General features: G+C 38.1%; 103 protein-coding genes, 3 pseudogenes and 1 riboswitch (1 of these 107 cut by a window edge). Of the genes and pseudogenes, 79 read left to right on the forward strand and 27 right to left on the reverse strand.

What is annotated here, in order from left to right; all coding sequences use genetic code 11:
* The 9 genes from H131_RS08815 to H131_RS08855 all read right to left on the reverse strand — a co-directional run.
* On the reverse strand, window positions 1-279 hold the start of the coding sequence (locus H131_RS08815) for a hypothetical protein (protein WP_155242385.1). Its footprint begins 411 nt before the window's first position; 279 of the gene's 690 nt are visible here — the first part of the coding sequence; it begins with the start codon at window positions 277-279; the stop codon falls past the left edge of the window.
* A complete protein-coding gene (locus H131_RS23060; RefSeq protein WP_010858759.1) occupies window positions 233-844 on the reverse strand; it encodes a distal tail protein Dit in 612 nt (203 codons plus the stop codon). Before H131_RS23060 ends, H131_RS08815 begins: the two co-directional genes overlap by 47 nt.
* Window positions 844-6,870 carry a peptidoglycan DD-metalloendopeptidase family protein gene (locus H131_RS08825; RefSeq protein ID WP_010858760.1) on the reverse strand — a complete coding sequence of 2,009 codons (6,027 nt, stop codon included), beginning with the start codon at window positions 6,868-6,870 and terminating at the stop codon, window positions 844-846. The genes H131_RS23060 and H131_RS08825 overlap by 1 nt, the downstream gene beginning before the upstream one ends.
* A 157-nt stretch (window positions 6,871-7,027) precedes the next feature.
* Window positions 7,028-7,549, reverse strand: a complete 522-nt coding sequence (locus H131_RS08830; protein ID WP_010858761.1) for a hypothetical protein — start codon at window positions 7,547-7,549, stop codon at window positions 7,028-7,030.
* A gap of 67 nt (window positions 7,550-7,616) precedes the next feature.
* Window positions 7,617-8,615, reverse strand: coding sequence for a hypothetical protein (locus tag H131_RS08835; protein WP_010858762.1), 999 nt, complete (start codon window positions 8,613-8,615; stop codon window positions 7,617-7,619).
* Between the two features lie 22 nt (window positions 8,616-8,637).
* Window positions 8,638-9,408, reverse strand: a complete 771-nt coding sequence (locus tag H131_RS08840) for a hypothetical protein (RefSeq protein WP_010858763.1) — start codon at window positions 9,406-9,408, stop codon at window positions 8,638-8,640.
* Window positions 9,405-9,947 (reverse strand): hypothetical protein, encoded by a 543-nt coding sequence (locus tag H131_RS08845; RefSeq protein ID WP_010858764.1) that lies wholly within the window; start codon window positions 9,945-9,947, stop codon window positions 9,405-9,407. The genes H131_RS08840 and H131_RS08845 overlap by 4 nt, the downstream gene beginning before the upstream one ends.
* Before the next feature lie 367 nt (window positions 9,948-10,314).
* Complete coding sequence (locus H131_RS08850) at window positions 10,315-10,791, reverse strand: hypothetical protein (RefSeq protein ID WP_010858765.1); 477 nt, start codon at window positions 10,789-10,791, stop codon at window positions 10,315-10,317.
* A 77-nt stretch (window positions 10,792-10,868) separates the two neighbouring features.
* Window positions 10,869-11,378, reverse strand: a complete 510-nt coding sequence (locus tag H131_RS08855; protein ID WP_010858766.1) for a hypothetical protein — start codon at window positions 11,376-11,378, stop codon at window positions 10,869-10,871.
* Between the two features lie 298 nt (window positions 11,379-11,676).
* On the opposite strand from H131_RS08855, the gene H131_RS08860 reads away from it, so the two are divergent.
* Both H131_RS08860 and H131_RS08865 read left to right on the forward strand, forming a co-directional pair.
* Window positions 11,677-12,990, forward strand: a complete 1,314-nt coding sequence (locus H131_RS08860) for a ParB N-terminal domain-containing protein (protein ID WP_010858767.1) — start codon at window positions 11,677-11,679, stop codon at window positions 12,988-12,990.
* A gap of 14 nt (window positions 12,991-13,004) precedes the next feature.
* Window positions 13,005-13,991, forward strand: coding sequence for a phage lytic cycle repressor MrpR family protein (locus tag H131_RS08865; protein ID WP_010858768.1), 987 nt, complete (start codon window positions 13,005-13,007; stop codon window positions 13,989-13,991).
* A 117-nt stretch (window positions 13,992-14,108) separates the two neighbouring features.
* Here the strand turns inward: H131_RS08865 and H131_RS08870 are convergent, their stop codons facing one another.
* Window positions 14,109-14,372: a hypothetical protein gene (locus H131_RS08870; RefSeq protein ID WP_036130016.1), complete on the reverse strand. Its 264-nt coding sequence runs from the start codon at window positions 14,370-14,372 to the stop codon at window positions 14,109-14,111.
* A gap of 243 nt (window positions 14,373-14,615) precedes the next feature.
* On the opposite strand from H131_RS08870, the gene H131_RS08875 reads away from it, so the two are divergent.
* The 7 genes from H131_RS08875 (at window position 14,616) to H131_RS08905 (ending at window position 19,268) form a co-directional block, all read left to right on the forward strand.
* Window positions 14,616-15,080 (forward strand): hypothetical protein, encoded by a 465-nt coding sequence (locus tag H131_RS08875; RefSeq protein ID WP_010858770.1) that lies wholly within the window; start codon window positions 14,616-14,618, stop codon window positions 15,078-15,080.
* Between the two features lie 57 nt (window positions 15,081-15,137).
* Window positions 15,138-15,341, forward strand: coding sequence for a hypothetical protein (locus H131_RS08880; RefSeq protein ID WP_010858771.1), 204 nt, complete (start codon window positions 15,138-15,140; stop codon window positions 15,339-15,341).
* Between the two features lie 308 nt (window positions 15,342-15,649).
* The gene (locus H131_RS08885) at window positions 15,650-15,961 is read left to right on the forward strand and encodes a hypothetical protein (protein WP_010858772.1); all 312 of its coding nucleotides are present in this window, start codon (window positions 15,650-15,652) and stop codon (window positions 15,959-15,961) included.
* Between the two features lie 18 nt (window positions 15,962-15,979).
* The gene (locus H131_RS08890; protein WP_010858773.1) at window positions 15,980-16,162 is read left to right on the forward strand and encodes a hypothetical protein; all 183 of its coding nucleotides are present in this window, start codon (window positions 15,980-15,982) and stop codon (window positions 16,160-16,162) included.
* A gap of 165 nt (window positions 16,163-16,327) precedes the next feature.
* Window positions 16,328-16,981 carry a 3D domain-containing protein gene (locus tag H131_RS08895; protein WP_196228876.1) on the forward strand — a complete coding sequence of 218 codons (654 nt, stop codon included), beginning with the start codon at window positions 16,328-16,330 and terminating at the stop codon, window positions 16,979-16,981.
* A 190-nt stretch (window positions 16,982-17,171) separates the two neighbouring features.
* Entirely contained in the window at window positions 17,172-17,702 is a 531-nt protein-coding gene (locus tag H131_RS08900; RefSeq protein WP_010858775.1) for an NfeD family membrane protein, read from the forward strand.
* Between the two features lie 15 nt (window positions 17,703-17,717).
* A complete protein-coding gene (locus H131_RS08905; RefSeq protein ID WP_010858776.1) occupies window positions 17,718-19,268 on the forward strand; it encodes a flotillin family protein in 1,551 nt (516 codons plus the stop codon).
* A gap of 192 nt (window positions 19,269-19,460) precedes the next feature.
* Here the strand turns inward: H131_RS08905 and H131_RS08910 are convergent, their stop codons facing one another.
* Together H131_RS08910 and H131_RS08915 are read right to left on the reverse strand one after the other, a co-directional pair.
* Window positions 19,461-20,006 (reverse strand): GNAT family N-acetyltransferase, encoded by a 546-nt coding sequence (locus H131_RS08910; RefSeq protein WP_010858777.1) that lies wholly within the window; start codon window positions 20,004-20,006, stop codon window positions 19,461-19,463.
* A gap of 243 nt (window positions 20,007-20,249) precedes the next feature.
* The gene (locus H131_RS08915; protein WP_010858778.1) at window positions 20,250-21,074 is read right to left on the reverse strand and encodes a methyl-accepting chemotaxis protein; all 825 of its coding nucleotides are present in this window, start codon (window positions 21,072-21,074) and stop codon (window positions 20,250-20,252) included.
* Between the two features lie 667 nt (window positions 21,075-21,741).
* Here H131_RS08915 and H131_RS08920 point away from each other — a divergent pair.
* Window positions 21,742-22,947 carry an MFS transporter gene (locus tag H131_RS08920; RefSeq protein WP_010858779.1) on the forward strand — a complete coding sequence of 402 codons (1,206 nt, stop codon included), beginning with the start codon at window positions 21,742-21,744 and terminating at the stop codon, window positions 22,945-22,947.
* Window positions 22,948-23,296: 349 nt separating this feature from the next.
* Here H131_RS08920 and H131_RS08925 read toward each other — a convergent pair whose 3' ends face one another.
* Both H131_RS08925 and H131_RS08930 read right to left on the reverse strand, forming a co-directional pair.
* Window positions 23,297-24,079 (reverse strand): enoyl-ACP reductase FabI, encoded by a 783-nt coding sequence (locus tag H131_RS08925; RefSeq protein WP_010858780.1) that lies wholly within the window; start codon window positions 24,077-24,079, stop codon window positions 23,297-23,299.
* Between the two features lie 388 nt (window positions 24,080-24,467).
* The gene (locus H131_RS08930; RefSeq protein ID WP_004232564.1) at window positions 24,468-24,716 is read right to left on the reverse strand and encodes a ferredoxin; all 249 of its coding nucleotides are present in this window, start codon (window positions 24,714-24,716) and stop codon (window positions 24,468-24,470) included.
* A 105-nt stretch (window positions 24,717-24,821) separates the two neighbouring features.
* Here H131_RS08930 and H131_RS08935 point away from each other — a divergent pair, with 105 nt between their 5' ends.
* From H131_RS08935 to H131_RS08965, 7 genes are all read left to right on the forward strand, one after another.
* Complete coding sequence (locus H131_RS08935; protein WP_010858781.1) at window positions 24,822-25,850, forward strand: YpbB family protein; 1,029 nt, start codon at window positions 24,822-24,824, stop codon at window positions 25,848-25,850.
* Window positions 25,851-27,293: a RecQ family ATP-dependent DNA helicase gene (locus tag H131_RS08940; RefSeq protein ID WP_010858782.1), complete on the forward strand. Its 1,443-nt coding sequence runs from the start codon at window positions 25,851-25,853 to the stop codon at window positions 27,291-27,293.
* 86 nt (window positions 27,294-27,379) lie between these two features.
* Window positions 27,380-28,099, forward strand: a complete 720-nt coding sequence (locus H131_RS08945; RefSeq protein ID WP_010858783.1) for a LysM peptidoglycan-binding domain-containing protein — start codon at window positions 27,380-27,382, stop codon at window positions 28,097-28,099.
* A 158-nt stretch (window positions 28,100-28,257) separates the two neighbouring features.
* The gene (locus H131_RS08950) at window positions 28,258-29,013 is read left to right on the forward strand and encodes a metallophosphoesterase (RefSeq protein WP_010858784.1); all 756 of its coding nucleotides are present in this window, start codon (window positions 28,258-28,260) and stop codon (window positions 29,011-29,013) included.
* 158 nt (window positions 29,014-29,171) lie between these two features.
* Window positions 29,172-30,134, forward strand: coding sequence for a YpdA family putative bacillithiol disulfide reductase (locus tag H131_RS08955; protein WP_010858785.1), 963 nt, complete (start codon window positions 29,172-29,174; stop codon window positions 30,132-30,134).
* Window positions 30,135-30,308: 174 nt separating this feature from the next.
* Entirely contained in the window at window positions 30,309-30,869 is a 561-nt protein-coding gene (locus H131_RS08960) for a glycerol-3-phosphate acyltransferase (RefSeq protein ID WP_010858786.1), read from the forward strand.
* Window positions 30,870-30,873: 4 nt separating this feature from the next.
* Window positions 30,874-32,415 carry an aminotransferase class V-fold PLP-dependent enzyme gene (locus H131_RS08965; RefSeq protein WP_010858787.1) on the forward strand — a complete coding sequence of 514 codons (1,542 nt, stop codon included), beginning with the start codon at window positions 30,874-30,876 and terminating at the stop codon, window positions 32,413-32,415.
* Window positions 32,416-32,443: 28 nt separating this feature from the next.
* On the opposite strand, the gene H131_RS08970 is transcribed toward H131_RS08965, so the two are convergent.
* Complete coding sequence (locus H131_RS08970) at window positions 32,444-33,412, reverse strand: asparaginase (RefSeq protein ID WP_010858788.1); 969 nt, start codon at window positions 33,410-33,412, stop codon at window positions 32,444-32,446.
* Window positions 33,413-33,763: 351 nt separating this feature from the next.
* On the opposite strand from H131_RS08970, the gene prsW reads away from it, so the two are divergent.
* The 38 genes from prsW (at window position 33,764) to H131_RS09160 (ending at window position 68,875) form a co-directional block, all read left to right on the forward strand.
* A complete protein-coding gene (gene prsW, locus H131_RS08975; protein ID WP_010858789.1) occupies window positions 33,764-34,438 on the forward strand; it encodes a glutamic-type intramembrane protease PrsW in 675 nt (224 codons plus the stop codon).
* Window positions 34,439-34,534: 96 nt separating this feature from the next.
* On the forward strand, window positions 34,535-35,362 hold the full coding sequence (gene sleB, locus H131_RS08980; RefSeq protein WP_010858790.1) for a spore cortex-lytic enzyme: 828 nt from the start codon (window positions 34,535-34,537) through the stop codon (window positions 35,360-35,362).
* A 16-nt stretch (window positions 35,363-35,378) separates the two neighbouring features.
* Complete coding sequence (locus H131_RS08985; RefSeq protein ID WP_010858791.1) at window positions 35,379-36,662, forward strand: PepSY1/2 domain-containing protein; 1,284 nt, start codon at window positions 35,379-35,381, stop codon at window positions 36,660-36,662.
* 86 nt (window positions 36,663-36,748) lie between these two features.
* The gene (locus H131_RS08990) at window positions 36,749-37,408 is read left to right on the forward strand and encodes a flagellar brake protein (RefSeq protein ID WP_010858792.1); all 660 of its coding nucleotides are present in this window, start codon (window positions 36,749-36,751) and stop codon (window positions 37,406-37,408) included.
* Window positions 37,409-37,492: 84 nt separating this feature from the next.
* Window positions 37,493-38,167 carry a (d)CMP kinase gene (gene cmk, locus H131_RS08995; RefSeq protein WP_010858793.1) on the forward strand — a complete coding sequence of 225 codons (675 nt, stop codon included), beginning with the start codon at window positions 37,493-37,495 and terminating at the stop codon, window positions 38,165-38,167.
* 102 nt (window positions 38,168-38,269) lie between these two features.
* Window positions 38,270-39,406, forward strand: coding sequence for a 30S ribosomal protein S1 (rpsA, locus tag H131_RS09000; protein WP_010858794.1), 1,137 nt, complete (start codon window positions 38,270-38,272; stop codon window positions 39,404-39,406).
* 22 nt (window positions 39,407-39,428) lie between these two features.
* Complete coding sequence (locus H131_RS09005; RefSeq protein WP_010858795.1) at window positions 39,429-39,626, forward strand: hypothetical protein; 198 nt, start codon at window positions 39,429-39,431, stop codon at window positions 39,624-39,626.
* Window positions 39,627-39,724: 98 nt separating this feature from the next.
* The gene (gene der, locus H131_RS09010; protein WP_010858796.1) at window positions 39,725-41,035 is read left to right on the forward strand and encodes a ribosome biogenesis GTPase Der; all 1,311 of its coding nucleotides are present in this window, start codon (window positions 39,725-39,727) and stop codon (window positions 41,033-41,035) included.
* A gap of 73 nt (window positions 41,036-41,108) precedes the next feature.
* Window positions 41,109-42,125 (forward strand): NAD(P)H-dependent glycerol-3-phosphate dehydrogenase, encoded by a 1,017-nt coding sequence (locus H131_RS09015; RefSeq protein ID WP_010858797.1) that lies wholly within the window; start codon window positions 41,109-41,111, stop codon window positions 42,123-42,125.
* 242 nt (window positions 42,126-42,367) lie between these two features.
* Window positions 42,368-42,580, forward strand: coding sequence for a DUF2768 domain-containing protein (locus tag H131_RS09020; protein WP_010858798.1), 213 nt, complete (start codon window positions 42,368-42,370; stop codon window positions 42,578-42,580).
* A gap of 21 nt (window positions 42,581-42,601) precedes the next feature.
* Entirely contained in the window at window positions 42,602-43,381 is a 780-nt protein-coding gene (locus H131_RS09025; protein ID WP_010858799.1) for a hypothetical protein, read from the forward strand.
* A 94-nt stretch (window positions 43,382-43,475) separates the two neighbouring features.
* The gene (gene spoIVA, locus H131_RS09030; RefSeq protein WP_010858800.1) at window positions 43,476-44,954 is read left to right on the forward strand and encodes a stage IV sporulation protein A; all 1,479 of its coding nucleotides are present in this window, start codon (window positions 43,476-43,478) and stop codon (window positions 44,952-44,954) included.
* A gap of 199 nt (window positions 44,955-45,153) precedes the next feature.
* Window positions 45,154-45,426, forward strand: a complete 273-nt coding sequence (locus H131_RS09035) for an HU family DNA-binding protein (RefSeq protein WP_004232618.1) — start codon at window positions 45,154-45,156, stop codon at window positions 45,424-45,426.
* Window positions 45,427-45,830: 404 nt separating this feature from the next.
* On the forward strand, window positions 45,831-46,400 hold the full coding sequence (gene folE / locus H131_RS09040) for a GTP cyclohydrolase I FolE (protein ID WP_010858801.1): 570 nt from the start codon (window positions 45,831-45,833) through the stop codon (window positions 46,398-46,400).
* Between the two features lie 63 nt (window positions 46,401-46,463).
* Entirely contained in the window at window positions 46,464-46,682 is a 219-nt protein-coding gene (mtrB, locus tag H131_RS09045; RefSeq protein ID WP_010858802.1) for a trp RNA-binding attenuation protein MtrB, read from the forward strand.
* A 355-nt stretch (window positions 46,683-47,037) separates the two neighbouring features.
* Window positions 47,038-47,805, forward strand: coding sequence for a heptaprenyl diphosphate synthase component 1 (locus H131_RS09050; protein WP_010858803.1), 768 nt, complete (start codon window positions 47,038-47,040; stop codon window positions 47,803-47,805).
* A 14-nt stretch (window positions 47,806-47,819) separates the two neighbouring features.
* Window positions 47,820-48,524 (forward strand): demethylmenaquinone methyltransferase, encoded by a 705-nt coding sequence (locus H131_RS09055; protein ID WP_010858804.1) that lies wholly within the window; start codon window positions 47,820-47,822, stop codon window positions 48,522-48,524.
* Window positions 48,525-48,543: 19 nt separating this feature from the next.
* Window positions 48,544-49,518: a heptaprenyl diphosphate synthase component II gene (gene hepT / locus H131_RS09060; RefSeq protein WP_036130023.1), complete on the forward strand. Its 975-nt coding sequence runs from the start codon at window positions 48,544-48,546 to the stop codon at window positions 49,516-49,518.
* 86 nt (window positions 49,519-49,604) lie between these two features.
* Entirely contained in the window at window positions 49,605-50,021 is a 417-nt protein-coding gene (ndk, locus tag H131_RS09065; protein WP_010858806.1) for a nucleoside-diphosphate kinase, read from the forward strand.
* Between the two features lie 371 nt (window positions 50,022-50,392).
* Window positions 50,393-51,541 (forward strand): thiolase family protein, encoded by a 1,149-nt coding sequence (locus H131_RS09070; protein ID WP_010858807.1) that lies wholly within the window; start codon window positions 50,393-50,395, stop codon window positions 51,539-51,541.
* Between the two features lie 14 nt (window positions 51,542-51,555).
* Entirely contained in the window at window positions 51,556-52,323 is a 768-nt protein-coding gene (locus H131_RS09075) for a 3-hydroxyacyl-CoA dehydrogenase (RefSeq protein WP_010858808.1), read from the forward strand.
* A 131-nt stretch (window positions 52,324-52,454) separates the two neighbouring features.
* Window positions 52,455-54,080 carry a long-chain fatty acid--CoA ligase gene (locus H131_RS09080; RefSeq protein ID WP_010858809.1) on the forward strand — a complete coding sequence of 542 codons (1,626 nt, stop codon included), beginning with the start codon at window positions 52,455-52,457 and terminating at the stop codon, window positions 54,078-54,080.
* Between the two features lie 522 nt (window positions 54,081-54,602).
* Window positions 54,603-54,839, forward strand: coding sequence for a hypothetical protein (locus tag H131_RS09085; RefSeq protein WP_010858810.1), 237 nt, complete (start codon window positions 54,603-54,605; stop codon window positions 54,837-54,839).
* Between the two features lie 80 nt (window positions 54,840-54,919).
* The gene (locus H131_RS09090; protein WP_010858811.1) at window positions 54,920-55,690 is read left to right on the forward strand and encodes a CheR family methyltransferase; all 771 of its coding nucleotides are present in this window, start codon (window positions 54,920-54,922) and stop codon (window positions 55,688-55,690) included.
* 360 nt (window positions 55,691-56,050) lie between these two features.
* Complete coding sequence (gene aroC / locus H131_RS09095) at window positions 56,051-57,232, forward strand: chorismate synthase (protein ID WP_010858812.1); 1,182 nt, start codon at window positions 56,051-56,053, stop codon at window positions 57,230-57,232.
* Window positions 57,233-57,235: 3 nt separating this feature from the next.
* Complete coding sequence (gene aroB / locus H131_RS09100; protein WP_010858813.1) at window positions 57,236-58,327, forward strand: 3-dehydroquinate synthase; 1,092 nt, start codon at window positions 57,236-57,238, stop codon at window positions 58,325-58,327.
* The gene (aroH, locus tag H131_RS09105; protein WP_010858814.1) at window positions 58,324-58,692 is read left to right on the forward strand and encodes a chorismate mutase; all 369 of its coding nucleotides are present in this window, start codon (window positions 58,324-58,326) and stop codon (window positions 58,690-58,692) included. Before aroB ends, aroH begins: the two co-directional genes overlap by 4 nt.
* A gap of 18 nt (window positions 58,693-58,710) precedes the next feature.
* Window positions 58,711-59,811 (forward strand): histidinol-phosphate transaminase, encoded by a 1,101-nt coding sequence (hisC, locus tag H131_RS09110; RefSeq protein WP_010858815.1) that lies wholly within the window; start codon window positions 58,711-58,713, stop codon window positions 59,809-59,811.
* Window positions 59,808-60,905, forward strand: coding sequence for a prephenate dehydrogenase (locus tag H131_RS09115; RefSeq protein WP_010858816.1), 1,098 nt, complete (start codon window positions 59,808-59,810; stop codon window positions 60,903-60,905). Before hisC ends, H131_RS09115 begins: the two co-directional genes overlap by 4 nt.
* 103 nt (window positions 60,906-61,008) lie before the next feature.
* On the forward strand, window positions 61,009-62,298 hold the full coding sequence (aroA, locus tag H131_RS09120; RefSeq protein ID WP_010858817.1) for a 3-phosphoshikimate 1-carboxyvinyltransferase: 1,290 nt from the start codon (window positions 61,009-61,011) through the stop codon (window positions 62,296-62,298).
* Between the two features lie 95 nt (window positions 62,299-62,393).
* Window positions 62,394-63,662, forward strand: coding sequence for a tetratricopeptide repeat protein (locus tag H131_RS09125; RefSeq protein ID WP_010858818.1), 1,269 nt, complete (start codon window positions 62,394-62,396; stop codon window positions 63,660-63,662).
* 14 nt (window positions 63,663-63,676) lie between these two features.
* The gene (locus tag H131_RS09130; RefSeq protein ID WP_010858819.1) at window positions 63,677-64,234 is read left to right on the forward strand and encodes a ReoY family proteolytic degradation factor; all 558 of its coding nucleotides are present in this window, start codon (window positions 63,677-63,679) and stop codon (window positions 64,232-64,234) included.
* A 409-nt stretch (window positions 64,235-64,643) separates the two neighbouring features.
* Entirely contained in the window at window positions 64,644-65,093 is a 450-nt protein-coding gene (locus H131_RS09135) for a DUF2487 family protein (RefSeq protein ID WP_010858820.1), read from the forward strand.
* 155 nt (window positions 65,094-65,248) lie between these two features.
* Window positions 65,249-65,752 carry a QcrA and Rieske domain-containing protein gene (locus tag H131_RS09140; protein WP_010858821.1) on the forward strand — a complete coding sequence of 168 codons (504 nt, stop codon included), beginning with the start codon at window positions 65,249-65,251 and terminating at the stop codon, window positions 65,750-65,752.
* A 22-nt stretch (window positions 65,753-65,774) separates the two neighbouring features.
* Window positions 65,775-66,449, forward strand: coding sequence for a menaquinol-cytochrome c reductase cytochrome b subunit (gene qcrB / locus H131_RS09145; RefSeq protein ID WP_010858822.1), 675 nt, complete (start codon window positions 65,775-65,777; stop codon window positions 66,447-66,449).
* Between the two features lie 43 nt (window positions 66,450-66,492).
* On the forward strand, window positions 66,493-67,290 hold the full coding sequence (locus tag H131_RS09150; RefSeq protein WP_010858823.1) for a menaquinol-cytochrome c reductase cytochrome b/c subunit: 798 nt from the start codon (window positions 66,493-66,495) through the stop codon (window positions 67,288-67,290).
* A 252-nt stretch (window positions 67,291-67,542) separates the two neighbouring features.
* Complete coding sequence (lhaT, locus tag H131_RS09155; RefSeq protein ID WP_010858825.1) at window positions 67,543-68,139, forward strand: lipoprotein heptaprenylglyceryl N-acetyltransferase LhaT; 597 nt, start codon at window positions 67,543-67,545, stop codon at window positions 68,137-68,139.
* A gap of 61 nt (window positions 68,140-68,200) precedes the next feature.
* Window positions 68,201-68,875, forward strand: a complete 675-nt coding sequence (locus tag H131_RS09160; protein WP_080647717.1) for a zinc metallopeptidase — start codon at window positions 68,201-68,203, stop codon at window positions 68,873-68,875.
* 387 nt (window positions 68,876-69,262) lie between these two features.
* Here H131_RS09160 and H131_RS09165 read toward each other — a convergent pair whose 3' ends face one another.
* A complete protein-coding gene (locus H131_RS09165) occupies window positions 69,263-70,132 on the reverse strand; it encodes a YitT family protein (protein ID WP_010858827.1) in 870 nt (289 codons plus the stop codon).
* A gap of 115 nt (window positions 70,133-70,247) precedes the next feature.
* Here H131_RS09165 and H131_RS09170 point away from each other — a divergent pair, with 115 nt between their 5' ends.
* The 6 genes from H131_RS09170 (at window position 70,248) to H131_RS09195 (ending at window position 75,518) form a co-directional block, all read left to right on the forward strand.
* Window positions 70,248-70,583, forward strand: a complete 336-nt coding sequence (locus H131_RS09170; RefSeq protein ID WP_010858828.1) for a nucleotide pyrophosphohydrolase — start codon at window positions 70,248-70,250, stop codon at window positions 70,581-70,583.
* Window positions 70,583-71,380 (forward strand): 4-hydroxy-tetrahydrodipicolinate reductase, encoded by a 798-nt coding sequence (gene dapB / locus H131_RS09175; RefSeq protein WP_010858829.1) that lies wholly within the window; start codon window positions 70,583-70,585, stop codon window positions 71,378-71,380. Before H131_RS09170 ends, dapB begins: the two co-directional genes overlap by 1 nt.
* A gap of 18 nt (window positions 71,381-71,398) precedes the next feature.
* Window positions 71,399-71,803, forward strand: coding sequence for a methylglyoxal synthase (mgsA, locus tag H131_RS09180; protein WP_010858830.1), 405 nt, complete (start codon window positions 71,399-71,401; stop codon window positions 71,801-71,803).
* Between the two features lie 30 nt (window positions 71,804-71,833).
* On the forward strand, window positions 71,834-72,979 hold the full coding sequence (gene bshA / locus H131_RS09185; RefSeq protein ID WP_010858831.1) for an N-acetyl-alpha-D-glucosaminyl L-malate synthase BshA: 1,146 nt from the start codon (window positions 71,834-71,836) through the stop codon (window positions 72,977-72,979).
* Entirely contained in the window at window positions 72,966-74,144 is a 1,179-nt protein-coding gene (locus tag H131_RS09190) for a CCA tRNA nucleotidyltransferase (RefSeq protein ID WP_010858832.1), read from the forward strand. The genes bshA and H131_RS09190 overlap by 14 nt, the downstream gene beginning before the upstream one ends.
* Window positions 74,145-74,531: 387 nt before the next feature.
* Window positions 74,532-75,518 carry a biotin--[acetyl-CoA-carboxylase] ligase gene (locus H131_RS09195; RefSeq protein WP_010858833.1) on the forward strand — a complete coding sequence of 329 codons (987 nt, stop codon included), beginning with the start codon at window positions 74,532-74,534 and terminating at the stop codon, window positions 75,516-75,518.
* Window positions 75,519-75,717: 199 nt separating this feature from the next.
* On the opposite strand, the gene H131_RS09200 is transcribed toward H131_RS09195, so the two are convergent.
* The 3 genes from H131_RS09200 to H131_RS09210 are packed head-to-tail and all read right to left on the reverse strand — an operon-like array spanning window position 75,718 to window position 77,464.
* Entirely contained in the window at window positions 75,718-76,551 is an 834-nt protein-coding gene (locus H131_RS09200) for a DUF4097 family beta strand repeat-containing protein (protein WP_010858834.1), read from the reverse strand.
* Window positions 76,552-77,151, reverse strand: a complete 600-nt coding sequence (locus H131_RS09205) for a DUF1700 domain-containing protein (protein ID WP_010858835.1) — start codon at window positions 77,149-77,151, stop codon at window positions 76,552-76,554.
* Window positions 77,144-77,464: a PadR family transcriptional regulator gene (locus H131_RS09210; RefSeq protein ID WP_010858836.1), complete on the reverse strand. Its 321-nt coding sequence runs from the start codon at window positions 77,462-77,464 to the stop codon at window positions 77,144-77,146. Before H131_RS09210 ends, H131_RS09205 begins: the two co-directional genes overlap by 8 nt.
* Before the next feature lie 461 nt (window positions 77,465-77,925).
* On the opposite strand from H131_RS09210, the gene panB reads away from it, so the two are divergent.
* The 3 genes from panB to panD are packed head-to-tail and all read left to right on the forward strand — an operon-like array spanning window position 77,926 to window position 80,002.
* Complete coding sequence (gene panB / locus H131_RS09215; protein ID WP_010858837.1) at window positions 77,926-78,762, forward strand: 3-methyl-2-oxobutanoate hydroxymethyltransferase; 837 nt, start codon at window positions 77,926-77,928, stop codon at window positions 78,760-78,762.
* Window positions 78,763-79,617 carry a pantoate--beta-alanine ligase gene (gene panC, locus H131_RS09220; RefSeq protein ID WP_010858838.1) on the forward strand — a complete coding sequence of 285 codons (855 nt, stop codon included), beginning with the start codon at window positions 78,763-78,765 and terminating at the stop codon, window positions 79,615-79,617.
* Window position 79,618: 1 nt separating this feature from the next.
* Window positions 79,619-80,002 (forward strand): aspartate 1-decarboxylase, encoded by a 384-nt coding sequence (panD, locus tag H131_RS09225; protein WP_010858839.1) that lies wholly within the window; start codon window positions 79,619-79,621, stop codon window positions 80,000-80,002.
* Between the two features lie 811 nt (window positions 80,003-80,813).
* Here panD and H131_RS09230 read toward each other — a convergent pair.
* On the reverse strand, window positions 80,814-82,589 hold the full coding sequence (locus H131_RS09230) for an oleate hydratase (RefSeq protein WP_010858840.1): 1,776 nt from the start codon (window positions 82,587-82,589) through the stop codon (window positions 80,814-80,816).
* A 783-nt stretch (window positions 82,590-83,372) separates the two neighbouring features.
* On the opposite strand from H131_RS09230, the gene H131_RS09235 reads away from it, so the two are divergent.
* From H131_RS09235 to H131_RS09250, 4 genes are all read left to right on the forward strand, one after another.
* Window positions 83,373-84,428 carry a FecCD family ABC transporter permease gene (locus H131_RS09235; RefSeq protein ID WP_010858841.1) on the forward strand — a complete coding sequence of 352 codons (1,056 nt, stop codon included), beginning with the start codon at window positions 83,373-83,375 and terminating at the stop codon, window positions 84,426-84,428.
* Window positions 84,425-85,441 carry a FecCD family ABC transporter permease gene (locus tag H131_RS09240; protein WP_010858842.1) on the forward strand — a complete coding sequence of 339 codons (1,017 nt, stop codon included), beginning with the start codon at window positions 84,425-84,427 and terminating at the stop codon, window positions 85,439-85,441. The genes H131_RS09235 and H131_RS09240 overlap by 4 nt, the downstream gene beginning before the upstream one ends.
* Window positions 85,442-85,456: 15 nt before the next feature.
* A complete protein-coding gene (locus tag H131_RS09245) occupies window positions 85,457-86,251 on the forward strand; it encodes an ABC transporter ATP-binding protein (RefSeq protein ID WP_010858843.1) in 795 nt (264 codons plus the stop codon).
* A gap of 155 nt (window positions 86,252-86,406) precedes the next feature.
* Window positions 86,407-87,351: an ABC transporter substrate-binding protein gene (locus tag H131_RS09250; protein ID WP_010858844.1), complete on the forward strand. Its 945-nt coding sequence runs from the start codon at window positions 86,407-86,409 to the stop codon at window positions 87,349-87,351.
* A gap of 99 nt (window positions 87,352-87,450) precedes the next feature.
* Here the strand turns inward: H131_RS09250 and H131_RS09255 are convergent.
* The 3 genes and pseudogenes from H131_RS09255 to H131_RS24315 all read right to left on the reverse strand — a co-directional run.
* Window positions 87,451-87,645: pseudogene (locus H131_RS09255) on the reverse strand (IS3 family transposase); the annotation flags it as partial.
* 94 nt (window positions 87,646-87,739) lie between these two features.
* Window positions 87,740-87,931 (reverse strand): hypothetical protein, encoded by a 192-nt coding sequence (locus tag H131_RS09260; RefSeq protein ID WP_010858846.1) that lies wholly within the window; start codon window positions 87,929-87,931, stop codon window positions 87,740-87,742.
* Between the two features lie 616 nt (window positions 87,932-88,547).
* A riboswitch (cyclic di-GMP riboswitch) is annotated at window positions 88,548-88,658 on the forward strand.
* Window positions 88,659-89,084: 426 nt separating this feature from the next.
* Window positions 89,085-89,252: a hypothetical protein gene (locus H131_RS24315; RefSeq protein ID WP_010858847.1), complete on the reverse strand. Its 168-nt coding sequence runs from the start codon at window positions 89,250-89,252 to the stop codon at window positions 89,085-89,087.
* A 575-nt stretch (window positions 89,253-89,827) separates the two neighbouring features.
* On the opposite strand from H131_RS24315, the gene H131_RS09265 reads away from it, so the two are divergent.
* From H131_RS09265 to H131_RS25835, 4 genes are all read left to right on the forward strand, one after another.
* Entirely contained in the window at window positions 89,828-91,867 is a 2,040-nt protein-coding gene (locus tag H131_RS09265) for a methyl-accepting chemotaxis protein (RefSeq protein WP_010858848.1), read from the forward strand.
* 188 nt (window positions 91,868-92,055) lie between these two features.
* Window positions 92,056-94,236 (forward strand): amidase family protein, encoded by a 2,181-nt coding sequence (locus H131_RS09270; RefSeq protein WP_010858849.1) that lies wholly within the window; start codon window positions 92,056-92,058, stop codon window positions 94,234-94,236.
* Window positions 94,237-94,527: 291 nt separating this feature from the next.
* On the forward strand, window positions 94,528-94,761 hold the full coding sequence (locus H131_RS25300; protein ID WP_010858850.1) for a sigma factor: 234 nt from the start codon (window positions 94,528-94,530) through the stop codon (window positions 94,759-94,761).
* Window positions 94,762-94,919: 158 nt separating this feature from the next.
* Window positions 94,920-95,045, forward strand: coding sequence for a hypothetical protein (locus H131_RS25835; RefSeq protein ID WP_268890980.1), 126 nt, complete (start codon window positions 94,920-94,922; stop codon window positions 95,043-95,045).
* Window positions 95,046-95,610: 565 nt separating this feature from the next.
* On the opposite strand, the gene H131_RS09280 is transcribed toward H131_RS25835, so the two are convergent.
* Window positions 95,611-99,531 carry a S8 family serine peptidase gene (locus H131_RS09280; RefSeq protein WP_010858851.1) on the reverse strand — a complete coding sequence of 1,307 codons (3,921 nt, stop codon included), beginning with the start codon at window positions 99,529-99,531 and terminating at the stop codon, window positions 95,611-95,613.
* Window positions 99,532-100,124: 593 nt separating this feature from the next.
* On the opposite strand from H131_RS09280, the gene H131_RS23570 reads away from it, so the two are divergent.
* Window positions 100,125-100,271: a sigma factor-like helix-turn-helix DNA-binding protein gene (locus H131_RS23570; protein ID WP_010858852.1), complete on the forward strand. Its 147-nt coding sequence runs from the start codon at window positions 100,125-100,127 to the stop codon at window positions 100,269-100,271.
* Window positions 100,272-101,077: 806 nt separating this feature from the next.
* On the opposite strand, the gene H131_RS09285 is transcribed toward H131_RS23570, so the two are convergent.
* Complete coding sequence (locus H131_RS09285; RefSeq protein ID WP_010858853.1) at window positions 101,078-102,352, reverse strand: cation:dicarboxylate symporter family transporter; 1,275 nt, start codon at window positions 102,350-102,352, stop codon at window positions 101,078-101,080.
* A gap of 442 nt (window positions 102,353-102,794) precedes the next feature.
* Between H131_RS09285 and H131_RS09290 the strand changes: the two genes are divergently transcribed.
* The 5 genes and pseudogenes from H131_RS09290 (at window position 102,795) to ltrA (ending at window position 110,702) form a co-directional block, all read left to right on the forward strand.
* Complete coding sequence (locus H131_RS09290; RefSeq protein WP_010858854.1) at window positions 102,795-103,280, forward strand: hypothetical protein; 486 nt, start codon at window positions 102,795-102,797, stop codon at window positions 103,278-103,280.
* Window positions 103,281-103,868: 588 nt separating this feature from the next.
* On the forward strand, window positions 103,869-106,640 hold the full coding sequence (gene dinG / locus H131_RS09295) for an ATP-dependent DNA helicase DinG (protein ID WP_010858855.1): 2,772 nt from the start codon (window positions 103,869-103,871) through the stop codon (window positions 106,638-106,640).
* A gap of 126 nt (window positions 106,641-106,766) precedes the next feature.
* Entirely contained in the window at window positions 106,767-107,429 is a 663-nt protein-coding gene (locus H131_RS09300; RefSeq protein ID WP_010858856.1) for a peptidylprolyl isomerase, read from the forward strand.
* Window positions 107,430-107,777: 348 nt separating this feature from the next.
* Window positions 107,778-108,184, forward strand: a pseudogene (locus H131_RS09305) (SAM-dependent methyltransferase).
* 712 nt (window positions 108,185-108,896) lie between these two features.
* The gene (gene ltrA / locus H131_RS09310) at window positions 108,897-110,702 is read left to right on the forward strand and encodes a group II intron reverse transcriptase/maturase (protein WP_010858858.1); all 1,806 of its coding nucleotides are present in this window, start codon (window positions 108,897-108,899) and stop codon (window positions 110,700-110,702) included.
* A 449-nt stretch (window positions 110,703-111,151) separates the two neighbouring features.
* Here the strand turns inward: ltrA and H131_RS23575 are convergent, their stop codons facing one another.
* Together H131_RS23575 and H131_RS26100 are read right to left on the reverse strand one after the other, a co-directional pair.
* Window positions 111,152-111,271, reverse strand: coding sequence for a YjcZ family sporulation protein (locus H131_RS23575; protein ID WP_010858859.1), 120 nt, complete (start codon window positions 111,269-111,271; stop codon window positions 111,152-111,154).
* A 237-nt stretch (window positions 111,272-111,508) separates the two neighbouring features.
* Window positions 111,509-111,580 (reverse strand): annotated as a pseudogene (locus H131_RS26100) (YjcZ family sporulation protein); the annotation flags it as partial.
* 709 nt (window positions 111,581-112,289) lie between these two features.
* On the opposite strand from H131_RS26100, the gene H131_RS24940 reads away from it, so the two are divergent.
* A partial coding sequence (locus H131_RS24940; protein WP_010858861.1) for a DUF7852 domain-containing protein occupies window positions 112,290-112,830 on the forward strand: 541 nt, incomplete at its 3' end.

Consider the following 112,830-nt stretch of genomic DNA (forward strand, 5'->3'; position numbering starts at 1 on the left):
GGTGCCTTCTCGCGTTGCAACCCAACCTATATGGCCGCTAATAGCGGGTGTTTTGTTCCATACAATATAACCAATCGGATAAAACGTGTTATCATGTAATTCTTCAATAGATTGAGCAGACGATTTTAAGTATTTTTCAAGTTTACTAAAGTTTTCACCATAGTTAACAATGGTTTCCTTGATATCATCCTGCTCAAATGTGGTCTCTGTTACAATTTTTAAGCCTAGTTTATCAGTAGTTTCCATTGCAATTGTCACCCCAATTCGTAGTGTTGGCATACAATATGCCCCATGTGTTATTCATTGCATCAATTGTTAACCCATTTGAAGTAATTTTCATATTATGACATTCTCCTTCCGCAAATGTAGTGATATCATCCTTTAATAAGTAACTTTTATTCGATTCTCGAAACTCTATCTTATCTAGTATATGTTCATGCGAATAGGTATAAGGTGAGTCACATCGAATCTTTAATTCTACATAACCTTGTTTGAGCCCATTATGTATGAGTGTTGAATCACCTTCTACAAGTGCATACATGACTCTATTAGGATTATGATCAAACACTAGTGGTTTATAATAGGGTTGGAGGAGCCAACGTGCAATTTTTCTTAAATCACTTTCATTTACCCAATCATCTAGATAAAAAGACAATTTAAAAGAGAGTGGTTCATGTTCCACTCTCTGAAAGTAAGGTGTTTCATTATTAGCGATTTTCTTTTCGATAATTCGCCGTGTTGGTAAAAAATTTTCTTCAAATAAATTACCTGAAGACCATCCTATCGTAACGCCCATATCTTTTGATGAGATATTATCATACATAAAATGAATAGATTCTAACACTAATTTCTCATCCCCTTCTTACGTAATAAGTCATCGTTAATCATTTTGCTAAATTTATTGAGATCATTCATATCGCCATTCATTTTATCGATGTTAAATTCGATGTTGATGTCTCCGTATGTTGCAGCAGAAGCGGCTTGAACTGTACGGAAGGTATTGCTAAATTGCGGCATTCTATCTAATATTGGTCGGAAGAATACGCTAGCTCTATCCATTATATTCGCCATTGAAAGTAAGTTTTTTGTGTCGATAGGGGAATGAATTAATTCATTTGGATGGACAATCATCGCTTTCCCACCTAAACCGTCAATACCATTGCTAGAAAAATTCGTCATTCCTCCTTGTAAGGCCGAAGCAGAGTTATTAAAATTGTATTGAGTCCCGGCTATTCTTAAGGCATTTGCTTTATCTATGATAAGATCCTGAAGTTGGGGAGTTATTACTACTTGCTTCGCTTGCTCCATAAAATAGTTACTTAATTTAAGTAGATCTTCTTCAGATAGTTTATTTATGTAATTATTAAAATCGATATCTGTGGGGATCTCAGAATTATTTTTTCTGCCTTCTTGGGCCAGATTGTGAGCCTTTTCTCTAATACTTGCTTTACGTACAGAGTTTGGTTCTTCTTCAGCAAGAACATCGGTCATAAACTTCCCTAACAGTACTTGCATATCACCTTCAATCAGTGAAGATTTGTTTTTATTATTGCTAATATCATCCGAAGAACCATACTCACCATTTTCTATTTGTGATGATTTCTCAACCTGATTCATTAAATCTAATGCTTTTTCTAATTCCTCAATAATATTTTGTCTGATAGAGGTTCCAACTTTATCGAATGTTCCAGTTAGTGTTTTCTCTAAATCGGGCATGCTTTCGGTTAACCAATTTTTAAAATCGCCAAATTCCTGTTTTAATGAAGTGAATTCTCCATCGCGAATTTTCTTTCTAATTTCTTCGAATTTACGTTCATCATTTAGTCTATCAGTATAGAACTGTTCCCAATATTTCTTTTTCTCATCTATTAAGTTTAATTCTTTTTCATGATATTCGTTCTCTAGCTCTTCCTTTTGACTCATTTCAGTTTCTTTTGCTTCTAATTGCTCATTTAATGATTCTTTCCGTAATTCTATTTCACGGTCATGGCGTTTCTCTGAAATTTCCTCGTCAATTTGAGCAAGTTGCTCTTGTAAATTTTTTCGTTTAGATTTAGCCTCGTGAGAATTATCTAGCAGCAATAAATTGTATTGTCCTTGGATATCATTGCGCTCTTTTTCAAGTTTAGCAATATCCTGATCATAATCACGCTGGGATTCTTGCTGGTCAATTAGTTTCAATTTATCTTGGATATTTTTTCTAAATAAATCCATTTCATCTTTATAATTGTCCATGACAGTGTCGTGACGGTCATTTTCCCGCTGTATCTCGTCATCGATACTTTTTATATGTGCATCCCGTTTTTCTTGTATGTATTCTTTATAGGCATCAATTAATTTATTTGCTAATTCTTCTTGTTTTTTCTTTTCGTCTGCTGCAAGTTCCGCTGTTAAACGAGCCCTTTTAAGATCCAAAGCTTTAAGGTCTGCCTCTGCTTTTTTTAAATCCTCAGGAAGCAAACTGAGTTGTAATATATTATTTTTGGTGGTGTTTATTTGGTTTTTAATACTTTCTATTAAATTTTTTTGCTGTTCTTTTTGGAATTTACTTTCACGAATATATTCATCGGAGACTTCATCAAACATGGACTGGATAATTTTACTTCGCTCGATTGAAAACTCAATATTATCATTTTTCTCATCATATTGAGTCTTAATATTAATCAATATTTCGTAATTCTTTTCTCGAATTTCAATATCTAGCAATTTTATTTCAGTTGTAAGCTGTGCATATCGCTCTTTAAGCTGCTCTAAAACTTCGCCTGAATGCTTGCCACCTGCAATCTGCTGTTGTAAATATTGTAACTCGCTTCGATTAACTTTTTGTTTTTGATTCATGTAAATGGTCATCAGTTGCAATGTCTTGGCATATCTAGCAGAATTGGTATCTAATTCTTTTATTTTAGCATTTTCATATTCTAGCTGTGATTCTGGCATGCTGCGTTGATAGTCAAACGTATCGAGTTTGTTCAAAGCCAATTGTGAAATGGCATTATTGGTGTCTAACATTTCGGTTTTCAATTCCAATAATCTACTTTTCATTTCATCTAGCGTGATTGCAGAAAGAGAGCCATTTTTAATTAATCCTTCTAAATAGACGAGTTCCTGATTATTTACGGTTTGTTTTTGCTCTAAATATTTCGTTTGTAGATCGATTGTTTTCGTATATCGACTCGAACTTTTATCAACCAATTTTAGCTTGGAATCCTCATAATCCAAATTAGATTGTATATTTCCTCGCTTCCAATCAAATTGAGATAACTGAGAGTCTATAATGTCTTTTTCAATTTTAGCAATTAGCTCTTTTTGATTAAGAATGTCACTTTGTATTTTGAGCAACTCGGATTTTGCTTGGTCGATTGCTTGTTGCGTTGTTTCTACAGCAGTCGTACTGCTTGAGCTAATAACTCCTGATTTTGCATTGTTCAGGTATTCGGTAGGATTAATCGGTGTGTTCCTATTTTTATTAATTTCATAATGTAGATGGGAACCTGTACTATTTCCTGTTGAGCCAATTGTACCAATTTGTTGTCCCGCTTCTATAGTAGTTCCTATTTTAGCAATACTTTGTTCAAGGTGGGCGTAAATATGTTTTAGATTATTAGCATCTTGTATAACGACGATATTACCGTAAGATGAATGATAGTCGTTATCATCTTTACCTGCTTTTCCGCTAGCGATTACTTTACCACTAATATTTGCATCTAATCGCGTACCTTGTGGCATAGCGATATCAATCCCACGATGATTGTCTGCTTTACCATTTAAAACTCTGTTGCCGTAATTACTGGAAATTTTACCTGACCAGCCACTTAACTTTTGAGCAGATGTTGTTGCGGAGGAGGTATTTGAAACTGTCCCTGTTTTATTAATCTTCCTTGCAGCAATTTGAGATTTTATTGATTTTTCTTGACCCTCAATTAAAGAAAGCTTTCTCTTTTCAAGTTCTATTTGTGCTTGAAGTGATTTTCGATACGCTTCGGAATGCTTTGGTAGGGAAGATTGGACTTTAACTTGTTTTTCAATCTCAAGATTTAAGTCCTCTAGGGTTTGTTTGTATTTGTCTGTAATATAGATGGAATCTTTGGTTGTTTTATTGGAAGACTTTGATGTCTTTGTAGAATTTTTTGTAGATGAAATAGATTTATCTAAACTATTTGTAATTGAGCTTAACTGTTCACGCCATTTATTCAATTCTGTTGTTTTTAAAGCTATTTCTGCCTCTGGTGGGATCACAAAAGAATGCGCCTGAGGCTTTATACTTCCATCTTCAATACCATCGAGAAACCCTTTGTTTGTCATTTTAACGCTTTGTAATAGGATTATTGCCTGTATTTCACCTTCGATGATTTTAATTCTTTTTTGAACTTCTGAAGCCAAATCGAGTGTCGTTTGTTGTTCATTAGTTAATTTTCCTTCGCGAGCTAATTTATAGGCATTTATTAGTGTCTCGTTTACTAGGTTTTCAGCCTGTATGGCTTTTATTTTTTCTTCACTTAATTTTATTGCTTTACCGTCTTGATCAAAAAGAAAAGGGTAGAGTGTATTCAAACTACTCATGATTAAATCACGAGCTTGTAATGTATCTACAAGTCTTTGTTCTTCAGCCGTTAAATTACCTTTTTGACTAAGATTGCGAATTTCTTCTTCAGTATGTCCTTTTAATTGATTAGTCAACATCTCATATTGGAATACTAAATCAGAAGTTTCATTCACTTTATTTTGTGATACTCTGGCGAGTTTTTCGGACGTAGTAGTAAGTTTTTCTACTTCACCCTTGTAGTCAAAAACTCTTGCTTTTGCTTCAGCATATGTTGAATTGTGAACCTTCATTTCAAGGGATAATTCTTTTTGAGTTTTAGTAGTATCTTCGAATTGTTGATTTAATGATTTCATTATGCTACTTACTTCATCTTCGCTTAATCCTAGCTTTGACAGTTCAGCAGTCATGTTTGATATTTTATCTTTAGTTTCATTAGCCATTGAGTCAAAAGTGTCAGATGTAGCATTCTCCATGTTTTGGAAAGAACTCACCATATCATTTATTAATGTATTGGCGTTTTCATTTGAAAATAAAGATGTTAACGATTCTTGTAAAGTATCTAAATCACTTGCATCTGTTACGTCGATTAATTGTGCAGCAAAACCTTCAGCATTATTTTTGACACTATCAGTTAATGCCTTATTTTGTTCTATTATATGAGCTATATTAGAGATATAGTCGGATTTTTGTCCTAAGACTTGCTGTTCCAGTTTAGAATCGATCTCAATAATTTCATCCATATGATGTTGAATAGCGATACTTATATTCTTATAATAATCTTCAAAGGGGTTTTTATAATCTTTTTTATATTCTTTTTTATATTCTTTTTTATCTTCTTTTTTAACTTCTTTTTTCGCTTTAGACTCAAGATTATTTAATTCTTTTATTTTGTTTTCATAATCTTCAACTGATTTTAGGGCAGATTTTCCATTTTCCAAAAAATTGATATTGTCGTCCGAAACAAATGAACGTTGTGCATTATCTTGTAAGCTTTTAGCTATTTCAACTTTTCGATTTTCTAGTTCGGAAATAGTCTTTTTTCGTACTTGAATATCTTCATTACGATCTTCCTGGGCTACTTGCCCAGCTAGTTGTGCTTCAATTGCCTGTTGTTCTTTCAATAGACCTATTTTTATCTTTAATGCTTCCGATGAACCAATGATTTTATTCCCAAATTCGTCTTCACCTGTAACGATATGAGGTAAAATTTCTCCAAGTTGATTAGAAATTTCACGATATTCGGCAAGTACAGACAAATCTGTATTTCCTAATGACATAGCATTTTCTAATTCAGCGTATCTAGTGGATAATGTATTAATTTCTGTAGCATTTGAAGTAAAAGTATCCAAAATATTCATTTGTTCAGCCGCTAATTCTGCTGTTTTTTGTTTTGCTTTCTCACTGCTTTCAATTATTTTTCCAAGCACGAAATCGATACCTGCTAGAGCTAAGCCAGGTCCAATCGTTGAAAGCAGACCTTTCCCAATAGCTGCTATACTTGTTCCAGCTCCAGTAATCTCTCCATATGCATCCTTTGCTGTTTTTGATACCTCATACACGCTCACTAAGTCATCTATAAGAGACGTTGAACTTTGTGAGGCTTCTTTAGTATTCTTGCCAAACTCCACAATAGCTTGATTAATGCTTTCTAGTTGGCTTGGGATTTCAGAGATGCCTGCAATTTGTATACCTTCACCAAATTGAATATTATTGATTTGAGTATTTAAATCTGAAATTTGGTAGGTTAATTGTTCGAAATTGGTGTTGTTTGCGTAGGCTTTATTTAACTCATAAATGTTATATAAATTTGCTTCGAGCGCTTGCAGGTTTTGTTGTGTTTCTTGAATGCCATTTAGTTTAAATTGGTTAAAATTGATTGTTTCTATTTCAGTTTTCAGTTGTGTCAATAGCTGCTCTAGTGATTGTAAATCGCCGCTAGGAATGCTTGCTAAACGCTTGTAAAATGATTTTACATTTAGATTTGCATCACCGATGGCTTCATTTAGCTGGTCTATCGATTTTACTGAAGTGGTCACTTGCTGTTTGAATTCATCGAATAGTGAAAGGGTAGGAGATGATCCAGTTCCAACATCCTGTAATTTTTGGTTTAACGCGTCTAAATGTTGTTGTAGTGCATTAATTTGTTTTTCGTATTCAAGGAATAGTTGCGTATTGTGACCTTTTACATCTAAGTTTATCGTTAGAGCGTTTATATTTTTTAATCTCTTTATATATGTATGTATATTTTTTCTTGAAACCGCGTCATTGACTCCTAGAGCGACTAATAAGTCCATTGGTTTTTTAGTTTGTCCACCACCAATACTCAATCGATTTTCCCTCCTGATTTATAGATAAACATAAAAAAACAGCAACTTTAACAGTAGCTGTAATCATCTGTTTATCGTTTTATTTTTTTCGAATATGGTTGAATATCCTAAAATGTTCAAGTACCCACCTAAAAAGGTAGGGGAGTAGTTCAAAATTTTAACGATTGCTAAGTGAAGGCTCTTTTATTAGTTTGTCTTTGTCAGTAGACTCGATTTTATTGATTAGCTCTTTTTCGAGTTCTAAAAACTGCATACTTAAATTGAGTCGTTTACTAATTTCTTCTAGCACTTTTGAGATTTCCTGCATCGTAAACATTTCCGTTAAGAATAGGTCGTACCAACCAATCTCTACTAGATTATTCATAGTAGCAAAATGACTTTCAATTGGTTTATCTTTAAGTTCAGTTTTTAAATCAGTAAAATGCTTGATCACTAAAAAGAGGACATAGTGTTGTAATTCATGGTCATTCTTAAAGAAATCTAGGTTATTTTGCTGCACATAGTCAATGGTACTTGCTAAGTCATTTATTAATATCGTTACTTTACGTTTACTGAATTTAGGATAGTAATAAATGAATTTACCCTGGTCTTTATCAATGTGAAATTTTTGTTTTTTATTGAGCTCATCCGCATTTTGTTGAATATCTGCTAATGTTAGTTTCGTTTCACGTTTAGCCATTTTTAGACTCCTTCTTTATATTAAAGAGGGTAGAGAATGACTCTCTACCCATTTTAAATTAATTCGCTTAAATTACATCAACAACGATTGTTTCAAGGTATGTACCGTCAGTTACTTCAATAATTGTTTGATCATTGGCAGCGGCAGAGGCACCTAAAGTAATGACACCATTTGCATCAACACTTGCGATTGTTGGGTTCTTGGATGTCCAAGTTAGATCACTATTTTGTAAAAGTACATTACTGTAACCTGCGCCTCGGATACCTAGTACTGCGATGCGTTGAGCATCTCCTGCGACAGCAGAATCAAGAACTAGACGAGAAGGATTTGAAGCTAATGCTGTAACTTGTACTTTTTCATCTGCAAGATTACGAAGTTTAATGTAGGCATAGTTTCCTTTTTTGTCGGCTAGTGAGCTACCTGCAAGAGAAGAAGAAGCTACACCTTCATGTGTCATAGAAATTTCTACTGCGCCATTTGGTTTAAAGTTAGGCACCTCGATAATTACTTCGCCTGTTTTTCCGTTATTAGAGCGAATATCTACATTTAATTCCATACGTACGGCTTTCGGGAATGAATCAGCAGAGATTTCAATTGTATCCATCATTTCCTGAACAGCATAGACAACTTGGACTTCTTTACCAGCTAATGCTGGAACAGAAATCTCTTTGCCAGTAGGAGCGTATTGAGAGAATGTACCATTAACTTGTTCTACATGCACTTTGCCAATAGGCGTGTCAGCTAATGTTCCTTTACCACTCGCATCAAGTAAAATGATTTCATCCGTATAGAATTCGGCTAATTGGTGATTGATTTCTGTACCATTTTGTAAGGCAATATAAGCTGTATCGAATGCAGCATCTTCAATTGAGAATGTTAATTCTTTTTGGTAGTTAAGTTCGTATACTTTTTTCGAGCCTTTACCTGCATGAATAGCCTGTGTTTGGATTGCTTGTGTCATAGATGAATTCAATAAAGTTTTACCGTTAAGAATTAATTCATCCGTTAAACGATCAAATAAACGTACATTTGCTACTGAAGTTAAAAATTGATTTTGTTGTGTCATAATAAATTACCATCCTTTTAAGTTATTGTTTTTTATTTGAACTAGAATCAAGTCCTAGCTGTTTCATTTGTTTGTCAAATGCTGACTTTGTCATAATGACATCCTCATTTTTCTTCGGCTCGTCAATATGGCCTAGCCAATGGGGAAGATCTTGATCATTTTTAAATTCAACCATTCCAGAGTAACGTGCATTCAGAATGGCATCACTGCTGACCATATAATCCATACGAATTAAACCTTTATGAAATTGATAGAGGGTTAGATTTTCTATTTCATGGTAGGGGAGACCCGATTTGCAATGATAAGCGACTATTTGCTGTTCTAAATCTGCCTGTTTCGTTTTTCTTTTTGCCATAAATGCTCGTGCTTCTTGAATGGCCTTTTTAGTGCCTGGATCGATAAATTCATCGTCTAAATCGATGAGGTTTTGCTCACTGATGATAGTTTTAATTTTATCGAAATCACGTTCATGCAATGAAATACCGTCGACAATTATAAATGCCATACCTTTTTCATTGATTGTGAATTGAATGTCTTCCGTTTTGAAAATCAAACGATATAAAGCAATTAATTTTGCTAATAAATCAGGGCCATCTTTGTTTTGAGAGAGGGCAAGCAAAAACATGAAATAAGACATTCTAATTACTTCTGGTTCTTGAAAATCACTTTTAGGCAATAATAAGCATTGCACGTAATCATAAAATTCATCTGCATCCATCATGCGAACAGGATAAATATTCAATCCTTTATAGAGAGTGGATTTGCCAAATGCTTTTTTTGTTGAAATACTCATGATTTAAAGCTCCTTGGTCCTTGACCGGAAGGAACAACATAAATCCAGCGATATCCGATAAAGCCTTCAGGTGTATTTAAAAGGGGAATACCACTGTGAAATCTCAAATCTCCAAATTCTTCAATATCCTCTTGAAAAAGGACTTCATTTAACATTTCACCTAGCCAATCGAGTCGAAAATCTATATTATTGATAGCGACCGGTGTATAGATATCAAAGAAATATTGTTGCGTGCTAGAATAAGGATTATCAGTAAATTGATTTGTGTTTTTAAGATAATGCTTTTGAGGCGCTCGTGGACCAGTATATAAACAAATGCGAGAAAAATGGGTATCCATTTTTAAATCGCTTGTTTTATCCCCAATCACCAATATGTTGTTCATAATAATGTCTTTTTCAGGTAACTGAGAAATGTCCATTTTCGACTCATCCAGGGGATTATCTAATGAATCTTTTGGCAAGTAATACAGTAATCGAAGTAATTTCTCATCTTCTTTTAATGATTTATAAAACTGCGCTAATTTATTTACAATTCTCATTCTCCTTTGTCCTCACTTCCTAAAGAAGGCTGCATTTTTGAAGGTTTTGCTTTCATGATTTAAAAGAGGTTATTATAATATTTTTTACATTAATCCATCTTTAATTACGATTGCTTCAACTAACAATCAGTGGGGGCTACTGATTGAGTTTCACTTTTATACATCCAATGGTCATCACCTACTATAATTTTGATTTGAGAGGCAGGCATTTAGCAATTTACAATTAAGTCCCAGCCTGTTCTCATTTTATGTATACTCTTTATAAACCTCTTTTGAAGTAAATGAAACCTTCATGATGTATCCATGCCTTCACATAGATACATTAGAAAATTTCATTTAAATTATGTATTTTAAATTAATTCATTTATTAACCGTGATCTTCTTCAACTTCTTCAATTCCGAAGGTAATCGCTTCTAGATAAGAAGTATTTGAAAATGTGTTATGTCTGATTGAGCCTTTTTTGATTTCTTTTTGTTTATGATGAGATAAAACATAGTTATCTTGCAATTGATGCTGTGCACTTTGATTTCTAAGTAATTTTGTAATTTCTCTACGTCTGTTATTACGTTTTTTAGTTTCCTTAATAAATTTTAAATTCTCTTCTTCTAATAACAATTCGGCTTTAGTAAAATAACCTTTTGTAATGTAATAACCTATCATATCTAATAAAATAATCGTATTGTATGCATGTGAGGTTATACTGAAATATAATTCTAAAGTTATCTCTTCACCTTGATAAACAATTTTTTCATTTTCTAGCATAAAGCTTATATATTGAACTCTTTCCTCTATTGGGAGGTCTAACTTCAATTCTACCATTCTGTGAGGTAATTGTAGTTTCATATTATTGCTCCTTCTACTTATTAGGTTGACTAGTGTATCTAAAAAGCTACTATTTCCGCCCAAGTGATTTTTTGAAGCTACTTTTTACATTTCTTACACTGTGAATGATATAAATCTTTACTGCTACTATTTAAACTGAAAAACTCGTCGGTTGCAGGTAGTCGTTCTTTACATTTACTACATCTTTTGGTTTTTAAGTTCAATTTCTTTGTATATACTACTTTTCTCCATTGTCTATCATTTTCTTGTTTTATTTGAAGACAAATTGTATGAAACCTTCGCCCCACCGTTTTTACTGGAATCCCTAAAAGCTGTCCAATGTTATAATTAGTATAGTCTTTAGCGATGTATTCAAGTAATTTCAGCTGTTCCTCATTTAAACACTTTTTCATTAATTCATCTAAATCGGCAAATAAACTAATTACATCCGTATTCATTTTTAAAGTATTTGTTGCACACACACCATGACTGCCATTTAACATTGTATCATCTATTGAACCTCTAAACGTCAATAATTCTTTAATTACCGTTTCATCTGATAATACTAAATGTTGATATTTTGAATCTTTAGCTGTTTGAAAGGCCATTAACTGTCATCTCCTTGTATGTAAGTATTCGATTACACTTAACCCTATTATAATTGGTATTTTTTATAAATCAATATATTTTTAATTAATTCACTTATTAAACTCCTTTTATCTACAATTTTTTATTGTTTCTTCCTATTTAATAAACGAATTAATATTTGTTGCTAAAAAGAATATTTCGTTTCAAAAATAAAACTGTTTATATGATTAATTCATTTATAATAGTTACATTTTAATTTTACGTATGGTACTATTGAAATAATCATATTTTTAATGGAAAAACAAGGGAGTGTATTGTTTGAAAATTGGTAAAACCAGAGAATTATTAATAGAAGATATTAAAGCTAAAATCCCATTGTTAGTTCAAAATGATTTAATCTTAGATGAGATATCGATCCAACTGAATAGATATAACATTAATATAGGAAATATTTTAGAAATGATTAATGATGAGGATGTCCTAAGAGAAACAAATTTACATGAACTATTATTATTGGGTGAACAACTTAATGTAAAATTTGGTGAAAGTGATATTGAATGGATAAATGAATGGTTAAATCCTTCTGAAATCAAAGAATTAAGATTTTATAAAAGAGAATCTCCATATGAAGACATTATAACACTGCCATATACTTTTGAACATGTTATAAAAACAGGTCATCATGAGTTTGCAGTTGTGATTCCAAACGTAATTATTGGTAAACTTTGGATGAGTGGCCTTTCTATGTATAACCCAAATATACAGCGGCAAGCAAAAAAGAAAAAACTAAAAAATGAAATTATCGAAGTGATGAATTTAAATCCAAAATCATTACGTGAGATTGAAAAACAAACATTAAATGGAGATTTAATCACTTCTACTTTAAGATACAATGCAAAAGTAGGTACAGGTAATGAAGGTTTAGAATTATTTTATGATGAAAAGGACAAATCCCTCACTGTGTTAGAGGGAACTACACTGGATGTTTTAGATGGGGCACATCGTACTTTTTCTATTTATAATGCTTACATGAAAAAAACTGATCTACCAGGCAATATGATCGTTATTTTTTCAAATATGACAGAGGCTCAATGTAAACGAGTGCAAGTCGATATGGCAAAAGCTAACCCTATCCCCAAACCAAGGCTGCAAGAATTAGCAAAAGACAAATTATCAGATGAAGTTGTGATTGAATTAAAGGTTGATGGGGAGTTAAAAGGAAGAATTACTTCTAGTTCGAATGTTAAATATTCATACGGTGAAGTGGTCACTTTTTCAGAATTATCAAATGCCATCGATAAAAGCTTTAAAATAGAGAATCGTTTAGACGTAGGTAAGATAGCTAAAGTGATTAACGAATATATGATGTACCTGTTTGCTTATTATAAGGATAGTTTAAATGATAAAAATTCATTAATGTTTAAAAATAGAATGTTTATTGGTCATATGGAATTAGCTGCAAGGATGCATGAAGAAAAAATTCCATTTGAAATGTTGAATAATTACTTAGATCACATTGACTTCTCCATCCATAATTCCTTATGGGAGGAGCTTGGCATTCTACAGTATGGTGGGTTAAGCGCTCGAAATAGAAAAAGACTTCAAAAAATATTTGAAGATTTCATTAAATAACGAGGTGTACAACGATGCTTAAAGATAATGTATTCAATAAAGATATAAAAGAATGGTATTTACAATCATTAGATGTAAAAGATAATAGTTTAACTACATATTTATCTCTGTTCAATAAAGCAACTATGATAGAAAACCAAAAAAATAAAGATATTTTTGATATGAATAAAGTGGAACTGGAAGAATTATTTTTTAGTTTAAAATCACCAAGTCCACAACCTATAAGTGCCTCCATTGGTTTTATTTCAAGGTATATAGATTGGGCAATTATGAATGGTTATACAGAAAATCGTTCACAAAGGTTACCGAGTATAATCGATATTGAATATTGTAGCCGATTTATTTATAAAGCTTCCATAGTCAGGTATACCAGAGAACAATTGATTACTTACATGCGTTTGTTTGATGATCAAAGACATGCGGTATTCTTATTATGTTTATTTGAGGGGATAAAAGGAGAGGGCTATAGCGAAATTTTAAATTTGAAAATGGAAGATTTGAGTAATGACAAGGGGGGTTGCTTTGCAAGGTTGACCAATAATAAAGGCTATAGAAGGAAAATAGAAATAACCGAGGATCTATATTGGAAACTTGAAAAATTGGACAAAATATCATCCACTAGTTTGACACCGAAACAAGGTCAAAAATACTTTTCTGATAATACCTATATATTTAAGAAAGCAAATTCAAACAGCAATGATATTCAACTGAGAGCATCTTTTGGGAACAGAGCATTGGATTTAGCCAAATCAATCTTTGACAATAGTAATTTAATAGCCAGCACGATACAGACTTCAGGAATGATGTGGTATTTATGGGAGTTGTTAAAGGATAATGAAATGAAAATCCTAGATAAAGAGCTATTAGAAAAAGTAGCAAATAAATATGATACAGGTTATGTGAACAAAGATAATAAGTATGTAAGTTATTCTATACTCAAACATAAATTAGATTTTGATTTTATGAAAATGAATTATGGAGATTTTAATATAGAGTTATAGAACTGGTGAATACCAGTTTTTTTTGTTTTTCCCGCAGTAACTTTCAGTAATACGACTCCTTCAAGTGAAAAGAAGACAACGAATAAAACTAGATCGTCGAACAACAGCCCGATTGGTTCAACTACCAATAATGGGGCAACCCCCACTGAAAGAAGTTTCACTATATCCCGCAGTAACGGTCAGTAAGCCACCACTCACCTCACGTGGAAAGAAAACAACGAGTAAAACTAAATTGTCGAACAACAGCCCGATTGGCTCAACTACCAATAATGGGGCAAAACCCCCACTGAAAGAAGTTTCACTATATCCCGCAGTAACGGTCAGTAAGCCACCACCCACCCCACGTGGAAAGAAAACAACGAGTAAAACTAGATTGTCCAACAACAGCCCGTAACAGCCCGATGGTTCAACTACCAGTCAACGGGGCAAACCTCCCACTGAATAAGTTTTTACTTTATAAATCAAATAATGAAATATTCAAAAATTAAAGTTGGGGAAATTGTAAATATTCTCTAAAAATAAACTTGAAAACGAACGTCTGTTCGTGATAAGATAAGAACAAATCAAAAATAGCTAGGATAAGTTAGAAGATTATGGAACAGTGTAATACTAGGAGGTTTTAATGTGGATGCTATACAAACAACAGCTATTTTAGAACTAGTTATTTACAAAGATAGAAATATCTCAGATGAGTTAATGAAAGATTTTAACGGTGGTATTACAAATGTCATTCTACGAGATGAGGGAGGCCGTATTCTTGAATGTACATGTATGGACAGCTCAGTTTCTAGTTTAATCCTTATGGATACATCGAATGAGGAGGAAATAGAATTAATGAAAGAGCTTAATGATACAAAATTTATCTATCAAAAAGCACAGGATATCGATATCCAGTATGATAGTTTAATTCAATTGGATGACAGTCAGGATAATATTTATTGTGTTGTAGAGCTTAAAAATATAATTTATTTATATAATGGGCTATTAAGAAAGTCGATTAATGATGATAGTATTACTTCATTAAAAAGTCTAAAAGAATATTTAAATACCAATTATCCAACACATAAAATTTTAGAGAGGATAAGTTAAAGCCACGAAAAGAATGATGATATGTCGTGCTAAAAATTATTTAAAGGTGGTGACAAAGTGGAAAAAGTTTTAGTTAAAGAATTTGCATCTGAAATAATAGGACAATCGAAAGGAAGGGTGAGCAATATTGATGCTGAAGCAATTGCAATAATTTACATAGCTAAGTTAGAAACTTTTAATTTGTTAAAAACTAATGGTATTAAGAGAGTTGTCCAGGGGATGATTGGAGATAAACGAATTTTAGACTTAATGAAAGGATGAAGTGAAGAATAACTATATAATTTGCATGAAATAATCAAAAAAGAGAGGTGTGAATGGAGATATATATGCAATTCTCTAAGGAAATATATATAAAATTTGGTGTTGAAATAATAAAAGATTCAAAGAAAAGTAGGTGGTTGTTAATACATACAAAAGATAAATTTTAATTATTCCCCAAAATTCCATTCAAAGAAATCTGCACAGAACTATGTAGATGAAATAATTTAAAAAATAATAATTGTATCAAAGAATTGAATTGTATCAAAGATTTTAGCAACAAAATAACAAGGATGAAAGTTGGAGCAACTATGGATCAGAAAGTACTAAAGGCATTGGTGTTAGATTTTGGCTATATTTTCGGAGCTATAAATCAAGGAAAAGTTTTTGAAAATGAATCTACTATGAAAGAATTTTTGAGAAAAAGTAAAGAGTTTCAAATAAAGTTAGTGGATATTTCAAAGCAAGTAGAATTAACTTTCTTGGATTTAGAACATAAACGTGAGCAGGCCCTACTAGAAAATCAACTTCAGTCAGAGAAAGAAAAAACAATACAAAAACTTAATGAACTCATGACAGAGGTTGACAATCAAATTATCAAAAAACAACCATTTAATTTGTAACGAAGGGTAGAGGATTACATGAAAGCTTTCAAAGATGGTAATTCGAATAGAAGTAAAATTGATCGTTATGCGATGGCTTTAGCTTACCAAGAAATGGGGAATATAAATTTAATCATTTCAAAGGAAATGGAGCATTTAGAAATAGAAGCGATAAAATCTGTTGAGGCATTTTTAAAAAAAATAGACTTTTATAAGTGTTAATCACGAGTCATTACATAAAATTTTATAGGTAATACATAATTTTAGATAAATTAATTAAAAAAGGTTAAATTCCTCATTGTGTTGATGTGATAAAGCTAGGTCGATGATAATCATGTTTAACTTGAAATAATGAAGAATTACAGGTGTTTTATGAAGGCAGGTAAAGTGATTTTTATATTCATAGTATCACTATTTTTTATGTCTGTTATTTTTTTAGACGAAGATGACAATGACAACAAAAATAGCCATAGTTTTAAAGGAGTAATTCAAAATTCTGTAAAGAGTAAGTTTGAGGCTGCGGTACCAAAGATCCGTAGTAAAGCACTTCAATTAAAGGAAGAAAGGCTACAAAGACAACTAGAAATACAACGGTTGAAGCTTGAGGAAAGAATACAAAAAGAGCAACTAAATAAGGATACATATAAAAAAGACAATAAACAATTAATCGGGAGTCAAAACAAGATTAAGGCGAATCCTAATTCCAATCAAACAAAGTGGATGCAATTTAATGCTTCCTACTACGGTTCTGATTGCACAGGCTGTAGTGGAATAACAGCAACTGGTATTAATGTTCGTGAAACGATTCACTATAACGGCTTAAGGATTGTTGCGGTTGACCCTACTGTAATCCCATTAGGAACAATTGTAGAAATTAACACGCCCTATGAATCTTTTAGAGCCATTTCTGCAGATACAGGTGGTGCCATCAAAGGTTACAAATTAGATATTCTTGTTGAATCAGAAAGAGTTGCAACACGATACGGTAGACATAATGTTCAATTACGTGTTGTCGAATATTCAACTAAAATAACAAAGTAATCATACATAGAGTAGTGAAAATCAACAGATAAAATATCGAAATTTCGTCACTATATAAAAATGGTAAAATATTATAAAATATGAAGTTTTATAATCATACCCTTCTATTTTTGAAAAATGTAAAATAATTCGAAACTTTCCGTGAGGTTTAGCCGTATAGTAGGTAATACGATGAAAAGAGGTGAACAACTTGACGCTATTTGGCTACTCACTTGAACAGATTTATTTAGTGGTGTTAATATTCGCTGGTCTTGCTACAATTTTGTTCATGTTTTTTGGAGATGCTGTGGAAGGCATTGGCGATGGACTACCGATTTTAAACCCAAGTGTGATTTTATCATTCATCACGATGATGTCAGCAGCAGGCTTTATTTTAGAGAAACTAGCCTTATTTTCTAGCGGATGGAACATCGTTGCTGCAATTATCATCGGAATTATTTTAAGTGTACTATTTTATTTATTTATTCTTGTTCCGCTGAAATCGGCTGACGTCTCGTTAGCTTATACGGAAGAATCGCTTGGTGGTCAATTAGGGAGGGTTATCGTACCCATCCCAACAGACGGCTTTGGGGAAGTTGTGATAGAGACGGCGAGTGGCATGATTTCAAAGCGGGCAGTAGGTTTTGACAATGAGACAATCGACTATGATACGACGGTACTTATTGTGGAAGTGAAAGAAGGTACTCTCCTTGTGAGAGCCTATGAAAAGAAATTTATCTAAAGAGGAGAGGATAATATGACAGGCATCTTGATAGTAGTAGGAGTTGTAGCATTTATATTAATCGCCATTGTGGGAATGTATGTGACGAAGTATCGTACAGCAGGTCCTGACGAAGCACTGATTGTGACAGGAAGCTACCTTGGCTCAAAAAATGTACATAAGGATGAGTCAGGGAATCGCATAAAAATTATTCGTGGAGGCGGTACTTTTGTCTTCCCAATTTTCCAGCAAGGACAGCCACTAAGTTTATTATCAAGTAAGTTAGAGGTGACAACGCCGGAAGTGTATACGGAGCAAGGGGTTCCGGTAATGGCAGATGGTACAGCTATTATTAAAATTGGGGGCTCTATTTCGGAAATTGCAACAGCGGCAGAGCAGTTTTTAGGGAAGCAAAAATCAGAGCGTGAAGGTGAAGCACGTGAGGTATTAGAGGGGCATTTGCGTTCAATTTTAGGATCAATGACTGTTGAGGAGATTTACAAAAATCGTGACAAATTCTCACAGGAAGTTCAACGTGTAGCCTCTCAGGATCTAGCAAAGATGGGGCTTGTGATTGTGTCATTTACGATTAAAGATGTACGCGATAAAAACGGCTATTTAGATTCACTTGGTAAACCAAGAATCGCACAGGTGAAACGTGATGCGGATATTGCGACTGCAGATGCGGAAAAGGAAACACGCATTAAACGTGCAGAAGCATCAAAAGAGGCGCAGAAAGCAGAATTAGAGCGTGCCACTGAAATTGCGGAAGCGGAAAAAGAAAATCAATTAAAGGTAGCTGAATTCCGTCGTGAGCAGGATATTGCCAAAGCTCGAGCTGACCAAGCATATGAGCTTGAAACAGCCCGTGCCAAACAGGAAGTAACGGAGCAAGAAATGCAAATCCGTATTATTGAGCGTCAAAAACAAATTGAGTTAGAAGAAAAAGAGATTTTACGTCGTGAGAAACAATATGACTCGGAAGTAAAGAAAAAAGCAGATGCTGATCGTTATTCAGTGGAACAAAATGCGGCAGCACAAAAAAGTCGTGAGCTTGCACAAGCAGATGCTGAGAAATATCGTATTGAGTCGTTAGCAAAAGCGGAAGCAGAGAAAATTCGATTAGACGGTGTTGCCAAAGCAGATGCTGAACGTGCACAAGGGGAAACAGAGGCAGATATTATTCGTCTGCGTGGTCTTGCTGAAGCCGAGGCGAAACGTAAAATTGCCGAAGCCTTTGAATACTACGGCCAAGCAGCTGTACTCGACATGGTTGTGCGCATGATGCCAGAATATGCGAAAGAACTGGCAAGTCCACTAGGCAACATAGACAAAATTACAGTTGTCGATACTGGCGGTGGCGAAGGTGGAGGCGGTGCCAATAAGGTGACGTCTTATGCAACGAACTTAATGTCAACACTTCAGGAATCATTGAAAGAAACTTCGGGGATTGACGTCAAGGAATTGATTGAAAGCTATGCCGGCAAGCATACACTACGTCCCGAGCTTGAGCAAATTGCAGTCGGTCTAGGGCAACAACAAGCGCCTAAGATTACAGAAGAAATAAAAGAACCTGTTGAACAATAACGCAAAAAGCTACCTGATACTTCGGTGTCAGGTAGCTTTTTTTAGGGTACGCCTGCAACTTCTAAGTGCACAAGCGTATTAATAAACAGGTTAAATGGCGATGTAGTATGGTTAGCGGCGATATGCATATAAAAGCAGCGATATAGGCCGCTTAACCGGCGAAAACGGTCAGTCTATCGGTGCTAGCTACCATTATAATAATTTCTTCCATTCCTTTGCGAGCATGCCATAAACCACGTGGTCAACATAGTGATCGTACAGCCATTCAGCGGCGCGAATCGTTCCTTCTGTTGTAAAGTTTAGTCGCTCAGGTATAGCACGACTTTTTACATTACCTGCAGCGGCACGAATTTCTACTTTATTAAGCTGTAGTTCTTCAAATGCATAGTGCATTAAAGTTTTTACTGTTTTTGTCATAATGCCATGTCCTTGTGCGTCTTTACTAAGCCAATAACCGATTGTGGCAATTTTATTCGAAGAATTGATACTATTAAAGCCTGCAATGCCAACGATTTGATTGCGAAAAATAATAACTAGCGAAAGGCTACTTTTTGCTTCGTAGCCTGCGATACAGCTTTCAATATAAGCCTTGGAATCGGCTACCTCTTTTGTGAAATCAAGCCAAGGCAACCACTCACGTAAATATTCTCTCGATGTATCAGTTAGGTTAAAAACTGCTTGTGCGTCTTCTACAGCAACAGTTCGTAAAGCTAATTCTTGATCAATGGTAATTTGCATGCCATTCACTCCAATTCTTATGGTTTTCCCGCTTTAACGGTAAGAAAGTCGAACAACTGACCGTTAAAGCCCGATTGGTTCAACTAGCAATCAGTGAGGTGATGAAGAAAGCCCCACTGAATGAAGTTTCTTTTTATCCCGTATTAACGGTAAGTAAGTCGAACAACTGACCGTAAACGCCCGATTGGTTCAACTAGCAATCAGTGGGGTGATAAAGAAAAACCCACTGATTGAAATTTCATATTATTTTAGGGCATTATGCATAAAGCTCTTCATATCTTGACTTAAAATGGTTAGCTCTTCGATAATTTCACTAAAATCTTGTACAAGCTGTGCTTGTTCATTCGTTGCATCGTTGATTTGTCCCATATTTTGTCTTAAATTTTCGAGATTTGAATTAATGTTACGAAGGGATGTTTCAATATTTTCAGTGGCACTAGATGTTTCAAATGACAGTTTTCTAACCTCTTGTGCCACGATATTAAAACCAGCGCCATGTTGTCCCGCACGAGCAGCTTCTATGGATGCATTTAAGCCTAATAAATTTGTTTGGCGAGAAATGCTTTTTATTAAATTTGTCACATCATTTGTTTTTTCGGAATCTTTAAGGGCATGTTGCGCCTGTTTGTTTATTTCCTCACTTGTTGCAGCTAGTTCTTCAGAATGTGAGGCAATGGTATGTACTTTATCTTGCAAGCTATTTACAATGTTATCCATTGTATTCATATAGTTTTCGAGCTTGAGCTCACTATCAATTGGAAGACCGAAAGCAAGAGCACCGATGACTTTGCCATTTTCTCGAATTGGAAATGAAAATGCATTGATGGCAATGCCATATACGTCTTCTGGGATAATGACATCGGCATTTTGTCCGCGAAAGGCAATAAAAACGTTTTGATCATTTGCATTTACTTTTTGCCCATCATGATAACCTGAGTCAACACGTTTGCCAGCTAAATATTTTACAACGGTTTCACTTTCTTTTTCAACGACAGCCACGATGGCTTCTTCTTTTAAAGCAAGATGGATGTAAGGTGCTGAAAGTGCTAAAGCTTCAATAATACTCATAAAAACGCCTCCAATTTTGGTGAAGAAAATAGTCTAGTCATCCAACTTGTATATACAGTGATTTCTAGAGGTATCATTTCCAGTCTAACACAAAATTTTCCAAGCCAAAATAGTTGGTCTATTATTTTTACTGAAAAAACTGTGACAGTTGTAGTCACAGTTCAGATTGACGATAAAAGGCATCGAGAGTGAATTCCTCTATGCCTTTTGCTCAAGTTTTACTACCGAATTGGACATACTTTTCAAGTAGCTTCTCTTTATTAAGCTGCACTTTTCTAGTTGTTCATGTTTCTTGATTCTTTGTCATCATGGTTCATCAACTCAACAATTTATTTTAGCATGTGTTACATCTGAATTTAGTTGATTGGAACGGAGGGCGATGATTCCTGCGGGACAGTCGAGACCCTAGACTGAGCGTAGCGGCTCGGCCCAGCCCAGCCCGCGGGAAAGCACTCGCCCGAAGTGGAAATAAACGGTTTTATCTATATTTATTTGGTCAGATTTTGCGATCTGTATGAACCTACTTAAAAAATGTCAAATAAAATCATTAAGAATAATAGAAGAAAGAAGATATATTTGTCTATTTTTTGACAACTTACAGTGTTTTTTGAAGAATGTTGTATTAGAATAATAGATAGAAATGGGTTGTTAATAGGGAGAGAAGGAAATGGATTATATACAAAAGGGAACAAAAGCATTTAACAAAGCAAATTGGGCCCTATTTTTAGCGGGATTTATTACCTTTGCAAACTTATACGTATCGCAGCCATTGTTACCGACATTTGCAGAGGAATTTCATGTATCGCCAGCAGTTGCAAGTCTTTCTTTATCGGTGACGACATTTGCGCTGTCGATTAGTATGATCATTGTAGGCTCCTTATCGGAGGCCTGGGGGAGAAAGTCATTAATGACGATTTCTATTTTTGCAGCATCTGTACTGACGCTAGCACTAGCTTTTTCTCCTAACTTTGAAACGATACTAGTTTTGCGCGTTATACAGGGCGTTGTTTTTGCAGGATTACCTGCGATTGCAATGGCCTATTTAGGAGAAGAAATGGACCCCCAGAGCCTCGGTGTTGCTATGGGTCTCTATATAAGTGGCAACTCAGTAGGGGGGCTTAGTGGCCGTGTCATTATTGGTACTTTAACCGACCTTTATAACTGGCAAGTGGGGATGATTGTGCTTGGCATTATTAGCCTTATTATTAGTGTGCTATTCGTATGGATGTTACCGAATTCTACGCATTTTTCGCCACGCCCATTGCAATTTAAAGCATTGACGACATCGCTTATTCAACATGTAAAAGATCCATCGATGCTTTGTCTTTTTGGCATTGGTTTTGTATTAATGGGGAGCTTTGTCACACTTTATAACTATATTGGTTTTAAATTGATGGCACCGCCGTATAATTTAAGTGCCACAATTGTTGGTTGGATTTTTGTTATTTATTTGGTCGGTACTTTTAGTTCAGCTTGGTTTGGTAGTTTAGCAGATAAATATGGTCGACAAAAAATGTTACTATTGGCGATTGCGATTATGTTTGCAGGCGTACTTGTGACATTAAATGGTCTGCTCAGTTTGAAAATTATCGGTATTACAGTATTTACTTTTGGCTTTTTCGCTGCACACTCAATTGCCAGTGGCTGGGTTAGCAAACGTGCCACTCATGATAAAGCACAGGCGTCTTCTCTGTATTTATTTTTCTATTATTTTGGCTCTAGTGTAGGGGGCACGGCAGGAGGAATATTCTGGATGCACTACGGTTGGATAGGTGTCATAGCAATGATTACGGTCTTTTTAGCCGTAGCTTGTTTGCTATCGTTTTTATTAAAGACAATCATAGCTAAACAACGTTTGGTTACAGGTCATTAGTGTTTAAATTAAAATCCACTTCAATAGCCTACTTTATTTTTATCTACCTGATAAGCTTACTGTTCCAATTATCGATTGAAGGTACAAGTAAAACGGTTTGGATGAATAGCTTGTATGCACTACCTCTTGTCCTTTGTGGTCTAGTTTTAGGACAAATCCTATTTAAGAAGCTTAATCAAAAACTATTTACAAAGATGATTTATATCCTGTTACTTGTTGTAGGTGTATTCTTACTGGGATAAAGTGTATTAGCGATGTTTTGATTATGCTTTAAGGGTTAAAGTTAAATGAATGTTATAACGAAAAGAAGCATGTCAGACCAAGGATGATCTGACATGCTTTCTTGTGTTTAACCCATAATATTATAGCCTGCGTCGATGTAGATTGTTTCGCCAGTAACACCACGTGATAGGTGAGATAGCATCACAATTGTCATATCTGCCACTTCGTCTTGCTGAACATTTCGTTTTAATGGTGCTGTTTCTTCGATTTTGTGTAAAATCGTGTTGAATGAAGGCACACCTTTTGCTGCAAGTGTGCGAATCGCTCCTGCAGAAATGGCATTGACACGAATATTGTCTTGACCAATATCAGCAGCTAGGTAGCGCATGGAAGCTTCCAATGCAGCTTTAGCGACACCCATAACGTTATAGCCATCAAGTACTCGTTCAGCACCGAGATAACTCATTGTTACAATTGAACCGCCTTCGGTCATGTATGGATGAGCGGCTTTTGCTGTTGAGATAAGTGAGTAAGCACTTGTATCTTGCGCAAATGCATAGCCATCACGAGTTGTCTCTAAAAAGCGGTTGTGTAAATCTTCTGCATTAGCAAATGCTACAGAGTGTACAATTCCGTGGATAACGCCAACTTTAGCGCCGATTTCATCGAAGGCTGCCTTTGTGCTTTCGTCACTGTTGACATCACATTGAACAATAAAGGCTTCAGGTTGACCAAAATTTTCAAGTTGTTTTTGTAATTTTTTTAATGAACGTTCTTGACGATACGTGAAGATAACATTAGCGCCAACATCAAATAGACGTTTCGCGATTCCCCAAGCAATACTACGATCATTCGCTACGCCCATTACGACGATATTTTTATCTTTTAGCTGTAATAAATTATCCATCATCTATAAGAACCCCTTTGCAAAATAATATCTGTTATTAGTACCAACTACTAAAATCTTATCATACATAAATTATGGTTGCAATAACAATCTGAAAAGAGTGTCTAACTTTATATTACTGGTAGTTCACACAGTAATTTATCCAGACGTTTGCAGAATGCCATAGTATTCAAGTAGAAACGATAAGCGATAGGGTGAATGGTTAAAACGAAGCCGCAATGAGTCATTGTCGATTGGAGATTTCAACAAAAAAATTCACCTCAAATCGTTTGAGATGAACTTTATACAATAGGAGTTGCGTGGATATGGCATAGAACCAAGGAGCACGGTTATAGTTACAATAAAAAGGCACCCGATTAAGGATGCCTTTTGGTACAGGAGCTGAATAAAACTATTCGAATTTTAGCGAATCGCCATCAAATGTTTCATCGGCTACCTTGATAGAATCAGTTGGGCAGCCTTCGAAAGCGTCTTGCATGTCTTCTAGTAGATCTTCTGGAACTTCAGCAGTTCCCATGTTATCATCTAAAATGACGAAGGCAATACCTTCATCATCATAATCATAAATGTCAGGTGCTGCGGCTCCGCATGCGCCACAAGCGATGCATGTATCTTTATCAACAATTGTGTATTTAGCCATTTCTTTCTCTCCTTTTACAATGTTCCTACAAAGCTTCATACTCATTTTAAAGATGTTTATCTTACATTTCAACATAATACTATTAAATTGGAGGAATTTGCTGCAATGTTTCATCAAATTTTATTGCAAATTTTTCAGAAGCTCAATAACGAACGAACCGTTTCAGCAGCCTATCATGTGTTAAGAGGGAAACGTTCTGGCCAGACGATTCAAGACGTTGGACTCTTTCAGCTACATAACTATTTTGGATTACTTCCAAAGTTACCTCGAGCAACATTCGATGAGGCCGTTTCCACGTTTTTGCAATATAGTTGGTTAAATATGCAGGAATCTGGTCACTATTCCATGAAAAAGCTAGGTTTACAGCGTGCAGAGCAGACAACAACTTTTTTGTTTGATGGTTGGCATTACCGAGGCAATGAGCATATGTTTGTTGCTCGACTAGCACTGATTGTACAAAGTTTATCGTATCAACGAGCTGATATACACTCATTTTCTCCTATTAGCAAAGATCCACAGGTACAGGTGTGGGTACGTGCTTTCTTGATCAATCATAACTATCGGTCTGGGCATTTGCAACAACAGCTATTCGAGGAATGTCAACAGGTACTGGCTGTGTTGCCTTTATCTGATCGAAACAAACAGCTAGTTCTCTATCGTTTAAGCGGTGATGGCTTACCAGGCTGGACGTGGCAGCAACTTGCAAGTGATCGCAAGGAAACCGTTTTAGATAGTCAATTAGCATTTATTGAATTGCTACATACACTATTGAATGAAGTACACAAGACCAATCGTTATGTGCTGCTTGGTCAAATAGCAGATGGGTTACGAATTAAAGCGTTGCTGACCGATTCCACGCAACAAACTGCTCATTTATATGAGCAAGGCTATTCGATTGAGCAAATTGTCCAGTTGCGCAATTTAAAACAAAGTACGATAGAGGATCATTTAGTTGAAATAGCTATGAATGAACCGAACTTTTCCATTGGCCCTTTCGTCTCATATGAGGAAGCGGAAAAAGTTTGGCAGGCATCCAAGCAATATCAAACAAAAAAACTAAAGGCATTGCACGAAGTGGTTGAAGGGATGAGCTACTTCCAACTCAGACTTGTCCTTGCGAAGGGAGAAGTATAAATGGAACTAGAACAAACATTAGCGAAATATTTTGGCTATACAACTTTTCGCCCTGGACAAAAGGAAGTAATTGAAGCAATCCTTGCTGGAAAAGATGGGATTGCATTGTTACCAACAGGGATGGGTAAATCACTTTGCTATCAGTTACCAGGATATATGTTGCAGAAGCCGGTTTTAATTGTGTCGCCATTATTATCATTAATGCAAGATCAGGTGGAGCAATTAAAACGTATGGGGGAAAAAAGAGTAGTTGCCTTAAATTCATTTTTATCACTCGACGAAAAACGTTATGCACTGCATTTTTTAGAGCAATATCGTTTTATTTTTACGTCGCCAGAAATGCTACTGCAACAACAGGTTCAAGATAAACTGGCAACAATGGAATTAAGCCTAATTGTGGTCGATGAAGCACACTGTATTTCGCAATGGGGTTTTGATTTTCGTCCAGATTACTTACGGATTGGTGAATGGTTTTTACAAGAAAAACGTCCGCCAGTGCTAGCATTGTCGGCAACTGCCACGCAAAAAGTTGTCAATGATATTCAAACAACTTTATCGCTAAATGCACCATTTGAATTTATGTATAGTGTGGATCGACCTAGTATTTCTTTGGGGCGTGTCGTATTTGCAGATCGTGCAGATAAAGCAAAGTGGATACTGCAGCATATTAAAGAAACAGCGGGACCGGGTATTTTATACATGTCTTCGCGAAAGCGTGCGGAACAATATAGTGAAGCATTTACACAGGCGGGGATACGTGTGGCTGCTTATCATGCCGGCTATGGGGCAGAGGATCGTCAGTTTATTCAGCAGCAGTTTATTGACGGAGAGCTGGACTGGATTGTGGCTACCAATGCTTTTGGCATGGGAATCAATAAGTCAGATATTCGTCAGGTAATCCATGAAACAATGCCAGCGAATGTCGCCAATTATATGCAAGAGATTGGGCGAGCAGGACGTGATGGTGAGCCTGCACTTGCGATTCTACTGTATTGTGATGGGGACGAAGAGCTTGCTAAATTTGTCGTGACAGGCGATTTACCGTCATCCAGTCATGTAGATCGTTACCAAGAGCTTGTTATGCAGCATGTGCAACCATCGCAAATGCTAAAAAATGGAGAGCTGAGTGAGACGGCCTTTCGGGTACTCGCATACTGGTTACAGCAGGAGTCTGTGGAGCAAGTGAAAGCACGTCTAAATCAATTGGTACTAGAAAAATATCAAGCAGTTGATGAAATGTTAAAAATTACTCAGACAAAAGACTGTATTCGTGCACAGTTAGTCGGGTATTTTGGGCAAAAATTGCAGGAAAAGCCTGAAAACTGTTGTGAAAATTGTGGAATCCATTATGATGAAATCAATAAAGAACGCTTAAAGGAAAAGAAAAAAGTAGAAATGATATCTTGGGAAAGTCGATTAAAACAACTCTTAATGGGCTTTTAGACTATAATTGACGGTCATTTACTTTTTTCGCAAAATTCGTCATAATAGAATGATAGAAAGCGTAGTAAGGTTGGGGGTACGGACGAATGAGTAAAGAAGACTATCGTGATAAAATCGAAGAACATCGTCAATCATTTGAAGAAGAACAACAAGAGCAGCAAAATCTATCCAGAGTTTCAAGAATGACCAAAAATGGAAGCACTAACAAGAAGCCAAAAAATACGAAACGTAAAACGCCGTTAATGACCATTCTTTTAGTAATTTTTATACTAATCCCATTAACGATATTAATCTATTTGGTGAAATTCTATGAACCTGGTAAAACGATTGAGGAAGCCGAAAAAGATTCCATGGATTCTATTGTTGAGATTGACAAGTCGGGAGATGAAGCAAAAGCTTCTGCGGCATCAGATTCAAAGGATAAAGAAGAAAAAGATAATAAAGCAAATGAAGAAGCAAAAGAGCAAGCAAAGAAAGACGCTGAGAAGCTAGCTTCTCAACAAAAGGCTACTGAAGATGCGAAAAAAGCAGAAGAAGCTAAAAAAGCAGAAGAGGCTAAATTAGCACAGCAACAGGCTGAGGCGGCAAGAAAAGCGGAAGCAGCGAAGAAGGCCGAGCAAACACGTAAAGCAGAAGAAGCTGCGGCAAAAGCAAGTACACACACAGTCAAAGCAAATGAAAATCTATATCGTATTGCATTGAATCACTACGGAAATGGTAGTGAAGCAACGCTTGCAAAAATCCGTGCAGCAAACGGCATGACTTCCGACACAGTCATAGTTGGCCAGGTTATTAAACTACCATAAGGAAAACAAGTGTCATTCATTGGCAATGATGTTTTTCTAGTATAAAATAATGGACAAACGTCAACACCAAGTAAGGCTAAGGCGGACGTTTGATTTAGTGAAAAGGCGATTCTTCATAAAACGAATCGTCTTTTTGCTTTCGTTAGGAGGAGTAAGAGATGATTTATATCGGTGTATTTCTTTTAGTAGTCATCGCCTTCCTGCTCTATATGTGGAAGGTTGCGTATGAAAACAATGTTTTACATCATCAACTAGTGTTGAAGGGTAAACAAGAAAATATTCGATTATTTTTTATATCTGATACGCATTTACGAAAAATTAACCGTCAAATGATTGAACAGTTAAATGGCCCATTTGATGCAGTCGTAATCGGTGGGGATTTTGCAGATAGCCGTACACCTATTTCACGTATCCATGAGAACCTCGATTTATTGACACCGCTAGGACCTACCTATTTTGTTTGGGGGAATAATGACAGAGAAGTTGGTGAGCAACAACTCCGTAATATTTTACAACAACATGGCGTGACCATTTTAGCCAATGATGCTATCCTACTTCCCCAGGAAAATCGTTTTTGGTTAAGTGCCATTGAAGATACATCTACAAAAAAATATAGCTTTGATGCAGCATTTGAAAAAGTTGATGAGAAGGATTTAGTGGTCTTTATTTCGCATAACCCTGGTGTCTTTGCCCGTGTACGTGCAAAATATAGAGCAGATTTAATGATGGGTGGTCATTTACATGGTGGTCAAATTAGACTTGGTCCGTATGGTGTGCATCCAAATGGGTCTTATCGCGAGCGTGATGGTGTGATGACACTTGTGAGTAACGGCTATGGGACAACATTACTACCATTTCGCCTTGGCGCAAAACCACAATGTCATATAATTGACATTGAAATTTCGGGTAAATAAACAGCTAAAAAGGTGTGGAAGGCGTATAATGTAGATAATCGTCGATTTATAGAATTACCCACTAACAGCAGATGTATCGCAAATAGGAATGTGCTATGCGGGCAACTGAAGCGTCAGCGAAAAATACGCTGGTGCAATTTTGATAGGAGTGTCAAACAATGCAACAAGTAGATGCAATTATTGTTGGAGGAGGCCCTTGTGGCTTAGCAGCAGCAATATCTTTGCAAAATATTGGTTTACAGCCGATTGTGATTGAAAAAGGAAACATCGTAAATGCGATTTACAATTATCCAACGCATCAAACTTTTTTTAGTACGAGTGAACGTTTAGCCATTGGTGACGTGCCGTTCATTATTGAGGGACGGAAACCAAAACGAAATCAAGCGCTTGTTTATTACCGAGAAGTGGTGCGTTTGAAAAATATTCAAGTGAACCGTTTTGAAGCAGTCGGAAGTGTTGTGAGAAATGGTGAGGAGTTTACAGTAACGACAGATAAAGATGTGTATAAGACACCTTATGTCGTGATTGCAACAGGTTACTATGATCATCCAAACTTTTTGGATATTCCGGGTGAGGAATTACCGAAAGTGTTCCATTACTTTAAAGAGGGACATGAATTTTTCGATACAGATGTCCTTGTTATAGGCGGTAAAAACTCAGCAATAGACGCCGCGTTAGAGTTGAACAAGGCTGGAGCTCGTGTAACAGTGGTTTACAGAGGTAGGGAGTACTCACCTAGCATTAAACCTTGGGTACTACCAGAGTTTGAAGGAATTGTGCGTAACGGAGAGGTCTCAATGCGTTTTAATACAAATGTCAAAGAAATTCGTGACCATGAGGTTGTAGTAGAAGTCAACGGTCATGAAGAAATCTTAAAAAACGATTTTGTTTTTGCCATGACAGGTTATCATCCAGATCATTCTTTTATTAGAGCGATGGGTGTAACCATTGACGAGGAGTCAGGTCGTCCGTTCTGTCAACCTGAAACAATGGAGACGAATATTGAGGGATTGTTCATAGCTGGTGTCATTGCAGCGGGGAATAATGCCAATGAAATCTTCATTGAAAATGGCCGTTTCCATGGTGATTGCATCGCTAAGGCAATCGCCCAAAGAAAATAATAACATGAAGCTGTATAGGCATGAACTGCCTATACAGCTTTCTTTAACTTTATTGATAGCTTAGACGGATAACATGCGTAAAGTGACGGATAAAGTCAGAGAAGTGACGGATAAAACCAGCAAAACGTCGGATAAAACCAGCAAGCAAACACCTATCGACAAGGGGGGGAAAGAATGATTGGGCTATATTGGCTTTTAAGCTACGGGATTGGAAACTTTATGACTGCTTATTTCGTTGGAAAAGGATATGGTGTAAATTTACAGGAAGAAAGAAGCAAAAACTTAGGTGCTCGTAACGCTGGGAGTGTAATTGGTAAGACAGCATTTCTATTGACGTTACTTGGTGATTTAGTAAAAGGTGTCCTTGTCGTTGTGTTGGGACGTTTATGGCACTTTGAAGAGTGGGTAGTTGTAGTGGGGGCGGGCCTTGTAATTGTCGGCCATTTATATCCGGTTTGGCTGAGATTGAATGGCGGCAAAGGGGTGGCCACTTTTATTGGTGTTGGACTTGCATTATCCCCCAATTTATTTGTAATGATGATTGTCGGGACTGCTATGGTGCTTGCTGTAACAAGAAGTCTGACGCTCGGTATGATAGGTGGCTTCATTTTATACGTAGGAGCAATTGTATTGACAGGCAATTTGCTAGTATACATACCGTTGATAATTGCTATAATCTGTATGCTCATTAAGCATTCATCGAATATAAAAGAGTCTTTGGAACGAGGGAAGTGAGTGTATGTATTGGTGTAAAGTAGCGCAAACAGAAGCGGAGTTTGATGCTATTGCGCAGTTGAATTATGAAACTTTTGTTGAGGAAATTCCCCAACATGAGCCGAATGCAAACCGAAGAAAGATTGATCGTTTTCATCATGAAAATACGTATTTAGTAGTTTATAAAGAAATAGAGCTAATCGGTATGCTGGCCTTTCGAGATCAACGTCCATTTTCTATTGATGAGAAAATAGGCGAGGTGGAGCAATATTTACCACAAGATATTTGTAGTAAGCTATGTGAAATTCGCTTGCTTGCCATAAAAAAGCAGTATCGTACAGGACGAGTTCTTCTGAAATTAACACAAGCTTTGAATGCCTTTGCCTATGAAAAAGGCTATTCCGCTGCCGTTATTTCCGGTACGACTCGTGAGGAGAAGTTATATAAGCAAATGGGTTTCACACAATTTGCACCAGCAGTTGGATCGGAGGCTGCAATGTTTTTACCAATGGTATTAACAAGACAACAATTTGAAGCGTCTTTACAGCACAGACTGGCAAAGGCGAGTTATACATTTTATCCTGGGCCAGTGAAGCAGCAAGGAATGATGTTGTATTCGGAGCTATCCCATCGTTCGCAGACCTTTGAAGCGTTGTATGAGCGCATGACAAACAGGCTGCTGCAATTATCAGCGGCCAAATTTGTTGCCACATTCGTAGGTACAGGTACGTTGGCAAATGAAGTCATGCTCGGACAATTAAAGGAACAGCAGCTGGGGCGAGGGCTCATTTTAACGAATGGTGAATTTGGGGAGCGCCTTCGCAAGCAAGCGCAACGCTGGTCATTGGATTTTGATGTCATTGAGCAAGATTGGGGAATGAAGTTTGAAAAACATCACGTAGAATCTTATTTACAAACAAATGCCTATCAATGGTTAGTCGCTGTGCATGGGGAAACTTCTACAGGAACATGTAATGATTTAGAGGTACTCATTCAGTTGACAAAGCGTTATGACGTAAAGTTATGCGTAGATTGTATTAGTTCCTTTGGCGCGATGCCGTTTTCGTTAGAACAATGTTATCTGGCAACAGCCGTGAGTGGTAAAGCGATTGGGGCCCTTAGTGGATTAGCGTTTGTTTTTTCCGAGGAACTTGCGAAGCCTTCTTCGACTTTACCGGCTTATGTAGATTTAGCCAATTATCAGCTAGGCACTGTTCCATTTACATTACCAGCCGTTCTTGTTGGGAATGTCGAATCGGCATTACAAGCTTATCCAGCGCGTTACGGGCAACTACAGCAACGCTTTGACCGATTGCTGCAGCTACCGTTTATGCACAATCAGTTAGCAACGTCACATTATCCAATGATTATGACGTTGCGTTGCCCAGGGGCTCTAGCATACTTAACAACTGATTTAAAATTGAATGGCTTGTTTGTTCATGGTGATAGTAAATATTTGCGTCAACGAAATTTAATCCAGCTTTCGGTTATTCAGCCCGATTATGAGGAAGCGATCGTAAAATTGCATGAAATTTTACGCTTTTATGAGCAAATCGTAGTTGCATAAGCTGTCGTAAATGTTGAATACATTGTATTTAAAGGAAAAATTCCTTTAGGTTTAGTGGTGCTCCTACTGTATTTAGACCGATTAATAATTTTAATCTTGCCTTTTGCCCGTTTATCCCTGTTGCAAAAAGTGCACCTAAGTCTTCTAACATCTTGCCGCCACCAACGTAGCCATAGACACCTTCTGCAATGCCGTTAAAGCAACGGGATACGAGTACGACTGGTATACCGCGTTCTAGTAGACTTTCAATGCCTTTGACAACTGCTGGTGGAACATTGCCTTGACCGAGTCCTTCTAAAACGACACCGTCATATTGACAGGCCAGCACAACATCAAGTAAATCAACTTCCATCCCAGCATATACTTTTAGCATGGCTACTCGTTTTGATAACGAATGGACGTCTACATAATGACGACGAATGGGGGCATGATGAAACAAAATGCGTGTTTTAGTAATGAGGCCAATCGGTCCATATTGTGGTGATTGGAACGTATTGACTGAACTTGTACTCGTTTTCGTTGTATTGACTGCAAGGTGTACTTCGTCATTCATGACAACTAACACACCTTTATCACACGCTTCGTCATCCACTGCGACACGTACAGCTTCAACTAAATTGTAGATTCCATCTGCGCCTATTTCGTTGGACGAACGCATGGCACCTGTTAATACGATAGGGATATGCAAATTCGTCGTTAACTCTAAAAAGTAGGCCGTTTCTTCTAAGGTATCTGTACCATGTGTAATGACTACGCCATCGATTTGGGCAGCTGAAACTTTTTCCATAATTAAGTTACGTAAACTAAGCATTTCGTTTGGCGTAATATGTGGTGACGGGAGGTTAAAGGCCTCCATTTCTATAATGGATGCAAGGGCATCGAGCTTATTACTCTCTTTCATAAGCGGATTTTCTTTGTTTGGCATGACGGCTCCTTCAGCACTCATAGCCATGGAAATTGTCCCGCCAGTATGAATTAGTAAAATTGTTTTTCTCATAAAATAAAATCTCCTTTTTAAAATCTTTTTTGTCATTACATGGTATAATAATTACAGTCTATCTTCACGTAGTAGATGTATTTTGTGGCGAATGCGCAGTGTGCCACAGAACACTGAAGGAAGATATAGCCTCCGGCAAATGTCACGGATTTTGATAGGAATGAAGGAAGCTAGCCTAAATTCATCGCATCCATGCGAAACGGCCAACTGACCTACATTGGTAAAAGCGCCACGAACTGTGGCTTTACCGAAAAGACCGACATCATGTCGTCCTTCACGTAGGTTAGCACAATCCAATAATCCGAACACAATAAGCCAAGGCAAAATTGATGGTTGAAAGGGGCCGGCATCATGATCATTCTTTTATCAGCTGCCATTGCTCCCGGTCTAGCGCTTTTCAGTTACTTTTATTTGCGCAATCAAATGGCAACGGAGCCAAGAAAAACTTTACTTCAAACGTTTTTATATGGTGCATTTTTAACGTTCCCGATTCTGTTTCTACAGTATGTGCTGACAGAGGAAGGGGTTTTTCGATATGTTTATTTACAAGATGTTCTTTTTTCCAGTGTCGTTGAAGAATTTTTTAAATGGTTCGTTCTATTAATAGCGATTTACAATCATGTGGAATTCGATGATCCCTATGATGGCATTTTATATGGTGCAAGTGTGTCTCTTGGTTTTGCGACGATTGAGAATGTTTTATATTTACTATCTTTCGGCCTTGATACTGCATTTATGCGCGCATTATTACCTGTGTCGAGCCATGCGCTCTTCGGTGTGGTAATGGGTTATTACTATGGACGTGCCAAGTTCTTGAAGTTTGCAAAAACAAAAGAAATGATTGCTATGGCGCTTTGTGCACCGGTAGTATTACACATTTTATACAATACAATATTATCATTTAAAGGACACTGGGTATATTTAATGATACCGTTTATGCTTTTTTTATGGTGGTTTGGCCTACGTAAAGTAAAGCTTGCGCATTATCATCTTGTCCAACATCTGCATATGCATAAAAAAATATAAAAGCGTAGAAATTGAAATAGATTTCTGCGCTTTTATATTTTTTTTAGTATAAAATACGTGGATTGCTTCAAGCTATTTAAAAAAGGAGTGATGATAGTGCGTTTATTAAGCATACTTTTTTGCTTGATGTTTGCGGTTAGTATAGTTTCCATTCCGCAAAATGATGCCATTGCGTTTAGCGAACAACAGATTACTCGTGGAGCTTACGGAGATGATGTCATTGAATTACAGGCTAGGCTACAATACTTAGGGTTTTACACAAGTAAAATTGATGGCAAGTTCGGCTACAACACATACTGGGCTTTACGTAATTTCCAAGAGAAATATGGATTACCAGTAGATGGTGTAGCCGGTGCAAAGACGAAAAAAGCGTTAGCAGGTCATTCAGATTATGATGAAAAATGGGTAAAGGCACAGCTAAAAGCAGGCAATCAATTTACCTATTACGGTGGGAAGCCACTTGATCAGCAAGTGAAAAAAAATAATTCTGGCGGAGGTAATACAGCAAGTGGTAAAAATAGCGGTAGTAGCAATAATAATGGTACCGATACGCAAATACCTCCAAAATATACGGAACGTGAATTACAGCTTTTAGCGAATGCAGTGTATGGAGAAGCGAGGGGAGAACCGTATGAAGGACAAGTAGCGGTAGCAGCTGTTATTTTAAACCGACTCGAGAGTCCAGAATTCCCAAATACAATTTCAGGTATAATTTTCCAACCTTTGGCGTTTACAGCTGTTGCTGATGGTCAGATTTGGCTTGAACCGAATCAACGTGCAAAAGAAGCGGTTATCGATGCTATGAACGGTTGGGATCCGTCGGAAAATGCGCTTTATTATTTTAATCCGAAAACAGCAACAAGTAAGTGGATTTGGTCACGACCTCAAATAAAACAGATTGGTGAGCATATTTTCTGTTCATAGATAGGAGGAAAACACAATGAGAACAATGCTCGTTATCTTAACTGCGGCAGTCATTGGCTTAGGTGCGTACAGCATTAATTTGCACGCTGATAAGCAAAGTCTACAACGTACCGTGCATGCGCAGTACACAGAAAAATTAACCGATGCCTCAGAAAAATTATCGTACTTACAAAGAGCTGTTTCGCAGTCCTTATTATTTCAGGATGAACAAGCAATCCATAGTGAGTTGGATTCTGTTTGGCGTCTGAGTTCTGAAGTCCGATCATCCATATCTAATATTCCGATTGGACAAGAGCTTTCGAGCGAGTGGCTTGGTTACTTAGGGAAGCTTGGAGATGAGGCAAGGAAAACGGCCAAAACAGGCGATTATGAGGCATGGCGGGAAAAAATGCCGCAAGTCTCTACAAATTTACAAGCACTATCCGATGAATGGACGACTGCCACGGTCGATTATTATAAACAGGATGGCAAAATGGATGTTTGGTTGAAACAAGTAGACAACAAAAATCCAAATACCTCGTTTGATAATGTGAAAAATACATTAAAGGATTATGGCGAAAAAGACTTCCCTCTGACATTAAGTGAATCGGATTGGCAGAAAAAAATTGAGCTAAAAGCACTGCAAGATTCAGTGATAACAGAAAAAGAAGCATTAGAAAAAGTGAAATATTTATTCCCATTAATTAAAGATGCTACGTTTACAGTAACAAAAAGTAGTGATACTGCTCCGTATCCGTTTTATCATATCCAGTTCCATCAAGGTATTCGTCTTGGATACGTTGATTTAACCGAAAAAGGTGGGCATTTACTGTCCTACTTAGTCGAGCGACCTGTCGGTGAGGCAAAACTTTCACAAGAAGACGTGACGAAAAAAGCTCAAGAGCATTTAAAGAGACTTGGGATGAAAGATGTTGCATTTGTAGAATCCAGAGAAAACCATTTGGCATGGCATGTTACATTTGCCCGTGTTAACCCAAGTGACAAAGCGTTAATTTATGCGGATGGCGTCCAATTAAAAATTGCAAAAGACACTGGCGAATTACTCGGTGCCAATGCGATGGAATATATTCAAGAAGAAAAGATTAAACCGCAAACTGCAAAACCGATTGATTGGAAAACTTTCTTCGATGAAGATGTACAAGTAGAAGAAGTGAAAAATATTTACACGGATAATGGTCAATTCGAACAACGTCTTTGTTATGAAGTAATTGCCGTTAGAAATGGCAAGACGCAGGAAACATTCCGAATTGTCATTGATGCTGAAAATCATAGTGTTTTAAAAGTCGAATATTTAACGTAAAGTCAAGAAAATGCTTCCAGTTCATATAGCAAAAATTTGCATCTCATGCGATAATGAATATATATTTTATGTTCAGGGAGATGCTCATGGAAATAAAAATTGGTACGCAATTACAACTTGAACCTACGTACACAGAGCACGTAGAAAAATTCCGCTGTAAAGTCGTAGAACAAAAAGACAATATTATTTATATCGATTATCCAACGAATGTAGTGACAAAGAAAACTGCTTTTTTGATAGATGGTTCAGAATTTAGAGCAACTTTCCGTACGGAAGACAAACATTCCTTTGCTTTTAATACAGAAGTGATTGGGCGAAAAGCTGGCAATATACCCATGATTATGCTGCACTGCCCAAAAGCTGATGAGTTCATTAAAATTCAACGTCGTGAATATGTACGTGTAGAGACACCTGTTGATGTAGCAGTTCAATTTAAGGATTACAAATATCAACTGGTAACATCGGATATAAGCGCAGGTGGTTTAGCACTTATCTTAAAAGGAGAACTAGCCTTTAAAGACGATGATGAAGTACAGTTAACCATTGTACTACCATTTGCCAATGGGGAAGTTAACTATGTAACGACAGACGCTCTGGTTGTTCGTATCTTCGAAAAAGATGAATTGAAGTTTGCAACGATTCAGCTAACGGATACGGATGACGTCGATCAACAACATATTGTCCGTTTTTGCTTTGAACGACAGCTAGTGAATCGACGGAAAGAATTGAATCCATTTGAAGTGTAAATTTTCATGAAAGCCCTCTTCTCAAAGAGGGCTTTTTTTGGTTATTATGATACAATATGGTGGATAGAAAGTAGGGAAGCACAGATGAAAAAAAACATTCAAATTGCGATTGATGGACCCGCAGGCGCTGGCAAAAGTACAATCGCGAAAATTGTTGCAGAATCACTAGGGTTCACATATATCGATACGGGTGCAATGTATCGTGCAGTTACGTATAAAGCGATGCAACAAAACATACATTTAGATGATGAAGCAAAATTAGCAGAAATGTTAGCAGTTAGCACCATTGATTTAAAGCCTTCTCCGCAAGGACAACTTGTCTATTTAGATGGGGAGAACGTGTCAGCAGAAATTCGTTCTAACGAGGTAACATCATCTGTTTCGCAGGTTGCTGCACATGCCAAGGTACGTGAACTGTTAGTGGCGCAACAACAAAAACTTGCAGCAAATGGTGGCGTTGTAATGGATGGACGCGATATTGCTACTCATGTGTTAAAGACAGCTGAACTAAAAATCTTTATGTCTGCAACTGTAGAGGAGCGAGCAAGACGCCGTTTTATAGACAATGAGAAACGGGGTATTGAGTCCTCCATCGATAAGCTGCAGGAGGAAATCGCTTTGCGCGATAAAATGGACAGTGAACGTGAAGCGTCACCACTTATTCAAGCTGAGGATGCAATATTTTTAGACACGACAGAGCTATCAATTGATGCCGCGGCGCAAGCCATTTTAAAATTAGCACAAGAAAAAATGGCATAAAGCCTAAAATTTCAGACATTTTTTGAATTTAAAGGATTTATTTTTGTCTTTGTCATCAATATCGAATAAAATAGTAAGGGAAGATGCGAAGGAGGGTTACATATGTCTGAAGAAATGAACTATGCAGAACAAACGTTTAACGAAGGTGATATCGTCAAAGGTATTGCAGAGCAAGTTGATGAAAAAGCAGTAACTGTTTCAATTCCAGGTGCACCGTTTGACGGGATCGTACCAATTAGTGAATTATCGAGCTTACACATTGAAAGAGCGTCTGACGCTATCTCTATTGGGGATGAGTTAGAGTTGATGATTACAAAAGTTGAAGATGAAAACTATGTATTATCAAAACGTAAAGTCGATGCCTTAAAAGCGTGGGACACACTTGAACAACAATTTGCTTCAGGGGAAATATTTGAAGCGGAAGTAAAAGATATTGTTAAAGGTGGTCTTGTCGTAGATTTAGGAGTACGTGGCTTCGTTCCGGCATCCCTTGTAGAAGATTATTTTGTTGATGATTTTGAGAGCTATAAAGGTCAAACTTTAAGTTTTAAAATTGTTGAGCTAGATAAAGAAAAAAATCGTTTAATTTTATCTCACCGTGCAGTAGTAGAATCTGAAAAAGCTTCTCAAAAGAAACAAGTCATTAACCAAATTAAAGCTGGTGATGTGTTAGACGGTAAAGTTCAACGCATTGCTTCATTTGGTGCATTCATCGACCTGGGTGGTATTGATGGGCTTGTGCATATTTCACAAGTATCGCATGAGCATGTGAGTGATGTGAGCGAAGTTTTATCGGAAGGACAAGGCGTACGGGTTAAGGTTCTTTCTGTAGACCCAAAAAATGAGCGTATATCGTTATCCATTAAAGATACGCTTCCTGGACCTTGGTCAGATATCGAAGAACGTGCTGCAAAAGGCACAGTATTTGATGGCAGAGTAAAACGCCTCACTTCATTTGGTGCATTTGTGGAAGTTTTACCAGGCGTAGAGGGCTTAGTGCATATTTCGCAAATTGCCCATAAGCATATTAACACGCCGCATGAAGCATTAAAAGAAGGACAAGAGGTACAGGTAAAAGTACTTGACGTGAATGCAGATGAAGGTCGTCTTGCACTAAGCATCAAGGACTTACTGGAAAACCCACAGGCTGAAGAAGTAATCGACTATGAATTACCCGAAGAAAACACAGGGTTCTCTTTCGGTGATGTCATTGGCGATCAACTAAAAAACTTTAAATAACTAATAGCAGCGAGGATACGTTATGTATCCTCGTTTTTTTTATAGAAAAGTTGGAATGACGGATAAAATAGAGGAAGTGACGGATACATATGCTGAAGTGACGGATAGAACGGCTGAACTGACGGATAAAACCGCAAAACTGACGGATAGAGCCGACACAACACAGATAAGAATCAAAAATCAAAAATATTGCAGTAAAAAATGCCTAACTAATAGGTAGAACAGTAAAAAGCGGTCCCTTTGATGGATATGATATGATATAATGGCATTTTTCGTGTATAATAGCGAAAGACAAGAAGTTGGAAGGATGAAGTACAGATGACGAAACCAGTAGTAGCCATCGTAGGTCGTCCGAACGTAGGTAAGTCGACGATTTTTAATCGTATCGTTGGAGAACGTGTATCGATCGTGGAAGATATTCCAGGCGTAACACGTGATCGTATTTATAGTTCGGCAGAGTGGTTAACACATGACTTTAATATTATTGATACAGGTGGTATTGAGATTGGAGACGAGCCTTTTTTAGAACAAATTCGTCAACAAGCAGAGATTGCCATTGAAGAAGCGGACGTTATCATTTTTATGACAAATGGTCGTGAAGGTGTAACAGCGGCAGATGAGCAAGTCGCTAAAATTTTATACAAAACGAAAAAGCCAGTCGTATTAGCCGTTAATAAAATTGATAATCCAGACATGCGCGAAATGATTTATGATTTCTATGCACTTGGCTTTGGCGAGCCTTGGCCAATTTCAGGCTCCCACGGTTTGGGCTTAGGGGATTTATTAGATGAGTGCGCGAAGCATTTCCCACAAGAAGATGAAGAACAATATGGAGAAGAAGTCATTAAGTTCTCTTTAATTGGTCGACCAAATGTTGGGAAATCTTCACTAGTAAATGCATTCTTAGGTCAAGATCGCGTGATTGTAAGTGACATCGCTGGGACAACACGAGATGCCATTGACACGCCTTATGAATATGACGAACAGGAATATGTCATTATCGATACAGCAGGGATGCGTAAAAAAGGTAAGGTATATGAAACGACAGAGAAATATTCTGTGTTACGTGCATTGCGTGCAATTGAACGTTCTGATGTTGTTTTAGTTGTTCTAAATGCAGAAGAAGGCATTCAAGAACAAGACAAAAAAATCGCGGGCTACGCACATGAAGCAGGTAAGGCGGTTATTATCGTTGTCAATAAATGGGATGCCATTGAAAAAGACGAAAAAACGATGAATTTCTATACACACCAGATTCGGGAGCATTTCTTATTCTTAGACTATGCACCAATTATTTTCGTATCAGCGAATACGAAACAGCGAGTTCATCAAATTTTACCAATTATCCAACGTGTAAGTGAAAATCATGCAATGCGTATTCAATCATCTATTCTTAATGAGGTAATTGAGGATGCTGTGGCACGTAACCCAGCGCCAACGGATAAAGGGCGTCGTTTACGCCTTTATTACGCAACGCAAGTGGCGATTAAACCGCCAACATTCGTGATCTTTGTGAACGAAACGGAACTAATGCACTTCTCTTATGAACGTTTCTTAGAAAACCGTATTCGTGAAACATTTGATTTTGAAGGAACGCCAATCCGTCTAATCACACGCGCGCGTGCTTAACGAATATTCATACACACAGTACGCCAACCTGACATTATGTAGGGTGGCGTCTTTTTACAAGGAGGGGTTTTTGATGGAACGAGTTTGTGTATTAGGGGCAGGCTCATGGGGCACAGCACTTGCGATGGTACTTGCCGAAAATGGGCATGATACGCTTGTATGGACGCATAGAGCCGATCAGGCAGAAGAAATTAATAAACAGCATACAAATAGAAAATATTTACCAGAAACGGAGCTACCTACGAATTTACATGCTACAAGTGATATTGCAGAGGCGGTAGAGCATTCTAAAACGATTATTGTTGCTGTTCCAACAAAGGCTATTCGAGAAGTATGTGACAAAATGATTGCCACACTTGATAAAAAGGTGCTATTTGTTCATGTTTCAAAAGGCATTGAGCCTGATTCATTGAAACGAATTTCTGAAATTTTGGCTGAGAGCTTACCGGCTGAATTTGTGGAAGAAATAGTAGTGCTCTCTGGACCAAGTCATGCCGAGGAAGTTGTTTTGCATCACCCTACAACGATTACAGCTGCTTGTGCAAATATTGAGGCTGCTGAAAAGGTGCAGGATTTATTTATGAACCAATTTTTCCGTGTCTATACAAATGAAGATGTCATTGGCGTGGAAATGGGTGGCGCCTTGAAAAACGTGATCGCATTAGCTGCAGGTATTACGGATGGCTTAAACTATGGTGACAATGCAAAGGCTGCGCTTATTACGCGTGGACTTGCGGAAATTACGCGACTAGGCGTGAAAATGGGCGGCAATCCATTTACGTTCGCAGGACTTACGGGCATGGGTGATTTAATCGTGACATGTACAAGTGTGCATTCACGAAATTGGCGTGCAGGAAACCTGCTAGGCAAAGGCATGAAGCTTAAAGAAGTGCTAGATCAGATGGGCATGGTGGTTGAAGGTGTACGGACAACAAAGGCAGCCCATCAATTGGCGGAAAAATATGATGTGGCTATGCCGATTTCTACGGAGCTTTATGGTGTGCTTTTTAACGATGTTGAGCCAAAAGTGGCGGTCGATGCGTTAATGATGCGTGTTAAAAAGCGAGAAATCGATGAGCTGACACAATGATCGCAATAGTATTATAAATCAACTTGTCTATTTCGTCTTAAAATGGACACAAATGAGGTGTCTCGGAATTACTTCTGAGGCGCCTTTATGTTGTACTAAACGCCAATTTCCTGGCTTCTCTGCCCCTTTAGCTACAATAAAAAGGTTGTTAAAGTAAGGGACAGTTATTTCATTTTTACGGAAGCGCATAGTATAATATACGTTGATTGTCTCATGACATTGATGAAAGGTGGTTGTTCTGAATGGGTCCGTTAGCACATATGCCAGCACTCGATATAATGTGGGTATCATTTTATTGTATTGGCTTTATGATTATTTCAGTCGGTTTAATTTATTTAAGTAGAAATAAGATTTCAAATGGTTTTTTACGTATCATCGTAAATTTAATCGCATACATACTGTTTGGACTGGGTACATTTTTAATGGTACTTATTGTTGCCACATGGCCAGCTTAACAACAAGGGGGAGTAAATGACATGAAAAAACGAAGTGCCTTTCTTTTGATGGCGATAGCAGCAGTACTACTAGTTGGCTGTGCTTTTCCAGAAGATCAAAAAGTAGCTAACAAAGTACCAGATGTTGACCAACTTGCAGCGGTGCAACGTGCGGTCAATGAGTATCGTGAAGCAACTGGTGGCCTTGTACCTATTAAAAATCGTGATATGGATACAGATATTTATATAAAATATTTAATCGATTTTGAAAAACTTATTCCGAAATATATTGCACAAATTCCGGGCAATGCTTATGAAAAAGGTGGCATTTATCAATATATTATTTGGGATCCTGAAAACACGGCTCAAGTAAAATTAGTAGATTTAAACTCCGCGGAGCGTATGCGAGAGTTAAATATTCGCAAAATCGGCATGAAATATATGCCGATAGAGGGTGCTATTTCTGATAATGTGTATCAAATAAACTTTGGTAAATTAGGCTATGAATCAGAAGTAACCGTGAAAAGTCCCTATTCAGGTGCTGAATTACCAATTTTTATGACTGGTGATGGCGAATTGCATGTTGACTATGCGATTGATTTAAATCAATTATTAAAAGAAGACAAGCCTGATGTACAACCAGGTGATGATATTCGTCAACTTCTTGTCGATAAATATCCGGTGGTACCTGCTTATTCTGTACCATATACAGTAGATGAAAATGGAGAACCGACGTTTATGATGGAAGCTTATAAAGCGGACAGGCAAAAAGCGCAGGATGACACAGAGGCGACACAAGAGAAAGAAACAGAATCAAAGTAATGTACAGCTCCTTACACAAATTGTAGGGAGCTTTTTCATATTTATTGGCATGCTCGCATATAGTGAAAAAGCGTAGATAAAGGAGGCAGAAACCTTGAGTGAAGCAGTATTTAAAGAAATTGCAGAGCGCACAAATGGCGATGTTTATATTGGTGTTGTCGGTCCAGTACGTGTAGGTAAATCAACATTTGTAAAAAAAGTAATGGAAGCGGTTGTGTTACCGAATATTGTGGATACTACAGAAAGAATGCGAGCACAGGACGAGCTGCCACAAAGCTCGCCAGGCCCAGTCATCATGACTGCTGAGCCGAAGTTTGTGCCTGCCCAAGCAACACGGATTGCAGTTGGTGAAGATGAAATGACATTCCAAATTCGTTTAGCAGACTGCGTCGGTTATGTAATTGATGGTACAAAGGGCTATGAGGATGAAAACGGTCCAAAATTTGTGCATACACCTTGGCACACAGAACCAATTCCTTTCCAAGAAGCAGCAAAAATTGGTACGGATAAAGTGATACGTGATCATGCGAATATCGGTATTGTTGTGACAACAGACGGTACAGTAAATGGTATTCAACGTCATGCCGCAGAAAAAGCCGAAGAGGAAATCGTAGGGCAGTTAAAGGAAATTGGTAAACCATTTGTCATCTTGTTAAATTGCCAAATGCCAGCACGGGAAGAAACTGTACAGCTTCGTAACGAATTATTTGAACGCTATAATGTGCCCGTAATTGCGATTTCAATCGATCAAATGCGTGCATCAGATATTCAATATATTTTGCAAGAGGCACTTTTCGAATTTCCAATACGTACTATTGAGGTTGAGAAACCAGATTGGTTAGATGTATTAGATGCGTCACACCCATTAAATGTGGCGCTCATTGATTCGATGGAAGAAGTACTCTCATCAGTGATGAAAATTCGAGATGTGCAACAGGCTTCAGATGCCTTTAAAGCCATTGATTTTATTGATCAAAGTGAAGTGGTACATGTAGATGCTGGGATTGGTACAGCAGTTATTCGCGTATCGTTGCAAGGAGAACTGTATAAAGCAGTTTGCAATGAATGGTTGGATGAGCCGATTGAGACGAAGCGAGATTGGCTACTATTTATTAAAGAAGCTGCTGAAGCAAAAGAAGCTCAAAAACGCTTTAAAGAAGCCATTAATGAAGCAGATAAGAGTGGTTATGGCGTAACTTTACCGATGATGCAGGAATTTGAACCAACAGCACCAGAACTGATTAAACAAAATAATTTCTACGGTGTACGTATGAAGGCAAAAGCGCCATCTTATCATATTATTCGAGTTGATATGGAATCTGAATTTGCACCGCTTATTGGCTCAGAGTTCCATAGTCAACAGTTACTTAAGGATTTAAATCATGCTTATTTACATGATCGTGATGCCCTATGGCAAACACAACTTTTTGGTACACCGCTGCATGAAGTGTTAAAAGAAGGGATACGCTATAAAATGAATGCTGTGCCACCTACAGCTAAAAAACGTATGCGTCAAACAATTGAACGCATGGTAAATGAAGGTGAAAGAGGTTTAGTGACATTTATTTTATAGTGAAAAAAAGGAAAATAAAGCGCAAAAAAATATCTTAGGGCTTTTCGTTTTTATGCGAAAAGTCCTTTTATTTTCGTATTTTGGGTAAAAAAATGCTTTTTTGGTTATAATCATGGATGAATACAGTTGCGTCGCGGTTTTCTATGTGTTACTCTTTTTACAGAATTGATTCATGACCCTTTGAGAGGAGGTGAATGGTGTGAATAAAACAGAATTAGTAAACTCTGTTGCTGAAGCTGCAGGTCTTTCTAAAAAAGACGCTTCTAAAGCAGTTGAAGCTGTATTTGATACAATTCAAGATGCTCTTGCAAAGGGTGACAAAGTACAATTAATCGGTTTTGGTAACTTTGAAGTACGTGAACGTGCGGCTCGTAAAGGTCGTAACCCACAAACAGGTAAAGAAATCGAAATCGCTGCTAGCAAGGTACCTGCTTTCAAACCAGGTAAAGCGCTTAAAGATGCTGTAAAATAATACACGTCTTCAGTTACATAGAGCAGTCTTCATGTAAACGAACATGAAGGCTGCTCTTTTTGATGAGTAGATGTATACATAGAGTGCTACACGTAATTTTTAACTTCTTTCAACAGAAGTCTCCCACCTCTATAGGTGGTGAGATGAATGCGGGTTTAAGTTACTTTTCAGCGGGTGTCTAAACACCTGCTGAAAGAAAAAGCTTCCGGCGGATGTCGCGGAATCGGAAAGGAGTTCTTTGTGCAAGCAAAACCGAATCCGGACGCAATTATGCCGAGGCATAATTGATTGAGATATGTTGATTTTGCTGTGAATCAGGTAAGTCATTTTGCGCTTACCTTTTGGATATGCTACGATGCAAAGAGAAATGTGTAATGTTTTGATATGCAGGAGGGTTTTTACGGATGTCGAATGTTGATTTATTGAAAATAGAACAAGCAGTTAAGATGATTTTAGAAGCGGTCGGTGAAGATGTAAACCGTGAAGGGCTACTTGATACGCCAAAGCGTGTTGCTAAAATGTACGCAGAAATGTTTAGTGGCTTACATGAAGATGCAAAGGATTATTTTAAAACCGTTTTCCATGAGGATCATGAGGAATTAGTACTTGTAAAGGACATTCCATTTTATTCAATGTGCGAGCATCACCTGGTGCCGTTTTACGGAAAAGCACATGTAGCTTACATACCAAACGATGGCATTGTTGCAGGGCTTAGTAAATTAGGGCGTGCAGTAGAGACGATTGCCCGTCGTCCGCAGTTACAGGAGCGTATTACTTCATCTGTGGCAGATACAATTATGGAAATGCTATCGCCACAGGGCGTTTATGTAGTCATTGAAGCAGAACATATGTGCATGACTATGCGAGGACTTAAAAAGCCGGGTTCGAAAACAGTGACTTCTGTGGCGCGTGGCATTTATCAAGAAGATGAAATAAAACGTAGAGAAGTCTTATCATTTATTCAAATGTCTTAAATTGCATGTCTAATTGTGTTATGATGTACTAAGAATTTGTCGGATTTAAGGAGTGTACAGACGATGGCGCAAGATTATATAGTTATACAGGCAGAAGAAGATGGCGTGCATGTGATTGGTTTAACACGTGGGACGGATACAAAATTCCATCATTCTGAAAAATTAGATGCTGGTGAAGTAATGATTGCTCAATTCACTGAGCACACATCTGCTATGAAAATTCGGGGTAAAGCACAAATCCATACAGCACATGGTGTAATCCAGAGTGAAGGGAAAAAGTAACGTCGCTTTGTAAAGATACCTTCTATTCCACGGGAACAAACGCACAGTGTGAGTGTAAATATTACATTTGTGCATGAATTTCTATGGCTGAGTAGGTGGGGCCCGCAAGCTGTGGTCACATATACAATATAACAAAAGTAAAAACGAGTATGTGTTCTTTAATTCGGTTTACGGGCAGTTGGGTTTCCTACCATTTTTTTCTCAGCGTCTCTGTGGTGGGGGTCTTACTGCCCGTTCATGCTGGTAAGCAAAAACTTTTTATTCCGAATCGTTGCTTATGCTATAATGACTCAGTAAGCAAGCGTTGTATCATGCATATGATAAACGTATTCGAAAGTGAAATGGAGTAAGGTCTATGAATGCAACATACATTCAAAATTCAATTGCACAGTTAAAAACAGAGATTTTCATGGATGTTCGTCATAGAACTTTGCAAAAATACACAGGAGTGCCTGTGCTCGATGAAAATCAATTGTTTCACTTGTTAGTTCCCTTTTTGAATGGTGAAGAGTGGCAACAAGAACAAAGAGAAGCGGCAATTACTGTTGGCATTGTGTACGCAGCCCTAGCGGCTCACGATCATATAAAAGAATTAGACGCCACTTCAAAAGAACAGCAGCTAACCGTTTTAGCCGGAGACTTTTATAGTGGTCGTTATTATGAGATTTTGGCGATGTCGGGAAATGTCGCATTGATTCGAAACTTGTCTCAAGGAATTGTATCGCGTTGCGAGCATCAAATTAAAGTATATGAGGCAGAAAAACGTACGGTCGAACAATGGTTTTCCTCAATCAGCAATATAGAATCAGGTTTAATTGCGCAGTTTTTTAAGCTCTATGCGTATAGAGAATATGTACCGATTATGGAAAAGAGCTTATTAATTATACGCTTGGAAAGAGAATTTCTTTCTTACCAGCGTGGACAGGTATCCATAATGAGTAAAGTGCTTGAACAAAGTGCAGAACAGGCAGGCGCGACCTACAACAGCGTTATGCAAGACAAAATTGCGCGTTTAAAAACAGAGTTGTTGCAGTTTTTAGACCAAGCATCATTTTTACAAAGTGATGTGAAACAAGCTCTACAAGCGCGCGTAGAGGCATCTATCGCCTCTACTAACGGATAAGAGGGGTTTTCAAAATGGCTAAATCGAAAGAAGAGCACGTACACGAAGTATTTGAAAGTATTTCGGAAAGTTATGACAAAATGAATGGTGTTATCAGCTTCCAAATGCATGTCGGCTGGCGCAATGATACGATGAAGCGTATGGCTGTTAAACCTGGATCGAAAGCTTTAGATGTTTGCTGTGGTACGGCAGATTGGACAATTGCCTTAGCTGAGGCTGTTGGAGAACAAGGTGAAGTAAAGGGCTTAGATTTCAGTAAAAACATGCTGAAAGTCGGAGAACAAAAGGTAACCGCCTATCCGCAAATTGAGCTTATACAAGGGAATGCAATGGAATTACCGTTCCCGGACAACACATTTGATTATGTGACAATCGGTTTTGGGCTTCGTAATGTACCAGATTATTTACAAGTGTTAAAAGAAATGCAACGTGTTGTGAAACCAGGTGGAATGGTTGTATGTTTAGAAACATCACAATCTGAAATTCCAGGCTATCGACAACTATTCCGATTTTATTTTAAATATATTATGCCGTTATTCGGTAAAATGTTTGCGAAAAGCTATAAAGAATATTCATGGTTACAGGAATCTGCAAATGATTTCCCAGGCATGAAGAAGTTAGCACAAATGTTTGGACAGGCAGGTTTAGAAAAAGTAACGTACAAAGCATACAGTGGCGGCGCTGCGGCAATGCATATGGGCTTAAAAAAAGTACGTTAATGGGGGAAGGTTTTCACGCGTGGAAAAGATGAAGTTAAAACTACTCTATTCCGATTTGAAATCAGATATAGATATCATCGAACAAGAATTAGAAAAAGCGGTGAACTCGTCTTCACATTTGATTAATGATGCTTCTCTCCATTTATTACAAGCTGGTGGCAAACGAATACGACCAATTTTTGTGTTGCTTGGCGCGAAATTTGGCGATTATAATATCGAAAAGATGAAAGATGTGGCTGTGCCTCTAGAGCTCATTCACATGGCGTCACTAGTGCATGATGATGTGATTGATGATTCCGATATGCGAAGAGGACGACCGACTGTCAAATCGCAATGGAATAACAGAGTAGCAATGTACACGGGCGATTTTATTTTTGCGCGTGCACTTGAATATATTACAAAGCTCGAAGACCCACTTGTACATCAAATTTTGGCGCGGACAATGGTGGAAATTTGTAACGGTGAAGTCATTCAAATTGAAGATAAATTTAGGTTGGATCAGGGCTTAAAGGATTATTTTAGACGAATAAAACGAAAAACGGCTTTACTGATTTCTTCTAGTTGTGAGCTTGGTGCAGTGGCAGCAGGCGTTGATGCAAAAACGGTGAGCCATTTAAAACGCTTTGGATATTTTGTTGGCATGAGCTTCCAAATTATCGACGATGTCTTAGATATCATGGCAACCGATAAAGAATTAGGGAAGCCTGCAGGTAGTGATTTATTGCAAGGAAACATTACATTGCCGATTTTATTATTAAAAGATGACCCCCAGTTGCAACCTTATTTAGCGAAAGTGTTTGCAGGTACGTTAACAGAGCCGGAACGTCAAAAAATGTTGCACTATGTGCGTAAATCTGATGCTATTGCGCAAGCTAATAAAATGAGCGATAAATATTTAAAAAAAGCATTACAAGAAATAGATGCTTTGCCAAAACATCCCATAAAGAAAAAATTACGTGATATTGCTTTATTCATGGGCAAGCGTAAATTCTAGCTTTTTGTTGTACAAAGGCTCATTTTTTGTTAATATTTATCGGTAGGTGTAAAACCTGTTAGACGAATTTAAGGAGTGTTTTAAACATGGCAATCGAACAAACTTTTTTAATGGTTAAGCCAGATGGCGTAAACCGTCAAGTAGTAGGTGACATCGTTGATCGTTTTGAACGTCGCGGTTTTGAAATGAAAGGCGCTAAATTAATGGTAATTCCACAAGAATTAGCTGAAAAACACTATGCTGAGCATTCTGAGCGTCCATTCTTCGGTGAATTAGTAGAATTCATCACTTCTGGCCCAGTATTCGCTATGGTATGGGAAGGCGAAAACGTTATCAAACTTGCTCGTACAATGATGGGAGCAACTAAACCGGAAGAATCTAATCCAGGTACAATCCGTGGAGACTATGCAACAACTGTTTCTCACAACATCATTCACGGTTCTGATTCACTTGCTTCTGCTGAGCGTGAAATCGGCTTATTCTTCGGTGAAGATTTAGTTTAATTAGCAAATAGATCAAGCAATCTCAATTTTCATTGGGATTGCTTTTTTTATTGTTAAGATGAAGGAGGATAGGATAAAGTTTTGGCGAAGTGGCGGATAGAACAGGAGAAGTGACGGATAGAACAGGAGAAGTGACGGATAAAACAGGCAAAGTGACGGATAAAAGCAGCGAAACCATGGATAGAGATACATATATATATTTGTTAAAAACTTCTTACTCTAGTAAAATAAATGCTATAATATTCTGATAATTGGATATTATTAAATAGTTTAAGGTGGGGAATATATTTTCTTATATGTAAATACACTTTAACGTATTGTATGAATGCAACTATGGTTTGAGAGAATTGATTTGGTAAAGGGGTTTTTTTATGAGAGAAGTTGTGATTGTAGCAGCTGTTCGAACAGCTATAGGGAGAAGTAAGGGAGCATTAAAAAATGTCCGCGCAGACGATTTAGCAGCAGATGTGTTACAGGAAGTCGTGCAACGTGCTGGTATCGATAAAGGGCAGGTAGAGGACGTCATTTTTGGCTGTGTGACGCAAACTGCCGAACAAGGCGCTAATATTGCGCGCACAGCTTTATTAATGGCAGGCTTCCCGGAGACGGTGCCTGGTGTAACAATTGATCGGCAATGCGGCTCTAGCCAACAGGCAGTGCATTTCGCATCACAAGCTATTTTAGCTGGTGATATGGATATTGTCATTGCTGGTGGTGTGGAAAGCATGACAAGAGTGCCAATGTTTTCGAATATGAAGGACGCTCATAAAGGTAACCGCTTACAAGAAAATTATACAATTATACATCAGGGGCTATCGGCTGAAAGGATGGCTGAAAAATGGCAGCTTTCAAAAGAGCAGTTGAATAACTATGCCTACCAAAGCCATAGACGAGCTCTAGCAGCAATTGAAGCGGGTCATTTCAAACAGGAAATCATGCCTGTTCAGGTAACGCAAGAAGATGGTTCAGTTACATTATTTGCAGTAGATGAAGGACCCCGTGCTGAAACGACGGTCGACATCTTAAAGGGTCTAAAAACTGTCTTTCAAGAGGATGGCATCATCACAGCAGGCAATGCAAGTCAAATGAGTGATGGGGCTTCCGCTGTTGTTGTCATGTCATTAGAAAAGGCACAGGAGCTCGGTATTCGACCACTTGCCAAAATTGTAACGAGAGTTGTAGTAGGCTCTGATCCGACACTTATGCTAACAGGCCCTATTGAAGCCACGAGACGTGCACTTGAGCGCTCTGGACTGACAATAGAAGATATCGATACGTATGAGGTGAATGAAGCTTTTGCACCGGTGCCATTAGCTTGGCTGCATGAAATTGGAGCAAATCCAACTAAATTAAATCCTGATGGTGGCGCCATTGCCTTGGGACATCCACTAGGCGCAACTGGCACAAAGTTATTGACGACGATGCTGTACCGGATGGAACGTGAGAATTTGCGTTACGGTTTACTAGCAATTTGCGAAGGTATGGGCATGGCAAATGCCACAATTATTGAAAAATTGTAAAGGAGTTGTGTCACATGAAATGTCATGAGGTAGTAGCGGTTGTAACAGGTGGCGCGTCAGGCTTAGGTGAAGCAACAGTACGTAAAATTGTAGGAGAGGGTGGCAAGGCTATTATTTTTGATGTTAACGATGAGCGAGGACATGCAATTGTAGAGGAACTAGGTGAAAATGTCCGATATGCACGTGTTGATGTTACGAAAGAGCTAGATATAGCAGCGGGACTAGAGCAAGCACTAGCATCATTTAGCACCATTAATGTCGCTGTAAACTGCGCAGGAATAGCCGATGCGAGTAAAGTACTGTCAAAGCGTGGTGTACATACGCTTGCTTTATTTGAAAAGGTGATAGCAGTTAATTTAATCGGTACATTCAATGTTATTCGTCTTGTAGCTGAAAAAATGCAGCATAACGAGCCAAATGAGGATGGTCAACGCGGTGTAATTATTAATACTGCGTCTGTTGCAGCTTTTGACGGTCAAATTGGACAAGCAGCATATAGTGCGTCCAAGGGTGGTGTAGCGGCGATGACATTGCCGATTGCACGTGAGCTTGCGGAAATTGGCGTACGTGTGATGACCATAGCGCCAGGATTAATAGAGACCCCGATGTTTGGATCGTTACCAGAGCAAGCGAGAACGGCACTTGCTGCAATGACACCGTTTCCTAAGCGCCTAGGCAGGCCATCCGAATATGCAATGCTTGTGGAAAGTATTATTCACAATGGCTTGTTAAATGGTGAAGTGATTCGTCTAGACGGAGCTATTCGCATGCAACCGAAATAGGGTCGTTGCAATATTAAGTAGGAGCATTGAAAAGAATAGGACTTATAAAATCATGAAGAGCTAAAATATTGGTTTGTAGCAGCAATCAGCCTTGGACGTTATAAAGTTTATAAACGAAAGGGAGCGATAATATGCATATGATGGACACACCATTATTACTAACGAGTTTTTTGAACCGAGCAGAGCGTTATTTTCATGCAAAGAAAATTTATTCTCGTACAAGCCCTACAACGATACATGAGTTTACTTACAAAGAATATGTAAAACGTACTCGTAAATTAGCGGATGCCCTCACGAAACTTGGGATGGCACGTGGCATGAAAATTGGTACTTTTGCTTGGAATCATCATCGCCATTTAGAGGCTTATTTTGCCGTACCATGTGCTGGTGCCGTTTTGCATATGATTAATATTCGATTGACACCTGAGCATATCGCATATGTCATTAATCATGCAGAGGATGAAATCTTGCTGATTGATGATAATTTAGTTCCACTGCTTGCGCCGATAGCCTCTCAACTTACAACAGTGAAGCATTTTATTGTGATGGGGGATAATGTCGCGTTAGATAGTGTGCCATTACCGAACGCGCGCTCTTATGAGGAATTACTAGCGGAAGCAAGTGATGAATATTCTTTTCCAGAGAATTTAGATGAAAATGCACCTGCTGGCATGTGCTATACAAGTGCAACAACAGGCATGCCAAAAGGTGTAGTCTATACACATCGGAGCATCGTGCTCCATAGTATGACGGCAGGACTCTCTGATAGCATTGGTATCTGTGAAAACGATGTCGTGCTGCCTGTTGTACCAATGTTTCATGCGAATGCATGGGGCTTGCCATTCGCCAGTGTCCTGTTCGGATCGACTCAAGTATTACCAGGACCTATGTTTACACCACAGCTTTTACTCGATTTGTTTGAACAGTATAAAGTGACTTTAACAGCAGGTGTGCCGACAATTTGGCTAGGAGTGTTGCAGGAGCAACGTACTAATCCACGTGATTTATCATCGTTGCGCTCAATTGTATGTGGTGGTTCAGCTTCTCCAATGGGACTTGTTCGGGGTTTTGAGGAGGAGCATGGCATTCCGTACTATACAGGCTATGGTATGACGGAGACATCGCCGCTCGTGAGCTTATCGACATATCTATCGCATATGCAAGACTATTCATCGGACGAAAAAATGCATGTGCGAGTGACTCAAGGAATTACAGTGCCTTTTATTGAAACGCGCATTGTCAACGAACATGGTGAGGTACCTTGGGATGGCAAAACGATGGGGGAAATTACGATAAGAGGCCCGTGGATTGCAGCGGAATATTATAAGGATGAGCGCTCGCAAGAAGCCTTTAAGGACGGCTGGCTTTATACGGGTGATATTGCGGTAATGACACCAGATGGCTATATAAAAATTACTGATCGCACGAAGGATTTAATAAAGAGTGGTGGCGAATGGATTTCATCTGTTGAGCTTGAAAATGCATTGATGTCACATGCCAAGGTATTTGAAGCGGCGGTTATTGCTATTCCGCATGAAAAATGGCTCGAACGACCGTTAGCATGCGTTGTACCGAAACCTGAATTCAAAGATACTATTACAAAAGAGGAACTGCTTGATAGCTTACGTAATCAATTCCATAAAACGTGGATTCCTGATGATGTTGTCTTTTTAGACGAGGTACCAAAAACGTCAGTTGGTAAATTCATGAAGGCCAAGCTTCGGGAGGACTTAAAAGATTTTCGAGTAGAAGTTTAAGTGATTCCGTAGAAGTTTTTCACCATCCAGATGGTCAATGCCTAGTTCACTCGATTTTTTTGCAATACCGCAAAAGTAAGAATAGTATGCGAGGAGTATTCCTTGTGTACTATTTTTTTATATAAGATAAAAATCTGCCTAGACTCCTGCGCAACGTATGTTTGTCGAAAGTAAAACGCCAGTAACAGTAATACAAGAGCACGAGACCTAGCAATGAGCCCCAAGTGAAACAAAGGCTATTCACATCACGTCCAGTGACAATGTATCTAGGCGAAAGCGATGAGTCAGCGGCGCAAAGCCCTCGTGTCCAACAGCCTGTTTCTGACGCTTCGCTTTCGCACATAAAATACTTGTTGCCCTGATGTGGTCGTGCCTTGCCGGTGGAAAGTAGAGTGGAATGTTACCATTCAGGAGGGCGACATATACGGGTTAAAGATAGTCTCTTTTATTAGAGACACGAAAAACGAAACTATTTAAGCATTTTGTCGTATAATTTAATAAAAGATGGAAGGAAGTGGATTCATGAGTATTGCAATGGTAGCCATTGTAGGCGGGGTATTGGTTGCTTTAGCAGGGATATTTACCGATGCACGTACAAGAGGACAAAAAATTAAATTGAAGACAATTGAAAAAGAAGTAGAATTAGAAAAACTAAGATTGGAATCGTATACACAAGAAACTGAAAAAATGAGACTAGAATTAGAACATTCGAAAGTGTTACTATTAGAGGCAAAGCAAAATTTAACGAAGGAACCTTGATTCGGCGTGAAAGACACTATTTCGGTAATGGCCATTTTCCGCTATAATGGTAGTACGACGCTAGAGGGGAAGATGACCGTATGTCTGATTATGAACTATTTGTAGAAGGTATAAAGCGCAAGACAGGAATTGATTTAGCGTTATACAAAGAAGCACAAATGAAAAGACGTTTAACCTCTCTCTATGAGAAAAAGGGGTATCGTAATTTCGTTGATTTTCTTAAGGCACTAGAGCAAGACCGTGATTTAATGAACGAATTTTTAGACCGTATGACGATTAATGTGTCGGAGTTTTATCGTAATGGTAAGCGTTGGGAAGTATTGCAGAAAAAAATATTCCCAAAGCTACTGCAAACAAATAAGCGTTTGAAAATCTGGAGTGCTGCATGTTCGACTGGAGAGGAACCTTATTCATTGGCTATGGTATTGTCTCAGTTAGTCCCGTTATCTCAAATACAAATAACTGCCACTGACTTAGACGAGAACGTCATTCAAAAAGCCAAACTTGGGGTATATCCAGAGCGCTCTTTAGCAGAAGTGCCGAAAGACATTCAAGCAAAGTATTTTGAACAAGAGGGAAACTTCTATCGAGTCAAGGATGACATTAAACGTTGCGTAACATTTAAAAAACATAATTTACTAAAAGATAATTACGATTCGAATTATGATTTAATTGTTTGCCGCAATGTGATGATTTACTTTACAGAAGAAGCGAAAGATCAAATTTACACGAATTTTAGTAAAGCATTGCGTAAGGATGGCATCTTATTCGTTGGATCAACGGAGCAAATTTTTAATCCATCACGGTATGATTTTGAAGTAGAGGATACATTCTTCTATCGAAAAAAATAGTAAATAATATGAAGCACATTCGTACAATGGACAAGATGAATGTCATGTACATAAATATTGCCAAGCATTAGACATAGATGATCGTACACTTTTCGCTTGTCATAAGCAAAAAGCGTACGATTTTTATTAATCACTACAAAACAATCTTTTTTTATACAAATCGTTCAGAATATTCTCATTTAATATGGTGGTATCATATATTTTAAAGGTGTACATATTGCTAGTGTGAGACAAAATTTGAATGTCATTACACTGAGTCTTAATTGATTGGTTAGACATTTGTAAAAGGACTGTTTTTTTAGAGAATATATGTTATAGTGAAAAATACATACTTTAGCGAGTTGAAGGGAGAAAGCGTTTATGCGTTATTTAACAGCAGGAGAATCACACGGACCCCAATTAACAACCATTATTGAGGGCTTACCGTCACTCTTACCAATTACAGCAGAAAAAATTAATCACGATTTAAAACGTCGCCAAGGAGGTCATGGCCGCGGTCGCCGTATGCAAATCGAAACAGATACAGTAGAAATTGTAGGTGGCGTTCGTCATGGGCAAACACTTGGTTCTCCTGTTGCACTGGTTGTTACAAATGATGACTGGAAGCACTGGACGAAAATTATGGGGGCAGAACCGTTAGCAGAGGATATCAATCCGGATGATGTAAAACGTCAAATTTCACGACCACGCCCAGGACATGCCGATCTAGTAGGAGGCATGAAATACGGACATCGTGATTTGCGAAATATTTTAGAGCGATCTTCAGCACGAGAAACAACAGTCCGTGTGGCAGTCGGAGCTGTTGCAAAAGCATTGTTAAATGAACTAGGTATTTCTATCGTGTCTCATGTAACAGAAATTGTTGGCATTAAAGCAGATACATCATTAGTGGAAGGAAAGTCAGTAGATGAAATTCGTGCCATTGTGGAAGCAGATCCATGTTACTGTGTTGACCCAGTTGCGTCTACGCAAATGGTCGAGGCGATTGACGAAGCGAAAAAGGCAGGCGATTCTATCGGTGGTGTTGTTGAAGTCATCGTAGAAGGTATGCCAGCAGGTGTCGGTTCATATGTTCATTACGACCGTAAACTAGATTCGAAATTAGCTGCGGCTATGCTGTCTATTAATGCTTTTAAAGGTGTTGAGTTTGGGATTGGTTTTGAAATGGCACGTCGTAAAGGTTCGGAAGTTCATGACGAAATCATTTGGTCAGAAGAAGAGGGCTACACGCGTGCTACGAATCGTCTAGGAGGCTTAGAAGGCGGTATGTCTACAGGAATGCCTATCGTTGTGCGGGGTGTCATGAAACCAATACCTACATTATACAAACCATTGCAAAGTGTAGATATCGAAACAAAAGAACCATTTAAAGCAAGTGTAGAACGTTCAGACAGTTGTGCAGTACCAGCAGCATCGGTTGTGGCTGAGCATGTTATTGCCTGGGAAATAGCCAATGCAATTATGGATCAATTCCATGCTGATCAATTGCCACAACTGAAAGCTCAAATCGATGAGCATCGCCGTTACACAAAGGAGTTTTGATATATGCGTGTACCAGTAGCGACAAAATCGCATCAATATGATGTTGTGCTTGGGCATAATTTTTTAACCGAAGCGGTCAAATCATTTGATGACAAGCTGCAACAAGCTGATAAGCTCATTGTTTTTACAGATGAAAACGTGTGGACTGCGCAAGGGGCATATTTCGAGGCGAATTTCCCATATGATTTTGAAGTTTTTGTGCTACCAGGTGGTGAGGCTTGTAAAACCTTCGAACAATATCATGCAGCACAAACTTTCTTACTGGAACAGAAATGTTCACGTAAATCATTTATTTTTGCCTTAGGTGGAGGAGCTGTTGGGGATTTGACAGGCTTTGTTGCTGCGACATATATGCGTGGTGTACCATTTATTCAAATCCCAACGACGATTCTAGCCCATGACTCTGCAGTTGGAGGTAAAACCGCCATTAACCATCCGCTCGGCAAAAACATGATTGGTACCTTTTATCAACCAGAGGGCGTTATTTACGATACAGTTTTTACAGAAACGTTACCTGAGCGTGAGATACGTTCAGGCACAGCAGAGGTCATTAAGCACGCAATGATTTCAAATCCAGCATGGCTACAAGAATTAATGACTGCCGATACAGTTATTCATTTCAATATAAACGATTTAGCCAAGCAGCTAAAGGCTGGTATTGAGGTGAAGGCGAAAATTGTATCAGAAGATGAAACAGAGCAATCCGTGCGTAAATACCTTAATTTAGGTCATACATATGGTCATGCCATTGAGGCTGCTGCAGGTTATGGCAAAGTAGCACATGGTGAAGCCGTGATGATTGGCCTTGTGTACTGCCTGTTATTAAGTGAACGTTATGGAGCGTTAAATCGTGACTTTACCATTTCATTTTTGCATTTTGCGTTGAAAAATGGTTATCCATTTCATGCGGTGAATGACTATTCATTTGAGCATTTAACTGAGTATTTACTAAAAGATAAAAAGGCGGAGTACGGCGTGTTACAATTTGTGCTACTGAAAAAAATTGGGGAGCCGTTTGTGCAGCCAATTGAATTAAGCGAGTGTAAAGAGGTAGATGCCGAACTCCGACAGCTATTAGCGGAGGTGCTTCTATGATTCGTGGACTAAGAGGTGCGATAACAATTGAATCGGATAAACCAGAGCTTGTATGGGATGAGACGGCAAGGTTAGTGCGAGAAGTCGTAGCAGCAAATAATGTTGAGGTAGATGCTATTGCTTCCATCGTAATTTCCACAACGCCAGATATTACATCAGCGTTCCCAGCACGGGCTGTACGATTAATGGAAGGCTGGCAGTATGTGCCGGTGATGTGCATGCATGAAATGGACGTGCCAAATGCTCTGCCATTATGCATCCGTATATTAATACACGCCAATGTAGATGTCGCGCAAAAAGATGTACAACACTTGTATTTAAACGATGCAGTGAAATTAAGACCAGATTTAGCCCAAGCTAAATAATTAGAGGAGATGTTTGAGATGAAATGGAAACAACAATTGGCCGGTATGCAAGCGTATAAGCCAGGTAAACCAATTGAAGAAGTTCAGCGTGAATTCGGCTTACAAGAAGTCGTGAAATTAGCATCAAATGAAAACCCATTTGGTTGCTCACCAAAGGTAACAGCTTATTTACAGGATAACGCAGTTAATCATGCTATCTATCCAGATGGCTATGCACAAAACTTACGTACAACTGTAGCAAATTATCTAGGTGTCAAAGAAACACAGCTTCTTTTTGGAAACGGCTCAGATGATATTATTACGATTCTTACTCGTGCCCTGTTGTATCCAGGTGTGAACACAGTTATGGCTGATCCATCCTTCTCGCAATACTGGCATAATGCTGACATCGAAGGGGCAGAAGTACGAAAAATTCCTTGTATCGAAGGGGCACACGATTTAGATGCTATGGCAGCAGCAATTGATGACAAAACATCAATCTTGTGGGTTTGTAGCCCAAATAACCCAACAGGTGTTGTCATTGCTGACGGTGATTTACGTGCCTTTTTAGCAAAAGTACCAAGCGATGTACTTGTTGTTTTAGATGAAGCGTATATCGAATATGTAACGCATCCGGCTCACAAAAACACACTACCATTAATCGAAGAGTTTCCAAATGTGCTATTAATGCGTACATTTTCAAAAGCCTATGGTCTTGCTTCATTCCGTGTTGGCTATGCAATCGGTCAGTCAGCAGTAATTGCGAAGCTTGACCCAGTACGTGCGCCATTCAATAATACAATTTTAAGCCAAGCTGTAGCGGCGATTGCACTGAGCGATCAAGACTATATTAAAGCTTGTTGTGAAGCAAATGAAAAAGGCAAAAAGCAATACGTTGAATTTTGTGAACAGCATAATTTAACTTACTACCCATCTGATACGAACTTTATTTTCTTTAATACGAATGCTGATAGCGATGTTGTGTTCCAAGAACTGATGAAACGTGGTTTTATTATCCGGAGTGGGAATGCTCTAGGTACACCAGGGTTTATCCGTGTAACAATCGGTACAAAAGCTCAGAACGAAGCATTATTAGGACATCTTGAAGCGGTGTTAAAAGAGCAAGGGGTTTTTGCATGAGTCGCAAAGTACTCGTTATTGGGCTAGGCTTAATTGGAGGCTCGATTGCCCTTGCTCTACAGAAAGCACCAGAAACCCAAATTATAGGCTATGATATGGATGCCAAAACTCGTGAGCATGCAAAGACATTAAAGATAGTGCATGAGGTTGTAACCGATCCGAAAGATGTCGCTGCCGACGTCGATGTCATCATTTTTGGCACGCCCGTCAATGCTACACTTGAGTGGATGGAACAACTCAAATCATGGCCGTTAAAAAATAAAGTAATCGTAACAGATACAGGTAGTACGAAAAAAATGATTATGCAAAAAGCTGGAGAATTACGTGCTCAGGGGATTACGTTTATCGGCGGACACCCAATGGCGGGTTCTCACAAAAGTGGCGTTTTAGCCGCAAAGGCGCATCTTTTCGAAAATGCATATTATATGCTGACGCCACTTGCAGGTGAAGAAATTATTAATATGGCTCAGCTTGAAAGTCTATTAAAATTTACACATGCGAAAGTTGTAAGTGTATCAGCACGTGAACATGATCATATGACAGCTGTTGTAAGTCATTTTCCACATGTCATCGCAGCCTCTCTCGTTCATCAGCTCGGAGAAGAGAATGGAGAGTATCCCATGACACGCTCACTCGCGGCAGGTGGCTTCCGTGATGTGACGCGTATTGCATCGTCTAATCCGATATTGTGGCGTGATATTACACTACAAAATCGTGATGAGCTCATTGCGCAGTTAGAGGGCTGGCAAGCAGAAATGGACCGTGTCAAGGAACTGTTATTAGACGGTAATTCAGACGATATACAAAATTATTTTGCTGTTGCGAAAGACTTGCGTGATGAACTTCCAATTAGTGCAGGTGCTATGTTTACATCCTTTGATTTGTATGTGGATGTTCCTGACTACCCAGGGGTTATTTCTGAGGTGACAGGTATACTGGCTGATGAAGCAATCAGTATTACAAACTTGCGTATCGTGGAATCTCGAGAAGACGTCTTCGGAGTACTTGTCATTAGCTTGCAAAGTGAAAGTGACCGTGAACGTGCTGCAGCTTGTATTCAAAAACGTGCAAACTTTGAAACATATATTTCATAGAAAAAATGCGTTCGCGCTCGTGTCATAGCGCTGAGTGCCTTGATAAAAGAGAAAGCGTCGATGTATCGGCGCTTTCTATCTTCATATGGAGGGAGAAATAGCTATGAGTGAAAAAGTATTACAGTATCATAAACCATCCTTAAAAGGGACATTAACAATTCCAGGTGATAAATCAGTATCACACCGCTCTATCATGTTTGGCTCGATCGCAACTGGAAAAACGACGGTCGATGGCTTTTTACTAGGTGAGGATTGTTTAAGCACAATAGATTGCTTCCGTAAGCTTGGTGTGAAAATTGATGTTGAAGGAACAAATGTAGCAATTGATAGTCCAGGTATTGATGGCTGGCAAGAACCTACAGAGGTATTATACACAGGTAACTCGGGTACAACGACACGCTTAATGCTTGGAATTTTAGCTGGTTCGAATGTCCATACAGTAATGACAGGCGATGCATCTATTGGAAAGCGTCCAATGCGTCGCGTTATTGACCCCTTACGTCAAATGAGTGCGCATATTACAGGAAGAGCGGATGGACAATACACACCATTAGCCATTCAAGGGACACCGTTACAAGCAATCGACTATAAAATGCCCGTTGCAAGTGCGCAAGTAAAATCAGCTGTTTTGCTTGCTGGTTTACGTGCAGTAGGGACAACAATAGTAAGAGAAACAGAAGTATCACGAGACCATACTGAACGAATGCTGCGTCAATTTGGTGCACAGGTTGATGAGGACAACGGGATTATCTCACTAAAAGGAGGACAAACACTTACAGGTACCCATGTTGCTGTTCCTGGTGATATCTCTTCAGCTGCCTTTTTCTTAGTGGCTGGTGCTACTTGTAAGGATAGTCGTATCGTGTTAGAAAATGTGGGCATCAACCCAACTCGAGACGGTATTATAGAGGTTTTACAGAATATGGGCGCATCTATGGCAGTAATACCACATAAAGATGGTCAATCAGAGCCTACTGCAACGATTACAATTGAAACGTCCAAATTGATAGGAACTACAATTGAAGGTGACATCATTCCAAGACTGATTGATGAAATTCCTATACTTGCGTTATTAGCGACTCAGGCACAAGGTAAAACGATTATTAAGGATGCTGAGGAATTAAAAGTAAAGGAAACCGATCGTATTACAGCTGTAGTGGATGAACTGAAAAAATTAGGGGCTACTATTGAAGCCACAGAGGACGGCATGATTATCGAAGGGCCAACGCCTTTACAAGGGGCAAGTTTAAAAACATATGGTGACCACCGCATCGGTATGATGGGTGCTGTTGCAGCATTAATAAGCGATGGTGTCGTGACATTAGATGATGCACAATGTATAGCAGTGTCTTACCCGGCGTTTTTCGAGCATGTTGAAGCTGTGAAACAATAATCAACACGAGGCTCTCCAATACTTTTTGGGGAGTTTTTTCTTGTTTCGGAAGAGAATGTTTTGTAGCATAAAGGTATTAAGGAAAGAATAGGTGAATGACTGTGAACAATGCGATGACTGAAATAATGCAAGCACTTGAGCAAGGGGATTTAACTTTAATAGATCAACTACTTGAATCGTTTTTAACAAAGGAGCTACCAGAAGAAACTTACGCACTTGCGGAAGTATTTATGCAGTATGGATACATGAAGGAAGCAGACCGTGTACTAGAGCATTTACAATTTTTATTCCCAGAAGAGGCACAGTTAAAAATTGATCGTGCAAATGTCTTAATGGAGCTTGCTGATGAGGACGCAGCGTTAGATTTACTATTAGAAGTAGAAGATACGTCCCCAGAATACCCACAGGCATTATTGGTGTTAGCAGATTACTATCAAATGCAAGGGTTATTTGAAGTGGCAGAAAAGCGCATTAATGAAGCGCTAGCTATTTTACCTGATGAGCCACTTTTACAATTTGCTAAAGCAGAGCTAATGTTTGAAACAGGACGTTTTCTAGAGGCCGCACGTCTTTACGAGGAATTGCATGCACTACAAGAAGAATTTGCTGGTGTAAGTCTCGTTGAGCGACTTGCTGAGGTATATCGTGCAGGGGCTGCTTATGAAACAGCATTAGACTATTATTTAGCTGCACTTGAAGATGAAGTGAAGCCCGATATATTATTTGGTGCTGCCTATTCAGCGTTCCAATCGCAAAAATATGAAATGGCCATTAAGCAATTAGAGGAGTTAAAAGAATTAGATCCTGATTATTTCTCAGCGTATTTATTGCTTGCGGAAAGCTATGCCATGTCGGAGGACAATACAAAAGCGTATGCGGCTATTAAAGAAGGCTTAAAGCGTGACGAGTACGATAAATCACTTTTCTTATTTGCTGGTAAAATGGCATTGAAAAATGGTCTGACAGATGAAGCCGAAAATTATTTACGTGAGGCGATTGCATTAGATCCTGAATATATGGAGGCGGTGTTAGCGCTGATCTCTGTTTTGACACAGCAAGAACGGTCTGAGGATGTCGTTGAGTTATTTGAAACGTTGCAACAAAATGATTTTGAATGGTCAACATTGTACCCGTTCGCAGCGGATGCATATGCTAATTTAGAATTGTACGACCGTGCATACGAATTTTATCGTTTGGCATATACTGATTTTAAGGAAGACGCAACATTTTTAGAAAAATATGTTTATTTCTTATTAGAAGAAGGCAAGCGTTCGGAAGCAAAAGAGGTACTTGGTCAATTAATACGCGTTCAACCTGGTGAACCAGAGTGGCAAGAAAAGTTAGAAAGCTTAGAATTTGAGTAAAGGAGGGAGTGGGTATGACTGCTTCTGTATCAGTTGTCGATAAAAAAGCATTTGTTCGATGGTTTTTAAAAAATTATCAATTGAAACGTCGTGAGTGTGTATGGATTTTAAACTACTTATTAAGTAATGATGAGTTGTTAAAGCGAATACGATTTGTCGAAGAAGCGCATTATTGTCCTAGAGCAATGGTGATGTCTACAGTTGACTCAACTGGTGTGCCATTTCGTTTTTACAAAGGCAATGTGATGACAGCAGATGCTGAGAAATCTTTCCATGATTTACGCTTACATGAACACGAAGATATGTATATACAATTGAATTTTCCAAATATACCTCCGAGTGCACAATACTTAGCAGTTCTTGAAGAAAACCCTTATATGCCAGAAACACTGATTGTCAGTGAAAAAGATCGTTTACTGGCAGAAGAGCTGCTTTCGAACAGCTTACTCGTATTCCAAGAAGAAAAATTACTCGCACAGATTGATGAAGCCCTGGACCAGGGAGATGAAGAACGCTTTTATGAATTGTCAAATTTGTTACAGGTTTTAAAAGAAACAGCTAATCTGCGCTAAACATTTGCCTCATAGGTAAAAATTGAATGTCCTTTATCCACTTCTATATGGTAACATGACAAGTGAATGATTGTTTTCACTTTTTATTGGTTATCCTATTTATGGAGTGGAGAAGGGCATTTTTTATTTCGATTTACCACAGGCACACATATCTCAACAGATGGCGAGCAGAGAGCGGTAGTAGCTCGGTAGTAGCTCTTTCTTAGGGAGCGTGTAAACGTTGATAAAGCCTCTGGTGAATTTTCACTGTAGCTCACTGACCTCCGTTGGTAAAAATGCCACGTCCTGTGGCTTTAATGAAATGACCGACATCCAGTCGGGGCCCTCACGCAAGTCTACACACAATTAAAATCCGGACGCACTTATGTCAGGGGCTAAGTAAATTAGCAATATGAGGAGGGTTATTAAGATGTATTTTAATGCAAACGATGTGACATCGTTTATGGCACAGAAGGAATTTATCGACACAGCGATTGTACCACTCGTAGCCATCGATTTAACGAATGAAAAAATGAAGCAGAGTGGTGCGGAAGCGGATTTTTTGTTATCGCTCACGGCTTTTATCGAGCAGCAATTTAAAGGCCGTTTGCTTGTCATGCCACCATTTTCTTATAGTACTACGTTGAAAAACGAAGAAATGCCAGTGCAATTAGAGGCACAATTACATAATGCTGGCTTTAAGCATGTGTTCTTCATTACTTGTGACCATTTTTGGACAAATATTGGAGATGTTGTAAATGTCATTTGGTTACCAGCCATTCCGCTAGAATCGATGGATAAAGGCGTGAAAAACTCCATTCTCGAAGATCAATTACGACAAGTAATTCCGTTGTTTTCGACTAAATGGGCACAGATTTAACAATTTGTTTCAATAAATGTTCACATTCTACAGCTTTCCACAGAATGCTATATTGACCAAGCTATGGACTTGATATATCATAGATATGTCCTAGTATTACTATTTGTAAAAGTATGTCCGTTGGACTGACCTTTAAAGTTAGAGGGGGGAAAAGGATGAGTAACAATCGAGTTTCACGTCGTCAATTTCTAAGTTATACACTTACTGGTGTAGGCGGATTTATGGCGGCAGGTATGCTGATGCCGATGGTTCGTTTTGCGTTAGACCCAGTGCTACAAAAACACGCTGGTGGGGATTTCGTCTTAACAGAACAAAAAATCGCTGACATCACTGAAGAGCCTATTAAAGTTGACTTCACATTTGAACAAGTTGACGCATGGTACAAATCTGATGTTACAAACGCTGCATGGGTTTATAAAAGCGGTGATGAAATAATCGCTTTATCACCAGTTTGTAAGCATTTAGGTTGTACAGTAAACTGGGCGGGCGATACAGCACACCCAGATCAATTCTTCTGTCCTTGTCACGCTGGGCGTTACGAGAAAAACGGAAAGAACATTGCAGGTACACCACCTCTAGGTCCGTTGGATGAATTTGAAGTACAAGAAAAAGATGGTTATTTAATGATTGGTCCATCAAGAGCAAATACTCTAGTTTAATTTGTAAGGGGGTACGAATTCAGTGCTAAACAAAATTTATGATTGGGTCGATGAACGATTAGATATTACACCGATTTGGCGTGATATTGCCGACCACGAAGTGCCAGAGCACGTTAACCCTGCACACCATTTTTCAGCATTCGTTTACTGCTTTGGTGGATTAACATTCTTCATCACAGTAATTCAAATTCTTTCTGGTATGTTCTTAACAATGTATTATGTACCAGATATCGAAAATGCTTGGAAATCAGTTTACTATCTACAAAACGAAGTAGCATTCGGTGAAATCGTACGCGGTATGCACCACTGGGGAGCTTCATTAGTTATCGTAATGATGTTCTTACATACACTTCGTGTATTCTTCACGGGTTCATATAAGAAACCTCGTGAGTTAAACTGGATGGTTGGTGTAGGTATTTTTGGTGTAATGATTGGTCTTGGTTTCACAGGCTATTTATTACCATGGGATATGAAAGCATTATTCGCTACTAAAGTAGGTATCGAAATTGCCGCATCTGTACCGTTTATCGGTCAAATGATTAAAGTATTGTTAGCGGGTGACGCAACGATTATCGGTGCACAAACGTTAACACGATTCTTTGCGATTCATGTATTCTTCTTACCTGCAGTATTGTTTGGGTTACTTGCAGCACACTTTATCATGATTCGTCGTCAAGGAATTTCTGGACCGTTGTGATTTACACTTGACGGTTCGATGACTTTTTAAAGGAGGGGACACTATGCATCGCGGAAAAGGAATGAAATTTGTCGGCGATTCTCGTATTAAAGCGAATCACAGAATGCCGAACGTTCCAAAAGATTATTCCGAATACCCAGGTAAAACAGAAGCTTTCTGGCCAAACTTCTTGCTTAAAGAGTGGATGGTCGGTGCTGTTTTCTTAATTGGTTATTTATTGTTAACTGTCGCTCACCCGTCTCCACTTGAGGGACAGGCTGACCCGACAAATACAGCTTATATTCCATTACCGGACTGGTACTTCTTATTCGTGTACCAATTATTAAAATACACATATGCTTCTGGTCCATACAATGTAATCGGAGCAATTGTAATGCCGGGTATTGCGTTCATGGCGCTTTTATTAATGCCGTTCTTAGATACGACACCAGAACGTCGTCCATCTAAACGTCCATTACCAACAGCGTTCATGTTATTAACACTAGCTTCAATGTTCTATTTAACTTGGGAATCAGTTGTAAACCATGACTGGGAAGCATCTAAGAAACAAGGCGAAATTAAAGAAGAAGTTGAAGTTGTTATTGATGAAACACTACCAGGTTTTGCAATCTGGAATGGTGATTCTGGTGAGCAGGCTAAGTCTTGTATTGGCTGTCATGCTGCTGATTTAAGTGGCGGTCCAGCTGCACCATCATTATTAGGTAATACGTTAACAGCTGAAGAGATTGAAGATATCATGAAAAATGGTCGTGGCGGTATGCCAGGTGGCCAATTCCATGGTACTGATGAAGAAGCTAAACAATTAGCTGAATTTATCGCAAGCTTAAAGCCTGTAGAATAACATTAGTTTGAAAGAGTCAGGAAACTGGCTCTTTTTTTCTAGCTTTTTAGCTATTTTTAACGGTGAGAATGGAGTCAAATGGAAACGCGTATCTAAAACCGGAGTTAGTATAGAAAAACCGTATATTCGCATCGACAAACAATTATTTTTTGTCAACAAAGAGGCGTTTACGAGCACCACACGTCAATTCATACATAATATTAAAGAAAAAAAGACATCTTAGTAAAGACGGATAGTAAAGGAGTTTTATTTATGCAAATGACACGTGCAAACATCTGGTATCTCCTTACGCATAAATCATTTTTAATAGTATTACTTATCGTGAATCTATTAGGAACGATCTACGGCTATTATTGGTATGGCTGGCAACTTGCCATCACGGAGCCTATTTTTTATATTTTCGTACCGGACAGTCCGACTGCCAGTTTGTTTTTTTGCTTTGTATTAACGGCATGGATTGTAGGTAAAAGTTGGCCCCTTATGGAAGTATTAGCGCTTGTAACATTGGTGAAATACGGCTTATGGGCGGATGTCATGAACATTTGGACGTTGGTTGAAACAGGTTCTATTGGTTGGCAGGGCTGGATGCTTGTCGGTTCGCATTTTGCGATGGCTGTGCAAGCAGTGCTTTACATTGGGAAGTATGTATTTACATACTGGCATGTTGCCGTAGCAGCTGTATGGACTTTGCATAATGATGTGATCGATTATGTGTTTGGGCAAATGCCCATGTATCGAGATTTAGCAAGTTATACAAACTATATTGGTTATTTTACATTTTGGTTGTCAATTGCCTGTATCCTTCTTGCTATTTTCTCAATGAGGTGGCGCAAATATTTGCCGAATTAGGTAAAAGTCTATAGAATTATAGTATCGAGTTAGAAAGGGGTTAAAAAAATTGTCAATAGGTATGTATATTGTTTATTTTGCGATAATATTGATACTGCCACTGTACGCACAGATGAAAGTAAAGGGCACGTATAAAAAATTCGCAAAGGAACGTACAATGAAGGGACAAACGGGTGCTGAGGTAGCGCGTGCGATTTTAGATGCGAACGGCTTATATGATGTGCGAGTTGTTCCGACGCAAGGTGTGTTATCTGATCACTATAATCCGGCAACCAAAACAGTTGCATTATCGGAAAGTAACTTTCATGAAGCGAGTGTTGCTGGTGCTGCAGTAGCTGCCCACGAGGTAGGTCATGCTATCCAACATAAAGAAGCTTATTCAATGCTTACATTACGTAGTAAGCTTGTGCCAGTGGCGAATATTTCCTCAAATGCTTCTTGGATTTTCGTTATGATTGGTATTTTTGCAAGTAGTTCGAATATGTTGCTTTTAGGGATTGTTTTATTAGGAGCTGGTGTAGTATTCCAATTAGTGACGTTACCAGTAGAGTTTGATGCATCGAAGCGAGCGCTAGTGCAAATGAATTCGCTAGGAATCATTACAAATGAAGAAGAACGCCCAGCACGTAAAGTGTTAAATGCCGCAGCATTAACATATGTTGCCGCAGCAGCAGTAGCTGTATTAGAATTATTACGTTTGATTTTAATCTTTACTGGTATGCGAAGCGACGACTAATAAAAAAACTTGTTATAGTGGTAATGCCATTATAGCGAGTTTTTTTCTTTCAAGCTTGCAGTAAGAGATGTGAAAACTTCAGCTTGCGAAGTAATCGTACCCAATAGATTCTAACGCCAATAAGACGAAAAAAATACCCGCTGAAATTAAGCGGGTATACCTCAAGATGAAAGAGTAGAACGAATTAACAAGGTGGTCGAATTACTGACCGTAAAAGCCTGATTGGTTCAACTAACAATCCATGGGGAAGAAGAACTCCCCACGGAATGAAGTTTCTCTTTATCCCGCAATAACGGTCAGTAAGCCGGTAAACTGACCGTAAAAGCCCGATTGGTTCAACTAACAATCCGTGGGGAAGAAGAACTCCCCACGGATTGAAGTTTCTCTTTATTGGATTGGTTGTTTTTGGTCGTCGAGTGTGAAGCCTTCTCCTGCAACATCTCGCACTTCCGAAATAGAAACGAAGGCGTGAGGATCTATTTCGTGAATAATAGATTTTAAGCGTACTACCTCATTGCGCCCGACAACACAATATAGCACGTCTTTTGGTTGCTTTGTAAAGTGACCATGGCCTTCTAAGATCGTCACACCACGTTCCATACGTAGTGCAATTAAATCTGCAATAGCACTAGACTTCTCAGAAATAATTAATGCTCCGCGCGCCGCATATGCCCCGTCCTGTACAAAATCGATGACACGTGCACCGACAAATACTGCGACCAGTGTATACATCATGGAGCGTGCATCTAAAAATGTTAGCCATGACAGTAAAATCACGATAGCATCAAACATAAACATTGTTTTTCCCATACTCCAACCAAAATATTTATGAGCGAGTCGTGCTAAAATATCTACACCGCCAGTTGTACCGCCAAAGCGGAACACTATTCCGAGACCGAGTCCAACAAAGACCCCGGCAAAAAGAGCTACGAGGAATAAATCATCCTCTAAGTGAATTGTGTACTGGTATTTTTGAAAAATTTTTAGGAAAACAGATACAGAAATTGTGCCGATGATGGTATAAATAAATGCTTTTTTTCCGAGTAGACGCCAGCCGAGAATAAACATTGGAATATTCAGTAGTAAATTAAGTAATGCAGGATCCCAACCTAATGTAAAATAAAGCACTAGGGTAATCCCGCTAAAACCGCCTTCACCAAGCTGATTTTGCATATTAAAGTGTACAAAGCCAAAGCTAAAAATCGCAGCTCCGAGCATTATTGCGACAATATTGCGTATTTTGATCTGTTTAAGCATAAGACCTCCTGGAGTTCCAAACAAATGAAGTAGTGGATTCTATTATCTGTCATTTTATTGTTTTTGACAACAATGGTGTAAATTTTATACGATGGAGATAGGAGTGTGATAATCGATGACAGAACAAGTTACAATGCAAGCTTTGCAAAAACGCGTGGATGATTATATTGGGCAATTTAAAGAAGGCTATTTCCCACCATTTGAATTACTGGCACGTTTGACTGAGGAGCTTGGTGAATTATCACGTGAAGTTCAGGATGTTTATGGACAGAAGAAAAAAAAGAGTACGGAAGAAGTAAACAGCATTGAAGAAGAATTAGGCGACTTTTTCTTTGTTTTAGTATGCTTTGCTAATGCACAGGGCATTAATCTAGATGAAGCGCTTCTACGTGTCATACATAAATTTGAAACGAGAGATAAAGGTCGCTGGACAAGAAAGGATGATGAATAATGTCGATACGTGTAGCAATTGCAGGACCGAGAGGAAAAATGGGAGCTGAAGCTGTACATACAGTCATGAAACATGACAAAATGGAATTAGTAGCTGTACTAGATTATAAAGAAATAGGGGCAACACTAGCAGATTTAGATATGTTCCCTGCGAGTTATACAGCACCAATATTTACAGATATGGATGACCTAGTAGAAGTGACTGCACCAGACGTATTAGTGGACTTAACAAATCCACATGCGGTATATCAGCATACAAAAGAGGCATTGAATTTAAATGTACGTCCTGTGATCGGTACAACAGGTTTTACAGATGCGCAACTAGAGGAATTATCAGCACTTGCCAAAGAAAAGGAGTTAGGCTGTATTATTGCACCTAACTTTGCGATTGGTGCCATCCTGATGATGAAATTTGCCAAGGAAGCGGCAAAATACTTACCTGATGTGGAAATTATTGAAATGCACCACGATCAAAAACTAGATGCCCCATCTGGTACTGCTGTTAAAACGGCACAAATGATTCAAGAGGTGCGAACACAAAAAGCGCAAGGTCATCCAGAGGAGACGGAAACGATTGATGGCGCTAGAGGTGCTGATGTTGATGGTATGCGCATTCACTCTGTTCGTTTACCTGGCTTAGTAGCACACCAGCAAGTATTATTTGGTGGTGACGGGCAACTACTAACCATTCGTCATGACTCATTAAATCGTAATTCCTTCATGTCAGGCGTCGCATTTTGTATAGAGGAAGTCATGAAAATGGATCAGCTTGTTTATGGTTTGGAAAACATCATCTAAAGATTGGATGGAAAATTTATGAAAATCGCACTAATCGCACACGATCGTAAAAAAGATAATTTAGTACAGTTTGCTATTGCTTACAAAGATATTTTACTTGAGCACACGCTATACGCTACTGGTACAACAGGGCAACGTGTTATTGACGCCACAGGTTTAGAGGTAACACGTTTTCGCTCGGGTCCGCTTGGTGGGGACCAACAAATTGGCGCAATGATTGCCAATAATGATATGGACATGGTGATTTTCTTCCGTGATCCATTAACAGCACAACCACATGAGCCAGATGTTTCTGCACTTATTCGTCTTTGTGATGTTTACCAAGTGCCACTGGCAACAAATATGGGTACCGGGGAAATATTACTAAAAGGCCTGCAAGAAGGTTTTGTGGATTGGAGACTGATTCAAGAAAGACGAGACTAAAAGACGTGATTCAGAAAGGATGATAATCGAATGAGAAAGCTTAAAATCGGCATTACCTGTTATCCAACAGTTGGAGGCTCTGGTGTTATCGCAACAGAATTAGGAAAAATGCTAGCAGAGAGAGGACACGAAATTCATTTCATCACCTCGAGCGTACCATTTCGATTGAATAAAATTTATCCAACCGTCTTTTTCCATGAAGTAGAAGTAAACAATTATTCAGTGTTTCAATATTCACCATATGATATTGCATTAGCGAGTAAAATGGCGGACGTGATTAAAGATGAAGGGCTAGATGTGCTACATGTGCATTATGCAATACCACATGCAGTTTGTGCGGTGCTAGCGCGTGAAATGAGTGGTCAAAATATAGGGATCGTGACAACATTGCATGGTACAGATATTTCGGTACTTGGGCAGGATTCTACACTTTCCCAGGCCATCAGATATGGTATTGATAAGTCAGATGTAGTAACGGCAGTATCAGAGGCATTAAAAGAACAAACTTACGAACTCATTGATACTGCAAAGCCAATTGAAACGATTTATAACTTCGTTGATGAGCGTGAATACCGACAACTAGACTCAGGAAACTTAAAAGAACAGTTTGGTATTCAAGCTGATGAAAAAGTTATCATTCACGTATCCAACTTCCGTAAAATCAAAAACCTTCCGCATATTGTCGATGCCTTTATGAAGATCCGCACTAACATGAAAGCAAAGCTCTTATTAGTAGGGGATGGCCCTGAAAAACATCGTGTCATGGATCAAGTAAAGGAAAGTCCATATGTCAAGGATGTTTTGTTTTTAGGAAAACAAGAAAACTTAGCTGAATTGTATTCTATTAGTGATCTTAAACTACTACTTTCACAGCAAGAGTCATTTGGACTTGTACTACTAGAAGCGATGGCTTGTGGTGTGCCATGTATCGGTTCGGCTGTTGGTGGAATTCCAGAAGTCATTGATCATGGTGTGGACGGTTACTTAGTGGAATTAGGCGATACGGATACAGTTGCACAATATGCCGTCGATTTATTGAATGATGAAGAAAAATTACAAAATTTCCGTGAAGCTGCCATGCGTGCTGTTAATGGAAAATTCCACTCATCCAAGATTGTTGAGCAGTATGAAAAATTGTACGAGAAGGTTGCGGAAAAAAATCATGCAAAACAATAAGGAATGGCAGGCAGCCTTCTCAGTCATTGAACAATTAGAGAAGGCTGGTTTTGAAGCAGTTGTCGTTGGCGGTGCAGTGCGAGATGCACTGCTTGGTCGACCTGTACATGATGTTGACGTAGCGACAAATGCCTTGCCAGAAGAAGTGAAGACTGTTTTTAAACGAACAGTTGATATTGGTATTCAGCACGGCACAGTGCTTGTCATTGTGCCAGCTGCCCCTGTTGAGGTAACGACTTATCGAACCGATGGAGAATATACCGATCACCGTAGACCTGAAGTAGTGCACTTTGTCCGTTCTCTTGAAGAGGATCTACAGCGCCGTGACTTTACGATGAATGCCATTGCCATGCGTCGTGATGGTTCTCTGGTCGATTATTACGGGGGGCAACTTGATATTGAGAAGGGTGTCATCCGGGCAGTAGGTGAAGCGAAGGTACGCTTTGCTGAGGATGCTCTACGAATGTTACGGGCTGTGCGTTTTTCTGCGCAGCTTGGTTTTTCAATCGAAGAAATCACATTACGAGCAATGCAGGAGAAGGTTGCTGATATTGCTTGGATAGCCAAAGAGCGACTAAAGGCAGAACTAGATAAACTTTGGCTTGGAAAAGATGTCTATAATGGCATAAAGAAGCTCCAGGAAAGCGGTTTGGATGACTATTTACATGGGGATTTCCATGCAGAAAATTGGCGTGGCTTTTGCGTACAGGATAAGTTATTTGGGTGGTCTTATTTTGCCTTCATACAAGGTGAAAATTGGCAAGACGTGTTGCGAAGCTATCGTTTATCGAAAAAAGAAATGGCTTTTGTCAAAGCTGTATTAGCGGCTTGTAAGACGTTAACTAGCGGCTGGACAAATATGGACTATTTCACGTACATGGAAGAAGAGCTTGAAGCTGCTCTTTACTTTGCTGAGTTAAGGCAGCTTGATGTTCCGAAGCCACCATACAGTATTCTTGAGGCACAGACAAAGTTGCCTATTCGGGAGCGACAAGATCTGGTAGTAAATGGCATGGATTTATTAAAATGGTCTGGACAAAAGCGCGGACCATGGATAAAAGAGGCTTTGCAGGCAATGCTTGAAGCAGTCGTTAACGGTGAGCTTCAAAATGACCGACAGCAGATAAAAGAATGGATTGAGCATAAATATGTCCATGAAGGGTGAAAAGCCCTTATAATTATTGACAGCAGGTGACCAAAAAGGATGCTTTTATAAAGGCATTGGACGGGTCACTTGCTTTTTTATATTGAGCATTAAGTTGTGCCAATCTCTTATGGGGGAGTCTTCTAGAAAAAAATGTTCGCGAATGCATTTTGATTCCGCGTGAACGGTCAGTAAGACGCTCACCCTATGTGGAAAGATAAGAGAGCAATCAAGCCGATTGATGTACCTAACAATCAGTGAGGAAAGAAAATTGACACTGATTGAAGTTTCACTTGATGACGGTAGGTAGTCAAGTGTTGTAATTTACAGTATGATAAATACAAATAAGTCAACGTTTTCATAGCAATATAAAACTAATAGTACACTATACTAAAGGATTGATTTAGCATGAGTATATCCATGAAAGATGAAATTTTAAAAAGATTATTAGTTGCGAACGGTGAGGCCGTTTCGGGGCAAGAGTTAGCGAATTCACTAGGTGTATCGCGTACAGCTATTTGGAAGCATATGCAGACATTGCAGGAAGAAGGTTACATATTTGAAACAGTAAAGAAAAAGGGATATGTGTTAACTGGAGTGCCCAATAGTTTAAGCCCTACACAAATCGAACTGTTTCTAAATACAAAGCGCTTTGGTCGTGAAATTCACCATTTTGATGTGGTCGATTCTACGCAGACTATTGCCCATAAGCTTGCACAGGAAGGCGCCCCAGATGGCACAATTGTTATCGGAGAAGAACAAACAGCAGGGCGTGGTCGTATGGCAAGGTCGTGGGAATCTGCACATGGTACAGGCATTTGGATGACGATTATTGTGCGACCTGACGTGTCACCACAGCAAGCTTCTTCATTTACGCTAGTTGTGGCTGTTGCAGTGACAATGGCGATTAAAACATTGTATAAAAATGTGGAGCCCGCTATTAAATGGCCAAATGATTTACTCGTTAACGGTAAAAAATGTACCGGTATTTTAACGGAGATGCAAGCAGAAGCGGATCTTGTTCAAGCATTACTTGTGGGAGTCGGTATCAATGCCAACCAAGTAGCAACGGATTTCTCACCAGATATTTCAGACATTGCGACATCGTTACGTTTGGAAGCGGGAGAAGAGATTAACCGCGCCGCCTTGGTTGCAACGATTTTACAATACTTAGAGCAATTCACAGATCTGTTTGTTAACGAAGGATTTACTAGCATTAAAGGGCTATGGGAAGAATTGTCGTGCACCATTGGACAACGAATCGAAGTGACAACGATCCGCGAACGCTTTGAGGGTGTTGCTAGTGGCATTACAGAAGATGGTGTGTTACAGCTAACACTGAACGATGGCACAGTTCGAACAATTTATTCTGGGGATATTAAAATTTTGTCATAGGAAAAGCTGCGAGGACGACTTACTTCTCGCAGCTTTTGTTTTAGGGTTTTAACACGCTTTGCTATCGGCGATAATTCGGTTCTATCGACGATTTACCTGCATCTATCAGCGATAAACTCGTTGCTACCAGCGATTTATCTACTTCTATCAGCGATATTGCCGTTGCTATCAGCGATACATGTCATTCAACCGGCGATTTTCAATGTAGTGATAATGCTAAGTCCCCGTGTGAAAGAGAGACACTCAGCTGGTGATCACCTTTAACTAGCTGTGAAACCTTACTGCTTTGCTCCTGACGATCGACCGTAATATCGCCAAAGTCTGTGTTCAATTCATAGCCTAAGTCACTTTTTTTGTTTTGTAAGTTTAGTGTTGTATCACCAAAGCTAGATGTTATCGTTGTTTGGCCGTTTAAAGTACCGTCAATGTCAATATCACCATGCTCGCTTTCCGCAACGAAGCCGTTACTTGTAAATTGCTCAAGCGTCATATCACCAAAAGATTGGGTAATTTCGGTGTTTATGCCATCGATATGCTTAAATCGGATATCGCCGTAATTACTTATTACATTGAGTTGCTGATAGTGCAGGCCACGAAGCGTTGTATCTCCGAAATTACTGTCGACAACAACTTTATTCAACGCCACCTTCTCAGGGACATAAATTTTAATGGATGGTGTTTGATTAACACTAAAGCCAAAGGATAGACGATTTTTTTTCTTACTTTCAGTTTCAACAGTCAGCGTACCGTTTTTTACACTATAGCTAACGTCTGCATCCTCAATCGCATTGACCTCTAACGCATAACTGTCCCCAGAAACGATTTCGACATCTCCATAGTCAGTGAAAACATCGATGCTGGTGAATGCTTCAAGTGTATAAGAATTATTAACAAGCGACTGTTTAGTTGGCACATGAATGCCAGTGTCATCTTTAATAATCGACCATTTACCACCAGAGAGATAACCGATAACGGCTAGTAAAAGCCCTAAAGTGATCATGGTAACAGCAATGAGTTTATGACGAGAAATCATTTACAAGCCCCCCTTGCGCTTTTTTATGACTTTATGGAATAAACCTGCCAATACTTCAACGCAGACAAGTCCGATTTTCTTTACAAAGCGAGTGATGATAGGGAAGAGCAGGACGCCTGAGCCTGTAACGATTAATCCTATACCCATAAAGAGTAATGCTGTAGGCCAATGTTCGGTAAGTACGAAGAAGCCGGAGATAAGCGCCGCAAGGCCACCAAAAAAGATCCCTAATACTGTTGCTACAATGGCTATAACAAAACTGAATACGACTGCGCCTAATGAAATAATAAGTGCTACAGCAGTAGCTAGAATAGGTAATGAAAGTGGCGCTGATAATATTGCAAGAATAATGAGCCAAATAGTTGTCATATTCTTTTTAGTAGAAGCTGGTGTTACATCGAAATCCTTTAATGCAAAATCAGCCAGTATTTGCGATGCAACCTGAGAAGGGGAGCCGAGCTGTAGAATGACTTGCTGTTCGTTTTCCCCTCCTGCTTCATCAAAATATTCTTCATAATAGGCAAGCGCAGCATCTAACTCTTGCGCAGGAAGGCGACGTAACTTGCCGCGTAGCTTTTTCAAATAGCTTGCTCTATCCATTTAATTCCCCTCCTAAAAGTACACAGTCAACCTTTTGTTTATACAACTGCCATTCCTGTAACAGGTCCAATAATCGTATGCGACCTTGCTCGGTAATTTGATAATAGCGCCTATTTCTGCCTTGATAGGGCTGGTCATAAGTTTTTAAATAGTCCGCTTTTTGTAAGCGACGTAATACGGGGTACAGGGTTGATTCTGATATATCCATCACAGATTGAACTTGCTGTGTTAATGAGTAACCGTATGCATCCTCTTTGTCTACAATCGCTAACACACAGGCGTCGAGTAAAGCAGAACCAAGCTGAAAAGTCATCTTTCCACCTCACATTCATTTACTTATACATGGTTTTATATTATATGTTGTATAGTATGTGGATAGTATATGACGTATAACATGGTTTGTCAAATTATGTGAGAATCTGGATGCTCTTTAACAATGACTTTGGTGTCAATTAAATTGATTTTAGGCATTATAAAAAATAGGTAGGGCAATTGCTAGAAAATTATATTTGAAGAGAGCGAGGGTTATCTGTTATAGTATGTGCTGAAGGGCAGTATCCTTTTGTGAACGGCACCTTCCAACACGTAAGACAAATTTTACAACAAATATCTGCCTTGATCTTTTATAGACAGGGACGGAAGAAAACGATGCGTTCATAGATAGTAATTACGTTTAGACGTAATTAATTAAGGACGAGCACACTACCCTTCTGCCCATTTTTAGGAACAGAAGGGTTTTTCTGTTTTCTTCCTCTAAAAAAGGAGGACTACATGATGAAAACAACATCAGATTTTTGGAAGATGAAAGCAGCCGGTGAAAAAATCGTTATGCTGACAGCGTATGATCACCCAGCTGCAAATTTCGCGGAGCAAGCGGGCGTCGAGATGATTCTAGTAGGAGATTCACTAGGAATGGTCGTGCTAGGCTATGATTCTACGATGCCAGTTACAGTGGCAGATATGGTGCATCATGCAAAAGCTGTACGCCGTGGGGCAAAGAATACGTTTATGGTCGTTGATATGCCGTTTGGCTCGTATCATGGCGATAGTAATGACACATTGAAAACAGCTGTGTCCATGATGCAGGAAACGGGAGCCGATGCATTAAAAGTTGAGGGAGCAGGAGATGTCATACCTGTTATTACGAAACTGACATCCGCTGGTATTCCAGTGGTTGCTCATCTAGGCTTGCTACCACAATCTGCTGGGGTACTTGGGGGCTATAAGGTACAGGGGAAGACAGCTGAGCAAGCAGCAAAGCTTTTGGAAGATGCGAAAAAATGTGAAGCGGCTGGTGCCTGTGCAGTTGTATTAGAGTGTATTCCACATCAGGTGACAGAAATGGTTTCTGAAAGTCTCATTATCCCTACTATAGGTATTGGAGCTGGTGTGGAAGCGGATGGGCAAGTATTAGTGTTCCATGACATGCTGAGCTATGGTTCACACCATGTACCAAAATTTGTGGAACGTTTTGCCGATATGGGCAGTGAGGCAAGTCGAGGAATTGCTGGCTATGTGGATGCTGTGAAGGCGGGCACATTCCCAGCACCGAAGCATTTCTTTACGATGAAAGAAGATGCATTGGATCAGCTTTATGGAGGCGTTAAGTAAATGAAAGTCTTCACTACTATCACAGCGCTCACAGCAGAAATTCAAGCTGCCAAACAAGGACAAAAAACAATCGGTCTTGTGCCAACGATGGGCTATTTACATGAAGGCCATTTAACATTAGCGAAAGCAGCTCGTGAAGAAAATGATCTAGTAGTTATGAGTATTTTCGTGAATCCGACTCAATTTGGTCCAAATGAAGATTTTGAAAGCTATCCTCGTGATTTACCACGAGACATAGCTATGGCAGAGTCTGTAGGCGTGGACATTGTTTTTGCACCGAGTGTTGAAGAAATGTATCCAAATAGCGGGGGGTTGCGCATGTATGCAGGTGAACAGGCGACAATTCTTTGCGGAGCTAGCCGCCCTGGTCATTTCGACGGTGTTTTACAGGTCGTAGCAAAGTTATTTCATTTGGCACAGCCAACTCGTGCTTATTTCGGACAAAAAGATGCCCAGCAAGTGGCAATTATCGCTACAATGGTACGCGACTATAACTTCCCACTTGAGATGCGTGTCGTGCCGATTGTGCGCGAAGAGGATGGTTTAGCAAAATCTTCTCGCAACGTCTATTTAAGTGAGCAAGATCGTCAAGAAGCTCCGGCGATTAACGAAGCATTACTACTGGCACGCGACAACTTTTTAGCAAACAGAGATGCAAATAGTGCCCTAGCAAAAGCGAAATATCACCTTACAGCGCGAATACATGGCAAAATCGATTATATTGAGTTATTAGCGTACCCTGATTTAACCCCCGTCACTGCTGCCACTGAACAAGTACTTTTGGCGGCTGCTGTGTATATCGGTAGCACCCGTTTAATCGATAACTGTATTTTTAATATGAAAGAAGGCTTATAAAATGTTACGAATGATGATGAATAGCAAAATCCACCGTGCGACTGTTACAGAAGCGGATTTGAACTATGTAGGTTCCATTACAATCGATGAAGATATTTTAGATGCAGTAGGTATGCTAGCAAACGAAAAGGTGCATATCGTAAATAATAACAATGGCGCACGCTTCGAAACGTATATTATTGCAGGTGAGCGTGGGTCAGGAGTGATTTGTGTCAATGGGGCAGCTGCACGACTTGTACAACGGGGAGACATCGTGATTATCATTTCTTATGTCTATGTAGATAATACAGAGGCAAAGGATCATAAGCCAACCGTCGCTATTATGGACGAAGGTAATACCATTAAAGAAATGATCGCCTATGAGCCTGAAGCTACGGTGTTGTAATTAAATTCTTTATAAAATGTGTAATATAATAACAAGTTATTTTTAAGCTGAACTAATTTTTGTATTAGTTCAGCTTTTATGTGTGAGATGTTAAATTATATATTCTTCAACTCCCGGTGCAGGTAAGTTGAACAGGAGATGCTATACGATACACATTATTACCAGTAAGGATGGACTTTTTACAATAGGAGTATATATGTGGCAGGAAGAATGCGGATAGGAGTATTGGAGGCCTATAAAAAAAGGAGTGTCTTTGATTGAGACGGAGGAAGGCGCAGAGATATTAGCCATTGAATATTTAAGAGAATATTCTAGTGAAATTATCAATCCTTAATCACTTCACTAACGGGGCCTTACTTGAAGATCATTGAGCTGTTTAGAAAGTTCTTTTTTTATTCAACTAACGGTGCAGCTTAATGAAAGAAGGAATTTGTAAGAATATATTAAATTTTGGTAATAAGTTGTTCGTGTTTTAAAACACTTATATTAGAAGTAAGGGGAGAAGGGGATCCAACCATCTTCATTCATGGTAGTGAAGCTTCGTGGAAAATATGGAACCTCAAATAGAGCAGTTTATAGAACGTATACAATGAACTAGCTATTAATGCTGCTGGCGACGATTTTAATAAATGAGGGGGAATTTTTGAGAAGTGCGCCTTCCTATAATTAGTCTATTGTCACTTTGATTTTTAGAGTATATTAATTGGTAAATAAAAATGGCTTGTGATTATCATAGTAATCAACAAGCCGATTTTTATCTAAATTTTATGAGAAATCATCAATCTTTCACAATACTTTACTTGATGTTAGTTTATTCAATCAATTCACTTTCTTTGAGTAAATCATAGATTATTGTTTCCTTCGTTTTGTGAATACCTAATTTACCTATTTGTTTTAAGATAAATGGAGCATCAATATCTGTTAATTTTTTTCCGTCCAGTAAGCGAGAGGTTGAAGCTAATAAAGTACGAATATCAAAAGCAGATGCAAATACTTCTGGGACGCCTCGATCAATATTTAATAATTGATAAACAGCTTCCATCGCAGTTCTTACTGAATATTCAGTTGTGAATACTGTGTCTCTTTCTGTTTCACTAAAATTCCCAATGAAGGCTAAGTTAACAGATCCGTTAGGGACAACTAAAGGACGATCACCTAATGCTCTAGGCATGAAGTAAGATGTTATAAAAGGCATATAACATGGAATTGTATTACATGAATTCTGGGCTAAATCTGGTATTTCATCTACAGGTACGCCCATATGGTACAACCACTCTTGTGCTATCTCGATTCCACTACATTCAGTGATACTTTTTTTAATAAAATTACCTGGTTTATTAGATAGTAAACCATAGATCCAAACGACTAATTGATCTTTTGGTTGATTTTTAAAATGAGGTTGTCTGTTCAACGTATAGCTTAGCATCCAATTAGAATCTTTAGCAGATACAATACCACCGGTAACTACCTTCCCAGCATATGGATCTCTTTTGCTGATTTTTTCAATATAAGGAGCAACTCGAGCATCCAATGTAGTGAGTGTTGCTGAAACAAACCAACTTTCTTTCGGAAGATTATCACAGAATTTTTCTGGTCTACCAAATTCAGCATCTTGTGAAGCTATATTTTTCCAAAGAGACCAACTACCACCTAAATCGGTTGTTTTAGGGGCTGGTGTATTATTGTCACCATAAGTTGTACTCTCTGTGATACTTCCATTTGTCACAAAAACCAGTTCATTTTCCGTTAGCTCTATATTTTTTTTCTCACCATTCTGTCTCAGCACCAAAGTTTGAGCTACCTTTTTGTCTCCAACTCTATCAATCAAAACATTCTCTACAACAGTATTGTACTGAAAATCAACATTATTCTTTTCTAAATAGTTAATCATAGGAAGTACTAAAGATTCATATTGGTTATACTTTGTGAATTTCAAAGCAGATAAATCAGGTAATCCACCAATATGATGAATAAAACGCACAATGTAACGACGCATTTCCATTGCAGAATGCCATTTTTCAAAAGCAAACATCGTGGACCAATATAGCCAAAAATTCGATGCAAAGAATTCTTCAGAGAAAACATCCGTAATTTTTTTATCCTCTAATTTCTCTTCAGGAGTAAAAAATAATTTAATCATTTCTTCAGATGATTTATCAGATAATGTAAATTTTCCATCATCCTCAAGTCTTTGTCCTCTTTTTTCAATCAATCGACATTTAGAATAATTAGGATCTTCTTTATTTAACCAATAAAATTCATCTAAAACAGAAGCATTTTCTATTTCCAAAGATGGGATTGAACGAAATAAATCCCATAAGCATTCAAAATGATCTTCCATTTCTCGACCACCACGAATAATAAAACCCCTTGTCGGATTTAGAATACCATCCAGACTACCTCCTGAGATATCTAACTCTTCGAGAATATGAATATTCTCTCCTTTCATTTGGCCATCACGAATTAAAAAACATGCGGCTGAAAGTGAGGCTAGCCCCGAACCAATAAGATACGCTGATTTTTCATCAACACCCTCAGGTTTTTTAGGACGTGCGAAAGCTTCATAATTACCATTACTGTAATACATAATACCGCCTCCATAAATTATTATTCTAATATAGAATATCATAAATTTACATGAAAATGGTAAAACGAGAGAAAAATTAACAAATTATTCAAATTTGAAGTTGAACTGTAGATATACTTATCCTTCTCGTTTGACATAACAATTCATTGCATATTTATAAATTATTTATTGATACCTTTTTCATCAAAGGAATTAGGCAATATCTGAAAATTACATTGTTCTTGTAGCGGTTAACCTGTAACAAACTATAGCACGGGGATTCATTGCGTGATTTCCTTCTATAAAATTAACCACAAGGCTTTCCTAAAAGGGTAAAGTATGCAAAGTTTTGAGGGCAGCTTTGCATAATTATTATAGTGAGAAAATAAAAAGGTCATTCAACATCCGAAATTTACAAGCACAATTGCTTTCTCATAGCATGTCAATCCACTTTATTCATATGTGCAAATTTATTCATTTTTCTTGTGCTTACAAAATCTATTTTTTATAAAACTATATCAATTCTATTCAAATTTAGTATTTTCGAATAATTTAAACATCATACCCTCTCTCCTTGGAAATCGCTTGATATAAGGCTTTTGGGCGAGTTGAAGTATATATAAAAGAACAAAATTAATATATTTTAAAAAATAATGTTGACAACTATTTAGGGTGGTATGTAGAATAGGACGAGTGATTATGAGAATCATTATCAAGTAAGGCGAACAACCTTATTTTTTTATTGTCAATTGAGAATGACTCTCATTTTATTAAACATATGTTGTTAGTTAGGATGGTTAACGAATGGAAGCAAGCGCGAAGAGCATGGAACAACAAGAAACGAATATGAAAAAGATTAAGAGCAGACCGCTTATTGCTTCGATTATTTTAATAGCAGGTACGATTTTATTAGCTTTAAGTATGGGAATGTCCATTTCGTTTGGGGCAGCGGATATTAGCTTAAAGACTGTCTGGCAAGCTGTTTTTCAATTCGATGATTCACTTACACATCATAGTGTCATTTGGGAGCTTCGTATTCCAAGAGCAATTGGAGGAGTAGTCGCTGGTGCATTTCTAGCGGTATCCGGAGCAATTATGCAAGGTATGACACGAAATCCTCTTGCCTCACCATCTTTAATGGGGATTACAGATGGTGCGGTATTTGGAATTGCAATTACTTATGCATTTTTCCCTAATTCCCCATACATAATGTTTGTTATTGCTTCATTTATGGGTGCAGCATTTGGTGCAAGTATTGTTTATGGTGTGGGTGCATCCTCACCAGGAGGGCTAACACCCGTGAAGTTAGCGTTAGCTGGAGCAGCAATCAGTGCCTTACTTGGGGCCATCTCATCCAGTATCGCACTTTATTTCAATCTTGCTCAAGAAGTGAGCATGTGGAATGCAGGAGGCGTTTCGGGTGTGAAATGGGTAAGTATTGAGATGTTGCTACCAATTGGACTAGTTTGTCTTGTGATAGCAATTATCATATCGAGATACATTACCATCTTAAGTTTCGGTGAAGAAATTGCGATTGGGCTTGGACAAAATACAACCTTAATTAAATTTATTGGAACCGTACTTGTGCTTGTTTTAACAGGCTCAGCTGTATCTATGGCAGGTTCTGTAGGATTTGTAGGACTTGTTATCCCACATATGACACGTTTTCTCGTTGGATCTGATTATAGATGGGTTATTCCATGTTCAGCGGTATTAGGTGGGTTGTTAATCGAATGTGCAGATATGTTATCTCGCGTTATCAATCCACCATTTGAAACGCCAATTGGTGCAATTACAGCTTTAATTGGAGTTCCATTCTTCCTTTACTTAGCTCGTAAAGAGGGGAGAGGGAAAATATGAAGCAAGGTATCTTAACAAAAAAGAATATGTCAGTAATAGCCATTTTAGTTTGCTTAATTGTGTTTATATTCTTAATTAGCTTAAATACAGGAACGTTTAAAATACCGCCAATAGATGTATTGAAATCGTTAATTGGGTTAGGCGCCGAAGATCAATCTGTCATCTTATTCGAGTTTCGTATGCCTCGAATGGTTATCGCTATTTTAGTTGGTTCAGCGCTAGCAATATCAGGGGCAATCATGCAAGGTTTATCTCGAAATCCACTTGCTGACCCTGGAATTATCGGTATTAATGCTGGTGCTGGATTGACGGTTGTTATTTTCGTCTACTTCTTCTTCGGAAAAGTTGGGACCGGTACGTTAATATCAGTATTCATTCTTCCGTTTTTTGCTTTAGTGGGTGCTTTATTGGCAGCGGTTATTATTTATACACTTGCTTGGAAAAATGGTGTTTCATCAACTCGTTTAATACTTGTTGGAATTGCAGTTGCAGCAGGGTTTGGTGCTGTCAGTTTAATTTTTTCAATGAAAATGACGTCTAATGATTTTCGTTTTGCAACCATTTGGTTAGCAGGGAGTTTATGGGGAACAGATTGGAAATTTGTATTAAGTGCACTTCCATGGATGCTTATATTTTTACCAATTGCATTTCTCAAAGTGCATGTATTAAATGTGATGAATTTAGGAGATGCAGCAGCGGTAGGCCTTGGTGTAAATGTGGAGAAGGAAAGACGTAAATTATTATTTATCGCCGTGTGCTTGGCTGGTGCATCGGTAGCTGTAGCTGGTGGTATTGGATTTATCGGTTTAATGGCACCCCATCTGGCAAGACGCCTTGTTGGGGGAAAACATCAAATCATGTTACCAACAGCAGCATTAATTGGCACTTTGCTATTACTATTTGCAGATTTAATTTCAAGAAGTGTACTAACAACTTCAGAAATACCAGTCGGTTTCGTTATTTCTATTATTGGTGCACCATATTTTATTTATTTACTTATGAGGACAAAATAAAAGGAGTCTTTTTTGATGGTAACTTTAGCAGTTGATTCGGTATCCGTTGGCTATAATGAAGGATTAATTATAGATGGATTATCAGTGGAGATCCCCGAAGGAAAGATTACAACGATTATTGGACCAAATGGTTGTGGGAAATCTACCTTGTTAAAAACAGCGTCTCGTATTTTAAAGGCAAAACGAGGGACTGTTTATCTTGATGGAAAAGCAATTGAGAAACAGTCAACAAAAGAAATTGCAAAGAAAATGGCAATTTTACCCCAGACTGCAGAATTGCCGACTGGTCTTACTGTGTTTGAGCTTATTTCATATGGTCGTTTTCCACACCAAAATGGATTTGGCACGCTGAAAGAAGAAGATTATCGCTATATTCATTGGGCACTTGAAGTGACAGGGATGACAGAGTTTGCAAAGCGTCCAGCAGAAGCTTTATCAGGTGGTCAACGTCAACGAGTATGGATTGCGATGGCACTTGCTCAAGGAACGGACTTACTTGTATTAGACGAGCCGACAACTTACTTAGATATGGCTCACCAGTTAGAAATATTAAAATTATTGAAGAAGTTAAATCAGGAAGAAGGCCGTACAATCGTTATGGTCATTCATGATTTAAATCATGCCTCTCGTTTTTCTGATCATATGGTTGCTTTAAAAGCTGGCAAACTGATTCACCAAGGAACGCCAGACGAAGTAATGACAAGTGAGACACTTCGGAATGTATTTGAAATTGAGGCACTAATTGTTTCATGTCCTGTAAACAGTAAGCCGATCTGTTTAACCTACGATTTAATGATGTTTCATAATTAATCACTGAAAAAAGCATAAGGGGAGGGGCTTCCTCTCTTAAATAGAGAGAGAGGGAGCATTCTAATGGGCGTTGAGCTTCTCATTTTAGCCTGAGATGTTGAACACCCATTAGAATGAAATGGGTCACATACAATTTATCCGGGAGGAACAAAAATATGAAGAAATTTAAACTATCGTTACTAGCAATGGTATTAGTTGTTACATCTATACTATTTGCAGCTTGTTCTTCAGATAAGAAAGAACAAGAAGAAAAAGCAGACGCAAAAGCTGAAGAGCGTACTGTAGTGCATGCTAAAGGGGAAATTAAAATCCCTGCAAATCCAAAGAAAATTGCTGACCTTAGTGGTTCAACAGAAGAATTATTAATCTTTGGAATGAAACCAATCATTACTGCAAATACGTCTCAAGAAGAGATTGATCCACATATTGCAGATAAATTGAAAGATGTTAAACCTGTCGGCTCTGCTTGGGGTGACAAAATTAACATCGAAGCTGTGGCTGCTGCAAAACCAGATTTAATTCTTATAAATAATCGTCAAGAAAAAATCTATGATCAACTATCTAAAATTGCACCTACTGTTATGTTAGAAACTCCATTAGATCAATGGCGTCCTAAGTTTGAGGAATTAGGTAAAATCTTCGATAAAGAAAAAGAAACAGAAGAATGGTTCAAAAATTATGATGACAAAGCAAGTAAGTTACACGATAAAATCGTTGCTAAAACTGGTGATGAGACGTTCATGAAAATGGCTGCATATCCAAATGCATTCCGTGTATACGGTGACTATGGTTACGGTAGCGTAATCTTTAAAGATTTAAAATTACCAGCAGTTCCTGGTACACCAATGGATGAACCATTAGTACAAGTACAAAAAGAAGCTTTAATTGACTACAATCCAGATTACCTATTCGTATTTACAACAGGTGACGGTTCTGAACGCTTAAAAGAATTCCAAGAAGAAACAATTTGGAAAAACATGAACGCTGTTAAGAACAACCGCGTATTTATCATTAATAATGATGCAGTAAATAAAGGATACTTCCCACTTGGAAAAGAAATGATTTTAGACGAAATTGCTGATTTTGTTTTAGAAAAATAATAAAAGCAAGAATCACCTTCGTAATATTGAAGGTGATTCTAACTGTAGACAAACTCAAAAATGGAGTTTGATCTGACCCAAAAAAGTTAGACAAATAATTTAAGCAGCTTCTAAGATCTGAGTCCGATATTGTACTGGACTTAGATCTTTTAATTTTGTCTTCATACGTTTGTGATTATAGTAATGAATATAGGCATCCAATTCTTTTTCAAAGTGCACCATACTTTCAAATTCTTGCAGGTAAAGCAACTCAGACTTTAATAAGCCAAAGAAATTTTCCATGACAGCGTTGTCAAACAATTTCTATTTGATATAAACGAATCCATCCCTGAATCATTTATAAGAAACCTTATATAAATCCTGAAGTTCCAAATAACTATGTTTCCCCTCAAGGTAAAGACGAGCAATGCCCAAATACAATATGCTCTTTGTGCCCATTAATGGATAGAGTGGTTTGGCCATCCGTAATCAATAAGGGAGCCGCACTATCAAGATGTATCGTTGATTTTTGAAATAATGATTTGGCTAAATCTTTTATTTCTGTGCAATGTGCCAGCCAATTAGGATTAGAATCAAGCATTTATTTACTCCTTTAGTTTGTTGTGATAAAAGTATACTACGGAATGTCACAGCAAACGGCATAAAAACGACAAGTTCAAAATGAATAACATTTGTAAAAAAGATTAATTATTTATAATAAAGTTTGATTAAAATCATTTCTCCTTTAGATTTCTTAGAGGTGAGATGATTTTTTTATTGGATATTTATGTTAACATCACTTAAAAGAGGCGTAGTTGTACAAAGGAAACCATAAGAAAAGAGCTTCCATTGAAGGAGAAAATGCGAAGCTCAAATGGTTTTATGGTCTATCTCGAACTGGGAGATAGGCCAATTAGGTGTGTAAAGCAATCGAGATTAGTTATCATTGTAGTAATATTAGGCGGGTGAAGCGATAGTAACAGCCTAATACCAGATAATGTCGCCAAAATAAATCTATTACTAATTTGAAATTATATTTTGGACTTCATTTCTATAAAAATTTATACATAGTGAACAAAAAAACTACTTTTTCACTGGTTTTGAACCGTTCTAATGATTCATTTTACATAGATTAACTATCAGGAGTAATCGAATAGTCTTGAAGTTTGTAGAGTTACGTGAGATTATAAGTGAGCGTAACTGTAAACTAAAACTATAGAAGTTAAAGGCAAACTGTTCTGAAAGGGCAGGACGCAAAGCCTAGGGTCTAAAGTTTAGGGATTAATCAAAAGTCCTGCAATCTAAACAATGATCGCCTGGTTACCAAATTTATGGATTAATACATATATAAATCCTTTGGCTATTCTATATTAAATAGAATAGTTTTTGGAGTGTTTAAAACCACCTGGAATGAATTTGGCGAAAATACGTAGTTGGAAAGGATTAATAGATTCTTGAAGTTAACAAAAAACTGCACCATTGGTCCTCTTTAGTAACATGGAATAGGGGTAGAACCGAAGACGTATTAACGGGGCTATTAACTATTGTAACGCCCCAACAACTAGAAGATTTATGCCGTAAAGAAGTAGCTTGATTAGAAGAGAAAATTCGGTTTCCTTATCTACCCTACCTACATAATTTTTCGGAATGACATCCATGGGGTGTGTTTCCAGTATCCAGCGGAAGCTGTCAAGTGCGGTCTTTCACTTGACTGGTTTCACTGGATACAAGACGCTCCGTAAATGGATGCTGTTCTAAAATGGACTTAACTTTTTTGTGTCTAGGATATTGACGTAGATCCAGTTTGCACCTTTTGTATCATTGGGAATAGAAAAATCAGCAAGTGTGTGACCCTCGCCATGTATGAAATGGACATGATGGGAGCGCAAACTCACGTCGATACCGACTAGCATTTGTGACAAACCAATAACTTCCTAAGTTAGGATTAATCAAGATTGTCTCAGACCTGGGTGCCCAGTCGTATCATCGATGTCTGCATCTTTATTAAAAATCAAAGGGAAGAATACCAAAATGAGCTCTACACTCTCTTCTTCACCAACGTCGCAGCTAGTGGTTAGAACTTCCATAATGAACGATGGGTTAGCAGGCTTATCAAGCAGTACACTATTAAGCGCCAACAAGGAGAGAAGGCTATTTTCTGTGTCAACCTTGTCCGTTTCATTGTCTCATGGGCACGGTCTGAGTGAAATAAAAGATGAAATAAAAAAGGACGAAGTACTAAAATAGAGCATCCTCCATCCTCGTCCAAACTATATGAATTTAGGCAACTCAAATAAACAGGTAGCACCTGTGAGCTTTATTAAGACAGGATAAAAATGGATTTTTGGCTCCCTCGGTAAGTTAAACAGGTAAAACATAAAAAGAGTGAGAGAGCCAAAAGGCGACCATCTCCTATAGGAAATCCAACAGATCCTCCAGTTGTCCAGATCAGTGGAAAGAGTTCTTACTACTAATATACAAGGAGTGTAAAATTTAAATGAATAAGAAAAGGATTTCGTTCAAAGCAAAGTTATTAGTTTTCTCTTTATTACTGTCATTAGTACCGATTGTTTTTATTGGAGTTTTAGTTAATAAAATAGTTAGCGAAAAAACCAAGGATGATTATATCAGTTTCAGCGAGAGAGAAATTAAACAGGTGGACAATGGAATTTCTCTATACTTTGAAACGATTAGGGAAAATGTCAAGTTATTAGCTAATGACCATTCCATCCTAAATGCCGATTCAAGTATTACCTCTTATAAAGATGTAGCGGGAGAAGGCTCAATTGATATGACCCCTTCAGAAAATGGGGATAAGGAGAAAGCCATTTTTGATGTGTTTTCTCAATTTAGTAATAGTCATCCTAAAGCCTCTTATGTTTATATAGGTACATCGGATGGAGGTTATGTCCAATATCCCGAGGGGCCAACCCCAGCTGGTTTCGATCCTAGAGACCGTCCTTGGTATACCATGGCTAATGAAAAACCAGGAGAAGTAAAATTAACAAGTGCCTATGAGGCAACGGGTATAGAGGGAATTATAGTAAGTAATGTAGTGTCGATTGAAAAAGATGGAAAACAGACAGGTGTGTTAGGCTTAGATGTAAGTTTGGAAGGCTTAACAGATATTATCAAGGAAATCAGTATAGGTAAAAATGGGTATGTAATTCTCGCGCAAGAAGATGGAACAATCCTTGCACATCCAAAAGATCCTGAATTGAACTTCCAACCAATTTCTAAACTAAACATTCCTTCAATCAAAGATGGCACATTTGAAACTGAACTAGATGGAGAAGACTATGTATTAAACACAATCACTTCAGAAATTGATGGCTGGAAGTATATTGCTGTCATAAAAAAGGACGAAATTTTAAGTACGGCCACTTTCATACGCTCGATGCTTTTCATTATAGGTGGGATTTTTGCTATTCTTGCTGTAGTAGCTTCAATTTTTATGAGTTTACGTATAACGAAGAGAATTAAAAGAATTAGTGATTTGTCTTTAGCGATGTCAAAAGGTGATTTGACTCAACAAGTCACGGTAAAGGTGAATGATGAAATCGGGGATATGGGCGAGAATTTCAATACGATGTCTAACAGTTTAAAAGAAACAATCAAAAAAATTTCGAATGAATCTCAACAATTATCTGCTACATCTGAGGAGCTGGCAGCATCTTCGATCGAGAATCAAAAAGCTTCTAATGAAATATCCGAATCGATCCAACTTGTTGCTACTGGAACAGATGAACAGGATGCCGCTATGAAAAACGCAGTAGGTATTATCAATGAGGTGTTTAAGCATGTGGACGATGTGACAGTGAGCATGGACAATGTGAAAGATTCCATCCATTATTCAACGGAAACTGCTAAACAGGGCGGTGAAGTCGTGGAACAAACGGTAAGTCAGATGAGTGAGATTGATAAAAACGTAAGTTCTTCCGCTGAGAAAATTAGCATGTTAAATGAAAAATCAAATGAAATTAGACAAATAAGCTTAATCATACAGTCCATTTCGGAACAAACGAATTTATTGGCTTTGAATGCTGCAATTGAAGCTGCAAGAGCTGGCGAACATGGAAAGGGATTTGCAGTAGTGGCGGATGAAGTTCGAAAACTCGCAGAGCAATCCAGCAACTCAGCATTGCAGATCAATGAAATTATTCATGATATTGAAAATGGCATTGAAGATTCGATGGGTCTTGTAAATCTAGGGGTAAGCTCGGCAAAAGAAGGAATGAAACTCGTGAATGAAAGCGGGAAAGCATTTGGAGAAATAAAGGACTCCATTATCGCTGGAACAACAAAAATTTCCGAGGTCAGCATAGCAATGGAAAACATGAAGAATCATATAGCTGAAGTGGTAGTTCACATAGAGGCAGTTTCAAAAACGAGTATTGAAGTAAATAATTATTCCCAAAACGTCGCGGCATCCTCCGAAGAAATGAGTGCCTCAATGGAAGAGGTTTCATCGGTTTCTCAAGAGTTAGCTAGAATGTCAGGTGAATTAGAGGAAGCTATCCAGCAATTTAAATTGTAAAAGTATGATTTCTATCAAGCCAATAACCAAAGGAACATGTTGGGTTTAACGGCACATACCTACACAACCTATAATCTTGTTTATAATTTACATTCATATTGTATAAACCATCCCCTGAATGTTTTTATATAATTTTCGGAAGAAAAACTTTTATGTTTAATTGGATTTAGAAATAGGGAGGAAACATCATGTTTAAATTATCAAATCGTGTTATAACCTTGATAGCCCTTATGGTAGTAATGGCCGTGCTTCCATTGGCAAGTGTTTCTGCAGAAGAAACCGAATTTGATCCATTCGAAAAGAGTGTTAGAGAAATTTCGAATGCTTTGGATAACAATCAAATTACTTCTGAGCAGTTGGTTAAGTATTATCTAGAACGTATAAAAGCATATGACAAGCAAGGCCCTACGATTAATTCGTTTACTAACATTAATGAAGAAGCTATAGAGATTGCAAAGCAATTGGACGCAGAGAGACAAAGTAAAGGTACAAGAGGTGTACTACATGGTATTCCAATCGTTGTCAAAGATAATTTTAACGTAAAAGGAATGCCTACAACAGCAGGTTCTGTTGCACTAAAGGAAGCTTACCCTGAAAAAGATGCTTTTACTATTCAGAAACTTAAGGATGCAGGAGCCATTATCATTGGAAAAACAAATATGTCAGAGTTCGCAGCATCATATGGGAGGTTAGGATATAGCTCTTTGGGCGGTTTAACCTTGAACCCTTACAACCTTAAACGTGATGCTTCTGGTTCTAGTAGCGGAACTGCTGCAGCAATCACAGCAAACTTCGGTGTATTTGGATTAGGCACGGATACATCTGGGTCTGTTAGAGGACCATCCTATGTTACGGGTCTAGTCGGGATTAGACCGACGTTAGGTTTAATCAGTCGTGACGGAGTCGTTCCGTCCTCGTTAAATTTCGATACGCCTGGTCCAATGGCTAGATCTGTAGAAGATCTAGCCATTGCATTGAGTTTTATGGCAGGAGTCGATGAAAAGGATGACCAAACATTAGCTGCAAAGGGACATATTGTTGAAGATTATAGTAAGTCTTTAGACAATGCTGCCCTGAAAAATGCAAGAATTGGTGTAGCTGTTGATTTCTTTGGAGATAACGCCGAAGTGGAAACCATTACGAATGAGGCCTTAAAGAAAATGGAAGAAATGGGGACAGAGCTTATCCCGGTATCTTTCTCAGAGACGACACAGTATCTGTGGACGCCCATTATTGGGCCAATTAACGAAGCAAATTTCAAGGTTCAATTGGAGATGTATTTAAAACAGTTCCCAGAAAGTCAGCCAAAAACGCTAGAAGAAATCATCAAAATCAGTGAGTCTCCAGAGGTTTTGAATTCAGCAACGCCAGTAAATCCAGCGGGTTTGGAAGGCCTAAAAACGAATTTGAAACAAGCGGCGTTTAAAGACACACCAGAATACAATCATTTAGTAACACAAGATATACCTAAAGTACGTAATGAAGTGCAATCAATAATGGAAAAGGAAAACTTGGATGCAATTGTTTTTCCAACAATGTCATGTCCTGCATCACCAAGATTCGATAAGGATGACCCGACATATGTATGTGAATCCTATGACACGTATGCCGCGAGTTATGTAGCGACGGCTACAGGATTCCCTGAAATTACTGTTCCTGCCGGTGCTACGAGGGAAGAACTACCTGTTGGGATCTCTTTCTTGGGATTGGCATACAATGAACAATCTCTATTAGATATAGCCTATTCTTTTGAACAAGCAACCAACGCTAGAACGCTACCTAAAACAACGCCTAATTTCAAAATGAATGTAGATGAAAAGCCCAATTTTAAAGATGTAAGTTCATATGTCGATGAAATTAAGTATTTGACAGACAAAGGAATTGTTAAAGGTTATCCAGATGGAACATTTAAACCAAATAATCCAATTACACGTTTACAAGCTATACAATTGATTTTAAAAGAAAAGGGAATTGTCGACTTTTCAGATGTCACCAACCCAGGATTTGTTGATGTATCACCTAGCGATTATGGATATGGGGAGATTGCTAAGGCTGCTGAATTAGGTATCGTCAACGGAAAAGTTAATGCCCAAGGTAAAAGATATTTTGACCCTAACGGAAAATTAATCCGCTCGCAAGGGGCTGCAATCCTAGTGTTAGCCTATGACTTAAAAGGAACTTATCCAACCGATTTTAAGGACGTTCCAAAAGGGAATTGGGCTCATGACTATATTTCTGCGTTGGTAGCGAATAATATTACTAATGGTTATTCCAACGGTGAATTTAAGCCGAATATTAATATATCGCGTCAACATTTTGCCACATTTATGGCCCGATATCTAGATGATCATTTTAAGCCCACGAAGTAAAAGTCGATAGAGAACTTTCTTCAGGAACTATATAGATTACACAAAAATTATAGAAAAGATTTAGGCTTCTTATAAGCAGTCCGAACTTATGAGAAGTCTTTTTTACGTATACCCATTAAACGATGAAAAACTTCGAGCATGTCAATATTTTCAGTACGTCATGGATACTCTTTGTGTACATTCTGTAAGTGCCAAACTCCTCTGACCTTATAGTAGCCACTTGTACTTGAATTTCCTAAAGGTACGCTTAAACTAAAAAATGCATATGGTTCTGGGAAAGATACATTGAGAGTGGCGGTAGGGCCTCCATTTTTTAAGGCACTAAAATCCATTCATCAATTTGACGGCAAAAAAGATGTTAGGGCATGGCTTTTCACAATCGCTAAAAATACATATTTTACTCGATATAATAAACAGCAACGCGAGTTAAATGAGGAAGAGCTGTCAGCGAAAAATGATGTTCAGCTTGTAGATTATTTAGCAAATGAAGAACCGGCACTTATGATTCACCGTTTTTACACGTAATGGATGAGCCTTATTAAAGAGGTTTTTCTCCCTTCGAATATTTGGTGAACTTTCTTTTGAGGCATTTGGTCAGCTATTTGGTAAAAGTGATGGTTGGGCGAGGGTTACGTATTATCGAGCAAAAAAGAAAATAATGGCGTATATGGAGGCGAAACAAGATGAAGGATATTAAATGTGCGGTTAATCAAGACTTGCTGCCGATTGAGAATAAGCCGTCATTATTCAGCCAGTTGAATAAACGATGGAATCGAAAAAATGGCTGCTTATTTCAGGAACGATTTTAACTACTACTGTAATAGGCTTTGCATTATTTTCATTGTTAGCACAAAGCCAATTTCTTACTCAGCAGATTTAAAATTGAAGAAACGGCAGTGGAACGCTTATCTTTAATTATTTTGGAGAAAGTCATGCAGGTTCACATAAGAAACATCCTTTAGAAATTGAAATAGATGGTGAAGTAAAAAATATTAGCTTTATATATTATGTTGAATCAATTGCTAACTCTCCAACTAGAGATAACTTAATAAAATCGGACGGTAAGGTTTTCAAAGCTTCTGATCAATTTGCTTTGCCAGACAGTCAATACACGGACGCTATCTATTATGGAGAATTTGACTTTGACAAAGTAACGAAAGAAAAAAAGCAAACAGGGGAAGCGCTTCTACATCAAATGACGTTGATTTGGGAGAGATAGAGAGGAACTGATTTGTATCAAATATGGCAAGAAAATCAGTAAGAATATGTCACAGTTCGTTTAGTAGGAGATAATCTTTTTAAAGGGATTGCTTTATAATAAATAGCAAAAAGAGAAATTGCGCTGTGCAATTTCTCTTTTTGCTTGAACTGAAATTAATTATAAATCATCCTCGGAAACTTCATTATTATTTCATTGCCATTACCGTTACCATTGCCATTGCCGTTTCCATTGCCATTACCGTTTCCATTGCCATTGCCATTGCCATTGCCATTGCCATTGCCATTGCCATTGCCATTGCCATTGCCATTGCCATTGCCATTGCCATTGCCATTGCCATTGCCATTGCCATTGCCATTGCCATTGCCATTACCGTTTCCGTTTCCGTTTCCGTTTCCATTGCCATTGCCATTGCCATTACCGTTGCCATTACCATTACCGTTTCCATTACCGTTACCATTGCCATTACCGTTGTCATCACCTTGCTTTACAAACACATCAAATGTTAGTGTGTGCTCACCATACGTTACCGTAATCGTCGTATTACCTTGACCTTTTCCTTTTACCACCCCTGCTTTTACAGTAGCTATATTATCATTTGCTACTTGGTAGGTTGCAAGCTTTGTAACATCTTTTTCTGTTGTTTTCCCATCAAAAGTAGTTACTTCAGTAATCTTAACTGTAACTTCCTTACCTATACTAGTTTCAACCTGAGCTTGGTCAATTTCTAGTGTTACTATTGGTATTTCTACAACAGGTGCTTTAACTTTAACATTTACAGCAACTTTATTATCACCAGATGAAATAGTAATGGTAGTCGTGCCCTCACTTACTGCAGTTACTAATCCATTTACTACTGTTGCAATATTTTCATCACCAACAACATAAGTAGCTTTTGAAGTTACGTCTTCCTCTGTTGCATCACCTTCTGCAGGTGTTGACGTTTCTGTTACCGTAAGTTGTGCAGTTTCTCCAGCTGTTAGGTCTAGCTCAGTTGGATTTACAGAAAGTGCTACTACTTCTTTTTCATATATCATTGCTTCACCAACATTCCCGGCAGCGTCTTTAATTATTACTGATACAGCATTAGTTTCTGCTGTTACTGGGAATGTGAAGCTACCGTCTTGATTTAATTCAAAAGCAGCTGGTGCTTGTACTTCACCATTTACCGTCAAAATATAGGAAGCTTTTAATTTATCATTTAAATTGTAATTTAAATCGTATAAATATAACTCTTTATTGTAGTCGATATACTTGTCTGTTATCTGTCCTGTAGCGACACCATCAGCTACTGAACCAGTAATTTCTGGTTTAGTCGTTTTCACGACAATTGGCCCAACATAATCGGAAACTGCTCCTGATGCTGCAAGACCAGTGAAGTCCATTGTATACAGGCCATCTGGAATCTTTGTGGCAGGTTCTGAACCCCATGGTTTATACTGCCCACCAACATTTAGCGTATAAGAGCCTTTTCCTAGCGCAGTACCTGCATGTAGATAACCAATGTAGCCATCTCCGAATTCTCCACCTTCAGGATTCATAATATCCCAAAGCTCGATATAGTTAGTTGTTACATCTCCAGTTAAAGTGAATGAAAGTACAGCTGAGTCTTTCACTCCATCTCCGTTAAAGGATAGGTCTGTTTCTGTAATCTTATAATCTTTAATTTCCGTTACTGCCTCGCCGCCTAAGTCAGCTGCGAATGGTAATGAAATTTCTGTAACTCCACCGCTGATGGAAATATACCCTAGTATTTCAGAGCCGTTTGGTGCCGTAGCTTGTGAAGCAGTTAATGTAATATTTAAAACTTGCTCACCAACTAGATTAAATGTCGGCTGATCTACTGTAACAGTTGCATCACCAAATGTTTTTGTCACATCAATTGATACGTTATAATTGCCGCCGTTCCCTTTAATATCTTTTACTAAAACTTGTTTCGTTACAGAAATATCCTGGTTTTTAAGTGATTGTGGACCGAAAGTAACTGTCCCTTTCAAGTTTTCTGTAACTGCACCAGTTCCATCCAAAATTGCGCTATCAAGTGCATAGGCAAGAATTTCTGGATGAGCTGCTGCATAAGCATTTACACGCCCTGCACCCTGAGAAAACACATCGTATTTTGTTTTATCTAAAACCTGTGCTGTATTAGAAAGCGCCACTTTTACGTCGAACGCGTTCCAACCAGGATTTGCTTGTTTAACTAATGCAACAATACCTGCAATATGCGGTGTTGCCATAGATGTTCCTGTTTTACGACCATAAGCTTCTCCATAATCTGCATCAGGGAAATCTTTTTTATACATTGGAATCGTTGACATAATGTTTGTTCCAGGTGCACTTACATCTGGTTTAATATCAAAGTTTGGTGTAGATGGTCCGCGTGAACTGGAAGAGTTTACATCATCCCCCAGTGTCTTTGTGGAAGAGAATTTACTAAAGCTTACTTTTCCAGTTCCGCCTGCTAATGCAGCGCGCATTGCATTGCCATCCGTTTGGGACATATCAACTGTTGGCAGATAATCAAATGAATCACCAAGGAATGTGCCTGAAATGTTCGGTGCATTCGTTCCGCCAGCAAAGTTATGAATAATTGTTGCGACTGCTCCATTTGCCTTTGCATTCGCAATTTTATCAACGAATGCATTACTGCCACGAGAAATCAATGCAACTTTACCTTCTACATCAATTCCTTCAAAGTCTTTTACTTCGCCGTTTCCAGGAACAGCAACTAGGTCAAATTCTCCTTGAAGCTGTGTTGCTAAATCTTTCCCAAAAGTCGTTCCCATTAATGGGAGCTGTTTTGTTAAGTTGTAGTTGCCAACTGTAACATTCACTTCCCCGTTATACATTGTTTCAGGATTTGTTGTGTTACCAACAGCAATTCCTAAACGAGCGGTTGCAGGAGTACCCATTGTTCCGCGATTTGGACCAGAGTTCCCTGTTGCAATTACTCCGATTGTTCCAGCTATCATTGCATTATTAATAGCAAATGAACCAGCATCCGTTTCAGAGTTAGCTCCCCCGCCAAGTGAAAGGTTGATAACGTCCATTTTTTCTATTACAGCAGTTTCAATTGCTTTAACAATACCAGATGTAGCTCCACTTCCGTATGCCCCAAGAACACGGTAAGCATAAAGGTCTACTTTTGGCGCAATTCCTTTAATACCGAATTCGTTAGCTCCGATTGCTGCAATTGTTCCAGCAACATGTGTACCGTGAGAAGTATAGAACGAGCTTCCTTTTTCATTAAATTCAGGTGTCCCGACTGGACGCTCCGAAGGCAATGTTTCCGATGCATCGTTATCTGCCCGATGCTTCGTGTAAGTCGCTGAATTTGGAATGAAGTTTTTTCCACCTTTATAAATTCCTGCAAACTCAGGGTGATCTGCATCAATACCAGTATCTAATACTGCTACTTTTATTCCTTGTCCTTCAATTCCTTCCTTCCAAAGCTGTTCTATTCCAAGGAAAGAATTACTTGTATTCATTTGAGCTTCTAATTGATCTTCCTTCATAAGTTCCGATGATTTCATCGTATTATCTTCTGATGCGTAAACAATTGCATCAGGTTCGATTAATGTAATTCCTTCTACTGTAAGCAGTTTCGGGAGATCATTTGCTTTCACAGTTGCCGCAAAACCGTTTAAAACAGTATCAAATGTGTATCCTTGAGTCATCTGAACATTTTTAATAGCTAACTCTTTTTTAACTTCTGCTTGTTGTACTTTTACATTGGAACGAACTTCTTTTGCTTGAGCATTAGAGAATTTTTGGCCTTTGACTTGGCTTATTCCTTGCTCTAGTGCAACAGGCTTTTCAGATAAATGAACGATGACTGCAACCTCTTGATTGCCTGATACATTTTGTAAGCTTTCGTGGAGAGTTGGACCATCTTTAGACAAGCTTAGTTGTTCAGCAATAGCCGCCTTTAGTTGAATTATACTTTCGCTTTGACTATCCTGCTTGAATGGTTTCGATTCTTCAGCACTAGCACTCGACAATGGAACCAATAGAGAAAGCACCATAACGAAAACTAGGATACTACTTAAGAACTTCATAAACTTAAAATTTTTCAAATCTCATTTCCTCCTCTTCCTTTAATTGCCACACTTTTCAGATTAGTGTGATATTTCCAATTTATCACAATGGAACTAATTCGAGAATCTAAATATTTAAATGTTCTGAAATATTGATAATTAGTATCAATTTATGAAATATAAATTAAATCTATCTTCCTGGTAATTGAATAAAAAGTAGAACTTTAGAACTGTGAATGACTTACAGTAATTCATTAATTTTTTCAATTAATCCTATCAAGGAAGCAGTTGTAAATACAGTCGGTGGTGTAGTTGCTTATAGAAAATTAGGAGGGCAGTAAAAGGAGGGATTGGAAGGATCGGTTTATATGTGATCTGGGAAATTAAAATAACCGGCGATTATTTTAAAAAAACCGCCAGCTAATAGGTTGTGGTGAATCATATCAAAAGCGAATAGTGTTATTGTTGATAAATGATACAGCTTTCGAATATGCTTATTTTTTTGATGAGAATTAACTACATTATGGTGAACCTAATTAGTTAGAGATTGGTGATTGAGAAATTTATAATAGCTCTAAGTGTAAAAAACTTCTAAATTCTTGTAACGTAATCAACTTCTAGGAGTTATATAAGTGAGGGAGGATTTAACTTTTGAGCAAATAGCAGAGATACTTGGCGAACCGATTGGTACGGTCAAATCTAACGGTAAGAGAGCGTTAGCGAAAATCAAAAAGACACTAAAAGGAATGTACATAGATGAACGAACAAAACCGATTTAAAGAGGCAATTAATGAAATTCCTATTCCTTCTAAAGAATTAAATTAGATGCTATTTTGTCAGACGCTTTTAAAAGGGAGAAAAAGCAAGTGAAATTGGGACAAATGTAACTAAAGGATATCGTGTACTTGAGCGGACAGGGCCTAATCAAATATTAGTGTTAATTAAATAAGATCTAAGTATAGTTTTAACTTTTTTTGAAAAAGATTTTACTTCTTAGAGTCCTCTTACTAAAGTTAATAACATATTAGTTTGCTACAAAAAAACAAAACGGGTTCAGTTCATTAGGTAACAGATTTTATTTTTTAATCTGTCTCCAGAAGGGGAGCATATCACAATTGGAGGTGTAGTTTTTTTAAGACTAGATTAACGAGTGAAATGCATTAGCGATTATTCAAGACTTCATTCAGAGACTATTTCTCAAACAGAATACGCAAAACAGATGGGTCTAACAAAAATCCAATTACAATATTGGCGTTCAGCGTATAAAAATCTTATAAAGGGAAAATAGGCAAATTTCCGCCAATAATATTAATCGTTTATGCTTTAGCTGTCGTAAAAAGACTTTGTTTAGATGTGCATATTTGCATAAAAAATTGGAGTAGGAAGTCATTGTAGCGGCAAATGTTCGATTTATGTATATTGCTTCCTAACAGGGTGATGAAGTCGATGCATTTCGGACATTCTTGTATCCATAGAAAAACCACCCTACGCTGATTTCTTGGTATTCAATCCCCATTTTTCAACGTAAGGTGTTTTTATTTGTGTTATTTTTAGGTCAGTGCAATGCTATATAACGTGATAATTTTTATGCTAGGTTTCCATTATCTTTAAAGTAATTTTTCATTTTTTCTGTATCGAAACGGCCTTCCCATTTCGCCATTACTAATGACGCAAGTGAGTTACCAATTACGTTAACGACTGTACGTCCCATATCAAGGATACGATCGATACCTGCGATGAATGCTAAACCTTCAATTGGAATGCCGACAGTACCTAAAGTTGCTAAAAGTACAACGAAGGATACGCCTGGAACACCTGCAATCCCTTTAGATGTAACCATTAATACAAGCATTAACGTAATTTGTTCACCAATGCTTAGGTGAATGCCGTACATTTGAGCGATAAATAAGGCAGCAATGGCTTGATAAAGTGTTGAACCATCTAAGTTAAAGGAGTAACCAGTTGGAATAACAAAGGATACGATATCCTTTGGAGCACCTAATTTCTCCATCTTTAACATGATTCGAGGTAACACAGCCTCAGAACTTGCTGTTGAGAATGCTAAAATCAGCTCATCTTTTAATACTTTAATTAAGAAGAAGATGCTGACACCTGCGAATTTTGCCACAAGTGCAAGAACGACAAAGATAAAGAATAGCATTGTTGCATAAACAAGTATAGCAAGTTTAGCAAGTGGTATTAGAGAAGCGAATCCATATTTGGAAACGGTTACACCAATTAAACCAAATACCCCAATTGGAGCGAATTTCATCACGAGGTTCGTTACCCAGAACATAGCATCAGCTACACCTTGGAAGAAGCCTAAAACTGGCTTACCTCGGTCCCCGATGGCAGCAACACCCAGACCAAAGATAACGGAGAAGAAGATAATCGCAAGCATATCACCTTCAGCCATAGATTGGATAATATTTGTTGGTACAATACCTACAATAATATCGAAAGGTCCTTCATGTTGTACTTCCTCAGTTGTCGAAACGTATTTCGAGATATCTCCTTGAGAAAGCTCGTTCATATTGAGGCCAGCGCCTGGTTGGAAAAGATTCGCGGAAAGTAATCCGACAACAATTGCTACCGTTGTAATAACTTCAAAATAAATAAGTGATTTCCCACCTAATCGTCCAAGCTGCTTCATATCTCCAGTTCCAGCAACACCTACGATTAAAGTCGAAATAATAATCGGTACAACAATCATCTTAATTAGATGAAGAAAAACATCCCCTAATGGTTGTAAATATGTTTCAATTTTAGGGTTTCCGTAAAAGATACCGCCAACAATAATACCTAAAATCAAACCGACTAAAATTTGCGTGGCTAAACTGATTTTAAATTTCTTCCTCAAAACCTCGTACCTCCAAATATTAAATTTTTAAGACATGTCTTACTTGTATAATACGGAGGACTTACGAAATCCGACAAAATCCGATAAAAAATTAATTCATTTTTGAGAAATATCTGAATATATGACTTCAAAAAAATTTGTAATAGTAACCCTTGCTTGACGATTTTCGTAAGTATCGAGATGACATCATCTTCGAATTTAGAGTTTGTAACGTTCATTATTTATATTACAGATTGATTAAAAATCATCTCATTGCTATAGATTTCATAGAGGTGACATGATTTTTCTTGGTGCTCTATATGTGATTAGGGGAGGAGAAAATTTTGGTCGGGATAGATAAAGAAGGAAAGGACAAAGAGTCTTTTCATCTTTTTTATACTTTAGAACAATGTGTGCTTTATGGTATAATTACAAATATTTACTAATTCGGATAGGGGAAGTTATGAGAATTTATAAATTAGCTTGTTTCTGTATTTTTATTGTGCTCTTATCAGGGTGTAATACATTTTCATCTAAAACAGAAGAATCATCTTCAAAAGTAGCGTCACAAGTTGAAAAAAACGAACCTGTTTTCTTTGACACTACTCCTAAGGAGAAAGACGAAGAACCAAAGGGAGGTTTTCACCCTATTGAGATTGATGCAGAAATAGCATCTCCTATAGGTGAAAGTAAATCATATTTTACTTATGCTGGTAGTGTTCCATTTAAAATATCCTTATTAAATACTGGTACTGAAAGCTTTTTTTACAAAATTCAAAATGTAGATAGAGAAATAAATGTCGCAAATGGTATTTTAAAAAGTAAAGAAAGTTTTGAACAGGTATTTGACGGATTACCTGAAGGAGCTTATGTCATATATTCCGTTGTAGAAGAGGAAGAGCCTCCTACAGATATAAAACTAAAGGTAAAAGTAGAGTTAATTCACTAAAAAACTAGATAAGTGTTTTTAATATTCGTATCTATAACAACGTGAATATTATCTTCTTACTAAGACAGTGTTTTGCTGTCTTTTTTCGTCGAATAATTTTCTAGTTGGAAATCATCATCATCGAAGCTGTTCACAAATAATAAGTTTGTTTAAAGAGATGGAGTGAAATTGAATTTTCATTCCATCTTTCGTTTTTTAAAATAATATGACAATTATATTTCTAAACGATGGGCTAGATGCTTCGTTATATGCAATGCAATAAATTACTCTTTCTCCATTTCGATCTGGGAATAATGGGGAACTTTTACAAAAACCTCAGGATTTTTTTCTGTTTTAAAAAATGCCTCTTGCTTCATTCTAACAATAAAACAGATTGAAACTCTTAATAGAGGATAAAAGAATAAAAGTATTGAACAGCTTCAACAGGAAGAATTGAAGTAGCCCAGTTTTTCATGAAAACCGCTCAACCTTTCTGACTAAACGCTTAAATCACTCAAAAGAAGCGAATGAAAAACGACAGAAGCATGACCTGATACATAGTTTTATGATAAAATTCATCTATCAAATGTGAACTGTGAGTTGAGATGTATGATGGAAAGTCAAAAGTATGCAATTGTAGATTTGGAGACAACTGGTCATTCGCCTGCAAATGGTGACCGGATGATTCAAATTGCCATTGTTATTATGAAGGATTGGGAAATTGAGCGTACGTATACGAAGTTTATACATCCAGGTAAAGCCATTCCATCCTTCATTCAAGATTTAACGCAAATTACGGATGAGGATGTAAAGGATGCCTTACCGTTTGAAGCGCATGCCGACTACATATATGAACTAATTACCGATTGTGTGTTTGTCGCGCATAATACGGATTTTGACTTATCCTTTTTACAAGCAGAGTTTAAGCGAGCGGGTTTACCAAAATGGCAAGGCAAGAAAATGGATACTGTTGAACTAGCGAAAATCTTATTCCCTATGTCATTAAGCTTTAAGTTAGGTGATTTAGCAGCAGATTTAAATATTGAGCTAGCCAATGCACATCGAGCGGATGATGACGCACGTGCCACGGCTGAGCTTTTCAAACAATGCTGGAAGGAGCTACTAAGTCTACCTCAACTGACACTCGAACAAATGCATAAGCGTTCGTTCCGTTTAAAATCAAATTTATCTCAGCTGTTCTTTGAGGCACTGCAAATTAAACGTCAACATGTCACAACACATGACAACGTTTCCTATTTCCGTAATTTTGCTATTTGTGATGGACGAAAAAAATATGCAAATAAGCTGGAACTGGCACCTTACCCACAAACAGCTGTCGATAAAGAGGAGCTCATGGCAAAAGCTATGCCGAATTACGAGCAACGACCAGCACAATTTGCGATGATGGACACGATCTGGCAGGCGCTTAACGATAAAGAAGAATGTGTCATTGAGGCATCAACAGGCATCGGCAAAACGGTCGGTTACTTATTACCTGCCATTTTATATGCCCGTACACACAATAAAAAAATTGCCATCAGTACGTACACAGCACATTTACAGGAACAGCTTGTGGAAGAGGAACTTCCGAAAATTGAAAGAATCCTCGGCACAAAGGTCAATATTGCTGTACTAAAAGGGATGCAGCATTATATTGACCTCACACGCTTTGAACAGTATATGGCCTATGCGGACGAATCCTATGATGATACCTTTACGATTTTACAGCTGCTCGTATGGCTTACCAAAACGGAAACGGGTGTGTTAAGCGAGCTTAATGTATCAGGCGGAGGGCAGTTATTTTTAGAAAAAATTCGTAAAATGCCAGATGAAAAACCGTCAAAGGGCTTCGATTTCTATGAACAGGCGTTAAAAAATAGTGAAGCAGCTGATTGTATTGTAACCAATCATTCGATGGTACTCAGCGATTTAGTACGCCAAACACCTATTTTTACACAAATTGACGGTTGGATTATCGATGAGGCTCATCAATTTATTCAATCTGCCATGCAACAAGATGAAACAGTTTTATCCTATACGCAGTGGAAATATGTGTTTGGACAAATTGGTACAATGGAGGACACAGCGCTCTTTCAGCAATTTAGCCAAGCTGCCAAGAAAAAACAGCGCGTACCCATGCAACACTTACAGCAACTTGATAAACAATTTATCCGCCTTCAACGTGTTTTTGATGAGACCATTCAGCGTGCCGTACAAAGAATGCAGCAACAAATAAAGGGCAAGCAAATAGGTAGCAAATGCACCTTGTTTTTGGAGGACGTATCTTTGGCGAAAGAGCCATTCTTGCACGTTAGCAAGCTTCTCCAGCAGTGGTTAGACCTAGCAACGGAAGCGGGCCAAGCCTTTGACAACGATATCGAACAATTAGATAAAAATGAAGTTTTCATTTTATCAGAGTGGCATTATTGGATTCGCGAAATGAAGCTGAAAGTCGTCGAATGGGAAGAAATTTTCCTTGCCCCACAGGAAGATAATTCTGTATGGCTTGAGTTTGATTTACGCAGCGTACCAGGCAGTCTGTGTGTCTATAAAAAGCCCATTAATGTGACGCCAATTATTGAAAAAGTACTTGCACCACTTCGAAGACAAGCAAGTATCGTGTGGACATCAGGGACGTTAACTGTGCCAGGTAATGAACGTTTTGTTACACGACAACTCGGCATTTCCGATAGTGTACAAGTAGTACAATTACAGGCACCACCAGCGTATTATGCCGGTGCGAAGGCCTATATCGTTACAGATATGCCTGATATTCAACATGTCACGCAGGATGAATATATTGAAGCGGTTGCGCACGCCATCACACGCACAGTTCGTATGACGGAAGGACGCTGTTTCGTGCTATTTACAGCGCAGGACATGTTACGAAAAACGGTTGAGCTCATCCAAGACAGTGAGCTGCTCGACGACTACATGCTCTTTGCACAAGGCGTTACAGGCGGTAGTCGCATGCGCATCCTAAAATCATTCCAAAAATTTAGTCATGCGGTGCTCTTTGGTACAAACAGCTTTTGGGAAGGTGTTGACGTACCAGGCGACGCACTTGCCTCTGTCATTGTCGTACGTCTGCCGTTCTCGTCACCAGAGGAACCTGTCTTTAAAGCGCGTGCGAAACACCTAGTAGCGCAAGGGCACAACTCCTTTAATGAACTGTCATTACCGGAAGCTATCATGCGCTTTAAACAAGGCTTTGGTCGGTTGATCCGCTCATCACAAGACAAAGGTGCCTTTATCGTCTTGGATCGCCGCATCAGCACAAAATCATATGGTAAGGAATTTATTAAGGCCTTGCCGCCAATTGATGTCAAGAAATTGCAGTTGCCTGAGTTGTTGAAAGAATTAAGTAATTGGCAGAAATAACTGTAAATCCCCTAAATTAAGACCTAGGGGATTTTTGTGAAACGTTAGAGTTCAATATCAGTGCATATATAAAGTTGTGTAAGTTATCTATTAGTAAACTGATTATTTAGAGGAGTTGACAAGAATATGTCAGGGCGTTATAAAGTATTTTGTTTTGTCTTTAGTCTGATGGCAGTAGCTTTTGTTTTGACGGGTTGTGGCACATCAGCAGAAGAGGAGAAGACGGCTAAGGAATCAGGCGAAAAAACAGATTATTCATCAGCTGTGAAAGAAAATCCGATTGTGACGATTACCATGAGCAATGATGAAAAAATTGTGATTGAATTAGAGCCTTCTACAGCTCCCAATACGGTAGCTAATTTTATTTCCTTAGTTGAAGAAGGGTACTATGATGGTCTGATTTTCCATCGAGTTATCCCTGGTTTTATGATTCAAGGTGGAGATCCTTTAGGAAATGGATCAGGTGGACCAGAATATTCCATTGAAGGTGAATTTTCTTCAAGTGGTTTTGAAAATAATCTAAAACACGAACGTGGTGTTATTTCAATGGCACGGACAGATGATCCGAATTCTGCAGGATCTCAATTTTTTATTATGGTGGAAGAAGCACTAAACCTTGACGGAGATTATGCTTCTTTTGGGAAAGTAATCGGGGGAATGGAAACAGTTGATGCAATTGTTGCCGCTGACCGAGATAGTGCAAATAAGCCGTTAGAAGATCAGCAAATGAAAAAGGTCGAAGTGGATACGAAGGGTTTTGACTACCCTGCTCCAAAAGTACAAAAATAGAGAGTATGACAATCCGAAACATACTAATTTGATGACTTTGTAAGTAATAGTGCAGCATAAAAAACTGCTCTCTGACAAGGAGACAGTCAAAATAATAAAATACTTAAACGGCTTGAGCCCTATAATTTAATGGACTCAAGCCGTTTAATTTTTCTGGGTACTCTAGTTTTCATCAGGTTTGCTCGTAAAAATCTACAGTGTAGCGAGTTACTTCGACTCGATGCGTAGATGAGGTGATAAAGGCATCAACCTGTTGAGAGAAATGGTATGAAGATAGAAAGAACGCTGTAGAATACTGGAAATAGAAAATTAAAATCAATAGCAGCTTCCAATTTGCGTAAGGAGTGATTGAAATTTTGGTTCGACAAACAAAATGAAGATGCACTGTATATGGATATTCGCCAAACAAGCGATACGTTATGTGATGGTCGAAAATTAGAGGTTAATCCATATATATTAGCGGATTTAAGAAACATGCCATTTGAGGACACCAGTTTTTATTTAGTCGTTTTTGATCCGCCACATTTATTCAAAGCAGGCGAGGAATCATGGTTGGACTTGATGAAGATACTTGGCAAGGTGATATTTCAAAAGGATTCAATGAATGTATGAGAGTTTTGAAGACAAACGGAACACTTATTTTTAAGTGGAATGAGGACCAAATAAAACTTGGCTAAGTTTTAAAAGCGATTGGTGTTAGTCCACTTTTCAGTAATCGTAGAAGTAAGACACATTGGCTCGTGTTCATGAAGTAAGTTACTGAACACTTTGAGGGTGCGAAACGTTTCCCTATAAATGCATATGCACGAAATGGGAGGGCTGTCATAACAGCCACAACTGATTAACCGAAATTCGGAATGAAAGCCGTCATGTTGAGCTGAAACGAATTATCTGATACTCCTACATGCATGGAATGGTAATAGACAGGACGTGTATGAAGCTAGGTAAAGTCGGCTGAAGAGTACCTAAGTCGCTAAGAAAGGATATGGTTCTCGATAGGTCGGGATGCTACAAAATATCTATGGTGAGAATGCCCGTCAGGGTTGACAAACTTGCGAATGTACGGGTCTAAAAGTGTATTATCTCTGAAAAGGATAAACTGCACAAGCAGAGTTCATTATCGAAAAGTACGAATCCTCGACAGGAAATTCGAGATACTTAACAATGAGAGTATAAATGAACAGGCTCATAGTAAGCACCTAAAGATATATGCAGAGCCAGGTTATTCGGAACGTTGTAAGCAAGGAACATCTATTCAAACGACTATTATCGGGATGGTGGATATAAGGTGAATACCAAAATTTCTTTATCCTTGTGAAAGTAGGGGAACAGTACCAATGAAGCGAGTAACGACCGAGGAGGGATAGCCCCAAGTCTTGTTCTTTGAAAACTAAATCAACTAAATGAAACTCACAAGGTCGAGTAAGATGATGGGACTTTTCAGATGAAAGGGGCAACACACCATCGGTGAGTACAACACTACGACATACAGAATATTATGATATGCAAAGTATATTTGATGACCTTTACGAAAGAAGTAAAAATACCGCAACAAAAGGTGTAAATTTATACGAACTTATCATATCCAAAAATAATATTCTACTAGCTTATCGGAATATTAAGGCTAACACGGGTTCAAAGACTGCTGGTACAGATGGTATCACCATAGAGCAATATAAAATAGAAGATGTTGAAACTTTCGTTGATGAAATCAGAACAATTTTAAAAAACTATAAACCTCAAACGATTAGAAGGGTAGAAATACCAAAACCAAATGGGAAAACTAGACCATTAGGTATCCCAACCATGAGAGATAGATTAATACAACAAATGTTTAAACAAGTACTAGAACCCATCTGTGAGGCTAGGTTCTATAACCATTCCTATGGTTTTAGACCAAATAGATCAACTCATCATGCAATAGGAAGATGCCAATATCTTGCTAACCTTACAAACAATCATCACGTAGTAGACGTAGATATTCAAGGTTTCTTTGATAATGTAAGCCACTCGAAACTGATAAAACAAATGTACAGTATAGGGATTTGTGACAAGAGGGTACTAAGGGTAGTATCAAAAATGCTTAAAGCACCTGTGAAAGGTATAGGAATATCGACCAAAGGAACTCCGCAAGGAGGGATTCTATCACCTCTCCTATCCAATATTGTACTAAACGATTTGGATTGGTGGATTAGTAAGCAATGGGAAAATATGAAAACCGAGTTCAATTATAAAAAGAAGCCAATCAAAGTTTCAAGAATAAAGAAAACAACAGTTTTAAAGGAAATGTATATTGTGCGATACGCAGACGACTTTAAGATATTTACAAACTCCCATAAGAATGCCTTCAAAATTTATCATGCCGTTAAAGGTTATCTTAAGAATCGCTTAAATCTTGACATATCTAACGAGAAATCACAAATTACTAATTTAAGAAAAAGGGCATCCGACTTCCTCGGATTCTCCCTTAAAGTAGTAAGAAAACGAAAGAAATATGTAGCTAACACGCATGTTATGGATGATAAAGTGAAAACAATTCTGCAAAAAGCTAGAAAGTTAATTCACGAAATCCAAAAAAGTCCAACAGCCAAAACGGCTACGGGGTATAACTTATATATTCTCGGAATTAAAAACTATTACAAGATTGCAACGCATGTGAATATTGACTTTTCAAAAATAGCCTATCGGCTCTCTCGAACCTTATACAATCGACTCAAATCTATTGGGAAATACGGAATACCTATACAACCCTCAGAAACATATAAAAGATTTAACAAAAATAATTTCAGGACATTTGAAATAGGGGGTACCCACCTTTTTCCTTTAGCAGATATAAAAACTGTGAACAGTAGAAATTTTAGCCAAGATTTATGCAACTATACGAAAGAAGGAAGATTAAAGCTACATAAACAGCTAAAGAACGATGTAGCTATTGAAATAAACAGACTGTTAAAAACAACCTTCTATAACGATAACCTTGAGTACGCAGACAACCGAATTTCAAGATACTCCATGCAGTCAGGGAAATGTGCGATAACAGGAGAATTCTTAGTGGCAGAAGAAGTCCATTGTCATCACAGAATCCCTCGCCATATGGGAGGTACAGATGAATTCAAGAATCTCGTAATAGTGCATAGAAATGTTCACAGATTAATCCATGCTACAGAAACAGAAACGATTGAACGATATAAGAGCCTTCTCCAATTGGATGGAAAACAATTGGAGAAATTAAACCAATTTCGTAAGAAATGTAATTTAGTTGCTTTAGGCTAAAAGAATAAGATGGAACGCCTAATGCGGTGAAAGCTGCACGTTGGGTGTGGAGCAGGGGAAAAGATGGAGATAACTTCAAAGTCTTACCTATTGCTATAAATTGTAAGTAAAAAAAAGGTCACTTCCAATTCAAAAAGTGACCAATTATTTATGGGGAGCGTGTTTCTATTTGGAAGTGAACAAAAGAATTGAATTTGTAGATTACTCATGACACTACCATATTACGTTTGCTAAACAGGTACACTTAGACATTTGACATTTATGAATAAAAAAGAGTCACCAGGCTGGGGGTGACCCTTTGGTCATAACAGGAGTGAATAAAGCTGATAGATTGCATTATACTACTATTATGATAATTCGCAGAAGGGAGAAGGTAGATTATTGATAGTTGCCAATAATGAAGGTGCTAGCCTTCTATATTAACTCTTTACACCTGAAAAATTAAAATGTTAATAAGATTTATGCATGAAACTAGCGCCGACAATAATTAAAAGAATGAATAGAACCACAATTAGGGCGAATTTTGAACCAGAATTAGAGCCATAATCACTACTATAATCTTGAGACATAATAACTTCCCTCCTTTCTATTTTCTATAATATGTATAGTTGTCAAATGGAGTTGCGATATTTATCTATTCAATAAAATAAATTTTAAAAATAATAATCAAGTTATATCAAGAGATTTAATGAAAAAAGGTCACCTTTGTAAAAGTGACCCTGAAATAAGGGGGCGTAAGGCTAAATTAGCCATATCATAATATATATTTCAATGCGGTGTTAACAAGCAACGGAGGATTATAAAGATTAATACAAGAAACTAGCGCCGACAATAATTAAAAGGATGAATAGAACAACAATTAGGACGAATGAGGAACCGCCACCATAGCCACCGCTATTATAGCCTCCGTAATAACAATTGTTGTTGTAATTACCTACATTTCCGGAATATCCCATAAAAAACCCTCCTTTCTACAATCTATAATATGTTAGTTGTAAAAAGGAATGGAGGTGTTTATCTAATCAATATTTTCTTTTGATGAATAAATAATCGTGTTTACGTATTATGAGTACACAAAAAACAGTTAGAAGCTGCTTGGATAGGTTAAAGCAATGGCAGAGCTTAATCCATACCACTTAAATTTTTCCGAAATCATTGCGTCTGGATTAAATCAGGAGTGGGCTTGGGAACAATTATATGGTCGTTTCGAATTTATAGATTAATGAATAATATGAAACTATTGTGGAGCAACCTGAAGAAGCATTCCAAGGAATAGCTTTGGAAGGGAAAGCAAGGAAGTACACGATTCTAAGCCAAAGGTTTTTTTACCGATTCTAGACGGCTATTTAAAAGCTATTCGAAACAATTATTTCATCCTTCCAAAGGTACACAAGTATAGCAAATTCGAGGCAATTATGATAGCCAAGGGACTAGAGGATAATTAAAAACCTATCTCTTAGCTCAAAAATTCCCTTTATTAAAATGAGTAAAAGAACAAGTAAAACGTCTATGCATAGATTTGATTACTACATACTCTAGCTATATAGAGAGAGTTCTCTATACTATTAAATGAAAAGAGGGAATATTTTGAGTGATCAATTAGATAATCAGATCCAACCTTGTCCTGTATCATCAACTGAACAAACACCATTATCTAGTGCGAATACCCCAGTCATCGCTTCACCGCTTTCCACTCCAATTATTAAAATACCGGTAGTTCTTGCAGAACCAACACTTCAAATTGTTGTGGAGTCAGATATTACGCTTAATCCTGCAGCAACTGAAATCAAAAGAGTGAAAAAAAATGTATTCCTGAATCAAGTTAAACTGGTACCGGTTAGATTCACACGTATTGCTGGCACTGACTTTTTTAGGGTAACACGGGCTAAATTATTTGTAGCAGGACATATTCGTAAAAATATAGAATATGCTTCAGCAGAATGTAATGGGGCACTTCGAGATAGAATTGCCGATGTTCCGTTTTCTGGTTTTGCAGACCTCACTTTCCCACAAGAAGCTGGAGGCCCTACTCCAATCTTAGGAATTTCCGAGTTTGCCGAAGTGAACTTCCTTAATGAACATACCCAACTGGATGCTCGATTGGATAAGTTTTTCTTCCAAAACCTCG

The organism is Lysinibacillus sphaericus OT4b.31 (genome assembly GCF_000392615.1).
Classification (GTDB): Bacteria; Bacillota; Bacilli; order Bacillales_A; family Planococcaceae; genus Lysinibacillus; species Lysinibacillus sphaericus_B.

What these genes read in the sequence shown, in the direction of transcription:
- H131_RS09080 (WP_010858809.1), top strand. Translation starts at nt 52,455, where the DNA reads ATGCATATGATGGACACACCATTATTACTAACGAGTTTTTTGAACCGA.
- H131_RS08925 (WP_010858780.1), bottom strand. Translation starts at nt 24,079, where the DNA reads ATGATGGATAATTTATTACAGCTAAAAGATAAAAATATCGTCGTAATG.
- H131_RS09130 (WP_010858819.1), top strand. Translation starts at nt 63,677, where the DNA reads ATGACTGCTTCTGTATCAGTTGTCGATAAAAAAGCATTTGTTCGATGG.
- H131_RS09075 (WP_010858808.1), top strand. Translation starts at nt 51,556, where the DNA reads ATGAAATGTCATGAGGTAGTAGCGGTTGTAACAGGTGGCGCGTCAGGC.
- H131_RS09115 (WP_010858816.1), top strand. Translation starts at nt 59,808, where the DNA reads ATGAGTCGCAAAGTACTCGTTATTGGGCTAGGCTTAATTGGAGGCTCG.
- H131_RS08920 (WP_010858779.1), top strand. Translation starts at nt 21,742, where the DNA reads ATGGATTATATACAAAAGGGAACAAAAGCATTTAACAAAGCAAATTGG.
- H131_RS09085 (WP_010858810.1), top strand. Translation starts at nt 54,603, where the DNA reads ATGAGTATTGCAATGGTAGCCATTGTAGGCGGGGTATTGGTTGCTTTA.
- H131_RS09235 (WP_010858841.1), top strand. Translation starts at nt 83,373, where the DNA reads ATGGAAGCAAGCGCGAAGAGCATGGAACAACAAGAAACGAATATGAAA.
- der (WP_010858796.1), top strand. Translation starts at nt 39,725, where the DNA reads ATGACGAAACCAGTAGTAGCCATCGTAGGTCGTCCGAACGTAGGTAAG.
- H131_RS09070 (WP_010858807.1), top strand. Translation starts at nt 50,393, where the DNA reads ATGAGAGAAGTTGTGATTGTAGCAGCTGTTCGAACAGCTATAGGGAGA.
- H131_RS09165 (WP_010858827.1), bottom strand. Translation starts at nt 70,132, where the DNA reads ATGCTTAAACAGATCAAAATACGCAATATTGTCGCAATAATGCTCGGA.
- H131_RS09015 (WP_010858797.1), top strand. Translation starts at nt 41,109, where the DNA reads ATGGAACGAGTTTGTGTATTAGGGGCAGGCTCATGGGGCACAGCACTT.
- H131_RS09300 (WP_010858856.1), top strand. Translation starts at nt 106,767, where the DNA reads ATGTCAGGGCGTTATAAAGTATTTTGTTTTGTCTTTAGTCTGATGGCA.
- aroA (WP_010858817.1), top strand. Translation starts at nt 61,009, where the DNA reads ATGAGTGAAAAAGTATTACAGTATCATAAACCATCCTTAAAAGGGACA.
- H131_RS09055 (WP_010858804.1), top strand. Translation starts at nt 47,820, where the DNA reads ATGGCTAAATCGAAAGAAGAGCACGTACACGAAGTATTTGAAAGTATT.
- mgsA (WP_010858830.1), top strand. Translation starts at nt 71,399, where the DNA reads ATGAAAATCGCACTAATCGCACACGATCGTAAAAAAGATAATTTAGTA.
- H131_RS08940 (WP_010858782.1), top strand. Translation starts at nt 25,851, where the DNA reads ATGGAACTAGAACAAACATTAGCGAAATATTTTGGCTATACAACTTTT.
- H131_RS09170 (WP_010858828.1), top strand. Translation starts at nt 70,248, where the DNA reads ATGACAGAACAAGTTACAATGCAAGCTTTGCAAAAACGCGTGGATGAT.
- H131_RS08905 (WP_010858776.1), top strand. Translation starts at nt 17,718, where the DNA reads ATGACAGGCATCTTGATAGTAGTAGGAGTTGTAGCATTTATATTAATC.
- H131_RS08965 (WP_010858787.1), top strand. Translation starts at nt 30,874, where the DNA reads ATGTATTGGTGTAAAGTAGCGCAAACAGAAGCGGAGTTTGATGCTATT.
- aroH (WP_010858814.1), top strand. Translation starts at nt 58,324, where the DNA reads ATGATTCGTGGACTAAGAGGTGCGATAACAATTGAATCGGATAAACCA.
- H131_RS23575 (WP_010858859.1), bottom strand. Translation starts at nt 111,271, where the DNA reads ATGTCTCAAGATTATAGTAGTGATTATGGCTCTAATTCTGGTTCAAAA.
- panC (WP_010858838.1), top strand. Translation starts at nt 78,763, where the DNA reads ATGAAAGTCTTCACTACTATCACAGCGCTCACAGCAGAAATTCAAGCT.
- H131_RS08865 (WP_010858768.1), top strand. Translation starts at nt 13,005, where the DNA reads ATGCTTAAAGATAATGTATTCAATAAAGATATAAAAGAATGGTATTTA.
- panB (WP_010858837.1), top strand. Translation starts at nt 77,926, where the DNA reads ATGAAAACAACATCAGATTTTTGGAAGATGAAAGCAGCCGGTGAAAAA.
- mtrB (WP_010858802.1), top strand. Translation starts at nt 46,464, where the DNA reads ATGGCGCAAGATTATATAGTTATACAGGCAGAAGAAGATGGCGTGCAT.
- H131_RS09005 (WP_010858795.1), top strand. Translation starts at nt 39,429, where the DNA reads ATGTATCCTCGTTTTTTTTATAGAAAAGTTGGAATGACGGATAAAATA.
- H131_RS09230 (WP_010858840.1), bottom strand. Translation starts at nt 82,589, where the DNA reads ATGTATTACAGTAATGGTAATTATGAAGCTTTCGCACGTCCTAAAAAA.
- H131_RS09200 (WP_010858834.1), bottom strand. Translation starts at nt 76,551, where the DNA reads ATGATTTCTCGTCATAAACTCATTGCTGTTACCATGATCACTTTAGGG.
- H131_RS08950 (WP_010858784.1), top strand. Translation starts at nt 28,258, where the DNA reads ATGATTTATATCGGTGTATTTCTTTTAGTAGTCATCGCCTTCCTGCTC.
- bshA (WP_010858831.1), top strand. Translation starts at nt 71,834, where the DNA reads ATGAGAAAGCTTAAAATCGGCATTACCTGTTATCCAACAGTTGGAGGC.
- H131_RS09020 (WP_010858798.1), top strand. Translation starts at nt 42,368, where the DNA reads ATGGGTCCGTTAGCACATATGCCAGCACTCGATATAATGTGGGTATCA.
- H131_RS09210 (WP_010858836.1), bottom strand. Translation starts at nt 77,464, where the DNA reads ATGACTTTTCAGCTTGGTTCTGCTTTACTCGACGCCTGTGTGTTAGCG.
- H131_RS08945 (WP_010858783.1), top strand. Translation starts at nt 27,380, where the DNA reads ATGAGTAAAGAAGACTATCGTGATAAAATCGAAGAACATCGTCAATCA.
- H131_RS09205 (WP_010858835.1), bottom strand. Translation starts at nt 77,151, where the DNA reads ATGGATAGAGCAAGCTATTTGAAAAAGCTACGCGGCAAGTTACGTCGC.
- H131_RS08855 (WP_010858766.1), bottom strand. Translation starts at nt 11,378, where the DNA reads ATGGCCTTTCAAACAGCTAAAGATTCAAAATATCAACATTTAGTATTA.
- H131_RS08885 (WP_010858772.1), top strand. Translation starts at nt 15,650, where the DNA reads ATGGATCAGAAAGTACTAAAGGCATTGGTGTTAGATTTTGGCTATATT.
- H131_RS08835 (WP_010858762.1), bottom strand. Translation starts at nt 8,615, where the DNA reads ATGACACAACAAAATCAATTTTTAACTTCAGTAGCAAATGTACGTTTA.
- H131_RS09290 (WP_010858854.1), top strand. Translation starts at nt 102,795, where the DNA reads ATGAGAATTTATAAATTAGCTTGTTTCTGTATTTTTATTGTGCTCTTA.
- H131_RS09140 (WP_010858821.1), top strand. Translation starts at nt 65,249, where the DNA reads ATGAGTAACAATCGAGTTTCACGTCGTCAATTTCTAAGTTATACACTT.
- H131_RS08845 (WP_010858764.1), bottom strand. Translation starts at nt 9,947, where the DNA reads ATGAGAATTGTAAATAAATTAGCGCAGTTTTATAAATCATTAAAAGAA.
- cmk (WP_010858793.1), top strand. Translation starts at nt 37,493, where the DNA reads ATGAAAAAAAACATTCAAATTGCGATTGATGGACCCGCAGGCGCTGGC.
- lhaT (WP_010858825.1), top strand. Translation starts at nt 67,543, where the DNA reads ATGCAAATGACACGTGCAAACATCTGGTATCTCCTTACGCATAAATCA.
- H131_RS09160 (WP_080647717.1), top strand. Translation starts at nt 68,201, where the DNA reads ATGTATATTGTTTATTTTGCGATAATATTGATACTGCCACTGTACGCA.
- aroB (WP_010858813.1), top strand. Translation starts at nt 57,236, where the DNA reads ATGCGTGTACCAGTAGCGACAAAATCGCATCAATATGATGTTGTGCTT.
- H131_RS09195 (WP_010858833.1), top strand. Translation starts at nt 74,532, where the DNA reads ATGAGTATATCCATGAAAGATGAAATTTTAAAAAGATTATTAGTTGCG.
- H131_RS09260 (WP_010858846.1), bottom strand. Translation starts at nt 87,931, where the DNA reads ATGCTTGATTCTAATCCTAATTGGCTGGCACATTGCACAGAAATAAAA.
- prsW (WP_010858789.1), top strand. Translation starts at nt 33,764, where the DNA reads ATGATCATTCTTTTATCAGCTGCCATTGCTCCCGGTCTAGCGCTTTTC.
- H131_RS08990 (WP_010858792.1), top strand. Translation starts at nt 36,749, where the DNA reads ATGGAAATAAAAATTGGTACGCAATTACAACTTGAACCTACGTACACA.
- H131_RS09270 (WP_010858849.1), top strand. Translation starts at nt 92,056, where the DNA reads ATGTTTAAATTATCAAATCGTGTTATAACCTTGATAGCCCTTATGGTA.
- H131_RS08985 (WP_010858791.1), top strand. Translation starts at nt 35,379, where the DNA reads ATGAGAACAATGCTCGTTATCTTAACTGCGGCAGTCATTGGCTTAGGT.
- panD (WP_010858839.1), top strand. Translation starts at nt 79,619, where the DNA reads ATGTTACGAATGATGATGAATAGCAAAATCCACCGTGCGACTGTTACA.
- H131_RS08910 (WP_010858777.1), bottom strand. Translation starts at nt 20,006, where the DNA reads ATGCAAATTACCATTGATCAAGAATTAGCTTTACGAACTGTTGCTGTA.
- ndk (WP_010858806.1), top strand. Translation starts at nt 49,605, where the DNA reads ATGGCAATCGAACAAACTTTTTTAATGGTTAAGCCAGATGGCGTAAAC.
- H131_RS09265 (WP_010858848.1), top strand. Translation starts at nt 89,828, where the DNA reads ATGAATAAGAAAAGGATTTCGTTCAAAGCAAAGTTATTAGTTTTCTCT.
- H131_RS08830 (WP_010858761.1), bottom strand. Translation starts at nt 7,549, where the DNA reads ATGGCTAAACGTGAAACGAAACTAACATTAGCAGATATTCAACAAAAT.
- H131_RS08840 (WP_010858763.1), bottom strand. Translation starts at nt 9,408, where the DNA reads ATGAGTATTTCAACAAAAAAAGCATTTGGCAAATCCACTCTCTATAAA.
- H131_RS08935 (WP_010858781.1), top strand. Translation starts at nt 24,822, where the DNA reads ATGTTTCATCAAATTTTATTGCAAATTTTTCAGAAGCTCAATAACGAA.
- H131_RS08960 (WP_010858786.1), top strand. Translation starts at nt 30,309, where the DNA reads ATGATTGGGCTATATTGGCTTTTAAGCTACGGGATTGGAAACTTTATG.
- H131_RS08890 (WP_010858773.1), top strand. Translation starts at nt 15,980, where the DNA reads ATGAAAGCTTTCAAAGATGGTAATTCGAATAGAAGTAAAATTGATCGT.
- H131_RS25835 (WP_268890980.1), top strand. Translation starts at nt 94,920, where the DNA reads ATGAAGGATATTAAATGTGCGGTTAATCAAGACTTGCTGCCGATTGAG.
- folE (WP_010858801.1), top strand. Translation starts at nt 45,831, where the DNA reads ATGTCGAATGTTGATTTATTGAAAATAGAACAAGCAGTTAAGATGATT.
- dinG (WP_010858855.1), top strand. Translation starts at nt 103,869, where the DNA reads ATGATGGAAAGTCAAAAGTATGCAATTGTAGATTTGGAGACAACTGGT.
- H131_RS09135 (WP_010858820.1), top strand. Translation starts at nt 64,644, where the DNA reads ATGTATTTTAATGCAAACGATGTGACATCGTTTATGGCACAGAAGGAA.
- H131_RS08970 (WP_010858788.1), bottom strand. Translation starts at nt 33,412, where the DNA reads ATGAGAAAAACAATTTTACTAATTCATACTGGCGGGACAATTTCCATG.
- rpsA (WP_010858794.1), top strand. Translation starts at nt 38,270, where the DNA reads ATGTCTGAAGAAATGAACTATGCAGAACAAACGTTTAACGAAGGTGAT.
- H131_RS09250 (WP_010858844.1), top strand. Translation starts at nt 86,407, where the DNA reads ATGAAGAAATTTAAACTATCGTTACTAGCAATGGTATTAGTTGTTACA.
- H131_RS09090 (WP_010858811.1), top strand. Translation starts at nt 54,920, where the DNA reads ATGTCTGATTATGAACTATTTGTAGAAGGTATAAAGCGCAAGACAGGA.
- hisC (WP_010858815.1), top strand. Translation starts at nt 58,711, where the DNA reads ATGAAATGGAAACAACAATTGGCCGGTATGCAAGCGTATAAGCCAGGT.
- H131_RS09245 (WP_010858843.1), top strand. Translation starts at nt 85,457, where the DNA reads ATGGTAACTTTAGCAGTTGATTCGGTATCCGTTGGCTATAATGAAGGA.
- H131_RS09190 (WP_010858832.1), top strand. Translation starts at nt 72,966, where the DNA reads ATGCAAAACAATAAGGAATGGCAGGCAGCCTTCTCAGTCATTGAACAA.
- H131_RS09150 (WP_010858823.1), top strand. Translation starts at nt 66,493, where the DNA reads ATGCATCGCGGAAAAGGAATGAAATTTGTCGGCGATTCTCGTATTAAA.
- H131_RS08850 (WP_010858765.1), bottom strand. Translation starts at nt 10,791, where the DNA reads ATGAAACTACAATTACCTCACAGAATGGTAGAATTGAAGTTAGACCTC.
- H131_RS08915 (WP_010858778.1), bottom strand. Translation starts at nt 21,074, where the DNA reads ATGAGTATTATTGAAGCTTTAGCACTTTCAGCACCTTACATCCATCTT.
- H131_RS09125 (WP_010858818.1), top strand. Translation starts at nt 62,394, where the DNA reads ATGACTGTGAACAATGCGATGACTGAAATAATGCAAGCACTTGAGCAA.
- dapB (WP_010858829.1), top strand. Translation starts at nt 70,583, where the DNA reads ATGTCGATACGTGTAGCAATTGCAGGACCGAGAGGAAAAATGGGAGCT.
- H131_RS09050 (WP_010858803.1), top strand. Translation starts at nt 47,038, where the DNA reads ATGAATGCAACATACATTCAAAATTCAATTGCACAGTTAAAAACAGAG.
- H131_RS09025 (WP_010858799.1), top strand. Translation starts at nt 42,602, where the DNA reads ATGAAAAAACGAAGTGCCTTTCTTTTGATGGCGATAGCAGCAGTACTA.
- H131_RS09240 (WP_010858842.1), top strand. Translation starts at nt 84,425, where the DNA reads ATGAAGCAAGGTATCTTAACAAAAAAGAATATGTCAGTAATAGCCATT.
- H131_RS08930 (WP_004232564.1), bottom strand. Translation starts at nt 24,716, where the DNA reads ATGGCTAAATACACAATTGTTGATAAAGATACATGCATCGCTTGTGGC.
- H131_RS08955 (WP_010858785.1), top strand. Translation starts at nt 29,172, where the DNA reads ATGCAACAAGTAGATGCAATTATTGTTGGAGGAGGCCCTTGTGGCTTA.
- aroC (WP_010858812.1), top strand. Translation starts at nt 56,051, where the DNA reads ATGCGTTATTTAACAGCAGGAGAATCACACGGACCCCAATTAACAACC.